Source organism: Streptomyces sp. NPDC047079, from assembly GCF_040643755.1.
Classification (GTDB): domain Bacteria; phylum Actinomycetota; class Actinomycetes; order Streptomycetales; family Streptomycetaceae; genus Streptomyces.
This window is the reverse complement of the sequence record NZ_JBEYUZ010000017.1, coordinates 1-113318: the sequence shown is the minus strand read 5'-3', so window position 1 is coordinate 113318 and position 113318 is coordinate 1. Positions and strand designations below refer to the sequence as shown.

Here is a 113318-nt window from a genome sequence, read left to right as displayed (position 1 = left end):
TTCGTCTTCTTCTTCCTGGCCGTCACCGTCGTGGGCTTCCTGGCGGCGCGCTGGCGCAGGGCCGAGAACGAGCACAGCCTCGACGAATGGGGCCTCGGCGGACGGTCGTTCGGCACCTGGATCACCTGGTTCCTGCTCGGCGGGGATCTGTACACGGCGTACACCTTCGTGGCCGTACCGGCGGCGATCTACGCGGCCGGCGCGGCGGGCTTCTTCGCGGTGCCGTACACGATCCTCGTCTATCCGCTGATCTTCACCTTCCTGCCCCGGCTGTGGTCGGTGTCGCACCGGCACGGATACGTCACGACCTCCGACTTCGTGCGCGGCCGCTTCGGCTCGAAGGGGCTGTCGCTGGCGGTGGCGGTCACCGGCATCCTGGCGACGATGCCCTACATCGCGCTCCAGCTGGTGGGCATCCAGGCCGTGCTGGACGTGATGGGCGTGGGCGGCGGCGAGAACACCAACTGGTTCGTGAAGGACCTGCCGCTGCTGATCGCCTTCGGAGTGCTGGCCGCGTACACCTACTCCTCGGGCCTCAGGGCCCCCGCACTGATCGCGTTCGTGAAGGACACGCTGATCTACATCGTCATCGCGGTGGCGATCATCTACATCCCGATCAAGCTGGGCGGTTTCGACGACGTCTTCGCCAAGGCGGGCCAGGCGTTCGCGCAGACCAGCCCGGTGACGGGCAAGCCGCGCGGAGCCCTCGCTCCGCCGGAGGCGGGCCAGTGGACGTACGCGACGCTCGCGCTGGGCTCCGCGCTCGCGCTGTTCATGTACCCGCACTCGATCACGGCGACGCTGTCCTCGCGCAGCCGTGAGGTGATCCGCCGCAACACCACGATCCTGCCGCTGTACTCGCTGATGCTGGGCCTGCTGGCGCTGCTCGGCTTCATGGCGATCGCAGCCGGGATCAAGGTGCAGAACGGGCAGCTGGCGATCCCGCAGCTGTTCGAGAACATGTTCCCGGACTGGTTCGCGGGCGTGGCGTTCGCGGCGATCGGCATCGGCGCGCTCGTCCCGGCCGCGATCATGTCCATCGCGGCCGCCAACCTCTTCACCCGCAACATCTACAAGGACTTCATCAAGCCGGACGCCACGGCGAAGGAGGAGACCCGGGTCTCCAAGATCGTGTCGCTGCTGGTGAAGGTGGGCGCCCTGATCTTCGTCCTGACGATGGACAAGACGGTCGCCATCAACTTCCAGCTGCTCGGCGGCATCTGGATCCTTCAGACCTTCCCGGCCCTGGTCGGCGGGCTGTTCACCCGCTGGTTCCACCGCTGGGCGCTGCTCGCGGGCTGGGCGGTCGGCATGATCTACGGCACGCTCGCGGCGTACGGTGTCGCCTCCCCGACGCAGAAGCACTTCGGGGGCTCGGCGAAGGAGATCCCGGGCATCGGCGAGATCGGCTACATCGGTCTGACGGCGTTCGTGCTGAACGTCCTCGTCACGGTGGTCCTGACCTTCGTGCTGAAGGCCGTGAAGGCCCCCGAGGGCGTCGACGAGACCAGTCCGGACGACTACACGGCGGACGCCGGCGACCCGGGGGTGGAGGTGGAACTGCCCCCGGCCACGGCCGGTACGTCCCACTAGGGAGCGATGCGCGACGGGCCGCCGGAGGAAATTCGGCGGCCCGTTGTCGTACCCGTCCGGCACACTCGCCCTCATGGACATCGTCATCCGGCACGCGGCCCCGGACGAGTACGACAGCCTCGGCGAGATCACCGCCGAGGCCTACCTCCGGGACGGCCTCCTCGACTTCGGCGAGAGCGACAAGTACCTCTTCGAACTGAAGGACGTCGGCAAGCGCGCCGCGGCCGCCGACGTGCTGGTCGCCACCCGGGAAGACCGCGTACTCGGCGGCGTCACCTTCGTCCCCTCCGGTGGCCCCATGGCCGATATCGCGGGCCCCGGCGAAGCGGAGATCCGGATGCTTGCGGTCGCGCACGACGCCCGCGGCCGGGGGGTCGGCGAGGCCCTGGTCCGCGCCTGCGTCGACCGCGCGCGGGCCACGGAGGGCTGCGTACGCCTCGTCCTGTCGACCCAGAGCAGCATGCGCCCCGCCCACCGGATCTACGAACGACTCGGTTTCGTCCGCACCCCGGGCCGCGACTGGAACCCCCTCCCGGACATGGACGACCTCACTCTCCTCACCTACGAGTTGACGCTCTGACACTGGAGCGACACAACATCTGGGGGTGTCACCGCTCCCCGGCACAAGATGTATGCTCATGCTCGCTGTCGCCGCAGGGGAATCCGGTGCGAATCCGGAACTGTCCCGCAACGGTGTACTCGCGTGCATGCGCACGCCTGTTCAGTCCGAGGACCTGCCGACAGCGCGCCCGGCCGACCGGTCCGGGCGCCTGACGTCCGGGCCTCGTGGAGTGGGCCGGTGGACGCGACGCCCGCGCGCGCTCGTGAGCTGCCCCTGCCCTCCGCCAGGCTCCGTGCCGAGCGAGGGAGAGCCCCACGTGACCATCGCGCCAGCCGATCCGGCTTCAGCGACACCGGTTTCGGTGCCGTCCGCGGTGACCGACGGGACCGACGGTCCCGGTGCCGCGCTGCTGCGGACGCTGACCGAGCTGACCGCCGACCTCCCCGACGCCGACCCCGGCCGGGTCGCCGCCGCCGCGCTGCGGGGCCGGTCCGCTCGCGGGGACTCCGACATCGCCGCGGAGCTGCGCGAGCTGGCCACGGAGGCGGCCGCCGGCCTCATCTCCGAGGATCCCGCCTACTCCCGGCTGGCCGCCCGGCTGCTGACGATCGGCATCCGTGCGGAGGCCGCCTCCCAAGGCGTGACCTCGTTCACCGAGTCCATCGCCGTCGGGCACCGGGAGGGCCTGATCGCCGACCGGACCGCCGCCTTCGTACGCCTGCACGCCGGCCGTCTCGACGCCCTTGTCGACCCCGGCGCCGACGACCGCTTCGGCTACTTCGGGCTGCGCACGCTGCACAGCCGCTACCTCCTGCGGCACCCGATCACCCGGAAGGTCATCGAGACTCCCCAGCAGTTCCTGCTGCGCGTCGCCGCCGGCCTCGCCGAGGACGACACGAACCGCTCGGTGGACGACGTCGCGGCGCTCTACGGACTCATGAGCCGCCTCGACTACCTCCCCTCCTCCCCCACCCTCTTCAACTCCGGCACCCGGCACCCCCAGATGTCGTCCTGCTATCTCCTCGACTCCCCGAAGGACGAGCTGGACAGCATCTACGACCGCTACCACCAGGTCGCCCGCCTCTCCAAGCACGCCGGCGGCATCGGGCTGTCGTACTCCCGCATCCGCTCCCGCGGCTCGCTGATCCGCGGCACGAACGGGCACTCCAACGGCATCGTCCCCTTCCTGAAGACCCTGGACGCCTCGGTCGCCGCCGTGAACCAGGGCGGCCGGCGCAAGGGCGCGGCCGCCGTCTACCTGGAGACCTGGCACTCCGACATCGAGGAGTTCCTGGAGCTGCGCGACAACACCGGCGAGGACGCCCGCCGTACGCACAACCTCAACCTGGCGCACTGGGTCCCCGACGAGTTCATGCGCCGCGTCAACGCGGACGGGCAGTGGTCGCTGTTCTCCCCCTCGGACGTGCCGGAGCTGGTCGACCTGTGGGGCGAGGAGTTCGACGCCGCCTACCGCAGGGCCGAGGCGGACGGCCTCGCCAGGAGGACGATCCCGGCCCGTGATCTGTACGGCCGCATGATGCGCACCCTCGCGCAGACCGGCAACGGCTGGATGACCTTCAAGGACGCCGCCAACCGCACCGCCAACCAGACGGCCGAGCCGGGCCACGTCATCCACTCCTCCAACCTCTGCACGGAGATCCTGGAGGTCACCGACGACGGGGAGACGGCGGTCTGCAACCTGGGATCCGTCAACCTCGGCGCGTTCGTCGCCGGCCAGGACATCGACTGGGAGCGGCTGGATCAGACGGTCCGCACCGCCGTCACCTTCCTGGACCGCGTCGTCGACATCAACTTCTACCCGACCGAGCAGGCGGGCCGGTCCAACGCCAGGTGGCGCCCGGTGGGCCTCGGCGTGATGGGCCTTCAGGACGTCTTCTTCAAGCTGCGCCTGCCCTTCGACTCACCACAGGCCAGGGCTCTGTCCACGCGGATCGCCGAGCGGATCATGCTCGCCGCCTACGAGGCGTCCACCGACCTCGCCGAGCGCAACGGCCCGCTGCCGGCCTGGGAGAAGACCCGCGCCGCCCGGGGCGTGCTGCACCCCGACCACTACGATGTGGAGCCGGCCTGGCCGGAGCGCTGGGCGGCGCTGCGCGAGCGGATCGCGGCCGTCGGCATGCGCAACTCGCTGCTCCTCGCGATCGCGCCGACCGCCACGATCGCCTCCATCGCGGGCGCGTACGAGTGCATCGAGCCGCAGGTGTCGAACCTGTTCAAGCGCGAGACGCTCTCCGGCGAGTTCCTCCAGGTCAACTCCTACCTGGTGCGGGACCTGAAGGAGCTCGGCGTGTGGGACGCCCGCACCCGTGAGGCGCTGCGCGACGCCAACGGCTCGGTGCAGGACTTCGCGTGGATCCCCGAGGACGTACGGGCGCTGTACCGCACGGCATGGGAGATCCCGCAGCGCGGCCTGATCGACATGGCCGCCGCCCGCACCCCGTTCCTGGACCAGGCCCAGTCCCTGAACCTGTTCATGGAGACGCCGACGATCGGCAAGCTCTCCTCGATGTACGCCTACGCCTGGAAGCAAGGTCTGAAGACGACGTACTACCTGCGCTCCCGTCCGGCGACGAGGATCGCCCGCGCGGCGCGAGCGTCCGTTCCCGTGCAGCAGGTGGCCGGCCCCGAGGCCGTCGCCTGTTCCCTCGAGAACCCCGAGTCCTGCGAGGCCTGCCAGTAATTCCGGCCCGCCACCCGACCAAGACCCCTGGAGGACGGCGCTTCGCGCCGATTGTCATGACTGATCAGAATCTGCTCGACCCCGGCTTCGAGCTGACCCTGCGCCCCATGCGTTACCCGGACTTCTACGAGCGCTACCGGGACGCCATCAAGAACACCTGGACCGTGGAGGAGGTCGACCTCCACTCGGACGTCGCCGACCTCGCCAAGCTCACGCCGGGCGAGCAGCATCTGATCGGCCGGCTGGTCGCGTTCTTCGCGACGGGCGACTCGATCGTGGCGAACAACCTGGTGCTGACCCTCTACAAGCACATCAACTCGCCCGAGGCGCGCCTGTATCTGTCGCGGCAGCTCTTCGAGGAGGCCGTCCACGTCCAGTTCTATCTGACGCTGCTGGACACCTATCTCCCCGATCCGAAGGACCGGGCCGCGGCCTTCGCGGCCGTCGAGAACATCCCCTCCATCCGTGAGAAGGCCGGGTTCTGCTTCAGGTGGATGGACTCGGTCGAGAAGCTCGACCGGCTGGACACGAGGGCTGACCGCCGCCGTTTCCTGCTCAATCTGATCTGCTTCGCCGCGTGCATCGAGGGCCTGTTCTTCTACGGCGCCTTCGCGTACGTCTACTGGTTCCGGAGCCGGGGTCTGCTGCACGGCCTGGCCACCGGCACCAACTGGGTGTTCCGTGACGAGACGATGCACATGTCGTTCGCCTTCGACGTCGTGGACACCGTCCGCAAGGAGGAGCCGGACCTCTTCGACGACGCGCTCCAGCAGCAGGTCACCGACATGCTGAGGGAGGCCGTCCGGGCCGAGCTTCAGTTCGCGCGGGACCTGTGCGGTGAGGGCCTTCCCGGCATGAACACGGAATCGATGCGGCAGTACCTGGAGTGCGTCGCCGACCAGCGTCTGACGCGCCTCGGCTTCGCCCCGGTGTACGGCTCGGAGAACCCCTTCTCCTTCATGGAGCTCCAGGGTGTTCAGGAGCTGACCAACTTCTTCGAGCGGCGTCCTTCGGCGTACCAGGTTGCGGTGGAGGGCAGCGTCGACCTGGACGAGGACTTCTGAGACCGCGCCGCCTTCAACTGGCGGTCGATCCGGCGCTCGTGGAGAAGGCACCCGAGCGCCGGGCCCAGGAGGAGGGCGAGGAGGAGCAGGACGGTCGCGTAATCCGTGAGTGCGTTCATGCGGTAACTGTCGTTCACGGCCCACGGTCCTGACAGTGGCAGGACTGCCCTCCACCCTCGAATTACTGCCACTTCCGGGGCACACTGGCACCATGCTGAGGAACATCGCCGCCGTCCTGCTCGACGGAGTGCATCCCTTCGAACTGGGCGTCGTGTGCGAGGTGTTCGGGATCGACCGCAGCGACGAGGGCCTGCCGGTGTACGACTTCGCGGTCGTCTCGGCCGAGGGCCCCGCGCTCGGCACCCATGTCGGCGGACTCACCGTGTCCACGCCCCATGGGCTGGAGCGGCTGGAAGGGGCCGACCTGATCGCCGTACCGGCCGGTGACACCTATCAGAGCCGGGAGTACCCGCCGGAGCTGCTCCAGGCGCTGCGGCGAGCCGTCGCGCGGGGCACCCGGGTGCTCAGCGTCTGTTCCGGCGTCTTCCTGCTGGGGGCGGCCGGGCTGCTGGACGGGCGGCGGTGCACGGCGCACTGGCGGCACGCCGACGTCCTCGCGCGGCGCTTCCCTCGGGCGGTCGTCGAGCCCGACGTGCTCTACGTCGACGAGGACCCGGTGATCACCTCCGCGGGCACCGCCGCCGGGATCGACGCCTGTCTGCACCTCGTGCGCAAGGAGCAGGGTCCGGAGGTGGCCAACCGTATCGCCCGGCGGATGGTGGTGCCGCCGCACCGCGACGGCGGCCAGGCCCAGTTCGTCGAGCGACCGCTGCCGCGCTCGCAGTGCGACACGGTCGCCGAGGTGCTGGTGTGGATGGAGCGCCACCTCGACCGGGAGGTGACCGTGGAGCAGCTGGCCGCCCGCGCGCACATGTCCCCGCGCACCTTCGCCCGCCGGTTCCAGCAGGAGACCGGCACCACGCCCTACCGCTGGATCCTGCGCCAGCGGGTCCTGCTGGCCCAGGAGTTGCTGGAACGCACCGACGAGACGATGGACACGATCGCCGGCCGCACCGGATTCGGCACGGCGGCGGCGCTGCGCCACCAGTTCGTGCGGGCCCTGGGCACGACTCCTGCCGCCTACCGGCGCACGTTCAGGGGCCCGGAGGCCGCCTGAACGTGCGCCCGGCGGGTCATCGTGGCAGCGCCCTCAGCAGCAGTCGGCGCGGGCGGAGCGTGATGCCGATGCGGAGCCTCGGGTCGGACCCGGGCGCCTCCTCGAAGCGGTAGGCCGACGCCAGCTCCGCCATGATGAGCGTGAGTTCGGCCATGGAGAAGTGGTCCCCCGGGCACTTGCGGTTGCCGACCCCGAACGGGGTCATCGCGTACTTCGGGACGTCCTTGGCGCGCTCCGGGAGCCAGCGGTGGGGGTCGAACCGCTCGGGCTGCTCGTAGGAGCGCGGGTCGTGCTGGATCGCGTAGGGGCTGTACACGACGTCCGCCCCGGCCGGAATGCGGTACCCGCCGAGCTCGGTGTCGGTCACCGCCCGCCGCGTCAGTATCCATACGGCGGGGCGGAGCCGCATTGTCTCGACGATGACATTGGCGGTGTACGTGAGCTTCCGGACGTCCTCGAATGCGGCCAGGCGGCCACCCGTGACGGTTTTCACTTCGTCGCGGATCTTGTCGCCCTGTTCCGGGTGATCCGTGAGCACCTGGAGAAGCGACATGACCATGGAGCCCACTGTTTCGCTCCCGGCCGTGACGATGGCGACGACCTGGTCGTGGATCTCCTGTTCCCCAATGGGCTCACCGTTACGGTCCTTCGCCTCCAGCAAAGCCATCAGCAAATCGTTCGGCTTTTGACCGGAGGCCCGGCGGGCGGCCACGATCTCATCAACCAGGAGATGCAAATCGGCCAATGCCCGGTTGAATGCGCGATTGGCCGGAAGCGGCAGGCGGTACAGCGGTCCGAGCGGTATCACCATGCGCTGGTACATGCCGCTGAAGAGCGTGGCGAGCGCGGCACAGATCCGCTCGGCCCGCTCGTCCATGTACGTGCCGCCCAGCAGACAGCGGGCGGCGACGCGCACGGCGACCCGGAACGACTCCGTCGTGACATCGATGGTCGCGCCGGAGCGCCAGCGTTCCACGAGCGCGCGCGCTTCCTCGGCCATGACCGGCCCGTAGCCGGGGACGGCCTCCTGCCGGAAGGCCGGCTGGATGGCCCGTCGCTGACGCTGGTGGAGCGGCCCGTTGCTGGTGGCGACGCCCTCTTTGCCGAGCAGGTCCTCAAGGGACTCCCACAGTGGGCCGCCTATCTCGAAGTCGGTGCTGAGCGCGAGCGCGCCGGCGAGCGCGGGGGTGGTGACCGCGTACACCGTCTTCGGCCCGAGCCTCAGCCGGACCACGCCGCCGTCCTCCCGCAGCCGGCCCAGAAAGCCGAGCGGATCACGGAAGAGCTTCCAGCCATGGCCGAGGAGGGGGACGCCTCCCGCGGCGAGCGGCGGCACGCCCGGTGGCGCCGCCTCTTCGGATACCTTCGAACCGACCGATTCCAGGGTCATTTCTCACCTGCCGCTTCGTTCTCGACGTACGGGGGTGTCGAGCGGTCATCCCAGCTGTCGACCATGTAGCGGCCGGACTCGTGGTGGAACCAGTACACGGCGCTGAACCAGTTCCGCATGTTTGCGACGATCGCCTTCACGGTGTCGCTCAGTTCCTTTCCCTGCCCGGTGTCGTCCGCAAGGGATTCGGCGAACAGAAGTGCCTTCTTTTCGGCATCGAGGAAATCGGTTATGCATTCCTCGATCCGCCGCCTCATTTCTTTGACGGCTTCTTCGAGAGTCATTCCCTCGTGGTGGATGAGGCTGATACCGAGATTGTGGACCTCATCTCCCGCGATTTCCTTGGGGAGAGAGCACAGATCGTTGTACCAGGCGGCGAACTCCTGGCTCAGCAGTGCCGCCCGCCGGTATGCGGGGTGTTTCCGCACGGCGTTCGGCAGTTCGCATCCCGCGCTGGTCTCGAGCAGGTCGGTCCAGATCCAGTGCGCGAAGGTCAGCCGCCTCAGCTCCAGGTAGGCGTCGACCGTCGGGACCGTCCCGCGGGTGCGGTTGCGGTACTCCCGGTCGTACGCCTCGATCACCGCGTGGAAGTGCCGGGCGAAGCGCGCGTTCCACCCCTCGCCGAGGAACGCGTTCAGGCGCCCCACGCTGTCCGCGAACCCCGCGACCAGGGGATCCGGGTGGTGCAGATGGTGCCCCGGTGACTCCAGGGCCGCATGCAGCTGGAACCTCAACCTCCGCCAGGCGGCCGCCCGGCGGTGGACGATGTCACGGTCGTGACGGTCGTCCCAGACGAAGAACCACGCACTGTAGTCCGCTATCGCCTGCAGGACCTCGTCGGGGGCTCCCAGGTAGTAGCCCGCCATGAGGTCGGTGTAACGCAGTCCGTCGGCGTACTCCTGGACCTTGTCCGCCCGCATCAGCCGCTTTTCGAGCAGCCAGGAACGCGTCTTCTCCTGCAGGCGGGGCCAATACGGGTGCAGTCGACGCGGAAACGCGGTCTCGATGACCGGCAAGGACAGCGCCGGTGGAACCGCGACCGCCGTCGTCGGTGAAGTGCTGTGTGGGAAAGCTGGCACGAACAAACCCCTCTCAGCCGCCGGATGGCGCTGCGCCCCTCCCGCCGTGCCGGGCGCGCGCCGTTGCGTATCCCCGCGCTTTCCATTCAGCACTACAACTGACCGGTCTGGGAACGGATTTGGCCCACACATCACCGACGGTGCCGAGAATATCCCTTGTGTGACTGAATATGGATCAGTTCAGTCGTACACGGGATCGAATGTGCGGCACACAGATGAACGACGCCTGGGCGGGAGCAGTACCCGGCCAGGCGTCGTCGGCGCTGGATCTTAGAGTCTTCGGCCTCGATCTCAGTCTTCGGCCCTGGGTCTCAGTCGTTGGCCACCACGGGGTAGCGGGGCTCGTTCTCGGCCATCTGCCGCAGGGCCTCCTTGCGCTCGCGCTTGGACAGCCGGTCGATGTACAGGTAGCCGTAGAGATGGTCCGTCTCGTGCTGCAAACACCGGGCGAAGTAGCCGGTCCCGCGCACCTTGACCGGGTTGCCCTTCTCGTCCTGCCCGGTCACCTCCGCGTAGTCGGGCCGGGCGAGCGGCGCGTACGCGGTCGGCACGGACAGACAGCCCTCGTTGCTGTCGTCGAGGCGCCGCCGGTCGGCGGGCAGGTCAACGAGCTTGGGGTTGCAGACGACACCGACGTGCCGCACGCCCTCGTCGTCTTGGCAGTCGTAGACGAAGACCTTCAGGTCGACGCCGATCTGGTTGGCGGCCAGGCCCACGCCCTCGGCGGTGCGCTGGCTGGCGAACATGTCCGCGACCAGCTGCTCCAGCTCCGCGCCGAACTCGGTGACGTCCTTGCACTCCTTGTGCAGCACCGGATTCCCGACGACCGTGATCGGCCGCGAGGTGCCGCGCTCGCGCCAGGCCGTCTCCCGCTCCTCGGTGTCCTCGGTGTCGATGACGAAGCCCTCGTCGTCCACGGGGAGCACGCCCGCGTGCTGCTGATCGGTGTCCTGCTGCGCCATGACCGACGTATGCCTTCCTGCAACCATGGGAATTCCTGCGAGTACAGCCTACGGGGCGTGCCCGGGTGCTTCCCGGGGATCCGTGGGCCCAGGGCCTGGTCAGCAGACCTCTTCGAGGTCCCGCCAGTCCCGGGAGTCCGGGCTGTCCGCGACCCAGCCGTCGAGCAGCCCACGCACCAGCGACGCGGGCGCCGCGATGCCGCACTCGCGTTCGGGCACCCACAGCTGCCCGTCCGTACGGTGCCCCAGCGGTCCCGGATGCCCGGGCTCGCTGTGATCGTGCGGATCGAGGTGCTCGCCGTCGCCCTCGTCGGACGGCATCCGGGACTCGGAGCACGCGCGGCACAGCAGCCGTACGGACGAGGACCAGTCCTCGGCGGCGAACCCGGCGTCGGCGGCCAGCTGCTCCAGTGCGTCCCGGTCGTCCTCGGTCGCGGCCTCCAGCAGCACCACCCAGGTGGGCACCGGCGACGGCGCCCACAGCTCGATCTCGTCGAAGACCGGGTAGGCGTGCCCGGCGGCCGTGGTGCGCTCCCCGTTCGGTACGCCGTCGTGCAGCACGACCTCGCCCCAGCGGCGCCCGGAGGAGGGCAGCGGGATGGAGAGCACCTCGATGCGCGCGGGGTCCAGCCGGCCTCCCCACACGACCTCGGCCTCGCCCTCCGGTGACAGCCGCACGGCGGCGCTGCCCAGCTCCATCCCGGTGGGCTCGGCGGAGACGGTGGCACCACCGGGCACCCGCAGGCCGTACGCCTGCCAGGCGCGGCGGGCCAGCGGCCAGTCCTGGAGGGCGGTGGCGGCGATGCCCACGTTCCACCAGTCCGGCGCGCCGGACTCCCGGTCGAGCAGGGCCACGGCGCGCAGACCGGCCGCGCGCGCCTGCTCCCAGTCGTGGCGGAACTTGTGCAGCAGGGCGAGGTTGAACCAGGACTCCGACAGCCACGGCTCCAGGTCCGCGGCGCGTGTCAGCAGCGCACCCGCGTCCTCGTACCGGCCGTCGCCGATCAGCGTGAACGCGCGGTCGGTTGCCTGCCGCCAGGAGGCGGAGGGCCGGTGCCGTCCCTTCCCGAAGATCCTCACGATTCCCGCCTGCCAGTCCCTTGCGATTCCCGCCTGCTGGTTCCTCGACGTCCGCGGGGTCACGCTCGAGTGCCCCCGAACACCCTCTCCTGGCATCCAACCACGTACCGCCGGACGGGCGCTCATTACCCATGGGTTACCCCGCTGTCGGCAAGGTCAGACCGTCTCTCTGCAACACCCTCGCGAGTGACTCCACGACCTCAGGCTCGTAGTCGCGGGCGCAGGCGAGGCGCAGCCGCTCCAGCGCGCTGAGCGCTCCCCCGGGGCCGGCTTCCTCCCGCGCCATCTCCTCGTAGGCGTTCACGGCCCGGACGATCCTGGCGCTGACCGGCTGCTCCCGGTAGGGGTCGGCCTGCCGCTCGACGATGACCGCGACCTCGGCGTCCACCCCGGTCTGCCGTACGACGGCGCCGCCGAGGAGCGCGATGCGCCGCTGTTCCTCGGCGGGCAGCGCGGCGGTGGCTCCCGCGGGCACGGGGTCGACGAGGCTGAGCTGCCCGGTGTCGTGCATGAGCGCCGCGTACTCCAGCACGGTCAGCTCGGGCTCGGTCAGGCCCAGCTCCCGGCCGACGGCCCGGCTGAGCGCGGCGACCCGGCGGGCGTGCCCGGGGGGCGTGTACCCGGCGATCTCGGTGGCGCGTGCCAGGGAGGCGATGGTCTGCCGGTAGGTGGTGCGCACGGCCGCGTACCGCCGGTAGGAGAGCTGGGTGAGCAGCAGGGGCAGCGAGAAGACGGGCAGCGCCCACAGGCCCACCACCGCGACGGCCGGCGACATGACGGCACCGGTCGCGCAGACGGCGGAGCCGATGCCGAGTCTGGCGCGCAGTTCCTCGCGCAGCAGCGGCCCGAACGGCCAGCGGGTACGGGAGTGCGCCAGGGCGGCGGCGAGCACGGCGTCGCAGAGGGTGGTGAGCACCAGGAGGGCGACGACGAGCAGCGTGTACGCGGGCCCGCCCCAGCCGTCGGTTGCGGCCCGACGGTAGACCGGCTGGAAGCAGACGGCGGCGAAGCCCACGGTCAGCAGGCGGCGGGTGAGATGGTCGGCGGCGGAGCCGCGGCCCCGGGCCACATGGGGGACACAGCCCGCCAGGGCCGCCGCGAGGACCACGGTAACGACCTGCGCCACTCCGTGGTGGGTGGGCCGTCCCGCGATCTGCCCGAGCAGGGCGTAGGAGAGCGCCCCGGCCGCGCCGAGGGGTGCGGGCTCCCGCTCGTCGCTGCCGCTCCACCGGGACAGCTCCCCCACGGCGACGAGCACCCCGAAGGCGAGGGCGACAGCGGGTTCGTCGAGGCCGTGCCAGAGGGTCAGGCCGAGACAGCCGGCGGCGAGCAGCACTGCCGTGGTGTGGGCGAGGACGAGGGGGACGGGGAGGCGGCCCGCGGTCATGCGCCGCCCCCGCCGGAGCCGCGCCCGGCCGGCTGGCCGGCCACGGGCAGGGCGGGCGGTGGTACCGCTTTCGGGCGTTCCTCGTCGGCGGTCACCACCGGGTGCCAGCCGTGCCGGTCCAGTGCGCGGATCAGCGCGCGCACCATCGCCGGGTCGAACTGCGCGCCCGCGCACCGCTGAAGCTCCTCCAGGGCGGCAGCGACGGGCCGGGCCCGCCGGTAGGAGCGGGTCGACGTCATCGCGTCGAAGGCGTCGGCGACCGCGACCACCCTCGCGGACTCCGGGATCTGGCGGCCTCTCAGCCCGTAGGGGTAGCCGGTGCCGTCGAGCCGCTCGTGGTGGTGGAGGATCGCGGACCGTGCCTCGTCGAGGAAGCCGATGCCGCGGACCATCTCGTGGCCGTACTCGGGGTGCAGCTCGATGATCCGGCGCTCCTCGGGCGTGAGCGGGCCGTCCTTGCGCAACAGCCGGGTGGGCACGCCGAGTTTGCCCACGTCGTGCAGGATCCCGGCGAACCGCAGTACCTCCACGCGCCGGTCGTCCAGGCCGAGCTCGCGCGCGATCATCATCGAGGCCTGTCCGACCCGTTCGCTGTGGCCCCGGGTGTAGCCGTCCTTGAGGTCGACGGCCTGGACGAGCGCGCGGATCGTCGCCTGGTGGGCGGCCCGCTCCCGGTGGTACTGGGCGAAGACCCAGCAGGAGACGTACATGGGCAGCAGTACGAGCAGGGCGGTCACCGGCCCGTAGAGGCTGCGCCACAGCACGGCCATCATCAGTCCGGCCAGCCCGTGCACGGTGACGGGCGCGAGGGAGCGCAGGAACAGCCCGCACCAGGCGGCGCGCGCCGGTACCCTCCCCCGGGGCCCTGAGGGCATGGAGGGTGCCCCCACGCCCAGCGCCAGGATTCCGCCGTCGAGCACGGCCAGCACCAGGCAGAACGCCACGACCGCGGCCCCGGCGGTCAGGAGGGCGTGGGGGAAGTCGGGGCCGACGACCGCGGCCCGTCCGCCGAGGGACCAGTGGACGCGGGAGGCGGCCCACACGGCGAGTGCGAGCCGCGCGGCCCGCCAGGCGCGACGCAGCCATGACGGCCGCTCGGCGACGCGGGCGAGCAGGGCACCGGGCAGCGGAACGAACGCGGCGGCCGCGGGCGGGAGCAGAAAGGCCCCGGCGAGCAGGACGGGGTAGAAGGTGCCCATTCCCTCCAGGGCCCGGCGGCCGCAGAGGGGCCCGGGGGTTCGCCCCGTCCGGGTGCGGCCGAGGGCCCGGGGCAGCGGCAGTTGCTCGCAGACGACGTAGAGCGCGGCGAGCAGGGCGATCGCCCACCAGGGGACGGGAAGGTCCGGGAGGGGGGCCACGCACACCAGGGCGCCGAGGACGGCGCAGCCGACGTACGCGGCTGCCGACGGCCGGACAGGCCCCATGACGTACCTCCCCCCGAACCCGCGCCGTGTCCCGTACCGGGCGGGCCCGGCCTTGCCCTTTTCAGGCTCGGGAGCCTAGAGGGGAGGGCGGGCCGTAAGTGCGGCTTCGGGGGGAATCCGTGGGGCCCTGCCCCACGGATTAGCACGTTCGGGTGACGGGCCCTCGAGAATTGACCGCCATCCCGAACAGGAGTTCAAGACTCCTGTGTCCGGGCGGTCGTGCTCCCTCGCGGCCGGGAGCTCAGGACTCCTGGGGTGTGGCCGCCACATCGTGCTCGGGCACCGTCTGCCCCGAGCGGATCAGCTCGATGCGGCCCATGACCTTCGCCCGAAGGTCGCTCGGCACGTCGTCGTGGCCGCAGCACCGCTTCACCAGCTTCTTCACGGCCTGCTCCAGACCGTACTTCTCGAGGCACGGCGAGCATTCCTCGAAGTGGTGCTGGATCTTCGTGCGGTCCACGTCCGGCATCTCACTGTCGAGGAACTCGTAGAGATGGTCGAGGACCTCACTGCAGTCCGTCTCGTGCGGCTCTCCGCAGCTCATGAGCCCGAGCCTTTCGCTTCGTCCGACTCTCCGGCGCCGGCCGGGACCAGCCCGCGCTCGCGGGCGTAGTCCTCGAGCATGCCGCGCAGTTGACGGCGGCCCCGGTGCAGCCGGGACATCACCGTACCGATGGGTGTCCCCATGATGTCCGCGATCTCCTTGTAGGCAAAGCCCTCTACGTCCGCGAGATACACGGCGATGCGGAATTCCTCGGGGATCGCCTGGAGCGCCTCCTTCACGTCCGAGTCGGGCAGGTGGTCCAGCGCCTGCGACTCGGCCGAGCGCAGCCCGGTCGACATGTGCGACTCGGCGCGTGCCAGCTGCCAGTCCTCGATCTCCTCGGCCGCACTGCGCTGAGGTTCGCGCTGCTTCTTGCGGTACGAGTTGATGAACGTGTTGGTGAGGATCCGGTACAGCCAGGCCTTCAGGTTGGTGCCCTCGCGGAACTGGTGGAAGGACGCGTACGCCTTGGCGTAGGTCTCCTGCACCAAATCCTCGGCGTCCGCGGGGTTGCGCGTCATGCGCAGCGCGGCGGAGTACATCTGGTCCAGGAATTCCAGCGCGTCCCGCTCGAAGCGCGCACTGCGCGAGGCGGACGACTCCGCGCCCGTCCCCCGGCCCTCGGGCTGCTCCGCCTGGCCGTGTTCGGTCCCTGCGTCGGTACCGGTGACCGGACCCACCTCCTCCAGCGATGTGGCGGGACCGAAAGCGGTCCCACTGAGATCGGAGGATAGACGAACACCCTTGCCTGCCGCCGCTCGAACAGGGGCGGCCTTCGACGCGTGCAGCACCGTCCACTCCAGGTCAGCGCTGCTGCTGCGGCTCGGGCAGATGGTCGAACCCATGCGGCGGACTTCCTCTCGTCGTGCGGTGCAGCACGGCCGGTGCTGTCTGATCCGCACAACAGTGGCCCGTCACGCAACATTCCCGGGCGTCAGCCGAGTGTCCCGAGTGACGTCACCCACATCGCCACGGCGTCCGTGATGATCTCCGTGGCCTGCTCCTGGCCGAGGTCCGCACGCTTGGGGACGGCGAAGCCGTGATCGGCGTACGGCACCTCGACGATGTCGTAGGGCCCTGGAGGGAACTCCTCCGGTCGTCCGAAGGGGTCCTTCCCGCCCTGGACCACGAGAGTGGGCACGCCCGAGCCCAGCAGTTCCTCGGCGCGGGACCTCTCGGGACGGCCCGGCGGGTGGAGCGGGAAGCTGAGGGCGAGGACGGCGGCGGCGCCGAGCCCGACGGCCGTGCGGCAGGCGACCCGGGCCCCGGCGCTGCGCCCGCCGGCGATCAGCGGCAGCCCGGGTTCCGCCAGGGCGGGCCACACCCCGCGCCAGCCCGCGTCCAGCGTCTTCGGCGCGGGCGCCACTTTCTTGCCGGCGACGCGCCAGGGCTGCTCGACGAGCGCGACGCTCACCCCCTGCGCGGGCAGGGCCCGGGCCAGCGCCTGGAGGTCCCGTGCCTCGACGCCGCCCCCGGCGCCGTGACCGAGGGCGAGCACCAGCGCGGCCTCGCGGGCCCGGTGCCAGGTGACACGGGCCATGCCTGCGTCGGTCTCCACGCTCTGCGTCGCATCCGTCACGTCCGCCGCCCTTCGCCCCTGCGCGCGTGTCCGCATCGGTCGTCCGTGCCCCCGGTGGGCACGTCAGAAGAGTGTGCCCTCCTCGGGGGCCTCCAGCTCCTTCAGCAGCTCGGGGCCGTTGTTGCGGACGTTGCTGACCGCGGTGGAGACCGGGTAGGCGCGCATCAGGCCGGCGGGCGGCGCCTGGAGCAGGGAGCGCAGGTCGTCCGGGTCGGTACGTGAGGGGTCGAGCCAGGCGTCCCAGCGGTCCGGCGTGAGCATCAGGGGCATGCGCGGGTGGATGTCGGACAGGGAGCGCGGGCCCTCGGCGGGGGCGACGGCCAGCGGTGTCGTCTCCGCCTCCGTCGTGATCACCGAGCAGGTCACCCACCAGGCGCGCGGATGGTCGTCGGGCAGCGTCCTGTCCCGCCAGAACTCGTAGAGGCCGGCCATCGCGAAGACCGAGCCGTCGGCGGGCAGCACGAAGTACGGCTGCTTGCGCGGCCGCTTCTTCCTGCCCCCCACCTCCAGATCCCGTTCCTGTGTGCCGGTGACCCACTCGTAGTAGCCGTCGGCCGGGACGATGCAGCGCCGGGCGGCGAAGGCACGGCGATACGACGGCTTCTCGTGCACCGTCTCCGCCCGCGCGTTGATCATCCGTGCGCCGCCCTCGGGCGACTTGGCCCAGGACGGGACGAGGCCCCAGGTGAGCCTGCGCAGCTGGCGAACCGGCCGCTGGTCGTCGGCGTCCTTCAGGGGGCGCTCCAGGATCGCGTAGACCTGCTTGGTCGGGGCGACGTTGTAGTCGGGGGCCAGGGTCTCCTCGGGCTCCTCCTGCCGGGCTCCTGACTCCGCTCGCGCGGAGGGCACCCCCTGCTCGACCTCAAAGATTCCTGCGAGATCCTCGGGCCTGCGACTCGCTGCATACCGTCCGCACATACGTGCCACCCTGCCAGATCCGCCGACACCCCAGGAGCCACTCACCCCGATGGACAGCCTCGCCCCGACCTCACTGAGCTCGCTCGCCGGCCTCTGGGACCAGGTCTTCGGAAGTCAGCCCGATCCCGACCTGTGGGTGGTGATCGCCACCCTGGTCGCCGCGCTCGCCGTGGTCGTCCCGCGGGGCGCCTGGCGGATCGCCCGCAACGCCGTCACCATCGCGCACGAGGGCGGCCACGGACTGGTCGCGCTGCTGACCGGCCGTACCCTCACCGGCATCCGGCTGCACTCCGACACCAGCGGCCTCACCGTCAGCCGCGGCAAGCCGTACGGCCTCGGCATGATCCTCACCGCCGCCGCGGGCTACACCGCTCCCCCGCTGCTCGGCCTCGGCGGCGCGGCGCTGCTCGCCGCCGGGCACATCACCCTGCTGCTGTGGCTGGCCACCGCGCTGCTGCTGGCGATGCTGGTGATGATCCGCAACGCCTACGGGGCGCTGACCGTGGTCCTCACCGGTGCCGGCTTCCTGCTGGTGTCCTGGCTGGCCGGTCCACAGGTGCAAGCGGGGTTCGCGTACGCGGTGGTGTGGTTCCTGCTGCTCGGCGGGGTGCGGCCGGCCTTCGAGCTTCAGGCCAAGCGCTCGCGCGAAGGCGCCCGGGACTCGGACGCGGACCAGCTGTCCCGGCTCACCCATGTACCGGCGGGGCTGTGGCTCTTCCTGTTCCACGTGGTGTCGCTGTGCTCGCTGATGGGCGGCGGACAGTGGCTGCTGGGTCTGTGACAGCGGTGACGGCCCGTCCCCCTGTGCACGGCCCTCTCCGCGCCCTATCAGACAATGGTTTCGCTCCGGTTTCGCCGCTTTTGATCAAGATCTACGGGCTGGACCAAGCACTACAGTGGGGCGCATGACCGTTAACCCCGCACACACCGCCCTCTGGCCCGCCCCACACGCGAGCGGAGCCGTCGACGCGACGGTCCACGTGCCCGGGTCCAAGTCGGTCACCAACCGGGCCCTGGTCCTCGCCGCGCTCGCCTCCGAGCCGGGCTGGCTGCGCCGCCCCCTGCGCTCGCGCGACACCCTGCTCATGGCCGGAGCCCTGCGCGCGCTGGGCGTCGGTATCGAGGAAGGGGTCGGTCCCGACGGCTCCGGCGAGACCTGGCGGGTGATCCCGGCCGCGCTGCGAGGCCCGGCCACGGTCCACGTCGGCAACGCCGGCACCGTGATGCGCTTCCTGCCCCCGGTGGCCGCGCTCGCCGACGGCCCCGTCCGCTTCGACGGCGACCCCCGCTCCCACGAGCGCCCCCTGAACGGCGTGATCGACGCCCTGCGCGTCCTGGGCGCCCGTATCGACGACGACGGCCGCGGCGCCCTGCCGCTGACCGTGCAAGGCGGCGGCGCGCTGGACGGCGGCCCGGTGTCCGTCGACGCGTCCTCCTCCTCCCAGTTCGTCAGCGCCCTGCTGCTGTCCGCCCCCCGCTTCAACCAGGGCGTGGAGGTCCGTCACACCGGCTCGACGCTGCCCTCCATGCCGCACATCCGTATGACCGTCGACATGCTGCGCGCGGTCGGCGCACAGGTCGACACCCCGGAGTCGGGCGGTGAACCGAACGTCTGGCGGGTCACGCCGGGTGCCCTGCTCGGCCGGGACCTGACCGTCGAACCGGATCTCTCCAACGCCCAGCCGTTCCTCGCGGCCGCGCTGGTCACCGGCGGCAAGGTCGTCATCCCGGACTGGCCGGCCCGCACGACCCAGCCCGGCGACCGGCTGCGTGAGATCTTCACCGAGATGGGCGGCTCCTGCGAGCTGACCGAGCGGGGCCTGGAGTTCACCGGTTCGGGTGCCCTCCACGGCATCGACGTGGACCTGGGCGAGGTCGGCGAACTGACCCCGGGCATCGCGGCGGTCGCGGCCCTCGCGGACTCCCCGTCCACCCTGCGCGGCGTCGCCCATCTGCGGCTGCACGAGACGGACCGGCTGGCCGCGCTCACCAAGGAGATCAACGAGCTGGGCGGCGACGTCACCGAGACCGCCGACGGCCTGCACATCCGCCCGCGCCCCCTGCACGGCGGGGTCTTCCACACCTACGACGACCACCGCATGGCCACGGCGGGCGCGGTCATCGGCCTCGCGGTCGACGGCGTACAGATCGAGAACGTGGCGACGACGGCCAAGACGCTGCCGGACTTCCCCGAGCTGTGGACCGGGATGCTCGGGGACTGACGGGCGGACTTGAGATCATGCGCCGCTACGGCAAGCACACCGACGAGGACGACATCCGCAGCCGCCCCAACCGCAAGGGCAACCGGCCGCGTACGAACATCCGGCCGAAGCACGAGGACGCGGCGGAGGGCATGGTCCTCACCGTCGACCGCGGCCGGCTGACCTGCCTCGTCGACGGCCGTCCGGTCGTGGCGATGAAGGCCCGCGAACTGGGCCGCAAAGCAGCGGTGGTCGGCGACCGCGTCGCCCTCGTCGGGGATCTGTCCGGCACCAAGGACAGCCTCGCCCGCATCGTCCGCATCGAGGAACGCACCTCGGTTCTGCGCCGTACCGCCGACGACGACGATCCGTACGAGCGCGTGGTCGTCGCCAACGCCGACCAGCTGGCCATCGTCACCGCCCTGGCCGACCCGGAGCCCCGCCCGCGCCTGATCGACCGCTGTCTGGTCGCCGCGTACGACGGCGGCCTGGAGCCCCTGCTGGTGATGACGAAGTCGGACCTCGCCCCGCCCGACAAGCTCCTGGAGCTGTACGGGGACCTGGACATCCCCTATGTCGTCACCAGCCGCGAGGAACTGGAGGACGGCGACGCGGTGGACCGGGTGCGAGAACATCTGGACGGCAGGGCCACGGCGTTCGTCGGGCACTCGGGTGTGGGCAAGACGACGCTGGTCAACGCATTGGTGCCCAAGGACCGGCGCCGCACGACGGGGCATGTGAACGCGGTGACCGGCCGCGGACGGCACACCACCACGTCGGCGCTCGCGCTGCCGTTGCAGCACACGGACGGCTGGGTGATCGACACCCCGGGCGTGCGCTCCTTCGGTCTCGCGCACATCGACCCTTCCCGCGTGATCCACGCCTTCCCGGACCTGGAGCCCGGCACCGCGGGCTGTCCGCGGGCGTGCAGTCACGACGAACCGGACTGCGCGCTGGACGCCTGGGTGGCCGAGGGGCACGCGGACCCGGCGCGGCTGTACTCCCTGCGCCGGCTGCTGTCCACGCGCGAGCGGCGGGAAGGGGACTGACCTTCCCGTGTGTGTCCTCCCCCTGTTCGCTCGTCCCGTGTTCACCCTTTGGGTGTTTGCGTCCACGGCGCACAGGTAATTGCTTACTCGCACCGGCCTCATCCGACCAGACGGGGCAGTCGACGTGAGGACGCGGGAGGACGAGACAACATGGCGTGGCTGCTGGTCATCGTGGCCGGGCTTCTCGAGACCGGATTCGCCGTCTGTCTCAAGCTCTCGCACGGTTTCACCAGGCTCTGGCCCACGATCGCCTTCTGCTGCTTCGCCCTCGGCAGTTTCGGTCTCCTCACGTTGTCCCTGAGGAAACTGGACGTGGGCCCGGCCTACGCGGTGTGGACCGGGATCGGCGCGGCGGGTACGGCGATCTACGGCATGGTGTTCCTGGGCGACCTGGTCTCCACCCTGAAGATCGTCTCGATCTCGCTGGTGATCGTGGGTGTGATCGGCCTTCAGCTTTCGGGCTCCGCGCACTGAGGTGAGCCCCCGGGGCAGACCCGTCCGCCCGCGCCCTCAGGGGTCACATCCGCCGGCGCACCTGCGCGCCCTCACCGAACCGGCCGGGGCAGCGCTCGCAGCACCAGCTCCGCAACCGAGCCCTCCCCCGGCGGAGCCGCGACACAGGACAGGGACAGTCGTACGACCAGCTCGCAGGCGCGGGCCAGCTCCACCGCCTCCGCCTTGGTCGTCCCCGGTCCGGCCACCGCCGTGACGGCGCGGTCGCGCACCAGGGAGACGAAGTCCGCGGGGGACGGCAGCGGCCCGTCGGCCCGGCGCTGAGCGGGCACCGCGGAGGTGGACGGCACTGCCGACAGGCCCGGCGCGGGCAGCCGCTCGCTCCAGCAGCCGGTGAGCATGGCGCGGACCAGCGGGTTGCCGCGGGCCGCGGACGTCATCCACTCGGCGGTCGCGGCCAGCCGCTCCCGGGCCTCCGTGCGGGCGGCGAGTGCCCGGTCGACGCCGGCGAGGTAGCTGTCCGCCTCCCGGCGTACCAGGGCCCGGGCGAGGCCCTCCTTGCTGCCGAACTCGTTGTACAGGGTCTGGCGGGAGACCCCGGCCACGGCGGCCACGTCCACCATGCGCACGGCGGACCACGGTCGACGCGCAAGCGCCGTGTAGGCGGCGTCCAGTAGGGATTCCCGCGCTGCAGGCATCGTCGCCTCCTCGGGCCGGCGGCTCTGGAGCACAGGTTTGACGCGCGTACCAGCACTGTCAAGGGTTCGCGGCCGCGCCCGGGGGCGCCCCCGGGCCGGTGCACGCCGTGATAGGACCAGTGCACGGGGTCACCGCGGCGCGCGCGGCCGAGGCGGCGGAACTTCGAGGAGTCCGCGAAGACCCCCGGGTCGTGTGGCCGTTCCCCGGAAGGGGCGGATAGCGTTCCCTCATGCCCGACTATCTCGATGACCTGCGTCTCGCACATGTGCTCGCGGACGCCGCGGACGCCGCGACCATGGACCGGTTCAAGGCCCTCGACCTCAAGGTCGAGACCAAACCGGACATGACGCCGGTGAGCGAGGCCGACAAGGCCGCCGAGGAGCTGATCCGGGGCCAGCTGCAGCGCGCCCGGCCGCGGGACGCGGTCCTCGGCGAGGAGTACGGCATCGAGGGCACGGGACCGCGCCGCTGGGTCGTCGACCCGATCGACGGCACCAAGAACTACGTGCGCGGAGTGCCCGTCTGGGCCACCCTGATCTCCCTGATGGAGGCGGGCGGCGAGGGTGGGTACCAGCCGGTCGTCGGCGTCGTCTCCGCGCCCGCGCTGGGCCGCCGCTGGTGGGCCGCGAAGGGGCACGGCGCGTTCACCGGCCGCAGCCTGTCCTCCGCGTCCCGGCTGCGCGTCTCGCGCGTCTCGAAGCTGTCCGACGCGTCCTTCGCGTACTCCTCCCTGTCCGGCTGGGAGGAGCAGGGACGGCTGAGCGGCTTTTTGGACCTGACCCGCGCGGTGTGGCGCACCCGCGGCTACGGGGACTTCTGGCCGTACATGATGGTCGCCGAGGGCTCGGTGGACATCTGCGCCGAGCCGGAACTGTCCCTGTGGGACATGGCGGCGAACGCGGTCATCGTCACCGAGGCCGGCGGTTCCTTCACGGGTCTCGACGGCCGCCCGGGCCCGCACAGCGGCAATGCCGCCGCGTCGAACGGGCTGCTCCACGACACCCTGCTCGACTACCTGAACGTCCGGTACTGACGAGCGGTCCCAGGGACCACCGGTGCCGCTGTGCACCGCGAGCGCCCCTGAACTCACGACACGCGCCCCTTGTTGACCCGCGCTTTGCCTGCGACCCTGGGAACCCCCACTTGTGAATTTGTGAAGCGCGGAACAGGCGCCTCCGGCGGGCGGCATCCATCGGGTCCGGAGCCCTGAGCCAGTGCATTCCAGGCACCCCAGGAGGTGGCTCCGCCCATGCTCGTCCGTGACGCCATGAGCACGATGGTCCTGACCATCGGCCCCGCACACACCCTCCGCCAGGCAGCAACCCTGATGTCCGTACGCCGCGTGGGCGCGGCCGTGGTCCTCGATCCGGACGCCGGCGGTCTCGGTATCCTCACCGAGCGTGACGTCCTGAACTCCGTCGGCCTCGGCCAGGACCCCGACACCGAGCGGGCCGGCGCCCACACCACCACTGATGTGGTGTTCGCCGCACCCACCTGGACGCTGGAAGAGGCCGCGAGCGCCATGGCCCACGGCGGCTTCCGGCATCTGATCGTGCTCGACCGCGACGAGCCGGTCGGGGTCGTCTCGGTCCGCGACATCATCCGCTGCTGGGCACCGGCCCCCCGGCGCGTCCCCGCAGCGACCCCCTAGTGCCGGACCGGGACCACGGCCGACCGTGGCCCCAGAGACCTGACACCTCTGCGCTTCCGGCGGCGGCAGCCCGTGCGCCCGTCGCCGCGGACACGCGAACGGGCCGGAACCCCCTCAGGGAGCCCGGCCCGTCCCCTAACCGCAAGCGGTCCAACCCGGGTCAGCCGCGCAGGGCCTGGACCGCGGCCTCCAGGCGCTTGCCGAAGTCTCCGTCGGCCTGACGGAAGTTGTTGATCGCGCGCTCGGCGATGTCGTCGCGTGAGACCTTCGAGATGGAGCCCGCGAGGTTGGCGATCAGGCGCTCCTTCTCACCCTCGGACATCAGGCGGTAGAGGTTGCCCGCCTGCACGAAGTCGTTGTCCTCGGCGTGGACCGGAGCCTCGTGGTTGCCGGTGGCGGCCGAGAAGCCGTTGAACGACTGCCACAGCGGACGGTCCGTCTGGAACGGGCCGCCGAAGCTGTTCGGCTCGTAGTTCTTCTCGCCCTTGTGGCGGCCGTCGTACAGCTGGCCGTCGCGGGAGTGGGTGCGCGCCTCGGTGGCGTGCGGGCGGTTCACCGGCAGGTGGTCGGCGTTGATGCCGACGCGGTAGCGGTGGGCGTCGCCGTACGCGAAGAGGCGGCCCTGGAGCATCTTGTCCGGGGAGGGGCCGATGCCCGGCACGAAGTGGGCGGGGCTGAAGATCGACTGCTCGACCTCGGCGAAGATGTTCTCCGGGTTGCGGTTGAGCTCCAGCTTGCCGATCTCGATCGGCGGGTAGTCCGCGTGCGGCCACACCTTGGTGAGGTCGAACGGGTTGAAGCGGTACGTCGCCGCGTCCGCCACCGGCATGATCTGGATCTGCACGGTCCAGCTCGGGAACTCGCCGCGCTCGATGGCCTCACGCAGGTCGCGCTGGTGGGAGTCGGGGTCCTCACCGGCGAGCTCGTTGGCCTCCTCGGTGGTGAGGGTCTTGATCCCCTGGTCGGTCTTGAAGTGGTACTTGACCCAGAAGGCCTCGCCGGCCTCGTTGTTCCACTGGTAGGTGTGCGAGCCGTAGCCGTTCATGTGGCGGTACGACGCCGGGATGCCGCGGTCGCCGTGAAGCCAGGTCACCTGGTGGGTGGACTCGGGCGACAGGCCCCAGAAGTCCCAGACGTTGTCCGGCTCCTGCGAACCGGTGTAGGGGTCGCGCTTCTGGGTGTGGATGAAGTCGGGGAACTTGATGGCGTCCTTGATGAAGAACACCGGGGTGTTGTTGCCGACGAGGTCGTAGTTGCCCTCTTCGGTGTAGAACTTCAGCGCGAAACCGCGGGGGTCGCGGACGGCGTCCGGGGCACCCAGGTTGCCGGCCACGGTCGAGAAACGCAGGAAGACCTCGGTCTGCTTGCCGACCTCCGACAGGAACTTGGCGCGCGTGTACCGGGTGACATCGGCGGTGACCGTGAAGGTGCCGTAGGCACCCGCGCCGCGGGCGTGCACCACGCGCTCCGGGATGCGCTCCCGGTTGAAGTGGGCCAGCTTCTCCAGAAGGAGCTGGTCCTGCACGAGAACCGGGCCGCCGACGCCCGCAGTCTCGCTGTTCTGGTTGTCGGCTACCGGAGCCCCGGCCTCCGTCGTGAGCGGTCCCTGCGTCACTGCGCCCTCCTGCGTCATTACTGACCAACCCTGTCGCTTGGCCAAAGGCGAGCTCGATCCTACAATGGACAATGTCTAAGTCAAGCAAAGCTCCAAAGTCACACCCATTCGGGAACTGTTCCCCTTGCTGTTAGGCTGGTCTGTATGAGTGACCTGTTGGAACGGCTGCGCGGACGCGGATGGCGGATGACCGCGCAGCGGCGCGTGGTGGCCGAGGTCCTCGACGGTGAGCACGTCCACTTGACGGCCGACGAGGTCCATGCGCGGGCTGTCGCCAAGCTGCCGGAGATCTCCCGGGCGACCGTCTACAACACGCTGGGTGAGCTGGTGTCCCTCGGCGAGGTGCTCGAGGTCGCCACGGACAAGCGCGCCAAGCGGTACGACCCGAACGCCCACCGGCCCCACCACCACCTGGTCTGCGCCCGCTGCGGCGCGATCCGTGACGTCCATCCGACGGGCGACCCGATGAGTGACCTCCCGGCCTCGGAGCGTTTCGGCTTCACGGTCTCGGACGTCGAGGTGACGTATCGCGGACTGTGCCCGGACTGCGCCGCGGCCTGACCCAGGCTCGCCCAGGAGCCCCGGCACCTCAAAGGTGCCGGGGCTTTCGGCTGTGCGGGGAGCGTCCATGACGAGTGATCTTTCCCCATGTGGGTGGGATTGCGCAGGACCCGCCCGCATACTCTTCACCCGGGGGCAAGAACTCTTCTCTGGCAGACAAGAACCGACCGCTTTCTCCGCGGGCGCCACCTCTGGGGAGGGCGGTCACCGGCCGGGAACGCGCCAGGGCCGGAACCCTTCCGGGTTCCGGCCCTGGTCTTCAGTAGCGGGGACAGGATTTGAACCTGCGACCTCTGGGTTATGAGCCCAGCGAGCTACCGAGCTGCTCCACCCCGCGTCGGTGAACGCAACATTACGTCAACAGTGCGGACAGAGGCAAATCGCTTCCGCGGGGCGCCCGCCACCGCCCGTCGGAAGGCCCCACCACCTGCCGGAAGGCCCCGGCCGGGGGCAGGTGCCCCCTTGGGCCCCGCGGCGGCGGGGCGTCAGGCCGACAGCTCCTGCCGCAGCGCGTCCCGCAGCCGTGCGGCCCGCTCGGACACCTCGGCGGGCCCGAGCGACACGGCCCGGTCGGCCCACCGCTGGCCCTCGGCCAGCTCCCCCCGCCGTGCGTACACGAGGGCCAGCCGCAACGCGGCCCGGCCGTGCCCCGCGTCCGCCGCCCGCGTCCACCACAGCGCGGCCTCCGGCTCGCTCCCCTCCCGGGCGAGCAGCAACCCGAGGTTGAAGGCCCCGTTCCGCGACCCGCCCTCCGCCGCCTCCCGGTACCACCGGGCCGCCTCCACGACATCGCCCCGCGCGGCGGCCAGCATCCCGACACGTACCTGCGCCCGCCGGTGCCCCTGCGAGGCGGCCCGCTCGTACCACTCCTCGCATTCGCTCTTCTCGTGCGACGGCTCGCCGAGCTCGTGTGCGGGCGCGGGCGGCCGGCGTGCGTCCAGCAGGGTGGCCAGGCGGTAGGCGGCCTCGGCGCTGCCGCCCCCGGCGGCGCACCGCAGGTGCCGCTCGGCCGTCTGCTCGTCCCCCTCGCGCAGTCGCGCGATCCCGACCTGGAGCGCCGCCTCGGTGTGCCCGGCGGCAGCCGCCCGCTCGTACCAGGTCAGGGCCGTGTCGTCGTCGCCGCGTCCGGCGTGGAGGATCCCGAGGTTGAAGGCGGCGTCGACGCTTCCCGCCTCCGCGGCCTTGGAGAACCACGGTTCGGCGCCCGTCGTGTCCCCTCCCTGCAACAGCAGGATGGCGAGCGCGTTCGCCGCCTCGCGGTGCCCGGTGTACGCCGCCCGCCGGTACCACTGCTCGGCCTGTGCCGTGCGCCCCTGCTCCGCGCAGAGCAGCGCCAGGTTGTAGGCGCCGTTGACGTCGCCGGCGTCCATCGCGGCCCGGTACCAGCGCTCGGCGGTCTGCGTCTCCCCGCGCTCGGCGTGCAGCGCGCCCAGCGCGTTCGCGGCGTTGCCGTCGCCCTCCTGGGCGGCCCGCAGCCACCACACCGCCGCACTCTCGGTGTCCCCCGCGTCCCGCAGCAGGAAGCCGAGCGCGCACGCGGCCCGCGCCTCGCCGTCCTTGGCGCTCGTCAGATACCAGCGCCCGGCCTCCTTGAGGTCGCCCCGCCTCTCCAGGATCGCCCCGAGGTGCAGCGCGGCCCGGCGGTGCCCGCGGGCGGCGGCCTGCCGGTACCACTGCTCGGCCTCCTCCAGGACCCTGGAGTCGACAGCGTTGTCACCGCCGGTCTCCCGGGCCTCGAGGGCCTCGAGGGCCTTGCGGTCCAGGGCGCGGGCCAGCCGATAGGCGGCCTCACGGTGGCCGCGTTCGGCGGCGGCCCGCATCCACCGCTCGGCACCCTCGTCACCGCGGTGCTCCAGCAGATCCGCGAGCGCGTAGGCGCCGAGCGTGTGCCCCTGTTCGGCGGACTGGCGCAGCCAGTACTCCGCGGCGGGCTCGTCGCCGCGCTCGCGGTGGTGCCGTCCGAGCGCGTGCGCAGCCGCGGCCGACCCGGCGACGGCGGCGACCCGCCACCAGCCCGCGGCCTCGTCGGCGTATCCCCGCTGGTGCAGAAGGACGCCCAGGTTGTTGGCTGCGGCACGGTCACCTGCGGCGGTCGCGGCGCGCAGCTGGGGCTCGGCTCCGTCCAGATCACCGCGACGCAGCAGCATGGCCCCGAGGACGCTCATCGCCTCGACGTCGCCGGCCTCGGCGGCGAGCCGGTGGCGCGCCTCCTCGATGGCTTCGCCGGCCTCGCCGCCCTCGCCGTTTTCGCCCGCCTCATACCGCTCGGCGGGCGACACAATTCGCCGTGATTCGAACAGAGCTGCCTTGTCCCCCATAACGTCCATCGTCGCACCACCCGCAACCCGGGTACACCTGGTATACCGCAGCCAGTGAGGTCACTTCAGCGTTTTGTCGACATGCCCACAGAGAGACAAGTCAAACACAAAGTGGCCAACTACCCGCGCAACCGGCAGTACTTCACGTGAGTCACCAGGTCACACCGTGCGTCTCGTCGTGTCGTCCGCACACGCCGAGGGCCCGGATCCTGATCAGGATCCGGGCCCTCGACTTCAGTAGCGGGGACAGGATTTGAACCTGCGACCTCTGGGTTATGAGCCCAGCGAGCTACCGAGCTGCTCCACCCCGCGCCGTTGTCTGGCAACCGTATCACGGCGCGGGAGGGCTTCGGTTCAGCCGCCGCCCGAACCGCTCGGCGAACCGCTGGGCGAACCGCTGGGCGAACCGCCGGGCGAGGCGCTCGGTCCCGCGGACGGGTTCGCACCGCTCTTTCCGCCGCCGCTGCCGGCGCCGGGGTTACCGGCCTTGGACTGCACCTCCTGGGCCCGCTTCAGCGCGTCCTGAAGGTCCTTCTGCGCCCGTCCGTACGCCTCCCAGTCGCTCTTCCTGAGGGCCTCCTGACCGGCGTCGAAGGCCTTCTGGGCGTCCTGGAGGGCCTGTTGGACCGTCGGGTTGCGGGACGGTGGCGGGTTGTTGGTGGTCCCGGTGTCCGGCGGGGTGGTCGAAGCCTCCGCCCCGAAGACCTTGTTGAGCGCCTGGCCGAGGGTGTCCTCGAACGCCGTGTTGCCGCCGTAGGTCACCAGTACCTTGCGCAGCAGCGGGTACTTGAGGCCGCCGCCGCGCACATAGACGGGCTCGACGTACAGCAGGCCGCCGTCGATGGGGACGGTGAGCAGGTTGCCGTACTCGATGTCCGAGTCACCGCCCTTGAGGAGCCTGATCGACTCGGCGATGTCCTGTTCGGAGTTGAACTGGCTCTGGACCTGCTTGGGCCCGTCGACCGTTCTGCTCGTCGGCAGCTTCAGGACTCTGATCTTGCCGTAGTCGGGGCTGCCCGCTTCGGCGTTGACCGTCATGAAGGCGCTGAGATTGTCACGGCCGTTCGGTGTGAACGTCGTCGTCAGGGAGAACGCCTGCGCGGACTGGTCGGGCATCTTCATGCTCAGGTAGTACGGCGGCACCGCGTTGCCCGACTTGTTGGTGGGGTCGTCCGGCACCTGCCACACCTCGCTGCCGCTGAGGAACGTCTGCGCGTCCTTCACGTGGTAGCGGGTGAGCAGCTCGCGCTGGACCTTGAACAGGTCCTGCGGGTACCGCAGATGGGACATCAGCGACGGCGAGATGTCGCTGCGCGGCTCCACGGTGCCTGGGAACGCCTTCATCCAGGTCTTCAGGACCGGGTCCTTGGTGTCCCACTGGTAGAGCTTGACCTCGCCGGTGTAGGCGTCGACGGTCGCCTTCACCGAGTTGCGGATGTAGTTGACCTGGTTCTGCTGGGCCATCACCGCGCGCTGGGTGTTGCCCGCGGTGAGCGAGTCGGCCGTCGTGTCGCCGAGGGTCGTACGGGAGGCGTACGGGTAGCCGTTGGTCGTGGTGTAGGCGTCGACGATCCACTGGATCCGGTGGTCGACGACCGCCGGGTAGGCGTCGCCGTCGATGGTCAGCCAGGGCGCGACCGCCTCCACGCGCTGCTTGGGCGTGCGGTTGTACAGGATCCGCGAGCCGTCGCCGATGGCGCCGGAGTAGAGGATCTGCGGCTCCCCGAACGCCACCGCGTAGGCGGCACGGTTGACCGGGTCGGAGAGGCTGACGCCGCTCCTGCCCCGGTAGGAGGTGGTCTTCTCGCCGCTGTCGTCGGAGTAGTCGATCTCCTTCTGGGGGCCGCCGACGATCGAGTACGCGGTGGTCTTCTCGCCGTAATAGATCCGCTGTTCGTAGGTGCCGAGGTCACCGGAGGACGGCAGGTCGGACTCGGTGAAGACGGGCTGGCCGTTGGCGTCGGCGGTGGTGCCCTTGGCGGCGACCACGCCGTAGCCGTGGGTGTAGCGGAAGTGGTCGTTGATCCAGTTCTGCTTCGGGATGCCCGCCAGGTTCAGCTCGCGCAGACCGATGACCGTGTCCTGGTCCTTGCCGTCCTTGGTGGTGTAGCGGTCGACGTCCAGGTTGGTCGGGAAGGCGTAGTAGTTCTTCATCTGCTGCAACTGCTGGAACGTCGGTGAGACGACGTTCGGGTCCAGCAGGCGGATGCTCGCCGTGGCGTCGGCGTCCTCGCGCAGCTTGTTCTTGTCCTTGGTGCTGCTCGTGCCGGCGTACTCGCTGACCTGGGCGTCGTCGATGCCGTAGGCCTCGCGGGTCGCCTTGAGGTTCTTCGTGACGTACGGCGCTTCCTTGGCCTGCTCGTTGGGCTGCACCTGGAACTTCTGCACGATCGCCGGGTACAGCCCGCCGATGAGGATCGCCGACAGGACCATCAGACCGAAGCCGATGACGGGCAGCTGCCAGGTGCGCCGCCACAGGGTGGCGAAGAACAGCAGCGCGCAGATGACCGCGATGCAGAACAGGATCGTCTTGGCGGGCAGGTAGGCGTTGGCGTCGACGTACCTCAGGCCGGTCCAGTCGCCGGTCGCCTTGAAGTCGCTGGACTTGACCGCGAGTCCGTACCGGTCGAGCCAGTAGGCGACCGCCTTCAGGGCGACGAACACGCCGAGCAGCACCGACAGGTGCCCGGTCGCGGCGGCGGTGGCGCGCGCTCCCGGGGAGGTGAGCCTGAGGCCGCCGTAGAGGTAGTGCGTGAGCGCGGCGGCGATGAGCGACAGCACCGTGGCGGCGAAGCCGAAGGCGAGCAGGAAGCGGTACCAGGGCAGGTCGAAGGCGTAGAAGGCGACGTCCAGGTGGAACTGGGGGTCCTTCTGGTGGAAGGGCACTCCGTTGACCCACATCAGCCAGGTCTGCCACTGGCCGGCCGCGGAGGCGCCCGCGATCAGGCCCACCAGGGCGGTGATCGCGAGGAGCAGCCAGCGCTTGTAGGGCGCGATGCCCATCCGGTAGCGGTCGAGGCTCTGCTGTTCCATGGACATGGCGCTCAGCGGCGGGCGCAGCCGGTGGGCGAGCCAGATGTTGAGGCCGACAGCGGCCGCCATCAGCAGGCCGAAGACGAAGAACAGCCCGATCTTGGTCCACAGCGTGGTGGTGAAGACGGACGAGTACTTCACCGACCGGTACCAGAGCCAGTCCGTCCAGAAGCCGGCGAACATGACGAACGCCATACCGAGGACGGCGAGGACCCCCAGTGTCATGAGCAGGGTCCGGGCACGCCGGGACGGGCGGCCCACTCTGATCCGTGGCCCCGTCGGGCCTCCGCCGCGGTCCGGCATCTGGAAAGCCAAGGTGCGCACCTCGAAGTTCGCTGTTGATCCGTGTTGATCCGTCAGGCCCCCGTGAACGCGGACCATGGATGAGGCCCCACGAACGCGGAGCCCCACCTATGCAACTTACTGGCGCTTTACTCGGTTCCCGCTTCCGGGTCGGAACGAGGCAGGATTGTGACCATGTCCAACACTCCCATGGCAGCGAGTCCCCTCACCCGGGCCGTGCTCGAGATCGACGAGTACGTCTCCGGCCTCGGGTGGGACCAGCCCGCTCGCCTCTTCGCCCTCGTCGACACCGCGCGGCTGCGGGCCCAGGAACCCTCGCTCGCGGCCCAGCTCGGCCTGGAGGACGAGCCCGAGGCCGCGGGCCTCACCCCGATCGAGCAGGAGGAGATCCCTGCCGGCAGGCCGCTGGACGAGTTCCTCGCCACGATCGCCTGGCCCGGCGCGGTCGTCGGCTGTGCGCTCACGGTGGAGCGGCTGATGCTGCCGCCGTCCGCGGAGACCGCGGTCCCGCAGGGGCTGAGCGAGAAGAAGCTGGCCCAGTGGGTCGCCGAGCACCCGGACCGCCAGGAGGTGCGGATGACGGTGGCGGTGCTGCGGGACGGCGCGCGCGAGTCGGCGCTGCGCCTGCGCGAGAAGGACTCGCCGACGGAGGTGCTGACGGGCCCGGACCTGGTGCCGGGGCTCGCGGAGGCGCTGTCGGCGACGTTCGAGGACTGAGGCGCGCACGGCTCCCGCCGGCGTGGCCTGCGGCGATGGGGCTGTCCGCGCGCGATGGGACTGTCCACATGTGAGGGGCTGTCCACGTGTGAGGGGGCGCCCCCCGGATTCGGGGGGCGCCCCCATCGCCGTATGCGCCCTACGGCGTTCTGCGCACTCGGTGGCTGTCTAGCCCTTGGTGGTGCACTTCGGCAGATCGGCGGTCTTGCCGGCCCGGATGTCCTGGAGGGCGTTCAGGGCGTCGTCGAGGGTGTTGACCCGGACCAGGGTGAGGCCCTCGGGGGCGTCCTTGGCCGCGGCCGCGCAGTTGTCCTTGGGGGTGAGGAAGTACTGGGCGCCCTTGCTGCGCGCGCCGACGGTCTTCATCTCGACCCCGCCGATCGGACCGACGTGCCCGTCGTCGTCGATGGTGCCGGTGCCGGCCACGAATTTCCCGCCGGTGAGGTCGCCCGGGGTGAGCTTGTCGACGATGCCCAGGGCGAACATGAGTCCCGCGCTCGGGCCGCCGACGTCGGCGAGCTTGATGTCGATCGAGAACGGGAACGTGTGGTCGGTCCCGGCGGAGATCCCGACGATGGCCCGCTGCCGGCCGCTGTCGTGGGACTTCTCCGTGTTGATCGTCACGTCCTGGGTCCGGGTGGCCGTCTTCTGTGCCTTCTCGGCGGCGGTCTGCTCCTTGGCGGGCACGATCGTGAAGACGACGTCCTGTCCCGGCTTGTGCCGGGTGACCAGCTTCGCCACGTCGCCGGGCGCCTTCACGGCCGTCCCGTCGACGGCCTTGATCACGTCACCGGCGTGCAGCTTGCCCTCGGCGGGCGAGCCCTTGAGGACGGTGGCGACGATCACCCAGGAGCGCACGGGAATGCGGAGCTCCTTCAGGGCGGCGACCTTGGCGCTCTCCTGGGACTGCGTGAACTCCTCGGCGTTCTCCTGGGTGGACTGCTGTTCGGTCTTGCCGTCCGGGTAGAGCGTGTCGTGCGGGACGACCTTGTTGTCGTGCGCGAGCCAGCCGTACACGGCCTCGACCAGGTTCATGTTGTAGTCGGCGCTGGTGACCCGGACGGTTGTCATGTTCAGATGGCCGGTCGTCGGATAGGTCTTGCGCCCGGAGATCTGCAGCACCGGCTCGCCGCCGTGCTCGGCGAGGGTGTTCACCGTCGGACCCGGGGACATCTCCGAGTACGGCACTTTGATGAACACTCCCGCGCACAGGAGCGCGATCAGCATCAGGGTGGAGGCGAGCATCGTCGCGGTGCGGCGTGGCATGGAACGACAGTACGGGAATGCTCTGGCGCTGCACCCTCGGGGCCGTCCGTACGCGTGGGCGGCCCCTCGGGCGGCAGGGCCTCAGGTGCCGGAGTGGGACTTCTCCATGGCCTCGCGGAAACGCGCGTATCCGGCGAGCTCGGAACCGTCGCCCGCGGTCTTGCGGTGACGGCCGGCCCAACTGCCCCACAGTGCGGCACCGATCGCAGCCAACAGCGGAATCAGCAACCAGGCGAGCGCCGCCATGCCGACCTCCCAACCCCATGAGCGACCGCAACTGACTGATCAGCAGATTAATCATCCGCCATGTCAACGCTCACGTCAGGGGTGCGGTTACGCAACCGGAGACCGGGTGAGAGCTTGGTTAACCCTATGAGAGGAATGGGCCTGGGCCGGACCGTGCCGCCGGGGGGGGTCGTCCCGGGGTCAGCAGGCGCCCACCCACTCCTCCGTCCCGTCGGAGAACCTCTGGTGCTTCCAGATGGGCACCTCGTGCTTGAGGTCGTCGATCAACTTGCGGCACGCCTCGAAAGCCTCGCCCCGATGGGGGCAGGCCACGGCGACGACCACGGCGAGGTCGCCGATCCTCAGGTTCCCGACGCGGTGGACGGCGGCGAGGGCCCGGACGGGGTAGTCGGCGGCGACCTTCTCGGCGATCCGCCGCATCTCCGCCTCGGCGCTGGGGTGGCACGAGTACTCCAGCTCGTCGACGTCCGCCCCGCCGTCGTGGTTGCGGACGGTCCCGACGAACAGCGCCGTCCCTCCGGCCGCTTCGTCACCGACGGCCCGGAAGACCTCGTCGACGGACAGCGGGGTGTCGCGGATCGCGAGCAGCTTCACGGGGTCGTCCGCCGCCTGCTCACCGGGGTGGTCGCTGTGGGGTGCCATGCCCCCATCGTGCCGTACGTCCGAGGCAGCGCGAAAGAGAGATCCGCCCAGCACGCGCGTGTGCCCGCTCGGAGGGTCCGCCAAGCGGTACCGGTACGTCATGGCGGGACCGCAGGGTTTCGAACCCCGCGCGTCCCCGGCCGCGCAGTTCCGCTCCCCGACCGTCCGGGCCGCTGGTCCCGGCCGCGCAGTTCCGCTCCCCGACCGTCCGGGCCGCTGGTCCCGGCCGCGCAGTTCCGCTCCCCGACCGTCCCGCCCGCTGGTCCCCGTGCGTCCGGGCCGCTGTCACCCTCCGTCCGGGCGGCCGCCCGCGTGGCGGCCTCCCGCGTCCCTCCGGGCGCCGCGCCTCAGATCCGCCGCCGGGCCTTCCGCGCCCGCCGTACCACCGCGGCCGCGCCGAGCAGAGCCACCGTGGCGCCCGCGGCACCCGCCGCGGTCGCGTCCTTGCGCCCGAGCCGCCGCCCCACCACGGTGTGTCGCCCGGACACCTCGTCCAGCAGCTCCGCGAGGACCTCCTCGTTCGTCCACCGGGGCCGCCATCCGGCGGCGTGCAGCCGGCTGCCGCTCACCACCCACGGGTACATCGTGTACGCGAGGTCTCCGGCGGGCGAGGGCGTGAGTCCGATCCGGTGCAGCCGGGCCGCCGCCCCGAGGGCGACCGCCGAGGGCAGCTCCATGCGCCGGATCCCGCTCAGCTCCTCGACCTCCTCCTGTTCCAGCCATCCGTCGCACCCGACGGCCAGCTCGCCCTCCACCTTCTCCAGGACGGCGTACTCCAGGGCGCTGCACAGGTCCTCGACGTGGCAGAACTGCCAGGCAGGCCGCGATCCCGCCACCACCAGCAGCCGCGGCGACTCGAAGTACCTGGTCAGCGCGGTGTCGGTGCCCCCGACCAGCACGGACGGGCGGACGACGGTGACGTTGAGTCCCGGATGCGCGCGGGGCGCGCGCCGCGCCAGCCGCTCGATCTCCAGCAGGTCCCCGACCCCGGTGGCCTCCGCCGTGGCCCGCAGCTCGGCGTCCTCGGAGAGCGGCAGCTCGTTGTCCGGCAGCGCCCCATACACCATCGCCGACGTGCACAGCACCACCCGGTGCACCCCGGCCGCCGCGGCGGCGGTCAGCACGGTCTGCGTCCCGCGCACGTTGTACGCCGTACGCGCCGCGGGATCCGTCTCCAGATCGAGATCGAGGGCCAGGTGGACCACGACGTCCGCGCCGCGCAGCTTCTCCGCGATCGCCGGGTCCCGCACATCCAGGATGTGCCACTGCGCCGCCGCGCACTCCCCGCACCGCTCGTCGATGGCGACGACCTGCTTGATCCCGTCGGACGCGGCCAGCCGCTCGGTCAGCAGCGCGCCGACGCCGGAAGCGGCGCCGGTGACCGCTACGACGGGCCCGCGGAGGGCGGGGGCCTCGTCGGCGCGCAGGGCCGCCGCGCGGGGGCGGTCGTCGGGCGACGGGCGGGCCGAGGGGTTTCGCGCTGCGCGAACCTGTGGATCTGGGGAACTCACCGGGCGTCTCCAGCGGTTGTCTTCAGTACGGACGCGACGCACGCGAGCCGTACCAGGTGGCATCCATCCTGCCGCAGGCCAGGTGTCGGCGAAGCACCCAGGCCCGATCGTGCCGGGGTGTCTACGCTGGGTGTGTTGTCGGGCAGCCAGCCGCCGGAAAAAGCCGGTGGCCTTACCAGCCGAGGAATCCCGTGAGTGACACCCCATTCGGATTCGGCCTTCCGCCGGAGGAGCCGGAGAACGGCGACGAGGGCAAGAAGAAGGACCAGCAGAGCGGTGGTGGTCAGGGACCGGCCAACCCGTTCGCTTTCGGGCTGTCCGGAGCCGGCGGCGCCGGCGCCGACAATCCGCTGGCCGCGATGTTCGGTTCCCTGAACCCCAACGACCTGGGGGCCGCGTTCCAGCAGCTGGGCCAGATGCTCTCCTACGAGGGCGGCCCGGTGAACTGGGACATGGCCAAGCAGATCGCCCGCCAGACGGTCTCCCAGGGCACCTCGGACGGCACGAAGGACGCGAGCGTGAGCCCCGGCGAGCGCTCCGCGGTCCAGGAGGCCGTCCGCCTGGCCGACCTGTGGCTCGACGATGCGACGTCGCTGCCGTCCGGCTCGGGCTCCGCCGTGGCCTGGAGCCGCGCCGAGTGGGTGGAGGCGACCCTTCCGGTGTGGAAGGAGCTCGTGGACCCGGTCGCCGAGCGCGTCGGCGCGGCCATGGGCGACGTCCTGCCGGAGGAGATGCAGGCCATGGCCGGCCCGCTGATCGGCATGATGCGTTCCATGGGCGGTGCCATGTTCGGCACGCAGATCGGGCAGGCCGTCGGTGTGCTCGCCGGCGAGGTCGTCGGGTCCACCGACATCGGTCTGCCGCTCGGTCCGGCCGGGAAGGCCGCGCTGCTGCCGCTGAACATCGAGGCGCTCGGCAAGGACCTGAGCGTGCCCAAGGAGGAGGTGCGGCTGTATCTCGCCCTGCGGGAGGCCGCCCACCAGCGTCTGTTCGCCCATGTGCCGTGGCTGCGCTCGCATCTTTTCGGCGCGGTCGAGGGCTATGCGCGCGGCATCAAGGTCGACACGGCCAAGCTGGAGGACGTGGTCGGCCAGTTCGACCCTCAGAACCCGGAGGAGCTGCAGCAGGCCCTCCAGCAGGGCATGTTCCAGCCGGAGGACACACCGGAGCAGAAGGCGGCCCTGGCCCGTCTGGAGACGGCGCTGGCGCTCGTCGAGGGCTGGGTGGACGCGGTGGTGCACGCGGCGGCGAAGCCGCGCCTGGGGAGCGCGGACGCGCTGCGTGAGACGCTGCGCCGCCGCCGGGCCTCGGGCGGTCCGGCCGAGCAGACGTTCGCCACGCTGATCGGTCTGGAGCTGCGTCCGCGCCGGCTGCGGGACGCCTCCCGGCTGTGGGCGTCGCTGACGGACGCGCGTGGCGTGGACGGCCGGGACGGCCTGTGGGCGCACCCGGACATGCTGCCCACGGCATCCGACCTGGACGACCCGGACGGCTTCGTGCACCGCGAGCAGCTCGACTTCTCCGAGCTGGACAAGATGCTCGGTGAGGCGGCGGGTGGCTCCACCGGGAAGACCGACCTCGGGAAGAAGGACGACGGCGCCGCCGAGGACGACGGCGCCGAGTGAGCCTCCACGACGACACGGTCCTCGTGCTGAAGGGCTACGAGGACCAGGAAGAGCTGTGCCAGGTCTACCTGGACCACCTGGCGACGCACCCCGACGGCATGTGGAAGTCCTGCCGTGACGGGCACATCACGGCGAGCGCCCTGGTGATCGACCCCGAGCACGGCCGTGTGCTGCTGACCCTGCACAGAAAGGTGCGGATGTGGCTGCAGATGGGCGGCCACTGCGAGCCGTCCGACGGGGCGCTGGCCGTCGCCGCCCTGCGGGAGGCGACAGAGGAGTCGGGCATCACGGGGCTGGCCCTGCTGCCCGGCGGACCGGTGCGCCTGGACCGCCATCACACGCCGTGCGCCTGGCATCTGGACGTCCAGTACGCGGCGCTCGCTCCGGCCGGTGCCGTCGAGGCGATCAGCGACGAGTCGCTGGACCTGCGCTGGTTCGCCTACGACGAGGTGGCGGCCGTGGCGGACGACTCGGTGGTACGCCTGCTGGAGCGGACGCGCGCCAGGCTCTGAGAACATCACGCTCCCAGCCGCATCGGTAAGGGGCAACACCGCGCTGGCGGTCGCCCCTTACCAATGCCGGGCCGGGCCCTCAGCTCCAGACGTTGCCCTGGTTCTGTCCGCGCGCCCCGTGCTGGCCCATGCCGTACTGCGCGCGCAGCCCCTGCCCGATCGCCGCGTTCTGCGGCGGCAGCAGCTCGCTGGGCTGGACCAGCACGAAGCCGCTGCCCATGAAGCTGAGCTCCCAGCCCTCACCGGTGTTGCCGCGTCGGCGCCACACCCCCGTGGAGTGCGTCTGGGCCTGCATCTGCACGCGCAGTCCGGTGGACCAGGCGACGATCGCGTCGGCGTCGCAGTTGACGTACTTGTCCGGGGTGACCTGCATCAGCAGGGGCGCGCCCGACGTCATCAGCGCGACCTTGCCGCGCCCGGTGATGTTGAGCTGGTACTTGCCGGAGCCGGAGATGCCGTACTGGCTGTCCACGGCGATGACCTCGTGATGCAGCGAGGAGTCCATCGCCAGCACATAGCTGCTGTCGACGGTGAGCCCCTCCTGTTCGACGTCCATGATGTGCACGTACTGGGCGAGGTTGGCGAAGTAGACGCTGCCCTGCCCGTGACAGCGCATCAGGTCCAGGCCCTCGCCCGTATGCGCACGCGCACTGCGCCGGCCGCTGCTCTGGTACTCGGCGTCGAACTCGATGAGCCCCTGGTAGGCGACCATGGTGCCCTTGCGTGCCAGGACGTCGTCGTGCCCCTCCAGCAGGACCCGCAGCAGCTGCGGGTTCTGAAGGCTGTAGCGCTCCTGGGTCTGCTGCTCGTTGTAGCCGAAAAGCGTGCTCTGCATGGTGTGCGACTTCCCCCTCAGCCCCGGATCCGGAGGCGGTCGGTACTGTCCTCGCTGGGCTGGACGACCACGATGCCCTGCCCGGAGAACGCCATCTGGTACGCCTCACCGCTGCCGCGCCCGATCAGCGACTGCGCCTTGAAGCTGCGCTTGCCCTTCACCTTCAGGTTCGGGGACCAGGCGACGAGGGCGTCCGGGTCGACGTACGTCTCGTCCTCACCGCCGCCGCAGTCGACGACGATCGGCTTGCCGCGGGAGGTCAGGGCCACCCAGCCCTGTCCGGCGATCTTCGTGTTCCACAGGCCCTGCCCGGCGAACTTGGCGAGCCCCTTGACGCGTTCGACTCCCCATTGCAGATGCGCGTCGAAGGCGAGCAGGTTGGTGGCGTTGACGGAGATCGCGTCGCCGCCCAGGTTGATGACGACGACGTTCGCGCCGTAGTCGGCGAGGTAGAGCAGACCGTCCCCGGAGCACTTCATCAGGGGCGCGCCCTCGCCGGTGATCCAGTCCCGCGCGATCTGACGCACCGCGGGCGGGTTGGGCTCGTACTGCACGAACCCCTCGTAGGCGACCATCGACCCCACGCGCGCGAAGAGGTCGTTCCCGGTCTGCAGGGCGACCTTCAGCATGTGACTGCCGTGGTTCTCCATGCGGGCGGTGACGGGTGCGGGGGCGAAGCCCGCGAGCGGCTGGTTCATGACAGGCCCCCTCAGACCTCGTACGGCTGGACGACGACGAAATTGCCGGGCGCGGCGCGGAACTGAAGATTGACGCCCTCCCCGGTGTCCCCCGGGTAGGCGTTGCGGCGCATCCGCACCTGGCTGGAGACGATCACCTGGGCGGCCGCCGACCAGGCGACGACGGCGTTGGAGTCCACGAACGTCGTCGGGGTGACGGGCAGCACCACCGGCGCGCCATGCGTCTTCACGACGATCGTGCCGGTCCCCTGGAACTGCATCGTGAACAGCGCGCCACCCGGGATGCCGTGCCCCTCGATCCGCCGGACCTCGTACTGGAGGGACTCGTCGAAGGCGAGGACGTTCTCCGCGGCGACACAGATCGCGTCGCCCTGGAGCTCGATCGGGTGCAGATGGGCGGCGTTCTCGGCGAGGAACACCTGGCCCTGGCCCGTGCACCGCATCAGCTGCATCTCCTGGCCGGTCGCGTTGCCCACGACCCGCCCGACGAAACCGGCGCCCTTGTAGCCGAAGTCGACCTTGCCCTGGTAGAGCACCATGCTGCCCTGCCGCGCCAGCACGGGCTGGCCGCCGATGCCGAGGTCGACGCGGACCAGCTTCTTGTTCTGCTGCGTCCACCGCTGACCGGTGGGCGTCTCTTTGAACGCCTGGAGCGCGGCGGCCGCACCGGTGGCGCCCTGCGGGGCACCCTGGGGAGCGCCGTACGGGGCTGGGGCGCCCGCCTGGCCGGGAACCTGGCCGTAGGTCGGCTGCTGACCGTAACCGGGGGGCGGGGGCGGGGTCGGCTGACCGTAACCGGGAGGCACCGAGGCGGACGGCTGCCCGCCGTAGCCCGGCGGCGGGCCCGGCTGCCCAGGCGGCTGGGCGTACGGTGCGGGGCCCGGCGGCGGCACGGCTGCGCCGGGCGGGGACGTCAGGGGTGCGACGATGGTGGGCGCGGCGTGCACGGACGGCGCGGGGGCGGGCGGAGCGGGCGCCGGGGGTGGCGCGAAGCCCTGCGGCGCGGGCTGCGGCTGCTGCGGCGCCGGGGCGGCAACGGGCGCGGACGGGGCGGCGAACGCGGGCGGCGCCGAAGGCTGGGCGGGCGGCGCGAACCCGGGCACCGCATCGGCCGACGGCTGCTGCGACTGCTCCGGCGCGGATGCCTCCTCCTCGGCGACCTCCCCACCGAAGTTCTTCAGCAGCGCCTCCAGGCCACCGTCGAAGCCCTGGCCGACCGCGGCGAACCGCCAGACGTCCTTCAGATAGAAGTCGCCCAGCATGACCGCACGTTCGGTGCTGAACTCCGCGCCGCTGAAGGGATATCGGGCCACTTCCTCGCCACCCGCCACGATCCGCAGATATCCGGGGCCGATCTGCGACATCTGCCCGGCACCGTCGATCGTCGCCGTGAAGGACAGCTTCCGGATATGCGGCGGGATCCTGTCGAGCGTGATCCGGAAGGACTCCGTGTCGCCCGCCTGCGCCCCCAGGAGCTGAACGGCCTCCTCCGGCGACTTCGGCTGGTTGAAGAAGACGAAGTACCGGTCGTCCGAAAGTCGTTCGTCGGCGTCCAGCCCGAAGCAGCTGATGTCGAAGGTCAGTCCGGGCCCGCCGATCTGCACGCCTACATACAGATCCGTGCCCGCGGTGAGGTCACTGATCCTGGCCTTGTGGCCGCGCTGGAATTCCCTGGCCATGCGTAACGACCGTCCCCCATCCCGAATAAGAGTGCGTCGCGCCAGGCTAACGGCAAACACCCACAGCGGGCTCAGCCGGTACAGACCCGGTACACAACCGCTTCCCGGACGGCACCCCTGCCCGCGCGGGCGGCACCCGGCGGCACCGCTCAAAGGACCGAACCCGGCCCCCGGCTACTCGGCCCCCGCCACCGGCTGGTGCGGCAGCCGGCCCGCCGCCACAACCCCCTCCAGGAACCCCCGGGCACGCTCCGTGCGCGGATACGCCTCCAACAGTCTCCAAAAATCCGGCCCGTGCCCCGGCACCAGCAGATGCGCCAGCTCGTGCAACAGCACATAGTCCACGACGTACTCCGGCATGCCCTGCAACCGGTGCGACAGACGAATACTGCCCTCGGACGGGGTGCACGAGCCCCAGCGCGTGTTCTGATTGGTCACCCAGCGCACCGAGGCGGGCCGCGCACGCCCCTCGAAATACTGCAACGACAGCCGCTCCGCACGCTCGGCCAGCTCCTCGTCGCCGATCACCCGCTTGCTCTCCTGAGCGGCCAGCTTGTCGAGCATGACGGTCACCCAGCGCTGCTCCTCCGCCTCGGACATCCGGGCGGGGATCAGCACGACGGTGCGATCGCCCTCGCGGTACGCGGAGACCGTCCTGCGGCGACGAGCACTCCTGCGCACCTCGATCGCGCTCGCCCCCGAGCCGCTCGGCGGCTGGCTCGTCGTGCTGCGCTGTGGCTTTCCGGCGCGGTGCAGTGGGTCGGCGGACACGCCCCGACGTTACCCGCTGCACACAGCGGAAGTCCTCCCTCCGGGACGGTTCCGTGCCGATCCACACCCCATGCGCTTGATTCATACGACGAACACCCCCGCCTGTGGACAACTTTCCGCACACCCCCACCCTCCCCAGGCATCCTGACCCCGTCGGCACACCAGACCACCCGCCGGCACACAGCTACCTACCAGGACTACGGGGGCCACTCATGCATCCGATGGTGAAGCCCGCGCTGCGACGCGGCTGGCGCGATCTGAACACCGTGCAATTCGGGATGGCGCCCGCGCACGCCATGGTGCTAGGCCCCATGGACACCGCCACCGGCAGCTTCCTCGCCCTGCTCGACGGCACCCGCGGCCTGCCACTGCTGCGCGAGGAAGCCCGCCGCATGGGCCTGCCCGACGGCCACGTCGACGCACTGATCGACAACCTGTCCGGCTCGGGCCTGCTCGACGACGCCACCGGCGGCGGCCCACAAGCCGAAGCCCTGCGCGCGAAAGCCGCCGTCCTCGACCGCCTACGCCCCGACCTGGCCTCCCTGTCACTCGTCGCCCGCCCACCGGACGAGCCCGCCCGACGCCTCGCCGCCCGCCGCAACCACCGCGTCCAGGTCCGCGGCGCCGGCCGCGTCGGAGCCGTCCTCGCCTCGCTGCTCGCCGGCGCGGGCGTCGGCGAGGTCGACGTCCGCGACACCGGCTGCGTCGAACCCTGGGACGTCGCACCGGGCGGCCTTCCGGCCGACTCGATCGGCGCACGCCGCGAAGAAGCCGCCCGCCGCGCCGTGCGAGCAGCCGCCCCGGACCGGCCACCACGCCGGGAGCGCCCCTCCCGGCGCTCCCCCCACGACGATCCGGGCCCCCGCCTCTCCCTGGTGATCCTGGCCCCACGCGACGGCCTCGACGTCCACGCGCCCGACCCGTTCACCGCCCAGCCACTGATCGCCTCCGGCACGCCCCATCTCTACGCAGGCGTCGTGGAAGGCACCGGAGTCGTCGGCCCGTTCGTCCTGCCGGGCGACACGGCCTGCGCGGGCTGCCTCGACCGGGCACGCGGCGACCGGGACACGACCTGGCCACGGCTGGTCGCCCAGTGGCGCTCCGGACGCCCGCAGCAGATCCAGGCCTGCGACCTCGCCCTGGCCACCGCCGTCGCCGCAGTCGCCGCCGGACACGCGCTCGCCTTCCTCGACGGTGACGCGCCCTCCAGCGCCGGTGCGCGCTGGGAGACATCCGTGCCCCGGCTGCACTGGCACGCACGACCGGTGTGGCCACACCCCGCATGCGAGTGCGGCGCGGCGGAGAAAGGTAACGAGGAACACACCTCAAAGGACGCGGAGCCGCACGAGACAATGGCGGAGCAACGGCCGTCGAGAAACTCGTCCCACAGGACACACGCGGCACGGCTGTCTGGGACTTGGAGGGCGCATGTCTGATCTTCCCCGGAAGGCGGTCACCCGGACCGCCAAGCTCGCCGCGCTCCCGCTCGGCTTCGCCGGGCGGGCCACGTGGGGGCTGGGCAAACGCATCGTCGGGGAATCCGCGGAGATCGTCGGCCGCGAACTCCAGCAGCGCACCGCCGAGCAGCTGTTCAAGGTGCTCGGCGAGCTCAAAGGCGGCGCGATGAAGTTCGGCCAAGCCCTGTCCGTGTTCGAGTCCGCGCTCCCCGAAGAGGTCGCCGGACCCTACCGTGCCGCCTTGACGAAACTTCAGGAGGCGGCCCCACCGATGCCGACGCGCACGGTGCACGCCGTGCTCGAAGAGCGCCTCGGCGAGAACTGGCAGGAGCTGTTCGAGGAATTCGAGGACAAGCCGTCGGCAGCCGCGTCGATCGGCCAGGTCCACCGCGGGGTGTGGCACGACGGCCGCGAGGTCGCGGTCAAGGTGCAGTACCCGGGCGCCGGTGAGGCGCTGCTCTCCGACCTCAACCAGCTCAGCCGATTCGCCCGTCTGCTCGGCCCCCTGGTCCCGGGCATGGACATCAAACCCCTGATCACGGAACTGCGCGACCGGGTCTCCGAAGAACTGGACTACGGCCTGGAGGCACAGGCCCAGCGCGCGCACGCGGAGGAATTCGCGAACGACCCGGACGTGACGGTGCCGGATGTGGTGCACCAGTGCGAGCAGATCCTGGTGACCGAGTGGGTCGACGGCATACCGCTGTCGGAGGTCATCGCCAGCGGCACCCAGGAGCAGCGCGACCGCGCCGGCCAGCTGCTGGCCCGGTTCCTCTTCTCCGGCCCCGCCCGCACGGGCCTCCTGCACGCCGACCCGCATCCGGGCAACTTCCGTCTGCTCCCCTCCCCCGCCGGCTCCACCCGGAAGGACGACTGGCGCCTGGGCGTCCTGGACTTCGGAACGGTCGACCGCCTCCCCGGCGGTCTGCCGGCCCCGATCGGCCCTTCCCTGCGCATGACCCTCGAGGGCGACGCCCAGTCGGTCTACGAACTCCTCTGCGCGGAGGGCTTCGTCAAGGAATCCATCGACCTCGACCCCGACGCCGTCCTCGACTACCTCCTCCCGATCATCGAGCCCGCCCTGGCTGACGAGTTCACCTTCACTCGCGGCTGGATGCGCAGCCAGGCGGCCCGCATCGCCGACCCGCGCTCCCCCGCCTACCAGCTGGGCAAGCGACTGAACCTGCCCCCGGCGTACCTGCTCATACACCGGGTGACACTGAGCACCATCGGCGTGCTGTGCCAGCTGGGCGCAACGGTCCGGCTGCGCGACGAACTCGAGGAGTGGCTCCCGGGCTTCCTACCGGAGGAGGAACCGGCAGCTGAGGCGTGAGCGAGCGGGCTGATCCGCGGGCTCTAGCGGGGGGTGGGGCGGGCCGGGGGGGGAGGGGAGGGGGGAGGCCCCCCGAAGCGGAGGTTTGGGGATCGGAGCCGCCCTTACCACCAAGCCGAGTCCAGCCGCCCCTCGATCGCCCTGATGTTGGCCCGGGCACAGCTGTCGCAGAAGTAGTGGCGAGCGCCGTTCTCCACGGAGCAGCTCCATGTGGGTTGGGGGCCGTCGGCGGGGGTGCCGCAGCGGGCGCACACGAGGTTCTGGGCGTGTGCGGTGCCGGACGGCCGCGTGGAGCCACTGCTGTCACTGTCCCCGAGAAGACTCGTCACTCCGGTGACGATATCCCCGTCGGCGTGAATCGTGGCACATAACGCACCGCGGGGGCCGGTCCGTTCGGACCGGCCCCCGCAAGGTCTTCTTCTTCCCTCCGCCGACGCTGGTCGGCTACTGCATCACGGCGATGGCCAGCGCGCGGCGGGCACGCAGCGAGGCGCGCTCGGCCTTGCGCTGCATCCGGCGGGCCATCGCCAGGCGCACGGCGAGGCGTCCCCGCTCGGCCTCCTGCAGTCGCTCGCGCATATGCGCGCGAGCCAAGGCTTCTGGGATGAGTTGCATCTCTCGGGTCCTGTTCTGGCGCGAGGCGTTCGCGCCGGTGGTCCTGACGTCTGGGATCGCGGAGCCTGCGGGCTCGCTGGTGGACGGCTTCATCGGGGCCTGCTTCTTGGGGTCGTGCGTGAGGGGGCGGTCGATCGTTCCTGCGGTGTTCATGCCGTGACCGGGTTCTTGCGCGGGCGGCCACGGGGCCGCTTCCGGGCGACGACGACACCCTGGACGAAGAGTTCGCCACCCCAGACGCCCCAGGGTTCGCGCCGCTCCTTGGCGCCGGCGAGGCAGGCCTCGATCAGCGGGCAGGTGCGGCAGAGGGACTTGGCGTACTCGACGTCGGCCGGCGACTCGGCGAAGAAGACCTCCGGGTCGTAGGAGCGGCAGGGGACGGGTACGCCGAGGTTCTCGATGGCGTCGTCGAGCGCGGTGAGGGGGGTGAGCGGGGTCAAGGTGGAGTCCTCCGTGGGGCCGGGCGGGGGGATCGTCTCGGAAGGCGGTACGGACGGGGCGTGCGCTTCGAGTTGCACGGGTCGTCTTCCTCGTCTGGTCGTTCCGGCCCTGTTGGGCCGGGTGGCGGCTTGGTACCAGGTTCTTTTCTTGTCCCGAGGCCCCTTCGGTCTGCCGTCCCCGTTTGGGGAAAACAGAAGGGCCGCGGATCCCGGGTGGGGTTCCGCGGCCCTGAAGGCGCCGGCCTGATCGGCGATCAGGCTGGATCACTCCAGGGTTCTGGCCCACGGAAGGCCCACATCAGGTGGTGCTGCGTCGTCTGCTTCCGGAATCCGGCACCGGCTGCTGCAAAGGCATAGGCGTGCGCCCGTGCCACTACTGCTTCCAGTGCCTTGGTCGGTCGCTCATTGCGCTCACGGACGGGAAGACCCGCGAGAGACAGGGAGGACGCCGGGCGGTCGGCACGGATGCCGGACAGACCGGTGCCCAGGTCAAAGGCGCCGGGCATGCACGTGGAGACGACCGAGAGATCGGTCATTTTGACGGTGCTGGTGGAGCTGGTCTTGATGCTGATCACTTCAATCGCCTCCTCTCGGCGTCTCGGGGGACTGGGGTGTGCCAGTCCGACGGATACATAAGTACAGCACGGAATCGGGGCCTTCGAGAAGGCCGCCGTGCCCGTGGCTAAGAACCTATGGGGATTGCTGGCGCGTACGCAAACTATTTTTTCGACGAGTTGGTATCAGTCGCCGTCGTCCTGTCGGTCTCCGTCCCGGCCTGCGCAGATGGCCAGAACTTCGGCGCCGTAGCGGTTGAGCTTGCGGACTCCGACGCCGGGGATGCGTGCCAGTTCGCCCTCGTCGTCGGGGGCGGCTTCGGCGATGGCGATCAGGGTCCTGTCGGTGAAGACGCAGAACGCGGGCTGTCCGCTGCGGTGGGCCTGTTCCGCTCGCCATGCGCGCAGCCGTTCGTAGAGGCCCTCGTCCATGTCGGAGGGGCAGTCGTCGCAGCGCATCAGTTTCATCTCGCCGGCGTCGGAGAGGGTGCGCCCGCAGACTCGGCAGCGGGCGGGGGTTCTGCTGGTGCGGCGGGGGGCGACGGCCGTGGCAGGGGTGCCGAAACCGCGTTCGATTCCGCTGGTTCCGACGGTGCCGCCGTATGGGGAGCGGCCTGGGGTGGCGGACGAGCCGGGGCGCAGTCCGTCGAGGAAGCGGCTGGGGCGCCGGGTGGGGCGGCCGCCCGGTGTGCGGGACAGGGACCAGGAGACGTGGAGGTGTTCTCTCGCCCGGGTGACGCCGACGTAGAGCAGGCGCCGCTCCTCTTCGATCTGTTCGTCGGTTCTGGCGTAAGTGATCGGCATCATGCCTTCGGCGACGCCGACGAGGAAGACGGCGTCCCATTCCAGGCCCTTGGCGGAGTGCAGGGAGGCGAGGGTGACGCCCTGGACGGTGGGGGCGTGCTGGGCGTTGGCTCGCTCGTCGAGTTCGGCGACGAGATCGGCGAGGGTGGCGTGGGGTTTCGCCGAGGTGAGGTCCTTGGCGAGGTTCACGAGGGCGGCGAGGGATTCCCATCGCTCTCTGACGGCGCCGGAGCCTGCCGGGGGTGTGGGTGTCCAGCCCTCGCCCGACAGGATGGCGCGTACCTGGGAGGGCAGGTCGACGGCGTCGTCGAGGAGGGTGTCGTTGGTTCCGAAGCGGGCGGCGCCGCGGAGGGCGATGCCGGCTTTGCGGACCTCGGGGCGGTCGAAGAATCGTTCGGCGCCGCGGAGCTGGTAGGGGATGCCTGCGTCCGCGAGGGCTTGTTCGTAGATCTCGGACTGGGAGTTGGTGCGGAACAGGATGGCGATCTCCGCGGCGGGTACGCCGCTGGTGAGGAGGTCGCGGATGCGGCGGGCGGCGCCTTCGGCTTCGGCGGGTTCGTCGGCGTATTCGGTGTAGAGGGGCTGGGGTCCGGGGTCGCGCTGGGAGACGAGTTCGAGGCGGTGGTCGGCTGCGCGGCCGCGGGCTTGGGCGAGGAGGCCGTTGGCGAGGTGGACGATCTGGGGGGTGGAGCGGTAGTCGCGGACGAGTTTGACGACGGTGGCTGCGGGGTGGCGGTTGCGGAAGTCGAGGAGGTGGTCGGGGGTGGCGCCGGTGAAGGAGTAGATGGTCTGGCTGGCGTCGCCGACGACGCAGAGGCTGTCGCGGTCGCCGAGCCAGAGTTCGAGCAGGCGCTGCTGGAGGGGGCTGACGTCCTGGTATTCGTCGACGACGAAGTGCTGGTACTGGGTGCGGATCTCTTCGGCGATGTCGTGCCGGTCCTGGAGGATGCCGACCGTGAGGAGGAGGACGTCTTCGAAGTCGATGACGGCGCGTTCGCGTTTGAGGTCTTCGTAGGTGGCGTAGAGCTGGGCGATCTCTGCGGGGTCGCGGGGGGCTTCGCGGCCGGTTTTGGCGGCCGCGGCGGCGTAGTCGGCGGGGATGGTCTGGGTGACCTTGGACCATTCGATTTCGGCGGTTGCGTCCCGTAGCTCGTTGCGGTCGAGGCGGATGCGGCAGGCTGCGGCGGCGTCGGCGACGAGTTGTATCTTCCGGTCGATGATGCGGGGGAGGCTGCCGCCGACGGCTTTCGGCCAGAAGTACTGGAGCTGGCGGAGGGCGGCGGAGTGGAAGGTGCGGGCTTGGACGCCGGCGGCGCCGAGCTGGCGGAGGCGGCCGCGCATCTCGCCTGCGGCGCGGTTGGTGAAGGTGACGGCGAGCACGCTGGACGGCTGGAGGATGCCGGCGCGGACTCCGTAGGCGATGCGATGGGTGATGGCCCGTGTCTTGCCGGTGCCGGCTCCTGCCAGCACGCACACCGGGCCGTGCAGGGCGGTCGCCACGGCGCGCTGCTCGGGGTCGAGCCCTTCGAGCACCGCGTCGGCCGAGTCCGGAACCTGCGGGAAGAGGGTGGAGTGCGTTGCTGCTGTCACCCCGCCATGCTGCCAGGTCTGCGGAGACGGGTGCGGTGGTTGTCCACAGGGGGGCTTGTGCAGTCGTATGAATGCCGGGGTGAGGGCTGGTGAGGGCCGGGGTGCCCGTGCGGCGGACGGCGGACGGCGGACGGCGGCGGGAACGAGGTGGTGGGAATGGTGGAAGCTTCACGTACGTTGCCTCCTGAGCGAGCAAGCAGAGCACGCATCCCTAGCCGTGAAGGAGCGCGACCGACATGCCGGGCACTGTGACGATGTACAGCACCTCGTGGTGTGGCTACTGCCGTCGGCTGAAGAGCCAGATGGACCGTGAGGGCATCACGTACGACGAGATCAACATCGAGCAGGACCCGCAGTCCGCGGCGTTCGTGGAGAAGGCGAATGGCGGGAACCAGACGGTTCCGACGGTGCTGTTCCCGGATGGTTCGACGTTGACGAACCCGTCGCTGGCGCAGGTCAAGCAGAAGATCGGCGCGTGACGGCCGCGCGGTCACGGGTTTGCGGGAGGCGGTCCCCGGGGTTTTCCTGGGGACCGCCTCCGTGTCACACGCTGCGGGTCGGCAGGGGTTTGCCGTACCAGAGTTCGATCAGGCGGGCCGCGATGGAGATGCCGTAGGGGGGCAGTACTTCTCCGGACTCGAAGGCGGCGCGCAGTTCCTCTCGGGAGAACCAGCGGGCCTCGTGGATCTCGTCGCCGTCGACGTTGATGTCGGTGGTGGTGGCGTGGGCGAGGAAGCCGAGCATCAGGCTGGAGGGGAAGGGCCAGGGCTGGCTGGCGACGTACTCGACCTCGCCGACGGTGATGCCCGCTTCTTCGGAGACTTCGCGGCGCACGGACTGTTCGATGGACTCGCCTGGTTCGACGAAGCCGGCGAGGGTGGAGAAGCGGCCTTCGGGCCAGTGCACCTGGCGGCCGAGGAGGATGCGGTCCTTGTCGTCGATGACGGCCATGATCACCGCTGGGTCGGTGCGCGGGTAGTGCTCGGCGCCGCAGGCCGGGCAGCGGCGGATGTGTCCGGCGGCCGCGATGACGGTGCGTTCGCCGCAGCGTGAGCAGAAGCGGTGCATGCGCTGCCAGTTCTCCAGGGCGACCGCGTGGACCATGAGGCCCGCGTCGCGGGGGGACAGCAGCAGTCCGGCCTCGCGCAGGCCGGCCGGGCGTGCGGACTGGTCCATGCGGCCGGGGAGGGCGTCCTTCTGGAGTGCGAAGTAGCTGACGCCTTCCTCGTCGGTGCCGAGGAAGTAGCGGTGGGCCTCGGTGAGGGGTGCCTCGAAGGAGGGGGTCATGACGAGTTCGGTCCGGCCGTCGGGCGTCTCGTCGATGAGGACCTGGCCGCCCGAGACCACGAAGCAGCGGGTGGTGGGGTGGCTCCACGCCGCGGCGAGCCATGCCTCGTCGAGCCGGTGGTGGGCGGCGCGGTCGATGCCGCTCGGGGCGGTGAGCGAGATGGGCCGGTCGGCGGTGTGGTCGGTCCAGGTGGTCACGGGTTGTTTCCAACTCCCCCGGTGGAACGGTCGTTTCGGCGGGCGGTTCAGCGGGACGTTCGGCTGGGGTGGGACCGGGTCCGGCGGATCTTGGGCGTGCGGGGCGGCCCTTCCAGTGTGCCGCGCCCCGCGGCCCGTGCGGCCGGACGTCCGGTCCGCGAGATCGTCAGTCGGCATCGCGCCAGTTCTCCGCGAGGTCGCCCCACAGGTATGCGGCGGTTTCGACGCCCTTGAGGAGCAGATCGAGTTCGACCTTCTCGTTCGGGGCGTGCCAGCCGTCGGAGGGGATGGAGATGCCGAGGAACAGGACGGGTGCGCCGAGGACGTCCTGGAGGTCGGCGGCCGGTCCGGAGCCGCCTTCGCGGGTGAAGCGGACCGGCTGCTGGAAGGCGCGGCCCATGGCGCGTACGACGGATTGCAGGGCGGGGTGGTCGAGGGGGGTCAGGCAGGGCCGGGTGGCCGCGCCGAAGGTGATCTCGTGGCGGATTCCGGCGGGCAGCTGGTCGGCGGCCCAGGTGCGCACGGCCTTCTCGATGTGGTCGGGGTCCTGTCCGGCGACGAGCCGGAAGGAGAGTTTGACCGTGGCCGAGGACGGGATGATCGTCTTGCTGCCGGGGCCTTGGTAGCCGCCGCCGATGCCGTTGACCTCGGCGGTGGGGCGGGCCCAGACGCGTTCCAGGGCGGTGTAGCCGGTCTCACCGTAGGGGGCGGTGGATCTGGCGGTGCGCAGCCACTGTTCCTCGTCGAAGGGGAGTTCGGCGAAGAGGGCGCGTTCGCGGTCGGTGAGATCGGTGATGCCGTCGTAGAAGCCGGGTATCGCCACGTGCGCGTGCTGGTCGTGGAGGGCGGCGACCAGGCGGGCGGCCGCGGTGGCTGGGTTGGGGACGGCGCCGCCGAAGGAGCCGGAGTGGATGTCCTGGTCGGGGCCGTGCAGGACGATCTCGCATTCGGCGAGGCCGCGCATGCCGGTGCACACGGTCGGGGTGTTCGCGGACCACATGCCGGTGTCGGAGACGATCACGGCGTCGGCGGCCAGCCGGTCGGTGTGCTGCTCGACGAGGGTGCGGAAGTTCGGGGAGCCGGACTCCTCCTCGCCCTCGATGAGGAGCTTGAGGTGGACGGCGGGGGCGGTGCGGCCGGTGGCGGCGAGGTGGGCGCGGACGCCGAGTGTGTGGAAGAACACCTGACCCTTGTCGTCGGCAGCTCCGCGCGCGTGCAGGCGCCCCTCGCGGATCACCGGTTCGAAGGGGTCGCTGTCCCAACCGTCCTCGCGGGCGGCAGGCTGTACGTCGTGGTGGCCGTAGACGAGGACGGTGGGTGCCTGGGGGTCGTCGGAGGGCCACTCGGCGAAGACGGCGGGGGCGCCGTCGGTCGGCCAGACCTCGGTGGTGGGGAAGCCGGTGTCGTGGAGCTTGGCGGCGAGCCACTCGGCGCTGCGCCGTACGTCCCCGGCGTGCTCGGGCTGGGCGGACACCGACGGGATGCGCAGCCACTCCGCGAGATCGTCGAGGAAGGCGGCGCGCTGGCTGTCGATGTACGAGCGGACAGCACTGTCCGGGGTCTGGCTCATGCTCACGAGCCTATAGGCCCGCACCGGCATCCTCGTCGGCCGGTTCCCGGCCGGGGGGCTCCCCGAGCAGGAGCCGCTCCAGCGCGGCTCTGCCCGGGAGGCTTTCGGGGCGTACGACCTCGCCGCTGCGGACATAGAGGAACGCGGCCTTGACGCTCTCCACGGGTACGTTCTGCTGTTCGGCCCAGGCGAGCCGGTACAGGGCGAGCTGGAGCGGGTCGCCGGTGCGGGTGCGGCTGGTCTTCCAGTCGACGATCTCGTACGACGTCCCCTCGCCGTCGTCCGCGCGGTAGACGGCGTCGATGCGGCCGCGGACGACGCGTCCGGCGATGGCGAGCTGGAAGGGGGCCTCGACGCGGTAGGGGGTGCGGTGCGCGTAGGGCGTGCCTTCGAAAGCGTCCTTGAGGGCTTCCAGGTCGCGTTCGTCGGCGATCTCGGCGTCGCTGCCGGGCAGCTCCTCGGGCTCGAGCAGGGGCAGGCGCAGTTCCTCGAAGCGTGCCTCGACCCAGGCGTGGAAGCGGGTGCCCCGACGGGCCGCGGGTTGCGGGGGGCGGGGCATGGGACGTGCGAGTTCCTGCGCGAGCCCGTCGGGGTCGGCGGCCAGCCGCAGCACCTGGGAGGCGGTCAGGGACGGCGGCAGGGGTACGTCGGTGACGGCCGTGCGAGCGCGCAGGAGTTCCCCGCTGAGGGCGTTCAGGTCGCGGTCCCAGGAGGCGATGGTGCGGGTCTCTTCCGGGGTGAGCGCGGTGGCGTCCTCGGTGGGGTGCCGACGGGGATGCGGGACGGCCGGGGTGCGGGCTGTCAGGGGCACGCGCGCGTGCGGTGCCGCTCCCTGCGGGGCCGGCGGCCGTTGGCTCGTCCAGGAGTCCTCGCCGGGGGCGTCCTCGCCGTTCCGTCCCGGGTGGTGGAAGTCCTCGTCCTTGGGTCCGAAGGCCCCATGATAGTCCGGTCCGAAGGCCCCATTACCGTCCGGCCCGTAGGGATCCTGGCCGTCCGGCCCGTAGGGATCCTGGCCGTCCGGCCCGTAGGGATCCTGGTCCCCGGGCCCGTACGGGTCGTCTTCGTCGTCCGGTGGGGGTGGCCACTCCGGGTCGTCGTACGAGGAGGGGTCGTGGGCGCCGTCCGGCGACGCGATCCGGTCCAGGTGCGTCAGGACGGTCCGGGCGGCGGCCCTTCGGCGGGCGAGTGCAGGCTCGTCCAGCGGAAGCGGCCAGGCTTGGTCGGCGGCGGCCTCGTGCAGCGCCGGGTTCTCCTCGTCCTCGGCGGGCTCGTCGGCCCAGACCTCGATCTCGCCGTACCCGGCGGCGCAGTGGTCGTAGAGGGCCTGGAGGAAGGCGGAGGGCCCGCGGGGGCGTTTCTGCGCCGGGCCCCACCAGTGGCCGGAGCCGAGCAGAAGGGAGCGGGGGCGGGTGAAGGTGACGTAGCCGAGGCGGAGCTCCTCGGTGTGCTGGTGTTCCTTCATGGCCTCGTGGAAGGCCTTGATGCCGCGGGAGTCCCAGGATTCGATGTCGGGCAGGGTGTCGGCGTCGCCGCGCAGGGCGTGCGGCAGCACCTTGCCCTGGGCGGTCCACTTCTCGCGGCCCTGACTGCTGGGGAAGGTGCCGTTGACCAGGCCGGGGACGGCGACGACGTCCCACTCCAAGCCCTTGGACTTGTGCGCGGTGAGGACCTTGACGGTGTTCTCGCCGCCGGGGAGGGCGTTGTCGAGCCCCTTTTCGTACTGTGCGGCGGTGCGCAGGAAGCCGAGGAAGGCCAGGAGGGTGGCGTCCGGGTCGTTGGCGGCGAAGGACGCGGCGACGTCCAGGAAGTTCGACAGGGTCTCGCGGCGGCGGGCGGCCAGCGCGTGCGGGGAGGCGGACAGCTCGACTTCCAGGCCGGTGACGGCGAGCACGCGGTGCAGGACGTCCATCAGCGGGTCGGCGAGGGAGCGGCGCAGTTCGCGCAGTTCGGTGGCGAGGCGGGCGAACCGTACGCGCGCGTCGGGGGAGAACGGCAGCCCGTCGTCCTCCCGGGCGGCTTCCATGGGCAGTTCGAGGAAGGTGTCGAGGGCGTCCGCGAGCGAGATCACCTCGGACGGGTCGACGCCCTCGACGGCCGCGGCGAGCCGGCGGTCCGGGTCGTCGTCGGCGGCCACGCGCGCGTGGGAGACCAGCAGCCGGGCGCGTCGTCCCAGGAGGGCGAGGTCGCGGGGGCCGATGCGCCAGCGCGGGCCGGTGAGGAGGCGAACCAGGGAGGCGTTGGCGCCGGGGTCCTGGAGGACTTCGCAGACCGCGACGAGGTCGGCGACCTCGGGCAGGTGCAGCAGCCCGGACAGGCCCACGACCTCGACCGGGATGTCGCGGGCGACGAGCGCGCCCTGGATCCGGGCGAAGTCGGTCGCCGTGCGGCACAGGACCGCGATCTCGCCGGGCGCGGTGCCGGTGCGCACGAGGTGGGCGAGGGAGTCGGCGATCCAGTCGATCTCCTCGGCGTGGGTGCGCAGCAGGGCGCAGCGGACCTGTCCGTCGTGTTCGGCGCCCGGGGCGGGCCGAAGGGCTTCGACGCCCGCGTGCATGGCGCGCAACGGCTCGGCGAGGCCGTTGGCGAGGTCGAGGAGGCGGCCGCCGCTGCGGCGGTTCTCGCTGAGTGCCTGGCGGGTGGCGGGGCGGCCGTCGGCGTGTGGGAAGTGCTCGGGGAAGTCGTCGAGGTTGGCGACGGACGCGCCGCGCCAGCCGTAGATCGCCTGGCAGGGGTCGCCGACGGCGGTGACGGGGTGGCCGGTGCCGCCGCCGAAGAGTCCGGCGAGCAGGACGCGCTGGGCGACCGAGGTGTCCTGGTACTCGTCGAGCAGGACCACGCGGAACTCGTCGCGCAGAATGCGCCCCACCTCGGGGAGGCGGGCGAGGGCCGCCGAGAGGGCGATCTGGTCGCCGAAGTCGAGAAGGTCGCGGTCTCGTTTGGCCGCGCGGTACCGGCCGACCAGTTCGGCCAGGTCTCGGCGGGCGGCGGCCGTCTCGGGGATCTTGCGCAGGTCGGCGTTGGTGAGCCGGACGTCCTCCAGGGTGCGCAGCAGTGCGGCGTCGTGGGCGCGCAGGTCCTCGGGCCGTACGAGGTGCTCGGACAGCTCGGAGTCGAGGGTGAGCAGGTCGCTGACGAGGTCCGGGAAGGAACGGGTGAGCGCCGGGTAGGGGCCGGGGGCCTCGCGCAGCACGCGCGCGGCGAGTTGGTAGCGGGTGGCGTCGGCGAGCAGCCGGGAGGCCGGTTCGAGCCCGATGCGCAGGCCGTGGTCGGTGAGGAGGCGGCCCGCGAAGGCGTGGTAGGTGGAGATCACGGGTTCGCCGGGCGGGTTGTCGGGGTCGATCACGTCCGGGTCGGTGACGCCCGCCTTGACCAGTGCCGTGCGGACGCGCTCGGCGAGTTCACCGGCCGCCTTGTTGGTGAACGTCAGGCCGAGGACCTGTTCGGGTGCGACCTGTCCGGTGCCCACCAGCCACACCACGCGGGCGGCCATCACCGTGGTCTTGCCCGATCCGGCTCCGGCCACGATCACCTGCGGGGCGGGCGGCGCGGTGATGCAGGCCGTCTGCTCCGGGGTGAACGGGATGCCGAGGAGCTCCTTGAGCTGCTCGGGGTCACTGATACGGGCGGGCACGTCGAAAGAGGCTAGCGGTGGTCACTGACAACGGGTGCCGGGTCGGCCGGTCGGGGCGGAAGAAGCGCTGGTCGGCGCGTTCGGTGCCGTGTGCCACACCGGTGTGCTCGCTCCTGTGGTCACTTCACGGCGTGGCTCGCCGTGGTTACTCCACGGTGCCTTGCTGTGGTCATTCCACGACGTGGCGGCCCTCCGACCGCGCGCTGCACGAGGCGCGGAACGCGCAGTGCGTGCAGTGCTGCCCGGCGGTCGGGGAGAACCGCTCGTCGAGGACCTTGCCCGCGGCGGTGGCCAGCAGCTCGCCGATCCACTGCCCGTCGAGGGGCTCTTGGGCCTGCACCTTGGGCAGGGTGTCGCCGCCGTCCTTCTTGGCGGCGCCCTGCCTCAGCTGGACGAGTTCGGCACCGCCCGGTTCGGGCCGCAGGCCGTCGAAGGCTTCGTCGACGGCGCCCTCGCGCACGGCGAGCTGGTAGACGGCGAGCTGCGGGTGGCGGGCCACCTCGGCGGCGCTGGGCGCCTGCTTGCCGGTCTTGAAGTCGACGACGTAGGCGCGGCCCTCACCGTCCGTCTCGACGCGGTCCATGGAGCCGCGGATGCGCACCTGGTAGTCGCCGGCCGCGAGGGTGACGTCGAAGTCGTGCTCGCTGGCCACCGGGGTGCGCCCGGCGCGGACACCGCCCGAGTCGACGTGCCACTTCAGGAAGCGTTCGAGCGCCACGCGCGCGTTGTGCTTCTCCTGCGCGGACTTCCACGGCGCGTCGAAGGCGAGCGCGTTCCACACCGAGTCGAGGCGCTCCATGAGGACGTCGAGGTCGGCGGGGGTGCGTCCGGAGGCGACCTCGTCGGCGAGGACGTGCACCACGTTGCCGAAGCCCTGGGCGGCCGTCGCGGGTGCGTCGGCCTTCACCTCGCGTCCGAGGAACCACTGCAAGGCGCAGGTGTTCGCGAGCTGGTCGAGGGCGCTGCCGGAGAGCACCACGGGCTGGTCGCGGTCGCGCAGCGGCACCTTGCTCTCGGTCTGGTCCCACATGCCCCACCAGCGGTAGGGGTGTGCGGAGGGCACGAGGGGCCGGCCGTCGTCGTCGGCGAGCGCGGCGAGCCGGGCCAGCCGGTGTGCGGCGGCCTCCCTGAGGGCGTCGGAAGCCCGCGGGTCCACGGTCGTGGCGCGCAGTTCGGCGACGAGCGCGGCCACGGACAGCGGACGGCGCGGGCGGCCGGTGACGTCCTTGGGTTCGACGCCGAGTTCGGTGAGGAAGCGGGAGGGCTGGTCGCCGTCGTCGGCGGGGGCCTTCACGGCGGTCACGACCAGGCGTTCACGGGCGCGTGTGCAGGCGACGTAGAACAGGCGGCGTTCCTCCGCCAGCAGCGCGCCGGGGGTGAGGGGCTCGGCGAGTCCGTCGCGGCCGATGCGGTCGGCCTCCAGCAGGGAGCCGCGGCGGCGCAGGTCCGGCCATAGGCCTTCCTGGACGCCGGCGACGACGACCAGGCGCCACTCAAGGCCCTTGGAGCGGTGCGCGGTCATCAGGCGTACGGCGTCGGGGCGTACGGCGCGACGGGTCAGCGTGTCGGCGGCGATGTCCTGGGCCTCGATCTCCTCCAGGAAGTTGAGGGCGCCCCGGCCGCCGGTGCGCTCCTCGGCGCGCGCCGCGGTCGCGAACAGGGCGCAGACGGCGTCGAGGTCGCGGTCGGCGTTGCGGCCCCCGGCGCCGCCGCGCCGGGAGGCGCTCTCCAGTCGCTTCGGCCAGGGGGTGCCGTCCCACAGGTCCCACAGGGCTTCCTCGGCCGAGCCGCCGCCCGCCAGCCGTTCACGCGCCTTCCTGAGCAGCGCGCCCAGGCGCTGGGCTCCGCGCGCGTACGCGGGGTCGTGCGCCACCAGGCGCTCCGGTTCGGCCAGGGCCCGCGCGAGCAGCTGGTCGGAGGGCGGCGGTGCGGGGTTGCCGGCGGCCCGCTCCTCCTCGCGCAGGGCGCGGCCCAGGCGGCGCAGGTCGGCGGCGTCCATTCCGGCGAGCGGTGAGGTCAGGAGGGTGAGTGCGGTCTCGGTGTCGAGCCAGGGCTCGAGGTGCGCCGTGTCCTGGGCCGCCTCTTCGGGGGCGGGATGGGTGTGCGCCGCGCCCTCTGCCGTTTCGCCGGGGGCAGGATGGGTGTGCGCCGCGCCCTCTGCGGCCTCATCAGACCCCGGATGGGTGTGCGCCGCGCCCTCTTCCGCCTCATCAGACGCCGGACGCGTGTGCGCCGCGCCCTCTTCCGCCTCGTCGGAGTCCGGATGGGTGTGCGCCGCGCCCTGCGTGGTCTCCTCGGAGTCGCGATCGATGGGGGCGCCGGCCTCCGCCCGGGCGACCGCGCGCAGTGCCGTGAGCAGGGGTGTCACGGCCGGCTCGTGGCGCAGCGGCAGGTCGTCTCCGTCGATGTCGAGGGGCACTCCGGCGGCTGTGAGGGTGCGGCGGATCGTCGGGATGGTGCGGGATCCGGCGCGTACGAGAACGGCCATCTCGCCCCAGGGGATGCCGTCCTCCAGGTGTGCCCGGCGCAGGATGTCGGCGACGTTGTCCAGTTCGGTGCCGGGTGTGGGGTACGTGTGGACCTCGACGCAGCCCCCGTCCCGTACCGGAGCGAGTTCCCGGTGGGCGCGCACCTTCTCCGCCGGGAGGCGGGTGAGCGGCATGCGCTGGGTGAGCAGCCGGGTGGCCGCGAGGAGGGCGGCGCCGGAGCGGCGGGATGTCCGAAGGACGTGCACGGGCGCCGGGGTGCCGTCCGGTCGGGGGAAGGCGTACGGGAAGTCCAGGATGCCGCCCACGTCGGCACCCCGGAAGGCGTAGATCGACTGGTCGGGGTCGCCGAAGGCCACCAGGGTCCTCCCGCCGCCCGCGAGGGCCCGCAGCAGCCGGACCTGCGCCGGGTCGGTGTCCTGGTACTCGTCCACATAGACCGCGTCGTACCGGGCGGCCAGCCGGGCGGCGACCTCGGGGCGGCGGGCCAGCAGTACCGCGCGGTGGACCAGTTCGGCGTAGTCGATCACCCCCTGGAGGTCGAGGACGTCGAGGTACTCGGCGAGGAACGCGGAGGCGGCCTCCCAGTCGGGGCGGCCTATGCGCTGGGCGAAGCGGCGCAGGGCCTCCGGACCGAGGCCCAGTTCACGGCTGCGGGCGAGCACGGCGCGCACCTCGTCGGCGAAGCCGCGGGTGGTGAGGCAGGCGCGTAGTTCGTCGGGCCAGCGCACGTGCGCGAGGCCGAGGCGCTCCAGGTCGGGCTGTCCTGCGAGCAGCTCGCGCACGGCCACGTCCTGCTCGGGGCCGGACAGCAGCCGCAGGGGTTCGACGAAGAGGTCGGTGTCCTGGTGGGCGCGGACCAGGGCGTAGCAGAACGAGTGGAACGTGGTGGCCTGCGGGGCGTGTGCCGCGCCCGTGCGCAGCGCCATGCGGTCGCGCAGGTCGACGGCGGCCTTTCGGCTGAAGGTCAGCACCAGGATGCGTTCCGGGTCGCCGCCGCGGGCGATCCGGGCTGCCACGGATTCCACGAGTGTGGTCGTCTTGCCGGTGCCCGGGCCCGCGAGGACGAGCAGGGGGCCGGCCTGGTGGTCAACCACGGCGCGCTGTGGTGCGTCCAGTCGAGGGGGATCCACCTGGACGGGCGGGGTACGCACCAGTCGGTAAGCGCCACGGCTCCCCTGCCGCACCTGGGGGTGCGGCAGGCGCCTGGTGGAGGAAGAGGAGCTCACGTGGTTCGCCGGTCCTGGTGGTCGTGCTCGGGCTTGTCACTGCGGGCGGTGGGGCGCCGTCGTCGTGGGTGGTGGTCGGGCCGCTGGTGGCGTGGCCGCCGCGCGGGAGCGGCGGTGACTGCGTGATGAGGGTGACGCGCGCCGTCGACGCTACGCCCGGGACGGTCCCGGAAGCAGGGCTTCCCCTTGTTCCCGCCGGTTCCTCCGGTCACTCCGTTCCCAGATGTGCCTCCGGTCACCTTTGCCGCGTCTCTCCCGGAGGACACTCCAGCCCCCGCCGTCCCTCATTGCACGAACGTACGACATGTCACGAACGTGCCGCGTTTCCCCCGTACGGGCCACGGCTTCCCGCGCGGCGTGTCCGATGCCGGAAGCTGTCAGGTGTGACCTTCTGCGCATTCGTCGCCGTCCCATCGCGCCCGTCTCATGTCCACGCGCGGCAGATGACCCTCGGACGCGCGGCCGGCCTCCCTCAAGGGCGTGTCCTCCTCCCGGTAGTGGCCGAGGGCGTCCAGTTCATGGCCCGCAAGGAGTACTCCGTCGGCGCGGACCACCCGCCACCAGGGGACCGCGCCCCCGTAGAGGGCCATCACACGGCCCACCTGGCGCGGACCGCCCTCCGCCAGCCACTCGGCCACGTCCCCGTACGTCATGACACGCCCAGGCGGGATGCGTTCGGCCAGGTCAAGGACCCGTTCCGCGTATTCCGGGAGGGCGTCCACCGGAGGGCTCTGCTCGCTCATCCGCCCCATCCTGCCCCACGCCACCGACAATGTGAGGAGAGAGCGGCCGGACGCAGCCCTCGCCCCGGCGCGCCGCTTCGGGCAGACTGTGCGCCCCCGCATTTGCACCCTGATGCCCCTGTGTGTCGGGTGGGCATGCCACCATCGTGCGGGCGGTGACTGGTGATACGAGACCAAGAAGAGACGATGAAGCAACAGGGTGTGCACCCCGAAGGAGCGGAGGGCACCTCTGAGGGTTCGTCGCGCCCGGACACCGCCGCCTCAGGTCCCGCTGCGGGCGAGGACGCGCAGAAGGCTGCCGGCGAAGACGCACAGAAGAAGGCGCAGGCGCATACGGACGACGGGCCCCGAGGGCAGGACGCCCAGAGCCCGGGAGGCGATGCCCGGCGGCCCGCGGGCGACACGCGGGAGCGGCAAGAAGACGCGCCGCGGCAGGCGGACGGCGAACCGCGGCACACGGACCTCGAACCGGGCTCCCCCGCCGCGGACGCGGCCTGCGCAGACGCCCCCAACGACGAGGTGGAGGGCGACGAACCGCTGCTCCCCGCGCGCGTGCACCGTCCTTCCGATCTGATGCGCCTCCTGGTGGGCGTCCTCGCGATCGCCGTGCTGCTCGCCATCGCCGCGTTCGCGCACGGCACCACCTCCGGGCTCGAACAGGACATCAACAAGGGCACGGGACAGGCGCCCGATCTCCTGATCAAGCTTGCTGGTCTGGCGTCCAGCATCGCGATCCTGCTGGTGCCGGTCGCGTTCGCGATCGAACGGCTGATCAAGCGGGACGGTCTCCGCATCGCCGACGGCGTCCTCGCGGCGGTCCTCGCGCACGGGGTGACCCTCGCCACGGACCTATGGGTCGCCAGGGCGGCACCGCCCTCGATCCAGGACGCGCTGACCCAGCCCTCCCCCGGCGACATCCACGCCCTCACCGACCCGGTGCACGGCTATCTCGCGCCGGTCATCGCCTACATGACGGCCGTGGGGATGTCCCGCAGACCCCGCTGGCGCGCCGTGCTGTGGGTGGTACTGCTCCTCGACGCCTTCTCCATGCTGGTCACCGGCTACACGACACCGTTCTCGATCGTCCTGACGGTGCTGATCGGCTGGAGCGTCGCGGCCGGGACGCTGTACGCGGTCGGCTCGCCGAACGTACGGCCCACCGGGCGGACCCTGATGGCGGGGCTGCGCACCGTCGGCTTCCGCCCCGTGGGCGCGGCGCGTGAGGAGACGCCCGACACGGCGGACAACGGCGACCGCGGTCGGCGCTACTTCGTCACACTGGAGGACGGCCCGCCCCTGGACGTCACGGTCGTCGACCGCGAGCAGCAGGCCCAGGGTTTCTTCTACCGGGTGTGGCGGCGTCTGACGCTGCGCGGGATCACCACCCGCAGCAGCCTCCAGTCGCTGCGCCAGGCCCTGGAGCAGGAGGCGCTCCTCGCATACGCGGCCATCGCGGCCGGCGCCAACGCCCCCAAGCTGATCGCGACCTCCGAGCTGGGCCCCGACGCGGTGATGCTCGTCTACGAGCACACCGGCGGCCGCACTCTGGACCAGCTGGCCGACGAGGAGATCACCGACGGGCTGCTGCACGACACCTGGCACCAGGTGCGGGCATTGCAGTCGCGGCGCATCGCGCACCGCCGGCTCGCCGGTGACGCCATCGTGGTGGATCGTTCCGGCACCGTCATCCTGACCGACCTGCGCAGCGGCGAGATCGCGGCCGGCGATCTGGTGCTGCGGATGGACATCGCGCAGTTGCTGGCCACGCTCGGGCTGCGGGTCGGCGCCGAACGGTCGGTGGCCTCCGCCGTCGCCGTGCTCGGCCCCGACACGGTCGCCGACTGCCTGCCCATGCTCCAGCCGATCGCGCTGACCCGCACTACGCGCGCGACGCTGCGGAAACTGGCCCGGGAGCGGGCCGGGCGGGAGCGGGAAGCGGTCCTGGACGCCTCCCGGCAGGCCAAGCTGGCCCGAGCGCAGGAGGCGGGCGACAGCACCGGGGTCGTCCTCGACAAGCCCGACAAGAAGGCCGTACGCGCCGAGCAGCGGGCCGAGAAACGAGCGATCGACGAGGCACTGGACGAGGCCCGCGAGGAGGATCTCCTCACCCAGATCCGCCATCAGGTGCTGCGGATCAGGCCGCAGGCGCCGGTCGAACCGGTCCGCCTGGAGCGGGTGCGGCCGCGCACACTGATCAGTTTCATGGCCGGCGCCATCGGCGCGTACTTCCTGCTGACGCAGCTCACCCACATCCAGTTCGGCACGCTCTTCGCCAACGCCCAGTGGGGCTGGGTGGCGGCCGCCGTGTTCTTCTCCGCGCTGAGCTATGTCGCTGCGGCGATGGCGCTGCTCGGCTTCGTCCCCGAACGGGTGCCTTTCCTGCGGACCGTGGCGGCCCAGGTCGCCGGGTCGTTCGTGAAGATCGTGGCGCCCGCGGCGGTGGGCGGGGTCGCACTCAACACACGCTTCCTCCAGCGGGCGGGGGTACGGCCGGGGCTGGCGGTGGCGAGCGTGGGCGCCTCGCAGCTGTTCGGGCTCGGCTGCCATGTGCTGATGCTGCTGTCGTTCGGCTATCTCACCGGCACCGAGAAGACGCCGTCGTTGTCGCCGTCCCGCACGGTCATCGCCGGTCTGCTGACGGTCGCGGTGCTCGTCCTGGTGGTGACGTCCGTGCCGTTCCTGCGGAAATTCGTCGTCACGCGCGTCAGGTCGCTGTTCGCCGGTGTCGTGCCCCGCATGCTCGATGTGCTGCAGCGGCCGCAGAAGCTGGTCACCGGCATCGGCGGCATGCTGCTGCTGACCGCGTGCTTCGTGATGTGTCTGGACGCCTCGATCCGGGCGTTCGGGCACGAGGAGCACACCTCGCTGAGCCTGGCCAGTGTGGCGGTCGTGTTCCTGGCGGGCAACGCGCTCGGCTCGGCGGCCCCGACCCCCGGCGGCGTGGGCGCGGTCGAGGCGACCCTCACAGTGGGCCTCATCGCCGTCGGCCTGCCCAAGGAGGTCGCGGCGCCCGCGGTGCTCCTGTACCGGCTGCTGACGCTGTGGCTGCCGGTTCTGCCGGGGTGGCTGTTCTTCAACCATCTGACGCGCAAGGAAGCGCTCTAGGCAGGTGCCTTCCCACGGCCGGCCGTGGGAAGGCGACCCTCACCCGCACGGCCCGCGCCCCGAGCGCTCCGCGCCGCGCGGCCCCACGATGGGAGCATGCCGAACCGTCTCCGCATCCGCACCGCTGCCCTCACCGCGACCGCCGTCGTCCTGCCCTCCTTGATGGCGGGCTGCGCCGGCGGCTTCGTGGACGGGGAGCTGTCGAGTCAGAAGCTGATCTGGAAGGACTGCCCAGCGCCGTCCGAGTCGGAGGGCGGCGGCAGTGCGCCCTCTCCCCTGCCGAACGGCGACAGGTGGCAGTGCGCGACCATGAAGGCGCCCCTGAACTGGAACAACCCCTCCAGCGGCACCATCGGGATCGCGCTGATCCGGGCGAAGTCCAGCGGTCCCCCGAGCAAGCGGATCGGTTCCCTCGTCTTCAACTTCGGCGGTCCCGGCGGTTCCGGGGTCAGCGCGCTGCCCGCTTTCGCACAGGACTACGAGACCCTCCGCACCCGCTACGACCTGGTGAGCTTCGACCCGCGCGGGGTCGGCCGCAGCGCGGGCGTCGAGTGCGAGGACGACCAGCAGCTCGACGCGTACTTCCAGCAGGACATGACGCCCGACACCGCGGCCGAGCGGAAGACCTTCCTGAACAACATCAAGCAGTTCAACAAGGCCTGCCAGCAGCACTCGGGCCGCGTTCTGCCGTATGTGCGCACCACGGACGCCGCCCGCGACATGGACCTGATGCGCAAGGTGCTCGGCGACGCCAAGCTGCACTACTTCGGCATCTCCTACGGCACCGAACTGGGCGCCGTCTACGCGCACTTGTTCCCCGGGAACGTGGGGCGGGCCGTCTTCGACGGGGTCGTCGACCCGACGGGGGACCCGGTGCGGTCCTCGCTCGGACAGGCCAAGGGCTTCCAGCTCGCGCTGGACAACTACGCCCGGGACTGCACCTCGAAGAGCACGGGCTGTCCGGTCGGCAGCACCCCGCGGGACGTCAAGAACCGGATCGCCAAACTGCTGAAGGACCTCGACAAGAAGCCTCTCCCCGGCATCTTCCCCCGTCGCCTGACCGAGACCGCCGCCACCAACGGCATCGCGCAGGCCTTGTACTCCAAGGACTTCTGGGACTACCTCACCGAGGGCCTGGTGCAGGCGTACGCGGGTGACGGCAGATTGCTCATGGCGCTGTCGGACGCGATGAACGGCCGCAACGAGAACGGCCAGTACAGCAATCTGATCCCCGCGAACGTCGCGGTCAACTGCTCGGACGCCAAGCCCCGGTACACCGTCGCCGACGTCCAGGCGAAGCTCCCGCAGTTCCGGGCCGCCGCCCCGCTGTTCGGGGACTATCTCGCCTGGGGCCTGATCGGCTGCACGAACTGGCCGGTGGCCGGAGCCGCCGACCACCCGGACGTGAGCGCCCCCGGGGCCCCGCCGATCCTCGTGGTCGGCAACACCGGCGACCCCGCGACCCCGTACGAGGGGGCGAAGAGGATGGTGAAAGCGCTCGGACCCGGTGTCGGCGTCGAGCTGACGTACAGGGGCCAGGGGCACGGTTCCTACGACAGCAAGAACAAGTGTGTGCAGACCGTCGTCAACAACTACCTGCTGAACGGCAAGGTCCCCGCGGCCGGCACCGTCTGCTCCTGATCCCCGGCGGCTCCCCGCCCCGGGGATCCCCGCCTCCACCAGGTCCCCGCAATTGCGGGCCCGGCCCACGGCCGACACGGCGTACGGAGGAAAAGTGCAGGTCAGGCGGTTTTCCACAGGCGGCCATGGGCTCGGGTCGATCCACCTACCATGGCATGACTGCTCCCCGCCGCTCCGTGCGGAGAGCTCATGAGGGGGGTGCACATGCCACGTTATCTACGGTGGACGGCAGCGGTCGCGGCCGCCGTGCTGATCACCGGCTGCGGCAGCGGCTCGGCCGACTCGGGTACCGACGACGACGGCAAGGGCCGCTCCGGCGCATCCGTGTCGGCACCGCCAAGGGGCGACACACCGGGACTGCCCGCCTCGCTCACCGGCCAGAAGCTCGCCTGGAGCCGGTGCAAGGGCGTCTCGGCGCCGGGCGGCGACTGGCAGTGCGCGACGCTGAGGGCGCCACTGGACTGGTCGCAGCCGGGCGGGGAGACCATCGGCATCGCACTGATCAGGTCCAAGGCGAGCGGAGACAGGCGCATAGGCTCCCTCCTGTTCAACTTCGGGGGCCCCGGCGGCTCCGGCGTCTCGACGCTGCCGGCGTACGCGAGCGTGGTCTCCACACTTCACGAGCGGTATGACCTGGTGAGCTGGGACCCGCGCGGAGTAGGGCGGAGCGAGGGCATCCGCTGCCGCAGCGACCAGGCGATCAAGGCGGCCGAGACCATCGACGCCACACCGGACGACGCCGCCGAGGAGAAGGCGTACCTGGATGACGCCATCGCCTTCGGCAAGGGGTGCGCGAAGGCGGCCGGGAAGCTGCTCCCGCACGTGTCGACGATCGACACCGCGCGCGACATGGACCTGATGCGCCAGGTCCTCGGCGACCGGACGATGCACTACTTCGGCATCTCGTACGGCACCGAAGTGGGCGGCGTGTACGCGCACCTGTTCCCGAAGAACGTGGGGCGCATGGTGCTGGACGCCGTGGTCGACCCGACCGCCGACAGCTTGGGCCAGGCGAAGAACCAGACCCGCGGTTTCCAGCGCGCGCTCGACAACTACCTCACGTCGACGGGCCAGGACCCCGAGCAGGGCACCCGCAAGATCGCGGATCTGCTCAAGCGGATCGACGCCAAGCCCCTGCCGACCTCGTCCGGTCGTGAGCTCACCCAGACCCTGGCCCTCACCGGCATCGTGCTGCCGCTCTACAGCAGGGAAAGCTGGCCCACTCTCACCAGCGCCCTCCAGGCGGCCAAGGGAGGGGACGGCTCCGAACTGCTGCGGCTGGCCGACGGGTACAACAACCGTGACGCCCGCGGGCACTACGGCACGGCATCGCACTCCCAGCGGGTCATATCGTGCCTGGACGAGAAGCAGCGGCCCCAAGTCCGGCAGGTGAAGCAGCTGCTGCCGGAGTTCGAGCAGATCTCGCCCGTGTTCGGCGACTATCTGGGCTGGGACACGGCCGGCTGGTGCCACGACTGGCCGGTGCCCGGACAGGTCGACCACGCGGAAGTCAGTGCGCCGGGAGCCGCGCCGGTGCTGCTGGTGGGCAACACCGGGGATCCGGCGACACCGTACGAAGGCGCCCGCAGAATGGCCGACGCGCTGGGCAAGGGCGTCGGTGTCGAGCTCACCTGGAAGGGCGAGGGCCACGGCGCGTACGGAAGCGGAAGCACCTGCGTGGACTCGGCGGTGAACGCATACCTTCTGAACGGCACGGTCCCCAGGGACGGCAAGGTCTGCTCATGACCGCGACTCAGCAACCAGCGGGTGGTGGACGGGGGGCTACCGGTACAGCGAAGTCCGGCGGTCCCTCGGCCGTGGGAGGTCAGCCGACGCCGACCGACAACGACGGAAGCCCACGGCATCCGAACTGGTCAGAGCCGTGGGCTTCTCCGCTCCCGCTGGGTCAGCGAAAGGGCCGATCAGTACACGGGCTTGTCGGGCTCGATCTGGTTGACCCAGCCGATGACGCCGCCACCGACGTGGACCGCGTCCGCGAAGCCGGCCGACTTCAGGACGGCGAGGACTTCCGCACTGCGGACACCCGTCTTGCAGTGCAGGACGATCTTCTTGTCCTGCGGCAGGTTCTCCAGGGCCGCGCCCAGGAGGAACTCGTTCTTCGGAATCAGCCGGGCGCCCGGGATGGAGACGATCTCGTACTCGTTGGGCTCCCGCACGTCGATGATGTCGATGTTCTCGCCGTCGTCGATCCACTCCTTGAGCTGCTTGGGAGTGATCGTCGAGCCGGCGGCCGCCGCCTGGGCCTCCTCGGAGACGACGCCGCAGAAGGCCTCGTAGTCGATGAGCTCGGTGACGGTGGGGTTCTCGCCGCAGACCGCGCAGTTGGGGTCCTTGCGGACCTTGACCTGGCGGTACTGCATCTCCAGGGCGTCGTAGATCATCAGGCGGCCCACCAGCGGCTCGCCGGTGCCCGTGAGGACCTTGATCGCCTCGGTGACCTGGATGGAGCCGATGGACGCGCACAGCACGCCGAGGACGCCGCCCTCGGCGCAGGAGGGAACCATGCCCGGCGGCGGGGGCTCCGGGTACAGGCAGCGGTAGCAGGGACCGTGCTCGGACCAGAAGACGGAGGCCTGGCCGTCGAAGCGGTAGATCGAGCCCCACACATACGGCTTGTTGAGCAGGACGCACGCGTCGTTGACCAGGTAGCGGGTCGCGAAGTTGTCCGTGCCGTCGACGATCAGGTCGTACTGGCTGAAGATGTCCATCACGTTGTCGGCCTCGAGCCGCTCCTCGTGAAGGATCACGTTCACATAGGGGTTGATGCCCTTGACCGTGTCGCGCGCGGACTCGGCCTTGGAGCGGCCGATGTCGGCCTGGCTGTGGATGATCTGCCGTTGCAGGTTCGACTCGTCGACCTCGTCGAACTCCACGATGCCGAGCGTTCCCACGCCGGCCGCGGCCAGGTACATCAGCGCCGGCGAGCCCAGGCCGCCGGCGCCCACACAAAGCACCTTGGCGTTCTTCAGCCGCTTCTGCCCGTCCATCCCGACGTCGGGGATGATCAGGTGGCGGGAGTACCTGCGGACCTCGTCTACGGTGAGCTCGGCAGCCGGCTCGACCAGGGGTGGCAGCGACACGGGGACTCCGTTGGTCGGTCAATCACTACGGTTGTTCTCCACGTAACACTGCCACGCCCTTCTTCATTCCGAGACACCCGTTCCGAGGCGCGAGACGATGTCGTCCCAGTAGCCGGGCATGGTCTCCCAGGGGTCGGTTCGGCCGCCGCGGACCGTGCGGTCGGTGAGCCAGATGGTGCCGGCGCCCTGCCAGCGGGCGATGCGCAGCGCCTCCTCGAGGTGGCCGCGCGGCACCCCGTGCACGAAGTGGCAGAACCGCTCGGGTGGGTGGTCGGCGGTCCACTCGGCCACCTGCGACCAGCGGTAGTCGTTCCAGGAGCCGGAGAAGGTGACCAGTTGGTCGGCGTGCTCGACATATCCGGGGTGGGGGTGGGCGCCGTGCCCCAGGACGATGTGCGCGTGGTCGAGGAGCGCCCGGAGCGTGGTGATCAGGCGGCGGATCTCGGGGAGCGCGGCGCGTTCGGTCGGGCACCGGTCCAGGAGGAACCCGTCGACGCGGTACCAGTCGAGGTAGCGGTGCGCGTCGGAGATCAGCTCACCGAAGGCTCGCGCGCCCTGGGTGATGTCGAGGTGACCGAGAACACGGACGCCCGCGGTGCGCAGACGTCCCGTGGCCTCCACGCAGTGCGGGTCGGAGCGGCTGCCGGGGCCGTCGCTCACGTTGAGGACGGCCCAGTGCACCGGGGTGCCCGGGCGGGCGAGCGCACCCCATTCCGCGGGTGCGACAAGGGGGTGCGCATATCCGGGGATGCCGAGGCCGACGCCCAGATCGGTGCTGGCGGTTCCCGCCGTGGTGCTGGTCAGATGCGGCATGCCGCCTCCATCCAGATGTCGGCGAGGGACTCCTCGAGGTTGATGCGGGGCCGCCAGCCGAGTCGGTCGCGGGCGGTGCGCACATCGGCTTGCTGCCAGCTGCCGCAGCCGTCGGGGTAGGGGTAGGCGACCGGGCCGGGGTGCTCCTGTTCGGTGCGGGGGTGGCCGATGGACGGCCGCACCGGTCCGGGGAGTCCGTCGAGTTCGTGCAGGGCCCCGCCGTAGCCGGCCACCCGCGCGAGGACGGCGGCCGCGTCCCGCAGGCGCACGGCGCGGCCCGAACCGATGTTGATCACGCCCTGGGCGGCGGAGAGAGACGCTGCGTGGACGGCACGGGCGACATCGCGTACGTCGACGAAGTCGCGCTGCACGCCGAGTCCGCCGAGCTTGAGTTCGCCGTCGCCCGACTGCATGGCGCGGCGCAGGGCCTCCGCGAGGCGGCCCAGCGGGGATCCGGCGGGCGTGCCGGGTCCGGCGGGCGAGAACACGCGGAGCACGACGGCGTCCAGTCCGGAGCCGAGGACGAGTTCGGTGGCGGCGAGCTTGCTGACGCCGTACGGGCCGCCGGGCCGCGGGACGGCGTCCTCGGCCGTGGAGGAGCCGGGCTGGCTGGGCCCGTACTCGGCGCCGCAGCCGATCTGCACCAGGCGGGCCCCGCATCCGCTGCGGCGCAGGGCCTCGCAGATGGTGGCGACGGCGACGGTGTTGTGCCGGGTGAGTTCGCGGGCGCCGCCGCGGATGGCTCCGGCGCAGTTGATGACGACTCCGGGGTGCACGGCGTCCAGGAAGCGGGTGAGTGCGCCGGGGCTGCCGGACGCGAGGTCGAACCGTACGTCGGCGTCGTCGCCGCGGCCGAGGGCGGTGAGCTGCACGGCCGGGTCGGCGAGCAGGCGGTCGGCGACGAAGCGGCCGAGGTATCCGTTGGCTCCGATCAGCAGGACCCTCATCGGGCGGCTCCCGGGGCGGGTTCTCCGGTTCGGGAGGTGATCATCTGGCGTTCTCCTTCAGGGGTGGTGCCGTGGGATGTGAGGGGCCCGCGGTGTCGGCCCCGCGGGAGCAACGTGCGCGGGAACGGGTCCCGGGCAGCGGTGGCGGCTCATGGCGTCGGCGGTGGGGGCGCCATGAGCCGGGCCTCAGGGTGGTGGCGGATGCCATGGGCCGCGCTCAGGGTGATCCGGGAGGCCGGGCGTGGGCCGAGGCCCGGGTCAGGGTGCGGGTCGCGTGGATCAGCAGGGCGAGGGCGGCCGGGGCGCAGACCAGGGCCGGGACGGCGTCCGTGCCGAGGACGTCGGCCAGGGCGCGCACCGGGGCGGCCAGGAATCCGCAGCCGGGGAGCCGGTCGGCGAAGACCGTGGTCAGGGCGGTCGCCTCGAGGGCGGTCGCGATGCCGAGGACGACGGCCGGGGCGCGGCCATGGCCGTAGGCGATGAGCAGCCGGGCGAGCAGCAGTAGCGCGCCCAGGGCGCCGGCTCCGGGGTAGGCGGCGGGCTCTTCGAGGAGCGCCGCGCACAGCGTGAGCAGGGCGGCCAGTGCGCAGACGAAGAGTGCGACGGCGCCGAGGAGGAGTGGGGTGACCGACGAGGTGAACTCGGCCAGGCCCCGGCTGGCGGAGAGCCGGCGGCGGGCGCCTGCGGCGAAGAGGCGGGCGCACCAGGCGGCCGGGGCGCAGGCCAGGGCGAGGGCGAGAACGGGCGCGGTGGCCGGGGGCCAGGGGCCGTCAGGGCCGCCGTCCAGTGCGGCGCGCAGCAGGCCGTCGCCGAACAGGGCGTAGGCGAGGAGCCAGCAGGTCCACGCCCGCGTGGCGGTGGGTGGGTGGTGGGCGGGCCCGCGCAGGGGGCCGCGGCCGAGGGCCGCGCGGAGCCCGAGGGTGACGGCGAGGGCGCCGAGTGCGGCGGCGCCGAGTCGGATCCTGCCGTCGGTGAGCCGGAGCGCGATGACGGCGCCCGCGCACAGGGCGCCCGGGAGCAGAGCCCACGCGGCCCAGACCCGGGGCTCGCGGGGCGCGTCCGCCGGGGCGGGCGGCTGCGGTGGCTGGTCTCCGTCGCGGGGTACGCGCGCGTACATCTCCTCGGCGAGGGAGAACACGTCGCGGTGCCGGAAGCGTGCGGCGGCGCGGTCGGTCAGACCGTGGGCCTCGAGGCCGGCCGCGATCTCCAGGGGGTCGACGGCCCGCTCGCACAGGTCACGGTGCCGGTGCATGAGGGCCTTGACGGGGTCGGCGGCGCCGCGGCGGGCGGGGGGCCTGCCGGCCGGGTCCGCGCCACCGGCGGATACGCCGCCGATCGTCCCGGCCGCCCGGGAAGCGGCCTCCTCCGCGTGCACTCGCAACGGCCCTCCACCCGAGGAAGGCACGCCCTCCGGGACTTCGCGGCGGGCGGGGGGCCTGCCGGCCGGGTCCGCGCCACCGGCGGACGCGCCGCCGATCGTCCCGGCCGCCCGGGAAGCGGCCTCCTCCGCGTGCACTCGCAACGGCCCTGCGCCCGAGGGACGGGGGCCCTCTCCTGGGCGGGCGGGGGGCCTGCCGGCCGGGTCCGCGCCACCGGCGGATACGCCGCCGGTCGTCCCGGCCGCCCGGGAAGCGGCCTCCTCCGCGTGCACTCGCAACGGCCCTGCGCCCGAGGGACGGGGGCCCTCCGGGGTGCCCGGGCGGTCCAGTTCTCCCAAGTCGCTCATCGCGCGCCCTCCGCCGCCGGGACGGGTGCCTCAAGGCCGGTGGCGCGTACGGGGGCCGTCGCCTCGTCCGGTGCCCACGCCCAGCGTGGCCTGCCGCGCGGCAGTCGCGGCTCGGTCCAGCGGCCGGGGAGATGGGCTTCCGCGGGCGCGCCGAAGGGCAGGGGCGCGCCGGTGCGGTCCACGAGCACGCGCCGGACGGGCGAGTGGGAGACGATCTCCAGGTAGAGGTCGTGGAACGCCGTGACGTTCTGCTCCACGGTGAACAGTTCGAGGGCTCGGGCGCGGGCGGCCGCGCCGAGGCGCTCACGGCGCTCGGGGTCGCGCAGGAGCGCAAGGCACGCCTCGGCGAGCGCGCGCGGGTTGCGCGGCGGGACGACGAGGCCGGTGCCGCCGATGACCTCCACCACGGCGCCCACGTCCGTGGACACCGTCGCCCGGCCGCAGAACATGGCCTCCACGAGGCTGACCGGGAACCCTTCGACGACGCTCGACAGAACGACGACCGCGCCCGCGGCGTAGGCCTCCGCCAGCTCGGGCAGGTCCGGCCCGCCGATGTCCTCGAACGACACCGGGTTGTCGCCGATGTCGTGCACGCCGTCGGCCTCGTCGGGGAAGAGCTGTGCGGCCAGCGCCCGGCAGTGTGCGAGGTAGGCGGTGCCCTCGGCGCCCGTCGGCGCTCCGACGATCCGCAGCCGGGTCTTCGGCTCCTGCTTGCGGATCTCGGCGAAGGCGTGGAGCAGGCAGATCAGGTCCTTCGCCGGTTCGACGCGGCCGACCCAGACCAGCGTTCGGGGGTCCGCCCGGTCGGTGGCCTCGCCCACCTCCGCGAAGTGCGAGGCCTCCATGCCGGGGTAGACGGTGCGCAGCTTGCCGCGGTCGGCGCCGCAGCGTTCCTGCCAGCGGCGGGCGTGGGTGTTGCCGGGGGTGATGCACGCGGCCCGGCGGTAGACCTCGCAGGCCAGCAGGCGGTGGAAGGAGGCGAGCAGTGCGCGCACCGCGCGGGGCGTCTCGCGCGAGGTCCCCAGGTAGTGCGCCCGTAGCTGCACGCCGTACTCGGTGACGAGCAGCGGGATCTGGGCGAAGTGCCGGGCGAGCAGCCCGGGCAGTGCCGCGGTGCCGCCCGCGGTGGCGTGGCAGAGGTCGACCGAGCCGAGCCCGTCGTCCTCGTACCAGTCGAGCGACAGGGGGCGCAGGGCGCGTTCGAGATGCGCGGCCGTCCGCAGCAGCTCGGGGACGCGCGTCGTGCGCGCGGCCCGCAGGGCGCGCGGCGCGCGGCAGGCCTTCTCCAGGGCGCGGACGGCGGCCTCGGACCGCAGGGCGCCGGTCAGTCCACGCTCGTCGCGGGCCAGTTCGGCGAGCGCGTACAGGGCACTGCCGAAACGGTCCGCCTCGGGGTCGTCCGACCCGGGGAACTCCTGCGGAGATCCTGGTTCCGGTGCCGTGCAGAGGGCGGCGGCCAGTTCGGCGTATGCCTCGGCGAACCGCCGTCGCGCCCGGCGCCCGTGGGCGGCCCCGTCGTCCTCGGCGGTCCACAGGGGAGCCGTCCGTACCCGGGTGACCTGTGGGGGCAGCGGGAGCCGGCCCTCGGTCTCCTGCCGCTCGGTGCGGCTGAGCGCGTAGATCTCGAACTCGTGCTGCCCGAGTCCGCGCACGAGCCGGTCGCACCAGAGCCTGGCGTCACCGCTCACATACGGATAGCCACCCTCCGTAAGCAGTCCGATGCGCACGAGTGCACCCCCGATCTCCCGTATAGGGAGCCGCCGTTGTGCCGGCGGCTCGCAGCGGGACGAACGTATGCGGACAAGGCGGTGGCGCGACGGACGGTTGTCCATCGCACCACCAAAAGGGGTGAACGGTCGTAACTTTCGCGTGCGGACCGCGTTCACTCGTGTCAAGGGATCCGCGGTCGCCCGCCGTTGTGCGGCGGCCGGCCCGGGACCGGCCGCCGCATGGCGGGCTTAGAGCTGGGAACAAACTGGGCGCCCGGCTCGAGGCGCCCATTTTGTTCGGAGCTCTTACGCCGTCGCGAGCACCGTGCGGGCGGCGCGCCGCTCGGCCGCCACCGCGGGGTCGAGTGCGGGTACGGCCGCCAGCAGCTGCTTCGTGTACGGGTCCCGGGGCGCGTCGTAGACCTCGTCGGCGGGTCCGTACTCGACGATCCGCCCTCGCCGCATCACCGCGACCCGGTCGCTGACCTGCCGCACGACGGCCAGGTCGTGCGCGACGAAGACGAGCGCGAGCCCGAGTTCGCGTTGCAGCTCGCTCAGCAGGGCGATGACCTGGGCCTGGGTGGTGACGTCGAGCGCCGAGACCGGCTCGTCGCAGACGATGACCCGCGGCTCGGCGGCGAGGGCTCGCGCGATGCCCACGCGCTGGCGCTGCCCGCCACTGAACTCGTGCGGGTAGCGGTCGTAGTGCGACTCGTCGAGCCCCACGCGCCGCAGCAGTTCGCGCACACGCTCCCGGATGCGCTGCTCGTCGCTCGCCCTCCCGCGCGCCCGGAGCGGGTCGGCGATCGACTCGCCCACGCTGCGCCGGGGGTTGAGGGAGGAGACGGGGTCCTGGAAGACCATCTGCACGGCCGGGTCCACCCCGGAGCGCACCACTTGCTCGTGGCGGACCTCGCCGGCGGTGGGTTCCAGCAGCCCGACCAGCATGCGGCCCAGTGTGGTCTTCCCGCTGCCGCTCTCGCCGACGATGCCGAGGGTCTCGCCGCGCCGCACCGTGAGCGACACGTCGTCCACGGCGGTGAAACTCCGTCTGCCGCGCCCGAATACGCGCCGCAGCCCCGACGCCTCGACGACGACGTCGTCCGATGCGGCGCCCTCGCGTGCGCGGGGCGCGTCCACCCGCGGCACCGCGCCCAGCAGTTCCCGTGTGTACCGCTCCCGGGGATCCCCCAGGACGGTGGCGACCGGCCCGCGTTCGACGGCCTTGCCGTGGCGCATCACGAGCACGTCGTCGACGCTTTCGGCGGCGACGCCCACGTCGTGGGTGACCAGCAGCAGCCCCATCCCGGTCTCCTGCCGCAGAGTGTGCAGCAGGTCCAGGATCTGGGCCTGGACGGTCACGTCCAGCGCGGTGGTCGGCTCGTCGGCGATCAGCAGCTCCGGCTCGCAGGCCAGTGCCATGGCGATCAGGGCACGCTGGCGCATACCGCCGCTGAACTCGTGCGGACGGGAGCGGGAGCGCCGTGCCGCATCCGGGATTCCGACCCGGTCCAGCACCTCGACGGCACGCGCGCGTGCGGCACGCCGTGAGGCGCGCGTGTGCACCCGGTACACCTCGGCGATCTGGTCCCCGATCGCGTAGTAGGGGTCCAGTGAGGACAGCGGGTCCTGGAAGACCATCGCGGCCTTCCCGCCGCGCAGCCGCCGCAGTTCGTCCTCGGACGCCTGCCGTACGTCGGTGCCGGCCACCTGGACCGAGCCGCCGACCCTGGCGCCCGTGCCGCGGTGCAGGCCCAGCAGGGCCGCCGCGACGGTGGACTTGCCCGAGCCGGACTCGCCCACCAGGCCCAGTGCGGCACCCTTCTCCAGCCGGAAGGAGAGCCCGCCGACGGCGCGGAGGTCGCCGAACCGGACGGTCAGATCGGTCACTTCCACGAGGCTCATACGAGTACCACCCGTCGGTCGGCCACCGCGTACAGCACGTCCGCGACGGCGTTGGCGACGACCACGAAGAAGCCGATGACCAGGACCATGCCGACGACCACCGGCAGGTCCACGACCTTGACCGCCTGGACCAGTTCCTGTCCGATGCCGGGCAGTCCGAAGAGCGTCTCGGTGAGCACGGCACCGCCGACGGCCGAGCCGAAGTTGTTGGCGTTCAGCGCGATGACGGGCGCGAGTGCGCCGCGCAGCGCGTGCCGTCCGATGACCGAGCGCTCGCCGACGCCGTAGGCCCGGAAGGTGCGAATGTGGTCCTCGGCGAGCGTCTCCAGCATCGACGCCCTGGTCAGACGGGCGAAGGTGGCGGCCTCGACCAGGGCGAGGGAGAGCCACGGCAGCAGCAGGTTCCACGCCCACTGCTCGGGATCGTCGGTGAAGGCGACGTACTGCGGGAAGGGCAGCAGGTGCAGCTCGCCGCAGACGACGATCATGAGGACCAGGCCGATGACGAAGACGGGTGTGGCGGTGCCCGCCAGGGTGATGCCGGTCAGCACCCGCTCGGTGGGCCTGCCGCGCCGCCAGGCGGAGAGCATGCCGGTGCCCATGCCCAGGACGAGCCACAGCACCATGGCGCCGAGCACGAGGGACAGGCTCACCGGGAGCTTCGTCAGGATGAGGTCCGTGACCTGCTGGTCGCTCTGGTAGGAGAGCCCGAGGCAGGGCGCCGCGCAGTGCTCCACCGACGTGCCCGTGGAGTAGTCCTGGCCGGCGAGGAGGCCCTGAAGGAAGTGCCCGTAGCGCGCGTACAACGGCTCGTCGAGCCTGAGCTGCTGGGCGACCTGGTGGACCTGTTCCGGTGAGCAGCGCGGGCCGCAGGTGATCTGGGCGACGTCGCCCGGGGTGGCGTAGAAGACGACGTAGATGATCACCGAGATGGCGAACAGGGTGATCACGGTGCCGACGGAGCGGCGCAGTACGAAACCGCCGAGGCCGCTCATGCGTCCGCTCCCTTCGTGGTGCCCGTCCCGGTCTCCGCGCCGCTCGCGCCGTCCTCGCGTGTGCGGCCGGTGCCGACACGCAGGCGGGAGGCCGCGCGCGGGTCGAGGGCCGTGCGGACGCCGTCGCCGAGGACGGTCAGGGCCAGGACGGTCACGAAGAGGGCGCCGGCCGGGAGCAGCAGGTACTGCGGCGCCGCCTGGTACCAGACGTCGGCGGCGGTGAGCATCTGACCCCAGGACGGTGTCGGCGGCTTCACGCCGACACCGAGGAAGGACAGGGCGGCCTCGACGGAGATGTTGATGGGGACCAGCAGAGCCGCGTACGTGATGACGGGCGCCGCGAGTCCGGGCAGCAGCTCACGGAGGGCGATCCGCCAGGTGCCCCAGCCGCTGAGCCGGGCGGCAAGGACGTAGTCGAGCCCCTTCAGGGTGAGTGTCTGGGCGCGCACGATCTTCGCGACGTTGCCCCAGGCGATCAGACCGATGACGAGGGTGACCAGGACGGGCCGCGGGAAGCCGGCGGGCACGATCGCGAGCAGCGCCAGCGACATGATCATCAGTGGCATGCCCACGATGATGTCGGTGGCACGGCTCAGCAGCTGATCGACCCATCGGTTGCCGAGGGCGGAGGCGACACCGACCGCGACCCCGATGAGGACCTGGACGACGGTCGCCGCCAGCGCCACTCCGAGCGAGACCCGCGCCCCGTACACCAGCCGCGCGAACAGGTCGCGTCCGGTCTGCGGCTCGACGCCGAGCCAGTGGTCGGCGCTGATGCCGCCGAGCGAGCCGACGGGGACGCCGCCGCGCGCCGAGTCGACGAGGGCGGGGTGGTACGTGGTCGGGTCCTGGCCCTCGAGCGCGGTGAGCAGCGGCGCGGCGAGCGCGATCAGGACGAGCAGCGCGACGACGGCCGCCGCGACGAGGGCGGCGCGCTGCGCCCGCAGCCGCCGCCGGAACAGACGAGCCCCCGAGGCTCCCGGGACGGGGGTGCCCGTCCCGGGAGCCTGGGTGGCGACAAGTGCCTCGCTCACGGCGCTACTTCACCGCGACCTGCGAGATGTCCAGCACACCGGTCCAGTCGCTGATCACGATGTTCTTGACGTCCTTGCCGTACAGGCGCTTGTAGACGGGGTGGAACAGAGGCACGACGAGGGCCTGCTCGCCGATCTTCTTGTCCAGTGCGCCCCAGCGCTTGGCGGCCGCGTCAAGGTCGGTCAGCTTGTTGATCGAGTCGATCTCGGAATTGACCGACTTGTCGTTCAGCAGGCCCGTGTTGAAGTTCGCGCCGTCCTTGACGATCTGCCGGCCGTCGAAGATCGGGGCGAGGAAGGGGCCGCCGGACGGCCAGTCGGCGCCCCAGTGGGCGAGGAAGAATCCGGGTTCCGTCCTGACGCTGTGGATCTTGCCCTTGTAGTCGTTCTCCTCCAGGCCCTGGAGCTTGACGGTGATGCCGGCCTTCTTGAGGGCGTCCTGGACCGCGGTCGCGATCTCCGGGCTGGTCTCGAAGTCCTTGCTGTTGGAGTGGGTCAGGGTGATGGTGAGCCCGCCCGGGTGACCGGCCTCCTTCAGCAGTTCCCCGGCCTTTTCCGGGGCGCCGTTCCTCCCCGCCGGGAACAGGTCGTAGGGCGTATAGCCGAAGGACTTCTGGTCGGGCAGGAAGGTCGTGGCGGGCTCGGCCAGCGAGGAGCCGCCCGCCGCGTTGACGACCGACGACCGGTCGAGGGCGTACGAGATCGCCTGCCGCACCTTGACGTCGTCGAACGGCTTGACCGTGGGGTTGAACGCGAGGTAGTTCGTGTAGCCGAAGTGGCCGGTGCCGACGCGCGAGGCGAGTGCCTTGTCTCCGGTCACCTTGGCGAGCTCGGCCGGGCCGAGGTTGGTGTCGGTGGTGACCGCGGCGGCGTCCGCGCCCTGGGACGCGGACAGACGCTGGTTGATCACCGAGGAGTCCAGCCCGGAGCGTACGTCGATCCGGTCCGGGTAGGCCTTGCGCTCCTCGTCCGTCGCCGCCGACCAGTACGTGTTGCGCTCCAGGACGAGCGTCTCGCCGTCGTTCTCGTTCTTGACGACCTTGTACGGTCCGGACGAGACCGGGTGCTCCTCGTACTTGGTGCCGGTGTCCTTCGCCTTCGGCACGGGCGTGAACTGCGTCTGCGTCGCCAGGTACGGGAACTCGCCCTCGGGCTTGTTCAGATGGAAGACGAGGGTGCGGCTGTCCGGCGTCTCGATGGCGTCGAGGCCCTTCTTGTCCTTGTAGGGGCCCTGGTAGTGCGCCGCGCCGACCAGCCAGTCCCGCAGGTAGGGCGCGCCGCCGGACAGTTCGGGGGCGAAGGAGCGCTCGATGCCGTACTTGATGTCGGCGGAGGTGATCGGGGTGCCGTCCTCGTACTTGAGGCCCTTCTTCAGGGTGTACGTCCACACGGTCGCGTCCTTGCTCGGGCGGCCGGTGTCGGTGGCGAGGTCCGGTACGACCTTAGCGCCCGCGGCGCCGTTCTCGCGGTTGCGCGTGGTGAGGGTGCGGAGGACCAGGGAGGGCACGTTGCCGCCGCCGGAGGTGTACAGGCGCGCCGGGTCGAAGTCCTGCTGCGGCTGGGAGTTCAGGACGGTCAACGTGCCGCCCTGGTGCGGCGTGGAGTCGCCACCGGCGCCCTTGGCATCGTTGTCCTTCGGCCCGCAGGCGGCGGCGCCCGCTGCCACGACCAGGCCTACGGATGCCGCTGCCAGGCGGCGCGCTATGACGGACGGTTGACGCATCGGAATGACGACCTCTCGGAGGGTGTCTCAGTTTGCGAGACGGATTGACGAGGAGTGAGACAAATGGGGGCGGACGTCGGCCCCGGCGTCAGTCGTCGGACAGCGTGCAGCCATGCGGTCGCCGTGCGATCACGGGGTCGACCGGGGCTCACGGAGATGACGGGAACCCACGGGGATTCCCGAATGTGGTGAGAAGGCGACGCTCACGCCGGAGGCGGGGCGTCAGCGACAGTGAATGTCGGCCACGCAGAGCGGGGTCACGCCGATGAGCGCCAGCTCGAAGGCGGCGCGGACGAAGGCGTGACGGTGCGACATGCGCAGAAATATGTATGAACTTTCCCCGCGTGTCAATCTGACGAGAGCGGGTGCGGTCAACTCCCGGGAAATGGCCAGGGGTTGGGCAGGCAGTGGATCCCGTCGTGGTCGAGGAACTTGGTCTGCTGCTGCATGACCGGGGCCAACTCGCCGTCCTTGCCGCAGGTGACATGGCCGTAGCCGAGGCGGTGGCCGACCTCGTGGTTGATCAGCATCTGGCGGTATGCGTGAATTCTGTCGCCGTATGTCGTCGAGCCCTGTGCCCAGCGGTAGGCGTTGATCATCACGCGCTCGGTGGAGGCCGAGTCGCAGGAGACGTTGTCCTCCGTCGTGTCCAGGCCGGACTTCGCGCACCAGGTGGCGGTGGTGCCCGGGCTGGCGAGCGTGATCACGAAGTCGGGCTTGCCGGAGGAGACGCGCTCGAAGGAGCGGGCGCCGCGATGGGCCCAGCTTCGGTCGTCGTTGAGGGTCTTCTGGACGGCTTCGGCGAAGAGTCCGGCGTCGAGGCCGAGCCCCTTCTCAACGTCCACGCGGTAGGTGTACTTGCGCCCCGTGCCCGGTGCCTTGGCGAAGCCGGGGACCGCGGAGAACCTGCCCGAGGCCTTCAGCGTGGCGCCGAGCGGGTACCTGCGCCCCATGGCCTGCTCGTACGTCAGCGGCGTGGCGCTGGGCCGGGCGGGCGGGGCCGGGGTGCCGTAGCCGCCGACAGCGGGGCCGTGGGTGTCGCGGGCCTGGCTGGTGGCGGACCGCGACCGCGCGGCGCCGCCGTCCTGTCCGTCGGCGACCTGACCGGCGACGACGATGGCGAGCGCGGTGGTGACGGCTGCGGCCGCGATACCGGCCGACGTACGCCCCCTGCCGGATGCCCTACGGGGCTCGGCACCGTCTTCGGCCGTCGCCGGCCCGTCCGCCGGGGACTCCGTGACCCGGCGGCGCGCGTTCTCGGCGAAGGCGTCGAGGTACTCCTGGCGGGGGCCGCTCCGCGTCCGCTGGTGCGGAACCCGGGGCGCGGCACCGTCTTCGGCCGTCGACCGCCCGTCCGCCGGGGACTCCGTGACCCGGCGGCGCGCGTTCTCGGCGAAGGCGTCGAGGTACTCCTGGCGGGGGCCGCTCCGCGTGCGCTGGTGCGGAACCCGGGGCTCGGCACCGTCTTCGGCCGTCGCCGGCCCGTCCGCCGGGGACTCCGTGACCCGGCGGCGCGCGTTCTCGGCGAAGGCGTCGAGGTACTCCTGGCGGGGGCCGCTCCGCGTCCGCTGGTGCGGAACCCGGGGCTCGGCGCGCCCGGCAGGCGCGGGCCGGGTCAACCCCGTGGACCCGACGCCTTCCCCGAACTCGCCCCAGCCGCCGCCGGGTTCACGCTGCTGGGGGTGATCCCCGCGGACGGGGCGGGTGCCGTGCGTGGGAGTACCGTCGGCCGGGAAGCGGGGCACTCCGTGAGCGGGGGTGCCCTCCGCGAAACGCGGGGCGCCCGCCGCCACGGTGCCCTCGGCCGCACGGCGCGTGCCGCGCACGGGCGGACCGGGCGCACGGTAGGCGCCCTGCGCGGGCGGGCCGTCCTCGGGGCGCGCGCCCGATGGGGAATCCGGCCTCGCGGACACCCGGCCGCGCGCCACCGCGTCCCGGGATTCCGTGGCGTCGGCCGCCGACCGGGGCGCGGGCGGTCTCGTGCCGGTCGTCGGTGTCGCGCCGGCCGTCGGTGTCCTGCCGGAGACCGGCGGCGCGGGCGCCGGTATGCCTGGCACCGCGCCCGTGTCCGTGTTCCCCCTGGTGCCCCGCCCCTTGCGGCTGTGCCGTCCCACTCCGCCCCTCAGCTCCTTGCCCCGGCGCCGCCGGACTGGGAACCGCTCCGCGCCCCACCGCGGTCGCGGCCGCCGGCGCCCTCGGGCAACTCCCCGGCGTCCGCGAGGAGTTCACGGAAAGCCGTGGCCACCAGGTCCGGGTACTCCATCATGGCGACGTGTCCCGCCTCGGGCAGGGTCAGCAGCCGGGAGTCGCGGAAGGCGCGCGCCGCGCGCTGGGCCATCCGGAACGCCACGAGCTGGTCCCGGCCGCCGTACACCAGCAGGGTCGGCGCGAGAACCCGCTCCGCCTGACGCCACAGCCCGTGCTGCCCGCCCAGCGTGTACGCGTTCACGATGCCGCGCGCCGAGCGTGCCATCGCGTCCCAGAAGTACGGCAGCCGCAGCCGCCGCTCCATCTCCTCGACGGCATTGCGGAAGCCCTCCGGAGTGACGCGCCCCGGGTCGCCGTAGCACAGCGCCGTGACTCCCCGGACGCGCTGCTCGGCCGTCCAGCCCCGGGTGTACCGGGTGAACAGGGCCGCGACCCCGGGCAGCGCCAGCAACCCCGTCGGGACCGCGCCGCGCTGCACGAAGATCTCCGGGAGCGCGGGCGAGACGAGGGTGAGCGTGCGCACGAGATCGGGCCGTACGGCCGCCACGCGCGTGGTGACGGCTCCGCCCAGCGAATTGCCGAACAGGTGCACGGGCCCACGTCCGGCGGCGTCGAGATAGCGGATGACCGCGCGCGCGTGCCCGGTGACGGAGTAGTCGCCGTCGTCGGGCGGCGGGGAGTCGCCGAACCCCGGCAGATCGATGGCCTCGCCGTCGACGAGCCCGTCCAGCAGGGACATCAGCGCGGACCAGTTCTGGGAGGAGCCGCCGAGCCCATGAACGTACAGCGCGGGCGGCAGACCCTGGTTCCGCGGCGGTCTCGACCGCACCGTCAGCGTGATTCCCGGCAGTCCCACCGACCTGAGCCGTTCGCCCTCCTCGACCCGGACGGGCGCCACCTTGGGGAGTACATTGGCGGCCGAAACGGACGGCAACTCGGTCGAAGACATGCGGCAATGTTACGAGACGATCACGTAGTGGCTCATGTGTTCGCCGTCACATACGACACCGCCCCACACGACGGGACCCGGCACGTCGGCCACGACACCACCTCGGCCGACCGCGAAGCGTCCCCTCCCTCACCCATAGCATCCGAATCGGGTGTCTCCTAGGCTCATAACAGGGCACCCGCATGTGGACCCTGCCTCTTCAGGAACGTTCCAGGAGTTCTGGGAAGGGAGCCCACCATGGCCGTAGACCCCACCGATCCCGAGAAGTTCGAGGTCGACCAGATCGACGTCGAGGAACTCGACGAAGTCGACGAACCCGACGCGCTCGACGTCGAGGCCCCGGAGAACGACGCCGCCGAACAGCGCCAGGAGCTGACCCCGGAGCGGGACGAGCCGCTGACCGGGGAGGAGATCCTGCGCGCCAACGAGGCGGACCTCGTCGAACAGAAGCGCGTCGTCTCCCTCGACGAGGACGACTATCGGTGAGACACCGGTGAGACCCACGATCGGTATCGGTGAGGCCCAAGGACCATCGCGCCGGACAAGCCGGGTACAACGGTCGCATCAAACAGGCCGGGCACTCGGACAGGCCGGACGGATTCGACGAGCACCCCGCGCCGAACGGTCACCCGGGGTGAGAAGACGGCCGCGCGAGGTGAGAGACCGCCCGTCGCCGGCCGCCACCGGGTAGGCGGCCTGTCCGTCGTGCCCCCGTTCGGCACGCTCCGGACGGGTTTCCCCGGCGTCCGGTCCATGAAATTCTGCGCTCGCACCGCGCACAGCACGGTTACCGAAAAGTACGATGGCGGCGCGGCGCACACCGCATGTGGACGATTTTGGGAGGCGGCGTGACAGCCATCGAGCAGACAGAGGCGGCGCGCCCGCGGGGCACTCGCCTGCCGCGCCGTGCCCGACGGAACCAGCTGCTGGGCGCCGCGCAGGAAGTCTTCGTGGCGCAGGGCTACCACGCGGCCGCGATGGACGACATCGCCGAGCGCGCGGGCGTCAGCAAGCCGGTGCTCTACCAGCACTTCCCGGGCAAGCTCGACCTCTATCTGGCCCTGCTGGACCAGCACTGCGACGCCCTGCTCCAGGCCGTGCGCACCGCGCTCGCGTCGACGACGGACAACAAGCAGCGCGTCCGGGCCACCATGGACGCGTACTTCGCGTATGTGGAGGACGACGGCGGGGCGTTCCGGCTGGTCTTCGAGTCGGACCTGACGAACGAGCCCGCCGTGCGCGAGCGCGTCGACAAGGTGACGAACGAGTGCGCGGAGGCGATCTGCGACGTCATCGCCGAGGACACCGGCCTGTCGCGGGCCGAGTCGATGCTGCTGGCCTCCGGGCTCGGTGGTCTCGCGCAGGTCGTGGCGCGCTCCTGGCTGCACAGCGACCGCAGCGTGCCGCGCGACCAGGCGGTCCAGCTGCTGACGTCCCTGGCCTGGCGGGGCATCGCGGGCTTCCCGCTGCACGGCAGCGAGCAGCACCACTGAGCGGGGCCGTGCGGCGCCACCGGGTGAGCCGCACGGCGGTTTGTTCCCGTCGGCTGTTCGCTCGTGGCGTTCCGGGGCAGAGCATGTACGTCCCCTCACCGGGCTAATGTGTGCTGGTACGGCGCGGACGGCCGCGCACATCACTGACCGTCGGAGGGACAAAGCCGTGGAGGTCAAGATCGGCGTGCAGCACGCGCCCCGCGAGATCGTTCTGGAGAGCGGGCAGACTGCCGAGGAGGTGGAGCACGTCGTGGCCGAGGCGCTGTCCGGCAAGTCGGCGCTGTTGAGCCTCGTGGACGAGCACGGCCGCAAGCTCCTGGTCCCGGCCGACCGTCTCGCGTACGTGGAGATCGGCGAACCGGCCCCGCGCAAGGTGGGCTTCGGCACGCTGTAGATCCGAACGGAGCAGCGGAGGGGCCCGGCGGCGCGTGCCGCCGGGCCCCTTTCCCGTCCCTTCGCCGCTGGGTCGGGCAGCCCTCCCGCCCCGGCGGAAAGTGCGCAGATGGAGCACATCCCGCGCACAGACGATGATTGTGTTCCGCGCGCCACGGGTAGGACCGGCTACGACCGATTTGCCCTGGCAGCAGCCGTGTGGGAGGAACCACTCATGCTCTTGGAAGCGCTCGGCTCCGCCGTCCTCGGGCTCGCCCTGGCATGGGCCGCCGCCTACCGGCTGCCGCACCGGCTGCCGGCCCGTGCCCTGGTGCTGTCGACGGGCGTGGCGGGGGCCCTCTTCGGCGCCTTCGTCACCCACAGCGCCCTGGGCGCCGCGGGCATCCTGGTGATCCTCCTGGGCGCCCTGGTGGTCTCCGCGGCCTCACTGTCGCTGCTGCTGCGGCCCGCGGAGCGGTTTCGGCGCAGGTCGGCGACGGCCTGAGGCCGGACGCCGGGGCCGTCGGCGCCCGCGCAGACTCTGACGACACGGGCGGCCCGGGGCACCCGGCCGCGCGTGCCGAGTCCAGGGACGCCCTCGCCGGGCCGCCGAACCGGAAACCGCCGTCAGGCCGCCAGGCCCAGCGCCGCCATCCGCTTCGTGTGCGCCTCGGTGATCCGCGAGAACATCCTGCCGACCTCGGCGAGGTCGAAGCCGTCCGCGACACCGCCGACGAGCATGGTCGACAGGGCGTCCCGCTCCGCGACCACACGCTGGGACTGCGACAGCGCCTCGCCCATGAGCCGGCGTGCCCACAGGGCGAGACGGCCGCCCACGCGCGGGTCGGCGTCGATCGCCGCGCGCACCTTCTCCACGGCGAAGCTGGCGTGCCCGGTGTCGTCGAGCACGGCGAGCACGAGCCCCCGCGTGTCGACGTCGAGCCGGGCCGCGACCTCGCGGTAGAAGTCGCTGGCGATCGAGTCGCCCACGTACGCCTTGACGAGCCCCTCCAGCCAGTCCGAGGGCGCCGTCTGCTTGTGGAAACTGTCGTACGCCGCGACGAACGGCTCCATCGCCTCGGTGGGCCCGGCACCGATCCCGGTCAGCCGGTCCCGGATCTGCTCGAAGTGGTGGAACTCGGCGGACGCCATCTTGGCCAGCTCCGCCTTGTCCGCGAGCGTCGGCGCGAGCTTCGCGTCCTCCGCGAGCCGTTCGAACGCCGCCAGCTCCCCGTACGCCAGGGCGCCGAGCAGGTCGGTGACCGCGGCACGGTACTGCGGGTCGGCGGAGGCCGTCGCCCAGTCCTGGGCTGCGACTCCGGTGGGTTCGGCGGATGCCTCGGGGGCGTTGTCAGGCGTGGTCATGGAGCGCACAATAGCCCGCTCACCGCCCCGCGGAAGTCCCTGGTCAATCAGTGTGACGACGGCTACGTGACCGAATCGGCCATCACATGTGCGTGATTCCGGGGTATGGTGGTAATGCGCCTGCTGGGTACTTCGACGTATCTCGACAGGCCGCATGTATGAGGATGCCCGGTCGGTGGCCCGATCGGCTCCGACCTGACAGCCTTCCTCGTCCGTACGACACCGTGCGTACGGCACCCGGAGGGACCCTCAGCGGTACGAAGCGCTGGAGCGTCGGCGTGGTCCCGTGCCACAGGCCCGTCCCCCAAGCGGCCGACGTCATCCGACACGGTCACGACCCCCGCGCTCGCCTCGCACCGCACACACAGAAGAGGCAGCACCCTGACTACGACTTTTCGAGACCTCGGGATCCTTCCCGAGACGGCCGAGGCCCTGGAAGCCGTCGGCATCATCACTCCCTTCCCCATCCAGGAGATGACGCTCCCCGTAGCACTCTCGGGCACCGACGTCATCGGCCAGGCCAAGACCGGCACCGGCAAGACGCTCGGATTCGGCCTCCCGCTCCTCGAGCGGGTGACCGTCCCCGTGGACGTCGAGGCGGGCCGGGCGAAGCCCGAGGCCCTCACCGACGCCCCCCAGGCGCTCGTCGTCGTCCCCACTCGCGAGCTGTGCACCCAGGTCACCAATGACCTGCTCACCGCGGGCAAGGTGCGCAATGTGCGCGTCACGGCGATCTACGGCGGCCGGGCGTACGAGCCCCAGGTCGAGGCCCTGAAGAAGGGCGTCGACGTGGTCGTCGGCACCCCGGGCCGCCTGCTGGACCTCGCCGGCCAGAAGAAGCTGAACCTGAAGCACGTGAAGTGTCTCGTGCTCGACGAGGCCGACGAGATGCTCGACCTGGGCTTCCTGCCCGACGTCGAGAAGATCATGGACATGCTTCCGGCCAGGCGGCAGACGATGCTGTTCTCGGCCACGATGCCGGGCGCGGTGATCGGTCTGGCCCGCCGCTACATGTCGCAGCCCACGCACATCCGTGCCACCGCACCGGACGACGAGGGCGCGACGGTCGCGAACATCAAGCAGTTCGTCTACCGCGCGCACTCCATGGACAAGCCGGAGATGGTCGCCCGCATGCTCCAGGCCGAGGGCCGCGGACTGGCGATGGTCTTCTGCCGTACGAAGCGGACGGCGGCCGACATCGCCGAGCAGCTCCAGCGGCGCGGCTACGCGTCGGGCGCGGTCCACGGCGACCTGGGCCAGGGCGCGCGCGAGCAGGCGCTGCGGGCCTTCCGCAACGGCAAGGTGGACGTGCTCGTGTGCACCGACGTGGCCGCGCGCGGTATCGACGTCGAGGGTGTCACGCACGTCATCAACTACCAGTCCCCCGAGGACGAGAAGACCTACCTGCACCGCATCGGCCGTACGGGTCGCGCGGGCGCGTCGGGTACGGCGATCACGCTCGTCGACTGGGACGACATCCCGCGCTGGCAGCTGATCAACAAGGCGCTGGAGCTGGACTTCAACGACCCGGTGGAGACCTACTCCACCTCCCAGCACCTCTTTGCCGACCTCGGTATCCCCGAGGGCACGAAGGGTGTGCTGCCGCGCTCGGAGCGCACGCGCGCGGGGCTAGCGGCGGAGGAGCTGGAGGACCTCGGTGAGACCGGCGGCCGGGGGCCGCGGGGCCGCCGTGCCTCGGTCCCGCCCGCGGAAGGCGAGCGGGCGGAGCGTACGCCGCGCCGCCGACGCCGTACGCGGGGCGGCGCGGCGTCCGAGGCGCCGGCCGCGACCGCGGCCCCGACCGCCGCGGGCACGCCGGACGACACGGCCGAGGCCGTGGAGCCGCGCACGCCGCGCCGCCGTCGCCGCACGCGCGGCGGGGTGGCGACCGAGCCGGTCGCCGCGGTGACCGAGACGGTGGAGCCGACGGTGCCGGAGGCGGCTGAGGCTGTGGTGGACACCGCCGAGCCGGTCAAGCCGCGCCGCCGCACCCGCACTCGCACGACCGCGGAAGCCGTGGTCGAGACCGCCGCCGACACCACTCAGGCGGCTCCCGCCGCCGCGGAGGTCGCCGTGGACACCGCGGAGGCGACGGAGAGCAAGCCGCGCCGCCGCACCCGCAAGGCCGCGGAAGCCCAGGACGCCGTGGACGCCGTGGTCGAGACGGCCGCCGCCGACACCACCGAGGCCACCGAGGCCACCGAGGCCACCGAGGCCAAGCCCCGCCGCCGCACCCGCAAGGCCGCCGAGAGCGCTGTGGACACGGCCGAGGGCGAGGCTCCGGCCAAGCCGCGGCGTACCCGCAAGACGGCCGAGGCCGCTGTGGACACCGCGGAGGCGACGGAGAGCAAGCCGCGCCGCCGCACCCGCAAGGCCGCGGAAGCCCAGGACGCCGTGGACGCCGTGGTCGAGACGGCCGCCGCCGACACCACCGAGGCCAAGCCGCGCCGCCGCACCCGCAAGGCCGCGGAAGCCGAAGCCCCGATCCCCGCGCAGGCGGCCGAGGAAGCCGAGGCCAAGCCCCGCCGCCGCACCCGCAAGGCGGCCGCCGTGGAGGCGGAGATCCCGGCGCAGGCGGACGACGCGGAGACCAAGCCGCGCCGCCGTACGCGCAAGGCCGCTCAGCCCGCGGAGGGCTGACCCGGCGAGAACACGATGGCCCGTCCCCACACCGGGGGCGGGCCATCGGTGTTCTCGACGCTCGTACACCGGAACGTCACCCGCCCCCGTCTCCGCCGGGGCCCCAACCGCCCGGTAACCTCGCCCCCATGAGTCGTCCGCCCAGCTTCGTCCCGCCCCCCGGTGTCCGGGCGCAGATGCTCGCCACGGAGCGCGGGGAGTTCGCCGCGCTCGTGGCGGACGCGGTGACCTCGCGGGTGAAGGGGACCGCCCTCCTGCTCCCCGGCTTCACCGGAAGCAAGGAGGACTTCATCGTCGTCCAGCCCCTGCTCGCGGCCGCCGGGTACCGGACGGTCGCAGTCGACGGGCGGGGCCAGTACGAGTCCCCCGGCCCCCGGGACGACGAGGCGCCGTACGCGCAGAGCGAGCTGGCCCGGGACGTGATCGCGCAGGCGCGCGCCATCGGCGCGCCCATGCATCTGCTCGGACACTCCCTCGGCGGTCAGATCGCCAGGGCGGCCGTCCTCCTCGACACCTCCCCGTTCGTGTCGCTGACCCTTATGGCCTCCGGCCCGGCCCAGATCTCGGTCCCCCAGCAGCAGCGGGTGAAACTGCTGCGCGACGCTCTCGCGATCATGAACATGGCCGAGGTGTGGGACGCCATCCAGGCCATGGAACCGCCAGGACACGCCGACGCCGCGGACATCGACGAGGGACTGCTCGCCGACGGGGAGGACCTGCGCCGCCGCTGGCTCGGCAACAGCCCCGCCCAGCTCCGGGCGACGGGCCGGCAGCTGTGCGAGGAGCCCGACCGCGTGGCCGAGCTGGCCGCCGTCGGTCTGCCCGTGCACGTCCTGTCCGGCGACCGCGACGACACCTGGCCGATCCCTCTGCTCGACGACATGGCCGCGCGGCTGGGCGCCCACCGCACGGTCGTACCGCACGCGGAGCACTCCCCCAACACCGACCGCCCCGAACCCACGGCCGAGGCCCTCGCGGCCTTCTGGAACCGTCACTCCTAGGTTCGAAAGCCCCGCCTGCCCCGCGACGCCTGCCCTGGCCGCCCGCTCCCGAGCGCCGGGCAGACGCTCCCGGAAGCCGTCAGTACTGCCCCTGCACGTGCTCCCAGAAGCCGTCCCGCAGCGCGCGCCGCAGGTCCGACTGGCCGCGCAGGGAGTACTGGAGAAGGCCCTCCGCCTCCACCAGCAGATCCTGGTCGACGGAGCCGGGCAGATACGGATGGCCGGGCAGCAGGTCCGCCAGCGCCTCCCGACCCCGGGCCGCCAGCCACTTCGCCGCGATCTGAGCGCCCACGAAGCGGACGTCCTCGCGCGTGGGCCGGGCCGCCGAGGACACCTCGTACCCCGTGGCCGTCCGCCGGGTCACATACGGCTTGAAGAATTCGAGTTCGAGGGTGCGCTGGCTGTCGACCTCCCACAGCAGCGGTTCCGCCTGGTTGCGGCCCTCGGGGGCCTCGATCCCCCACAGGTGCACCCGTGCCCCGTAGCCCTGTGCGGCCTCCACCGCCGACACCAGGTCCTCGTCGCCGCCGATGAGTGCCGCGTCGCTGATGGCCCGGTGCCGGGCCAGCGACTCGAGGTCGGTCCGGATCAGGGAGTCGACGCCCTTCTGCTGGTTGTTGGCGTTGAGGTTGCCGAGCCGCACCTTGACATCCGGGAGTTCGGCGATGGACTGCTGTTCCGCCGTGTGGATTCGGCGGCGGGCCCCGTCGTACCAGTACACGCGCAGCAGGCGGCTGTCCGCGAAGATCGAGCGCGCCCTGTCGATGAATGCCTCGATCAGCCCTTCGGCGTCGAGGTCGAAGGCCCGGCGGTCCTCGGTCCCGGCGACGAGCCGTCCCGCGGCGGCGTACAGATAGCCGGCGTCGACGAAGATCGCATGGGTCGAGGGTGTCTTCGCCACCTCGGCGAGCATGCGCTGAAGCAGCTCGTTCGTGCGGTCGATGCGGGCGCCGAGCGCCGCCAGGTCGTCGTTCATATGCCTCCATTGTCCCGGTGGTCACGCTGCGAACACAACCGGTGCCGACCGGTGCCATATGTAGACGAATCCCTACCGCTGCCGGTGACTGTCCACCGACTTACCGGTCAGTAATTAGCGACTCGAAAAATTTCCTTAGCGTAGGGAATGTTTGTAACAAGCATCCCGTTGACTCTCTATGGACGGGGGCACCGTCGCTCCGCGCTCCGAACAACACCAGTAGTTCTCCGCAGGAGGATGACCAGACGAAGGGAGAAGCCTCATGCGCTTCGAAATCATGCGACTCGACGACGTCGACGGTACGCCCGTGGACACCACCGTCGTGGACGCCGCCTCCGTCAAGCGGATCGTTCAGCAGGCCGCCGCCATCGGGCAGCGACTCTGGATCCGCCCGGCCGACCAGTCCGCCTCATAAGCGGTCGCGCAAGGCCGTCAGAGATTTCGGAGCCCCGTACGGAATGTCCGTACGGGGCTTCGCGTGTTCCGGGGGCCGCCCTGGCGCTCAGCCGGCGTGGACCACCTGGGTGACTCCGTTGATGATCTGCTGCACGGCGATCGCGGAGAGCATCATGCCCGCGAGACGGGTCACCAGGACCACACCGCCGTCCTTGATCACACGGATGATCAGCAGCGAGTAGCGCATGACCAGCCACAGCACGACGTGGATCGCGAGTATCGCCGTCCACACGGACACCTGGGTGCTCACGCTGTCGGCCTTCTGGACCGCCAGGATCACGGAGACGATCGCGCCCGGCCCCGCCAGCAGCGGCATGCCGAGGGGCACGAGGGCGACATTGACGTCCTTGGTCTGCTTCGGCTCGTCCGTCTTGCCGGTGAGCAGGTCGAGGGCGATCAGCAGGAGCAGCAGCCCGCCCGCGATCATCAGCGCGGGCACGGAGACATGGAGATAGTTCAGGATCTGGTGACCCAGGATCCCGAAGACGGCGATGACTCCGCCGGCCACACAGACGGCCTGGAAGGCCATCCGTTTCTGCACCTTGCCGGGGCGTCCGGCGGTGAGTGCGAGGAAGATCGGGGTGATCCCGGGGGGATCCATGATCACGAAGAGGGTGAGGAAGAGGGAACCGAAGACGGCGACGTCGAACATGGGGGCCTTGCGCAGAGGTACGGGAAGAGCGGGGAGAGAGGAAGGAAGGGGTGGAGGGGCAGGGAGCGAACGCGCGGCGGCGGGCGGACCGGGCCGCTGGAGGCGGTCGCGCACCGGGTGGCGCGGCGAGGCGGGGGCACGGCGGCGGATGCCGGGTGCCTGCTGAGGCAGGGGCTACTTACGGAAGGGCTGGACGCTCCGGCGTCCGCCGGTCCCCGGCACCGGGAACGCGCCGGTGGCCCGCCGGGTGATCTCCCCGTACACCTCCGGATCGGTGGTGTAGTCGCCGAGGAGGCACGTCTTGCGGGTGCCGTGGTAGTCCGAGGAGCCCGTGACGAGAAGTCCCAGCTCCTGCGCGAGCCCGCGCAGCCGCGCCCGGGTCGCCGGATCGTGGTCCATATGGTCGACCTCGACGCCGTCGAGACCGGCGGCGGCGAGGTCGGCGATGGCGGACTCCGGCACGGTGCGCCCCCGCTTCGAGGCGGCGGGGTGCGCGAAGACGGTGACCCCGCCCGCGGCCTTGACCAGCCGGATCGCCTCGAAGGGATTCGTTTCGTGCTTCTCGACGTAGGCCCGGCCGCCGTCGGCCAGCCACTCGGGGGTGAACGCGTCCGAGACGCTGTCCACGACACCGAGCTCGACCAGGGCGGAGGCGAGATGCGGGCGCCCGACCGAGCCCTCGCCGGCGATGCGCGCCACCTGCTCCCAGGTGATCGGCACGCCCAGCTCCCGGAGCTTGGCGATCATGGCCTGGGCCCGCGGCACCCGGTCGTCCCGGACCAGTTCGCGCTCGGCGAGCAGGCGGGGCTCCTCGGGATCGAAGAGGTAGGCCAGCATGTGCATGCTGATGCCGTTCCACCGGCAGGAGAGTTCGGCGCCGGTGACGAGGGTCAGGCCCTCGGGCAGCGCCTTTGCCGCCTCCGCATGGCCGCGGGTGGTGTCGTGGTCGGTGAGCGCGACGACGTCCAGTCCCGCGGCGGCGGCGCGCAGCACCAGCTCGGCCGGGGTGTCCGTACCGTCGGACGCGGTGGAGTGGGTGTGCAGATCGATGCGCACGACACGGACTCCAGGCGGTGACGGGGCGGACAGGGACGCTCAAGGATAACGGGAGTTCCGGCCCCCCTGTCACACCCGCAGCCCCAAGGCGCCCCCTACGAGCCGACCACTAGCAGGGAGTCAGTGCAGCCCTGCGCACACGAGGCCCTCCCCGGCGCCCGGCGGAGTCGCCGTACACCCTCCGGCCGGGGGCCCCGCCTCACGGTTCGAGCAGACGCGGCGACAACGCCCCGATCGGCAGGAGGTCCACTTCCGCCCCCGCGTCGCGCAAGTCGGTCAGCACCAGTTCGTCGTACATGAGCATGCCCGTCTGCTCGGGCCAGACGACCGCCCACAGCCACAACCCGCGCGCCTCGCCGGCGAAGACCGCCCGGTCGTCGGGAGTGCCCGAGACATGCCACAGCGGGGTGGGGCGCCCGACGGCGAGCACCTTGGCCTGGGGCGGCTTCTCGACGTTCAGATAGGGGCCGGGATCCGGGCCGTCGATGCCCGCGTAGCGCGCGCCGAGACCCACACCCAGTTCCTCGGCGACGAGGATCAGCTCGCCCACACCGCCGAGGGGCCCGGGACCCGAGCAGGCCACGGCCGTCGCACGGCCGCCACTGCGGTCGTCGCCGGCGTAGGCCACGCCCGTGAACAGCCAGCCCACCGGCAGTGGCCACGGCATCCACACCGGCACCCGGGCACGGTGCACCACGACGCTGAGGGCCTCGACGCTGGGCGGGATCACGGGCTGCAGCGGATGCACGTTCCCGTGCACATCGCACTGCCAGGAATCGGCGAAGAGTCCGGGAGCCCTGACCCGGCCACCACACTTCGGGCAACTGGGTTCGCCCCTCATAGGGCCCCACGGTCCTCCCCGTCCCGCGCCGCGTCAAGGACGATCACCCGTCCGGCGTGTGCCCGCACGTCGGCCGTACCGGGGAACTGGATGGTAGTTGCATTAATTAGCCCACCTAACTTAATATATGTAAACGCCAACCATTTGTCGCGAGGACTGCGAGGACACTCATGAGCAGCAGCACAGGAGGAGCCGGCACAGCGGCGACCGGTGCGGATCCGTTCGACGCGGGAGCCGGCGGCCTCCTACGCCAGCCGAAGGCCGTCTGGGCGACCGCGGGCGCGTCCGTCGTCGCCTTCATGGGCATCGGACTCGTCGACCCGATCCTGCCGTCCATCGCCCAGGGCCTGAAGGCGACGCCGAGCCAGGTCTCCCTGCTCTTCACCTCGTACTTCCTGATCACCGCCGTCGCGATGCTGGTGACCGGCTTCGTCTCCAGCCGCATCGGCGGCCGCAGGACGCTCCTGCTGGGTCTCGCCTTCGTCGTGGTCTTCGCGGGCCTCGCGGGCACCTCGCACTCGGTGGCCCAGCTCGTCGGCTTCCGGGCCGGCTGGGGACTCGGCAACGCGCTGTTCGTCTCCACGGCCCTCGCCGTCATCGTCGGCGCGGCGGCCGGGGGCAGCGCCGCGGCCATCCTGTTGTACGAGTCGGCGCTCGGCCTCGGCATGGCCTGCGGTCCCCTGCTCGGCGCACTGCTCGGCAACATCAGCTGGCGCTACCCGTTCTTCGGCACGGCCACCCTGATGGCGATCGGCTTCCTGTGCATCACGGCGTTCCTGAAGGAGCAGCCCAGGCCCGCGCGGAAGACGTCGCTGCTCGATCCGATCAAGGCGCTCGGCCACGGAGGCCTCGCCTCCGCGGCCGTCTCCGCGTTCTTCTACAACTACACGTTCTTCACCGTGCTGGCCTTCACGCCGTTCGTGCTGAACATGACGCCGTACAAGTCGGGTGCCGCGTTCTTCGCCTGGGGCCTGCTGCTCGCCGTCTTCTCGGTGGTCGTGGCGCCGCGCATGCAGGAGCGCTTCGGCTCGCTGAAGGTGCTCGGCGGCTCCCTGGTACTGCTGGCGGCCGACGTCGCCGTACTCGGCTACGGCGACCACACCACCGCCATCGTCTGCACGATCCTCTCCGGTGCCTTCATCGGCGTGAACAACACGGTCTACACCGAGCTGGCCCTCGGGGTCTCGGACGCCCCGCGCCCGGTGGCGAGCGCCGGCTACAACTTCGTACGGTGGTTCGCCGCCGCGGCCGCGCCCTTCCTCGCGCCGAAGATCGAGGAGTGGAGCGATCTCCACATGCCCTTCGTGGTGGCGGCGGTCACCGCGGTGGTAGGCGCGCTCGTGGTCCTCGTACGGCGGAAGGCGCTCACCGTCTCCCCGTCTCGGCTTCACTCGAGCGGGGGAACCCCCATGGCGGAGGAGTCGGAGGCGCGTCACGCCTCGGACGACGGCGTCACCGTCTTTGCCAACTGACGACTTCCGGCCAGTGGTTGGTGAGCTTGCTCACTCCCCTGTCAGTCCAGGAGGACGGACCTGCGGGACGGATCCCGCAGGTCCGTCCCCTGCGTCAGCCAGCGCTCCCGGAGGGCCTGGGCCCCGTGAACCCGCTTCCAGGCGGCCTCGTTCGGGGTCATCGGCAGCAGCGGCAGGAACCGTACGGGGTCCAGGGGCGGGTCCAGCTCCAGGTCCTCGACCAGGCCGCCCGGCTCGGCGACCAGGACGGAGGTGAACGGGGCGCCCGGCCACAGCGGTTCGCCCACGTCCAGTGAGGCGCCAGGAGCCACCACCACCCCCTCGACCTGCGGGGAAGCGGCCAGGACGGCGAGTGGGCGGAGCGCCTTGTCGGTGTCGGCGAGGCCGCCTCGGACGGAGAGGACCAGCTCGGCCCGGGGCCCCTTGAGGGGATCGGCGAGCATCGCGGCGGGGTCGGTCATCGGCTGGGCCGACATGCCGAGGGTGGCATAGCGGAGGACGTCCCCTTCCCGGAAGCGCAGTACCTCGACGCGGTCCGTGCCGAGGAAGGTGACCGCCGCACGGGCGTCCGGTTCGCCGAGCGCGGTACGCAACCGGGCCTCGACCAGAGCAAGAACATCGACCATGCGGCGAGCATAGAACTCGTCAGTACCGGGCAAAGCCGCGCCTTGACACTTCGGTCGGCTGATACTCTTGGCCGGTGGTTTCGGGCAGCACGCTGAAGCGGTGCGATCGAGTCCCGGACACCGTGAGACTCCCCTACGGGGAGATGGATCGTCCCTCACCAGGGACCGGCCGGAGGAGGTGGGGCTGGCATGGATCGAAGTCGACCGTGCAGTACCACCCGCTCTTCCGACCGCTGATGTAGCTGCTCTGGCTGGCTGCCGCCTCTCACCTGCGCGCCGTGTTTCGTGCGGATCCCCGGGGGACCCGCTTCGAATCCCTCCGTGCACCGCGGAAGAGCACTTCGTTTCGTTTCACCTGATCTGTCTGATCTGAACCCGTAACGAAGCCCGCCACCGCGACGGTGCGGTGCTCCCCGCTTTGCGGACGTGCCAAACCTCTTCTGCCGAAAAGGCAGGAGACGACTCGTCAGGACGTCCCCATTCCGGGCAGTTCCACCCGTCGTCGGCGCCTTCGTTGCCCGTGCGAAGGAGCCCGCCATGTCGATGATCCGTGACCTGCGCGCCGTGGTCCGCCCGTCCCGCCCCTCGCTGCGCAAGGACACCAGCGCGTACGACGCCACGCGCGATCCCGCGACGCCGTCCGCCGTCGTCGACTGCGCCGTCTACCGCGACGGGGTCCGTGTGCGGACCCAGCAGCCGCTGACCCCGCACGAGGCGATGCGGCAGGTGCGACGCGACGGGGGCTTCGTGTGGATCGGCCTGCACGAGCCGACCGATGCGGAGTTCGCCGGTATCGCGAGCGACTTCGGGCTGCACCCGCTGGCCGTCGAGGACGCGGTGCAGGCGCACCAGCGCCCCAAGCTGGAGCGCTACGACGACTCCCTCTTCACCGTCTTCAAGACCATCCACTACGTCGAGCACGACCGGCTGACCGCCAACAGCGAGGTCGTCGAGACCGGCGAGGTCATGTGCTTCACCGGTCGGGACTTCCTCATCACCGTCCGGCACGGCGGGCAGGGCTCGCTGCGGGCGCTGCGGCGCAGGCTCCAGGACGAGCCCGAGCTGCTGGGCAAGGGCCCGTCGGCCGTGCTGCACGCGATCGCCGACCACGTCGTCGACGGGTACATCGCGGTGGCGGACGCGGTCCAGGACGACATCGACGACGTCGAGACGGAGGTGTTCTCGCCCGGCCGGAAGGGAACCCCCCGGGGCACCGACGCGAGCCGGATCTACCAGCTCAAGCGTGAGGTGCTGGAGTTCAAGCGGGCCGTGGCGCCGCTGCTGCGGCCGATGCAGCTGCTGAGCGAGCGGCCGATGCGGCTGATCGACCCCGACATCCAGAAGTACTTCCGTGACGTCGCCGACCACCTCGCCCGGGTGCAGGAGCAGGTCCTCGGCTTCGACGAGCTGCTGAACTCGATCCTCCAGGCCAATCTGGCGCAGGCGTCCGTCGCGCAGAACGAGGACATGCGCAAGATCACCGCGTGGGCGGCGATCATCGCCGTGCCGACGATGGTGTGCGGTGTGTACGGCATGAACTTCAAGCACATGCCCGAGCTGCACTGGAGGTACGGCTACCCCCTGATCATGGGGGTCACGGTGGCCATCTGCCTCGGCATCCACCGCACACTGAAGCGGAACGGGTGGCTCTGACACCCTCTGGTCTAGCGCTACGACCGGAAAGGTTCGGCGCGATGCTCCGCCTTGCGATGTTCCCCCAGCTACCGCTGGGAGGTGCGCCCTGCACCGGACGCCGCGAGCTTTCCGGCAAACCTTTCCGGCCACGGCACTAGGCTGGGCTCATGACAAGCGAGCTGCTCGAGAGGGCCCTCGTCGAGGAGGCCACCAAGAAGTCCGGGCTGATCTGGGTCCGGGCCGCGTCGGCGGACGACGCGGGCTCCCCGGCCGTGCCTGCGCGTGCGCTGTGGCACGTGTGGCACGAGGGCGCGGCATACGTGGTGGGCGACGGTCCCGGTGAGCAGCCGCTGCCCGGCCTGGCCGACGGAGGCGACGCGGTCGTCACGGTGCGCAGCAAGGACAAGGGCGGCCGGATCGTCTCCTGGCCCGCGCGGGTGGCGGAACTGACGCCGGGGACGCCGGAGTGGGAGGGAGCGGTCGCCGAGCTGAAGGGCAAGCGGCTGAACGCCCTTGACGGCGAGGCGATGCCCGAGCGCTGGCGCCGCGAGTGCCGGGTGCTGCGGCTGGAGCCGCGGGGCGGGACGGTCCCGCTGCCGTCCGACTCCCAGGCCGCTCCCCCGCCGCCGAGCCCGGCCGTGACCCGCCGCCCGATCCCTGCGGCCCTGCCGCGGCTCCTGCGGCGCAAGCGCCGCTGAGGCGGCGGGCCCCCACGACTGCCGGCGGCCAGGCGAGCCCCCGGTCAGGAAGACGGCAGCTGCTTTCCGTAGTCCACGGTCTCCTGCTTGGACGGCTCCTTGAGCGCGAAGTCCTTCCCCCAGTCCGACAGGCGGAGCGTCCCCGCGTTGCCGGCGCGCACCAGACGCAGCGGGTAGGGGACGCCCTCCAGGGAGACGTCCAGGGTGCCGCCGGAGCCCTTGTCGCCGGTGATGCGGACCGTGCGGACGCCGTCCTGCTCCTGACGGCCGCCCGTCGCGAGGGCGCCGTGCAATGTGAGCAGCCCGTCGAGCAGCAGGTCCTTGTCGGTGAACCCACTGAAGCGCTGGTAGGCCGGATCACCGGACGGCACCTTGACGTACTTCCCCTCGAGCTTGCTCGCGGCAGCGGCCGAGCCCGCGCCGCCCCGCTCGCCGTCCTCGTGCTTCCAGAACGCGGCGTCGGCCTTGAGGAACAGGTGCTCGCCCACCCGCAGCAGCCGGAACGTACCGTTCTTCGAGGTGACCGATCCGCTGCCCCCGTCGTCCTTCAGCCGCATGTCCAGGGTGTAGGTGGCGCCGTTGCTGACGACGGTCCCCGACAGCCGCACCGCCGACGCCGACTTCGCTGCCGTCCGCGTCCGGCTCTGGATCTTGTCGGCCGGCAGCTTCCCCACCCCGTTGGTTCCCGCGTCCGGGTCGCCGCTACTGCACCCCAGGAGCCCCGTTCCCGTCACGACCAGCGCGCACATCGCGCTCACCAGTGTGGCCGCGCGGGTACGGCCCTGGGGGATTGCAGTCACGGGTGGGGCTACCTCTCATGCGGGTGTCCTCATCGGCGTACCGCAGATTACCGGTGCGCGCGACGCCTTCCGGAGTCAGTCCGTCCGCACCTTTCGCCAGGGCGTACGACAACGGGACGGGCTAGCCTGAAGCCCACCCGAACGGATAAAACGGCCACGAACAGGAGGCGGCGGGCATGGCGGCTGGCGCCCCTCGCATCTTCGTCTCGCACCTGGCCGGTGTCGCCGTCTTCGACCCCAACGGCGACCAGGTGGGGCGCGTGCGCGACCTCGTCGTCATGCTGCGTGTGGGCCGGCGCCCCCCGCGGCTGCTCGGGCTGGTCGTCGAACTGACCACCCGCCGCCGTATCTTCCTGTCCATGACCCGGGTCACAGGCATCGAGTCCGGCCAGGTCATCACCACCGGTGTGCTGAACGTGCGCCGCTTCGAACAGCGGCCCACCGAGCGGCTCGTCTTCGGGGAGCTGCTCGACCGCCGCGTCAAGCTGGTCGAGACCGGCGAGGAGGTCACGGTCCTCGACCTCTCCGTGCATCAGTTGCCGGCCCGCCGCGAGTGGGAGGTCGACAAGGTCTTCGTACGCAAGGGGAAGGGCGGGGCGTTCCGGCGCAGCAAGGGCGAGACGCTGACCGTCGAGTGGTCCGCCGTCACCGGGTTCTCCCTGGAGGAACAGGGGCAGGGCGCCGAGAGTCTGCTGGCCACCTTCGAACAGCTGCGTCCCGCCGACCTCGCCAACGTGCTGCACCATCTGTCCGCCAAGCGCCGCGCCGAGGTGGCCGCCGCCCTGGACGACGACCGGCTCGCCGACGTCCTCGAACAGCTACCCGAGGATGACCAGATCGAGATCCTCGGCAAGCTCCAGGAGGAGCGCGCCGCGGACGTCCTGGAGGCGATGGACCCGGACGACGCCGCCGACCTGCTCGCCGAGCTGCCGGAGGACGAGCAGGAGCGGCTGCTGAGCCTGATGCAGCCCGCCGACGCGGCCGACATGCGCCGCCTGATGGCGTACGAGGAGAAGACCGCGGGCGGTCTGATGACCACCGAGCCGATCGTGCTGCGGCCCGACGCGACCATCGCCGATGCGCTCGCCCAGGTCCGCAACGCGGATCTGTCCCCCGCCCTCGCCGCCCAGGTGTACGTCTGCCGCCCGCCGGACGAGACGCCCACCGGCAAGTACCTGGGGACCGTGCACTTCCAGCGGCTGCTGCGCGATCCGCCGTACACCCTCGTCAGCGCCCTCGTCGACGACGACCTGCAACCTCTGGCGCCCGACGCCCCCCTCCCGGTCGTGGCCGGGTTCTTCGCGACCTACGACATGGTGGCCGCGCCCGTGGTCGACGAGTCCGGCTCGCTGCTCGGCGTGGTGACCGTGGACGACGTACTGGACCACATGCTGCCGGAGGACTGGCGCGAGACGGAGTTCGACCTGAGCGACGAGGGGGCCGCCCATGGCACCTGACCGCGAGAAGATGCCCTCCGGCGCGACCGCCGCCACCCGCTCCCAGGCCCATCGCCTCCGGCTCGACCAGCCGCAGCCCCGGCGCACCCGGGTCCTGCCGGAGTGGGACCCGGAGGCCTTCGGACGCCTGTCCGAGCGGATCGCCCGCTTCCTCGGGACGGGGCGTTTCATCGTCTGGATGACGTTCGTCATCTTCATCTGGCTGGTGTGGAACGTCACCGCCCCGCACCACCTGCGCTTCGACCCGTACCCGTTCATCTTCCTGACCCTGATGCTGTCCCTTCAGGCCTCCTACGCGGCCCCGCTGATCCTGCTGGCGCAGAACCGTCAGGCCGACCGCGACCGGGTGAACCTCGAACAGGACCGCAAGCAGAACGAGCGGTCCATCGCGGACACCGAGTATCTGACCCGGGAGATGGCCGCGTTGCGCAGCGGGCTCGGCGAGGTCGCCACCCGCGACTGGATCCGCTCCGAGCTCCAGGACCTGATGAGGGAGCTCGAGGAGTACCGGCGTCCCGACGGGCACGGCGTATTCCCGGCGGAACACGCGCGCGGACGTGATGTAGACGACCGGTGACGGGGCTTTCCGTGGGCCCCGGCGCGCGCCGTACCATCGTGCTTATGGCTACGGAAGATGCGGTGCGCGAGGCACTGGCGACGGTGAACGACCCCGAGATCCAGCGACCCATCACCGAGCTGGGGATGGTCAAATCGGTGGAGATCGGTGCGGACGGAGCGGTCGCGGTCACCGTGTACCTGACGGTCTCCGGCTGCCCCATGCGCGACACGATCACCCAGCGCGTCACGGACGCGGTCTCCCGCGTGGAGGGTGTCACCCGGGTCGACGTCACGCTCGACGTGATGAGCGACGAGCAGCGCCGCGAACTGGCCACCGCCCTGCGCGGGGGCCAGGCCGAGCGCGAGGTCCCGTTCGCCAAGCCCGGCAGTCTGACCCGGGTGTACGCGGTCGCCTCCGGCAAGGGCGGCGTCGGCAAGTCCTCCGTGACGGTGAACCTGGCGGCGGCGATGGCGGCCGACGGGCTGAAGGTGGGCGTCGTGGACGCCGACATCTACGGCCACAGCGTGCCGCGCATGCTGGGCGCGGACGGCCGCCCCACCCAGGTCGAGAACATGATCATGCCGCCCCAGGCGAACGGCGTGAAGGTCATCTCGATCGGCATGTTCACCCCGGGCAACGCGCCGGTCGTCTGGCGCGGCCCGATGCTGCACCGCGCCCTCCAGCAGTTCCTCGCGGACGTGTTCTGGGGCGACCTCGACGTGCTGCTGCTCGACCTGCCGCCCGGCACGGGCGACATCGCGATCTCGGTGGCCCAGCTGATCCCGAACGCCGAGATCCTGGTGGTGACCACCCCCCAGCAGGCGGCCGCCGAGGTGGCGGAGCGGGCGGGCTCCATCGCCGTACAGACCCACCAGAAGATCGTGGGCGTGGTCGAGAACATGTCCGGGCTGCCCTGCCCGCACTGCGGCGAGATGGTGGACGTCTTCGGCACGGGCGGCGGCCAAAGGGTCGCCGACGGCCTCACCCGCACGACCGGTACGACGGTTCCGGTGCTCGGCTCCATCCCCATCGACGTCCGCCTGCGCGAGGGCGGCGACGAGGGCAGGCCGGTGGTGCTGACGGACCCGGACTCTGCTGCGGGCTCGGCCCTGCGCTCCATCGCGGGCAAGCTCGGGGGCCGGCAGCGGGGCCTGTCGGGTCTGTCGCTGGGGATCACCCCGAAGAACAAGTTCTAGGACGCCACAGGGCTCGCGGCGCCGGGTGTTCCTGGACGCCCGGTCTCCGGGACGCCTACGAGGGCTCGGGCCGCCGTCGTCGCGACGGCGGCCCGGGCCCTCGTACGCCTGTCAGGCGACGTAGGCCTGAATGTCCTTGATCATCGCGAAGCCCAGTCCGTAGGCGCTCATGCCCCGGCCGTAGGCCCCCACGTGCACCCCCGCCTGCGTGGACCCGGCGAGGACCCAGCCGAACTCGGACTCGCGGTAGTGGAACGGCGTCGGCACGCCGTCCACGGGCAGGGACAGGGTGGACCAGGCCGGGCCGGCCAGGTCGTCCGCGAGGACCCACGCCGTCTCGGTCTGCTGGTCGAGCCAGTCGTCCCGCAGGCTGTGGTCCAACTGGCCGGGCCAGGTGAACGACAGCAGGCCCACACCGGCCAGCCAGGCCGCGGAGGAGACCGAGGTGGCCTCCAGCACCCCGGTGCCGTCCGCGCTGCGCCGTACGGGGTTGGCGGCGACCGTCACCACGACCGCGAACCGCTCCTTGTCCTCGGTGGCCTCGTGGCGCACGGAGGGCTCGTCGCCGTGCCCGACCGACCCGTGCTCCACGGCCCCGTCGGCGGCGGTGCACACCTGCATCAGCCAGCGCGGGCCCGTGAACGCCTCATCGAGGCCGTACCAGGGGAAGGACGCCTGCTGGTAACCGTCGACCGTGCCCCGGGCGAAGGGGAGCCGCGCTCCGCCCTCCGCGGCGGGCGACTGCGCGCCCACCCGACTCGTCGTCTCCATCTGCCCGGACGCCTCCTCGCTCTCGTCGGACCCGAGCGGCCCGCCCCCCACGGGCGTCCTCGCTCCCAAACGGTCCGCGCAACAACTGGGCAGCATAGCCACAGCGGTCCGAACCGCAGGGAAACGCCCGGCGCGTACGTCCCCTTGGCCGTCGCAATACCGCCGCCCGCGCGCCATTGGGTGTATGGCCTGCGTCACGTGGCCGCGGCCGTGCCATGCCGACGGCCGCGTCCGTGGACGGCTCAGGTGGCGTCCGCGTCGAAGGGCGGGTGCTCCTCGGGGCCCGGCTTCTCGGGCTTCTTCGTCATGTCGACGGTGCCGCCGGCCGAGGAGGACGGGGACGACGGCGAGGACGGGGACTCGGACTCGCGGCTGTGCACCGCGTCCGTGACCTCGGCCATCTCCTTCTTCAGGTCGAAGCCGTTGCGGATCTCCTTCAGCCCCAGCTCGTCGTTGTCCAGCTGCTTGCGGATGAACGTCTTGGGGTTGAGGTCCTCGAACTCGAAGTCCTTGAACTCGGGGCCCAGCTCGTTGCGGATGTCCTGCTTGGCGCTCTCCGAGAACTCCCGGATCTTCCGGATGGTGCGCGTGACGTCCTGGATCATCTTCGGGAGCTTGTCCGGACCGAAGACGAGCACGGCGAGGACAACGAGCGTCACGAGCTCGAGCGGTCCTATGTCATTGAACACCTGAAGCTCCTTGCGAGGTCCTCGGTCCGCGGCCCTCGGTGGTCGGGCGGGTCTTCCGTGGTCCGGGCCGGATCCACGGTACCCGGCCCTCCCGCCGTATCGGTACCGTCCCGGCCTGGCCGTCCGCGTGTACACGCCGGGTTTTCCGGGATGTTTGCCTTGTGGGGCGTCTTTCGTCGGTATGCCTGTCAGGTTGGCGTCAGCGGTCCGCGGTGCCGAGGACGAGCGTGATCGTCCGGGGCCCGCCGTCGCCGCACCACGGTCAGTTCCAGACGGTCGCCGGGGCGGTGCGCGCGGGTCTTGACGATCAGTTCCTCCCAGGAGTGGCCGCGGGCACCCTCGACCTGGGTGATCACATCGCCGGGCCTGATTCCGGCCTTGTCGCCGGGTCCGCCCCGGGTGACGGCGGGGCTGCCATCGGTGCCCTTGCGGCGACCCGGGCGCCGTCACCCGTGAAGTCCATGTCGAGCGTCACACCGATCACCGGGTGGGTGGCCCTGCCGGTGTTGATCAGCTCGTAGTCACCGCTGGAGCCGCCGACCGGGGCACTGGCGGCCTCGGGCGCCTCCTTCTCGGCGCCGCCCGCAGGGTCCGGCCTCCCCTCGCTCATGCTCTTCCCACACCCGGCCCCGGCACGACGGCGCCGCGGTCGCCGCTGGATCGTCGATTCCGCGCCGGAACGCTTCCGCGGGCGCGGTCCACCACGGACTCAACCAGGTTCGCGGGTCGACCCGCGAACGCCCGGTTCAGTGGGCGATCTGCGGGGAGGGTGACGGGCTGGGGGAGGCGGGCGGCGCCGGCGCCATGAGCAGCCCGGGAGCCATGATCCCCGGGGCGGCCGACCAGGACGTCAGCGTGAGCGGTGCGGTCTGGGCGAGCGGGCGTATCAGAGGGGACATCGCTGCGGCCCCGGCCACCACGGGAGCCGTCAGAGCAGACATCTCCGAGGCGTCCCGCGCATCCGGAGTGCGTCCCGTGGGCAGCAGCGGGGCCGACGCCTTTGTGGTGGCGACGGGCGCCTGGCTCGGCGACCGCTGCCCGAGCAGCGGACCTGCGCCCCGCCGTCGCTGGGTAACGGGTGCCGTGGCCCCGCCCGTGCCGGGCGAACGCATCGGGATCACATTGCTTCCGGTGCCCGATCCACGGGCCTCCGCGCCCATGTCGGTCGTGACACCCGTCGACACCCCGCCGAGGGCGATCGCGGCCAGCGACACGGCGCCGGCGGCGGCGAACGCGAACCGCCGCCCGCGTGAGGCCGAGCGCTCGGTGTCCTGACGGCCGACGTGATGGATACGGAACCCCTGGTCCCCGGAAAGCGCCTGGCCCTCGGACGGGGACAGCGCCGTGGCGTGCGGCCCCGCCGGAACGTATCCGAAGGGCTCACCCCTCACTCCGAAGACGCCCGGCCCCGGGGGCAGTCCGGCGGCCGACGGCAGTCTTCTGCCGAAACCACCCCCGCCGAGCGGCGTACCGCCGCCGTCGACGTCACCTCCCGAGGGCAGGCCCTGAAGGCGGGCCAGGAAGCTTTCGGAGGGCGGCGGGGGGGCCGCCTCCGCGAAGACGTTCTTCAGCCGCCGCTGGGCGTCGGCCTCGGCCTTGCACTTCGCGCACGTGGCCAGATGGGCCAGCACACGCTCGCGCGTCTCATGACCGAGCTCTCCGTCCACGAGTGCGGAGAGACGGTCTCCCAGGTGCTGCTCTGCCGGTGTGGGGCGACGGGATCCACTCACGCGGTCGCGCCCCCTCCCCCCAGCGCGGGCACGCGGGGCATGAAGGTCCGCCGCTCGGCCCGGGCCTCGGGCGAACGGTGTGCCAGGGCCTTGCGCAGCTGCGAACGGCCGCGGTGGATACGGGACCGGACCGTGCCGAGCTTGACGCCCAGGGTCGCGGCGATCTCCTCGTACGACAGTCCCTCGATGTCGCAGAGAACGACGGCGGCGCGGAACTCGGGCGCGAGGGTGTCCAGGGCCTGCTGGACGTCCGCGTCGAAGTGCGCGTCGTTGAAGATCTGCTGCGGGCTGGGCTCCCGGCTGGCCAGCCGCTCGGCCGCGTCCTCGCCGAGCGCGTCGAAGCGGATGCGCTGCTTACGGCGGACCATGTCCAGGAAGAGGTTCGTGGTGATGCGGTGCAGCCAGCCCTCGAAGGTCCCCGGCGTGTAGGTCGACAGGGAGCGGAAGACCCGGACGAAGACTTCCTGGGTCAGGTCCTCGGCGTCGTGCTGGTTTCCGGTCAGGCGGTACGCCAGACGGTAGACCCGGCCGCTGTGCGTGCTGACGATCTCCTCCCAGGTGGGCGGCGTCCACGCCTGCGAGTCCGCGTCGGTGGCGAAAGTCGCGGTCTGCGCGGTGTCGCCAGCGTGGTGCGTGTCAGCGATGTCGGTCACGGATTTCGGCTCACCCGACGACCTGAGAAGGCGCCGCAGCACTCCTCTCCGATCCACAGGCGCAGCCGCACCTCCCCTGTCGGCTCTGGTGGTGTCCAGTGGAGCCCCTACCCTAGCCACCTCGCCCGTTAGCTCCGGATAAGCGGTTTTAAGAGAAATTGATGTGCGCTGATGCGGCTGCGTCAGCACTTGCTCGGCGCCCAGGTCCACCGGAATTCCCCCGTCCTTGCCCGGCTGCTCTTCCCACCCTTCCAAACGCCCGGTCCCATCTGCGGGTTCCCGCGGCCAACGGATACAGTCACGCCCAGGCAATCACGGGGACAGGAGAGGGTCATCACCGGCAACCGGCACACGAGCTGGGCGTTCGCCGACGCCTATCTCGCCGAGGACGACGCGCTGCGCTGGGCCCGTGACCGGGCCCGCGACGCAGGGCTGCGCTCGGTGTCGCCCGGCACGGGCGCGGCCCTGCGGTTGCTCGCCGCCTCCGTGGACGCCAAGGCGGTCGCGGAGATCGGCACCGGATGCGGCGTCTCCGGTATCCATCTGCTGCACGGCATGCGGCCGGACGGCGTGCTGACCACGGTGGACCCGGAGCCGGAGCACCAGCAGTTCGCCCGTCAGGCGTTCCGGGCCTGTGGCTTCGCCCCCAACCGTGCCCGGTTCATCCCGGGCCGCGCCCTGGACGTACTGCCCCGGCTCGCGGACGCCGGCTACGACCTCGTCTTCTGCGACGGTGACCGGCTGGAGGTGCTCGACTACCTCGCTGAATCGTTGCGCCTGCTGCGGCCCGGCGGCCTCGTCGTCTTCGAGGGTGCCTTCGCCCACGGCCGCACGGTGGACTCGGGCCCGCAGCCCACCGAGGTCCTGCGGCTTCGGGAGCTGCTGCGCACCGTCCGCGAGAGCCCGGACCTGGTGCCCTCGCTGCTCCCGGTGGGTGACGGACTGCTGTGCGCGGTCAAGCGCTGACCGAGCGGGGGTGCCGGGCCACGCGGGCAGCGGGACGCGCCGAGCGCGCGCCGGGACAAAAAGCAGTCCCCGGCGCCGCGTACGATGCCGGGGACCCGAAATCGGGGTCGCTTTCGCGTCAGCCGACGACCTTCTTAAGGGCGTCGCCGAGCGCGTCGGCCTCGTCAGGGGTCAACTCGACGACGAGCCGACCGCCGCCTTCGAGCGGAACGCGCATGACGATGCCCCGCCCCTCCTTGGTCACCTCGAGCGGGCCGTCGCCCGTCCGCGGCTTCATGGCCGCCATGCTCGTTCCCCTTCCTGAAACCAGCTCATCGTCAGCCGACGGCCCCTTGAAGGGCACGTGACCCCTTACGGGACACGCGACACCGGCATCGAACACATTGCTTCCCAGCCATTATCCCGCATCTCAGGACCCGATGACCAACATCAGTCGGCATCGCTTGCGCAACACGCCCGACCAAAACCACTCAATTCGGCGATGGGGCTGTGATACTGCACCGCCGCAGGAAGATCCGCCGACCGGATACGGACGGACATTGTTTGACGCAGGTCACACGTCCGGTCCGGTACGTGGCGGTTGATCTCCGCCATGCTGTCCTTCGCACGCAGGGCGTACCGACCGGTACGACATCAGCCGCGACACCGGAGGGGACCACCATGGCCGACACCGTGCTCTACGAGGTGAACGACGGACTCGCGACGATCACGCTGAACCGTCCCGAGGCGATGAACGCGATGAACACCGAGGCCAAGGTCGCCCTGCGGGACGCGGCCCGGGAGGCGGCGGCCGACGGGGCCGTGCGCGCGATCCTGCTCACCGCGGCCGGGGAGCGGGCGTTCTGTGTGGGCCAGGACCTCAAGGAGCACATCGGGTTGCTCCAGTCGCAGGACGCCGGCTCGGACGCCGGGGTGATGAGCACCGTACGGGAGCACTACAACCCCATCGTGCGAGCGCTCACGGGCGCGGCGAAGCCGGTGGTCGCGGCCGTGAACGGGGTCGCGGCCGGCGCCGGCTTCGGTTTCGCGCTCGCCGCCGACTTCCGCGTCGTCGCGGACACGGCGGCCTTCAACACCTCCTTCGCGGGCGTCGCGCTCACCGCGGACTCGGGGATCTCCTGGACGCTGCCCCGGGTCGTCGGCGCCTCCCGCGCCGCGGACCTGCTGCTCTTCCCGCGCAGCATCAGCGCCCAGCAGGCGTTCGAGTGGGGCATCGCGAACCGGCTGGTCCCGCAGGCGGAGCTGCGCGCCGAGGCCGAGAAGACCGCCCGTTCGCTGGCCGAGGGGCCGACGCTGGCGTACGCCGCTCTGAAGGAGTCCCTCGCCTACGGCCTCTCCCACTCCCTGGACGAGTCCCTGGAGAAGGAGGACGAGCTGCAGACGCGCGCGGGGGCGTCGCAGGACCACAGGATCGCGGTGCAGGCCTTCGTGAACAAGGAGAAGCCCGCCTATCTGGGCCGCTGAGCACACCTGCGCGCGACTGCGGGTGCCCGCGCCGCGCGGTGGCCAACCGCGTGCCCACGGGGTGCACGCGTGGTCACCGCGCCGCGCGGTCAGCCGCGCCGCGCGGCGCAGTCGGCCAGATGGTCGTCGACCAGCCCGCAGGCCTGCATCAGCGCGTACGCCGTCGTGGGACCGACGAAGCGGATGCCGCGCTTCTTCAGCGCCTTGGACAGGGCCGTCGACTCGGCGGTGACCGGCGGAACGTCGGCGAGGGTCCTGGGGGCGGGGCGGGAGGCCCTGTCGGGGGCGTACGACCAGATGAGTTCGTCCAGCTCTCCGGGGCCCCACTCGGCGAGGACGCGCGCGTTGGCGAGCGTCGCCTCGATCTTGGCGCGGTTGCGGATGATGCCCGGGTCGGCGAGCAGGCGCTCCTGGTCGGCGGCCGTGAAGGCGGCGACCTTGACGATCCTGAAGTCCGCGAAGGCGGTCCGGAACCCCTCGCGGCGGCGCAGGATCGTGATCCACGACAGGCCCGACTGGAAGGCTTCGAGGCTCAGCCGTTCGTACAGCGCGTCGTCGCCGTGGACCGGGCGGCCCCACTCCTCGTCGTGGTAGGCCACGTACTCCTCGGCGGACAGGGCCCATGGGCAGCGCAGCACCCCGTCGGGCCCCGCCACGGCCGCGCCGCTCACTGGGGCTCCCCCTCTGCGGGCCGGATGTGGGTGTGGCCGGACGCGCGGGCCCCGGCGAGCGCGGCCTCCAGGTCGGCGATGCGGGCGTCCCGCTCGGCGATCTCGGCGCCGAGCCGGCCGAGCGCGTCGTCCACGTCCGCCATGCGGTAGCCGCGGACGGCGAGCGGGAAACGCAGGGCGTCCACGTCCGCGCGGCCCACCGGGCGGTCCGGCGGCAGCGGGTCGTCGAGCCGCTCGGGCGCCGCCTCCGGCAGAGGGCCGCTCTCGCCGCCGCCCACCACGGCGAGTGTCACCGCGGCGACCACGACGGCGAGCGCGACGACCAAGAACAAGAACATGAGCATCACTGAGGTCCCCACGCTCGGTGCCGGCGCGTGCGCGCCGGCACGGAAGTGCAGCTGTCGAATGTGTCCGGCTCCGATCGTGCCATGCGACGCTGACAATTAAGGTCGCAGGCGGCCAGGGAACGGGACCTACGGGAAGAGGTCACAGAGGATGCTCAGGCTGGGCAGACGGGAATTCGGCGCGCACGAGCCGGTGATCATGGCGATCGTGAACCGGACCCCGGACTCCTTCTACGACCAAGGTGCCACGTTCCACGACGAACCGGCCCTCGCGCGCGTGGAGCAGGCGGTGGCGGAGGGTGCCGCGATCATCGACATCGGCGGGGTCAAGGCCGGGCCGGGGGAAGAGGTCACGGCCGAGGAGGAGGTCCGGCGCACGGTCGGTTTCGTCGCCGAGGTGCGGCGCCGCTTTCCCGATGTGGTGATCAGCGTGGACACCTGGCGGCACGAGGTCGGCGAGGCGGTGTGCGAGGCGGGCGCGGATCTGCTGAACGACGCCTGGGGCGGGGTCGATCCCCGGCTGGCGGAGGTGGCGGCGCGGTACCGGGTGGGTCTGGTGTGCACGCACGCGGGGGGCCTGCAGCCGCGGACCCGCCCGCACCGGGTGACGTACGACGACGTCATGGCGGACATCCTGAAGGTGACGCTGGGGCTCGCCGAGCGGGCGGTCGCCCTGGGGGTGCCCCGCGAGTCGGTGCTGATCGATCCGGGGCACGACTTCGGGAAGAACACGCGGCACAGCCTCGAGGCGACCCGCCGGCTGGACGAGATGGTCGCCACGGGCTGGCCGGTGCTGGTGTCGCTGTCCAACAAGGACTTCGTGGGCGAGACGCTCGACAAGCCGGTGAAGGAGCGGGTCCTCGGAACCCTGGCGACCACGGCGGTGTCGGCCTGGCTGGGTACGCAGGTGTACCGGGTGCACGAGGTGGCGGAGACACGGCAGGTGCTGGACATGGTGGCGTCGATCGCCGGGCACCGCCCGCCGGCGGTGGCGCGACGGGGCCTGGCCTAGACCGTTGCCTCCGGGTGCGGCGCCGGGCCGGCACCCGCCACGGGCGTCTCGCGTCGCCGGCCCGGGATGGGCGCCCTACTAGCGTCCCGCCTCCTTGGAGACCAGCGCCACGGCCTCGTCGACGTCGTCCGTGAGGTGGAACAGCAGCAGGTCCTTCTCGGCGGCCTTGCCCTGGGCCACCAGGGTGTCCTTCAGCCAGTCGACCAGGCCGCCCCAGTACGACGTGCCGTACAGGACGATCGGGAAGCGGGTCACCTTCTGGGTCTGGACCAGGGTGAGGGCCTCGAAGAACTCGTCCAGCGTGCCCAGGCCGCCCGGCAGGACCACGAAGCCCTGCGCGTACTTGACGAACATCATCTTCCGGACGAAGAAGTACCGGAAGTTCAGGCCGATGTCGACGTACGGGTTCAGTCCCTGCTCGAACGGCAGCTCGATGCCGAGACCGACCGAGATCCCCTTCGCCTCGCACGCGCCCTTGTTCGCCGCCTCCATCGCGCCGGGGCCGCCGCCCGTGATCACGGCCCAGCCCGCCTCCACCAGGCCGCGTCCGAGCCGCACGCCGGCCTCGTACTCCGGCGAGTCCACCGGCGTGCGCGCAGAGCCGAACACACTGATGGCGGGAGGGAGTTCGGCCAGCGTGCCGAACCCCTCGATGAACTCCGACTGGATGCGCAGGACGCGCCAGGGGTCCGTGTGCACCCAGTCGGTGGGGGCGCGCTCGTCCAGCAGCCGCTGGTCCGTGGTGCTCTTCGTCACCTGGTCCCGTCTGCGCAGCACGGGACCGAGCCGCTGCTCGTCCGGCGGTGTCTTCTTGCCCTGGGGGTTGCCAGTGGGCATCTGCGCTCCCTCCGCGTCGGGGGCCTCCCCCGCTCGTCGGGGGCACCCCGGCTCGGGCGAAGCCGGGAGCCGGAGTGAGGCCGGGAACGAGGAAGGTCGTACCACCCCAGCGTAGATCCGCGAGGGTTACGGACGGGGGACGTGTGCATGTCCGCCACGGACCACCGCGGCGAGCCCGAGGGCCGCCACCGGTCAGGACGTCAGCCAGGACCGCAGGCGCTCCTCCCCGGCGAGGATCTTCGCCGTCTCCACGCGTTCGTCCCGCTTGTGCGCCAAGTGCGGGTTGCCGGGGCCGTAGTTGACGGCCGGGACGCCGAGCGCGCTGAACCGGGAGACGTCCGTCCACCCGAACTTGGGCTGGGGGGTGCCGCCGACCGCCTCGATGAACGCCGCCGCTGCCGGGTGGGAGAGGCCGGGGAGCGCGCCGCCGCTGTGGTCGGTCACGACGAACTCCGCCACTCCGCAGTCCGCGAACACCTCGCGGACGTGCGCGATCGCCTCCTCCTCGCTCCGGTCCGGCGCATAGCGGAAGTTGACCGTGACCACGCACTCGTCCGGGATCACGTTGCCGGCCACTCCGCCCGAGATGCCCACCGCGTTCAGGCCCTCCCGGTACTCCAGGCCGTCGATCACCGGGTTGCGCGGCTCGTACGCGGCCAGCCGGGCCAGGATCGGGGCCGCCGCGTGGATCGCGTTGGAGCCCATCCAGCCGCGCGCCGAGTGCGCGCGCTCGCCCTGGGTCTTCAGCTGGACCCGCAGCGTGCCCTGGCAGCCGCCCTCGACCTGGGCGTCCGAGGGCTCCAGCAGGACCGCGAAGTCGCCTTCCAGCCACTCCGGATGGGCCTCGGCCACATGCTTCAGTCCGTTCAGGTGTGCCTCGACCTCTTCGTTGTCGTAGAAGACGAACGTGATGTCGCGGTTGGGCTCGGGGACGGTCGCCGCGATGCGGAGCTGGACCGCGACGCCCGACTTCATGTCGCAGGTGCCGCAGCCCCACAGCACACCGTTCTCGTCCAGGCGGGAGGGCACGTTGTCGGCGATGGGGACCGTGTCGATATGGCCCGCCAGGACGACCCGCTCCGGACGGCCCAGGTCGGTCCGGGCCACCACGTTGTTGCCGTACCGGTCGACCCTCAGATGCGGCAGGGAGCGCAGTGCCGTCTCGATGGCGTCCGCGAGGGGCTTCTCGGTTCCGCTCTCGGAGGGGAAGTCGACAAGCCGCGCGGTGAGCTGTGCGGCGTCCAGCGTGAGGTCAAGCGGGGTATCGGCCATGCCATCGACCCTAGCGCGCCGCATGGCGCGCGCCCGCCCTGACGAGTTGTCCACAGCCTCGGGCAACCCCCTTGAACGCCTCCAGTACCTTGTACGCGTGTCAGAGCCGTACCCCCAACCCAAGCGCCGTGGCCGCCTTCTCCGTTTCGGGGCGGCCCTTGTGGTCCTGCTCTCCGTAGCGGGCTATCTCGCCGTTCAGCACCTCACGGGCTCTGCGGCGCCGAGATGCCGGGTGGTCTCCGGCAAGGGCGACGGCGCGTCGTACCAGTTCACACCCGAGCAGGCGGTCAACGCGGCGACGATCTCCGCCGTCGGCACCACGCGCGGCCTGCCCGAGCGCGCGGTGACCATCGCGCTCGCGACCGCACTCCAGGAGTCGGGCCTGCGCAACATCGAGCACGGCGACCGGGATTCGCTCGGCCTGTTCCAGCAGCGTCCCTCGCAGGGCTGGGGCACCGAGAAGCAGATCATGGACCCGACCTATGCCGCGACCATGTTCTACGACCACCTGGCCAAGGTGCCGGACTACACCGGGCTGCCGCTGACCGTCGCCGCACAGCGCGTGCAGCGCAGCGGCTATCCGGAGGCGTACGCGAAGCACGAGTCGGACGCCGCGCTGCTCGCCGCCGCGCTGACCGGGCGGTCGGCGGCCACGCTGACCTGCCAGGGGCGTCCGGCCCCGGCCGGAGCCGGCGGTCCGGACGCGGTACGGGCCGCGCTCGTACGGGACTTCGGGCGCGATGTGCTGCAAACGGCCGGCGCGGAGGTGGGCGCCCGCACCTCGTCGCCGTCCCCCACGGCCCCGGCCACGGCGAGACCGAGCGCCGGCACGGTCACGATCCCGGTGCCCCGGAAGTCCACCGCCACGGGAACCGCCCGCGAGCGTGGCTGGGAGCTGGCGCACTGGGCCGTGGCCAACTCGTCGGCGCTGCGCATTTCGCGCGTCTCCTTCGCGGGCCGGGTGTGGGCACGCGGCGGGTTCGCCGACGAGTGGCGCCCGACCGGTGCCCCCGGCGCACAGGCCTCGGCCGAGCAGGTCCGGATCGTCACCGGGGAGTAGCCCGGCCGTCAGTACGAGTCCTCACCCCTCCGGGTCATACGCGGCGCGCCTCGTCGACGGGGCGCGCCGCTGTGCGCGCCGCCAGGGCCGACTGTGCCGAATCCTTGGGAACACAGGGGTGTAAGGATTCGGCAGCCTTTCGGGCCGATTGCCGTTTGCCCGATTTCCTCCCCAACCGATAATGCGACACATTGCCAACTCTTTACGTCGGCGCACCGCAACCTTCGGGGGCTTCGAGCGGTAGTCACTGCGTCCGAGCCCGGAACGATCAACTTCCGGGCACGGTCGGACACTTCACCGTTCCCCTCCGTCTAAGGAGCATCATGTCCCTCCCCCTGACCCGCCGGATCGCCCGTGCCGCGCTGCTCATCGCAGCGGGAGCGGCGCCCGTGGTCGGTGCGGCCGGCTCCGCCGGCGCGGCGACGGCCGACCTGCCGGCCACCCCCGACCTCGGTGGGCTGACCGCCCTGGACCACACGCAGGTCGGTCCCACCGTCGACGGTGCGGCCCAGAAGGCCGACGGTGCGGCCCAGAAGGTGACCGGGCTCGCGGGTGACGCCGGCGGCCAGGTGGTCAAGACCGGCGGCCAGGCGGTCAAGAAGGCGGTCCCGACGGCGGCCAGGACCGTGGGGACGGCCGGCAAGAAGGCCACGCCGCTCGCGCAGAAGGTCGCCGGGGACGCGACCGGGCAGGCCGGCGGACTGCTCGGCGAGACCGCCCGGAGCGGGCTGCCGGGGCAGCAGCTCCCGGTGCAGCAGCTTCCGGTGCAGCAGCTTCCGGTGCAGGGCCTGCCGCTGCACGGCTGAGCGTCGGCCGCGTCACGGCGGAGGGGTCCGGGGAGCTGCTCCCCGGGCCGGAAGCGGAGGGAGACCGGTGCGCACCGCGGGGTCCGCGACGGTGTAACAAGACGGTGTGA

General features: G+C 71.5%; 99 protein-coding genes, 2 tRNA genes, 1 pseudogene and 1 riboswitch (1 of these 103 running past the window's edge). Of the genes and pseudogenes, 39 read left to right on the top strand and 63 right to left on the bottom strand.

Annotated features, from left to right (window positions below; translation table 11 throughout):
* From mctP to ABZ823_RS22055, 5 genes are all read left to right on the top strand, one after another.
* A protein-coding gene (gene mctP / locus ABZ823_RS22075; protein ID WP_361662889.1) for a monocarboxylate uptake permease MctP crosses the window boundary here: on the top strand, positions 1-1593 show its 3' portion. The gene continues 36 nt to the left of window position 1, outside the view; the window shows 1593 of its 1629 coding nt (coding positions 37-1629); its start codon lies off the left edge, out of view; the stop codon is at positions 1591-1593.
* Between the two features lie 73 nt (positions 1594-1666).
* Entirely contained in the window at positions 1667-2173 is a 507-nt protein-coding gene (locus tag ABZ823_RS22070; protein WP_361662886.1) for a GNAT family N-acetyltransferase, read from the top strand.
* 77 nt (positions 2174-2250) lie between these two features.
* Positions 2251-2328, top strand: a riboswitch (cobalamin riboswitch).
* A 143-nt stretch (positions 2329-2471) separates the two neighbouring features.
* The gene (locus ABZ823_RS22065; RefSeq protein ID WP_361662883.1) at positions 2472-4856 is read left to right on the top strand and encodes a ribonucleoside-diphosphate reductase subunit alpha; all 2385 of its coding nucleotides are present in this window, start codon (positions 2472-2474) and stop codon (positions 4854-4856) included.
* Between the two features lie 56 nt (positions 4857-4912).
* Positions 4913-5920, top strand: coding sequence for a ribonucleotide-diphosphate reductase subunit beta (locus ABZ823_RS22060; RefSeq protein ID WP_361662881.1), 1008 nt, complete (start codon positions 4913-4915; stop codon positions 5918-5920).
* A 211-nt stretch (positions 5921-6131) separates the two neighbouring features.
* A complete protein-coding gene (locus tag ABZ823_RS22055; RefSeq protein ID WP_361662879.1) occupies positions 6132-7097 on the top strand; it encodes a helix-turn-helix domain-containing protein in 966 nt (321 codons plus the stop codon).
* Positions 7098-7113: 16 nt separating this feature from the next.
* On the opposite strand, the gene ABZ823_RS22050 is transcribed toward ABZ823_RS22055, so the two are convergent.
* From ABZ823_RS22050 to ABZ823_RS22005, 10 genes are all read right to left on the bottom strand, one after another.
* The gene (locus ABZ823_RS22050; protein ID WP_361662875.1) at positions 7114-8487 is read right to left on the bottom strand and encodes a cytochrome P450; all 1374 of its coding nucleotides are present in this window, start codon (positions 8485-8487) and stop codon (positions 7114-7116) included.
* A complete protein-coding gene (gene cyc1 / locus ABZ823_RS22045) occupies positions 8484-9566 on the bottom strand; it encodes an epi-isozizaene synthase (protein WP_361662872.1) in 1083 nt (360 codons plus the stop codon). The genes ABZ823_RS22050 and cyc1 overlap by 4 nt, the downstream gene beginning before the upstream one ends.
* Positions 9567-9877: 311 nt before the next feature.
* Entirely contained in the window at positions 9878-10528 is a 651-nt protein-coding gene (gene def, locus ABZ823_RS22040; protein ID WP_361663003.1) for a peptide deformylase, read from the bottom strand.
* Between the two features lie 99 nt (positions 10529-10627).
* Positions 10628-11608 carry a hypothetical protein gene (locus ABZ823_RS22035; RefSeq protein ID WP_361662869.1) on the bottom strand — a complete coding sequence of 327 codons (981 nt, stop codon included), beginning with the start codon at positions 11606-11608 and terminating at the stop codon, positions 10628-10630.
* A gap of 136 nt (positions 11609-11744) precedes the next feature.
* Entirely contained in the window at positions 11745-12995 is a 1251-nt protein-coding gene (locus tag ABZ823_RS22030; RefSeq protein ID WP_361662866.1) for an HD domain-containing protein, read from the bottom strand.
* Positions 12992-14419, bottom strand: a complete 1428-nt coding sequence (locus ABZ823_RS22025; protein WP_361662863.1) for an HD-GYP domain-containing protein — start codon at positions 14417-14419, stop codon at positions 12992-12994. The genes ABZ823_RS22030 and ABZ823_RS22025 overlap by 4 nt, the downstream gene beginning before the upstream one ends.
* Positions 14420-14660: 241 nt before the next feature.
* Positions 14661-14963, bottom strand: a complete 303-nt coding sequence (gene rsrA / locus ABZ823_RS22020; RefSeq protein ID WP_361662860.1) for a mycothiol system anti-sigma-R factor — start codon at positions 14961-14963, stop codon at positions 14661-14663.
* Positions 14960-15643: an RNA polymerase sigma factor SigR gene (sigR, locus tag ABZ823_RS22015; RefSeq protein ID WP_361663000.1), complete on the bottom strand. Its 684-nt coding sequence runs from the start codon at positions 15641-15643 to the stop codon at positions 14960-14962. The genes rsrA and sigR overlap by 4 nt, the downstream gene beginning before the upstream one ends.
* A 254-nt stretch (positions 15644-15897) precedes the next feature.
* The gene (locus ABZ823_RS22010; protein WP_361662997.1) at positions 15898-16503 is read right to left on the bottom strand and encodes an alpha/beta family hydrolase; all 606 of its coding nucleotides are present in this window, start codon (positions 16501-16503) and stop codon (positions 15898-15900) included.
* Positions 16504-16605: 102 nt separating this feature from the next.
* Complete coding sequence (locus ABZ823_RS22005) at positions 16606-17460, bottom strand: SOS response-associated peptidase (protein ID WP_361662857.1); 855 nt, start codon at positions 17458-17460, stop codon at positions 16606-16608.
* Between the two features lie 49 nt (positions 17461-17509).
* Between ABZ823_RS22005 and ABZ823_RS22000 the strand changes: the two genes are divergently transcribed.
* The 4 genes from ABZ823_RS22000 (at position 17510) to ABZ823_RS21985 (ending at position 21184) form a co-directional block, all read left to right on the top strand.
* Positions 17510-18241, top strand: a complete 732-nt coding sequence (locus tag ABZ823_RS22000) for a M50 family metallopeptidase (RefSeq protein WP_361662854.1) — start codon at positions 17510-17512, stop codon at positions 18239-18241.
* Between the two features lie 124 nt (positions 18242-18365).
* Positions 18366-19682: a 3-phosphoshikimate 1-carboxyvinyltransferase gene (aroA, locus tag ABZ823_RS21995; RefSeq protein WP_361662851.1), complete on the top strand. Its 1317-nt coding sequence runs from the start codon at positions 18366-18368 to the stop codon at positions 19680-19682.
* Positions 19683-19699: 17 nt separating this feature from the next.
* The gene (gene rsgA / locus ABZ823_RS21990; RefSeq protein WP_361662848.1) at positions 19700-20710 is read left to right on the top strand and encodes a ribosome small subunit-dependent GTPase A; all 1011 of its coding nucleotides are present in this window, start codon (positions 19700-19702) and stop codon (positions 20708-20710) included.
* 150 nt (positions 20711-20860) lie between these two features.
* Positions 20861-21184 carry a multidrug efflux SMR transporter gene (locus ABZ823_RS21985; protein WP_361662846.1) on the top strand — a complete coding sequence of 108 codons (324 nt, stop codon included), beginning with the start codon at positions 20861-20863 and terminating at the stop codon, positions 21182-21184.
* 71 nt (positions 21185-21255) lie between these two features.
* On the opposite strand, the gene ABZ823_RS21980 is transcribed toward ABZ823_RS21985, so the two are convergent.
* Positions 21256-21861, bottom strand: coding sequence for a TetR/AcrR family transcriptional regulator (locus tag ABZ823_RS21980; protein WP_361662844.1), 606 nt, complete (start codon positions 21859-21861; stop codon positions 21256-21258).
* A 230-nt stretch (positions 21862-22091) separates the two neighbouring features.
* Here ABZ823_RS21980 and hisN point away from each other — a divergent pair, with 230 nt between their 5' ends.
* Together hisN and ABZ823_RS21970 are read left to right on the top strand one after the other, a co-directional pair.
* Entirely contained in the window at positions 22092-22895 is an 804-nt protein-coding gene (gene hisN / locus ABZ823_RS21975; RefSeq protein WP_361662841.1) for a histidinol-phosphatase, read from the top strand.
* 216 nt (positions 22896-23111) lie between these two features.
* Positions 23112-23513 (top strand): CBS domain-containing protein, encoded by a 402-nt coding sequence (locus ABZ823_RS21970; protein ID WP_361662838.1) that lies wholly within the window; start codon positions 23112-23114, stop codon positions 23511-23513.
* Positions 23514-23673: 160 nt separating this feature from the next.
* Here ABZ823_RS21970 and ABZ823_RS21965 read toward each other — a convergent pair whose 3' ends face one another.
* Positions 23674-25128, bottom strand: a complete 1455-nt coding sequence (locus tag ABZ823_RS21965; protein WP_361662835.1) for a catalase — start codon at positions 25126-25128, stop codon at positions 23674-23676.
* Between the two features lie 144 nt (positions 25129-25272).
* On the opposite strand from ABZ823_RS21965, the gene ABZ823_RS21960 reads away from it, so the two are divergent.
* Positions 25273-25689 (top strand): Fur family transcriptional regulator, encoded by a 417-nt coding sequence (locus ABZ823_RS21960; RefSeq protein ID WP_361662833.1) that lies wholly within the window; start codon positions 25273-25275, stop codon positions 25687-25689.
* Positions 25690-25952: 263 nt separating this feature from the next.
* On the opposite strand, the gene ABZ823_RS21955 is transcribed toward ABZ823_RS21960, so the two are convergent.
* The 4 genes from ABZ823_RS21955 to ABZ823_RS21940 all read right to left on the bottom strand — a co-directional run bounded on the left by ABZ823_RS21955 (position 25953) and on the right by ABZ823_RS21940 (position 31343).
* Positions 25953-26026, bottom strand: a tRNA-Met gene (locus ABZ823_RS21955).
* A gap of 148 nt (positions 26027-26174) precedes the next feature.
* Complete coding sequence (locus ABZ823_RS21950) at positions 26175-28016, bottom strand: tetratricopeptide repeat protein (RefSeq protein ID WP_361662830.1); 1842 nt, start codon at positions 28014-28016, stop codon at positions 26175-26177.
* 229 nt (positions 28017-28245) lie between these two features.
* Positions 28246-28319: transfer RNA gene (locus ABZ823_RS21945), tRNA-Met, on the bottom strand.
* Between the two features lie 42 nt (positions 28320-28361).
* Positions 28362-31343 carry a UPF0182 family protein gene (locus tag ABZ823_RS21940; RefSeq protein ID WP_361662994.1) on the bottom strand — a complete coding sequence of 994 codons (2982 nt, stop codon included), beginning with the start codon at positions 31341-31343 and terminating at the stop codon, positions 28362-28364.
* 174 nt (positions 31344-31517) lie between these two features.
* On the opposite strand from ABZ823_RS21940, the gene ABZ823_RS21935 reads away from it, so the two are divergent.
* On the top strand, positions 31518-32060 hold the full coding sequence (locus ABZ823_RS21935; RefSeq protein WP_361662827.1) for a PPA1309 family protein: 543 nt from the start codon (positions 31518-31520) through the stop codon (positions 32058-32060).
* Positions 32061-32228: 168 nt separating this feature from the next.
* Here ABZ823_RS21935 and ABZ823_RS21930 read toward each other — a convergent pair whose 3' ends face one another.
* The 4 genes from ABZ823_RS21930 to ABZ823_RS21915 all read right to left on the bottom strand — a co-directional run bounded on the left by ABZ823_RS21930 (position 32229) and on the right by ABZ823_RS21915 (position 35725).
* The gene (locus tag ABZ823_RS21930; protein WP_361662824.1) at positions 32229-33326 is read right to left on the bottom strand and encodes a PDZ domain-containing protein; all 1098 of its coding nucleotides are present in this window, start codon (positions 33324-33326) and stop codon (positions 32229-32231) included.
* An 81-nt stretch (positions 33327-33407) separates the two neighbouring features.
* Complete coding sequence (locus ABZ823_RS21925) at positions 33408-33572, bottom strand: hypothetical protein (RefSeq protein ID WP_361662821.1); 165 nt, start codon at positions 33570-33572, stop codon at positions 33408-33410.
* 180 nt (positions 33573-33752) lie between these two features.
* The gene (locus ABZ823_RS21920; RefSeq protein ID WP_361662818.1) at positions 33753-34214 is read right to left on the bottom strand and encodes a molybdenum cofactor biosynthesis protein MoaE; all 462 of its coding nucleotides are present in this window, start codon (positions 34212-34214) and stop codon (positions 33753-33755) included.
* Positions 34215-34561: 347 nt separating this feature from the next.
* Entirely contained in the window at positions 34562-35725 is a 1164-nt protein-coding gene (locus ABZ823_RS21915; RefSeq protein WP_361662815.1) for an SDR family oxidoreductase, read from the bottom strand.
* 191 nt (positions 35726-35916) lie between these two features.
* Here ABZ823_RS21915 and ABZ823_RS21910 point away from each other — a divergent pair, with 191 nt between their 5' ends.
* On the top strand, positions 35917-37350 hold the full coding sequence (locus tag ABZ823_RS21910) for a zinc-dependent metalloprotease (protein ID WP_361662812.1): 1434 nt from the start codon (positions 35917-35919) through the stop codon (positions 37348-37350).
* Positions 37347-37862, top strand: coding sequence for an NUDIX hydrolase (locus ABZ823_RS21905; RefSeq protein WP_361662809.1), 516 nt, complete (start codon positions 37347-37349; stop codon positions 37860-37862). Before ABZ823_RS21910 ends, ABZ823_RS21905 begins: the two co-directional genes overlap by 4 nt.
* Before the next feature lie 79 nt (positions 37863-37941).
* Here the strand turns inward: ABZ823_RS21905 and ABZ823_RS21900 are convergent, their stop codons facing one another.
* The 4 genes from ABZ823_RS21900 to ABZ823_RS21885 all read right to left on the bottom strand — a co-directional run bounded on the left by ABZ823_RS21900 (position 37942) and on the right by ABZ823_RS21885 (position 41845).
* On the bottom strand, positions 37942-38697 hold the full coding sequence (locus ABZ823_RS21900; protein WP_361662806.1) for an AIM24 family protein: 756 nt from the start codon (positions 38695-38697) through the stop codon (positions 37942-37944).
* Between the two features lie 17 nt (positions 38698-38714).
* Entirely contained in the window at positions 38715-39395 is a 681-nt protein-coding gene (locus tag ABZ823_RS21895; protein WP_361662802.1) for an AIM24 family protein, read from the bottom strand.
* Positions 39396-39406: 11 nt separating this feature from the next.
* Entirely contained in the window at positions 39407-41074 is a 1668-nt protein-coding gene (locus tag ABZ823_RS21890) for a TerD family protein (RefSeq protein ID WP_361662800.1), read from the bottom strand.
* A 174-nt stretch (positions 41075-41248) separates the two neighbouring features.
* The gene (locus tag ABZ823_RS21885) at positions 41249-41845 is read right to left on the bottom strand and encodes a M48 family metallopeptidase (protein WP_361662797.1); all 597 of its coding nucleotides are present in this window, start codon (positions 41843-41845) and stop codon (positions 41249-41251) included.
* 212 nt (positions 41846-42057) lie between these two features.
* Between ABZ823_RS21885 and ABZ823_RS21880 the strand changes: the two genes are divergently transcribed.
* Together ABZ823_RS21880 and ABZ823_RS21875 are read left to right on the top strand one after the other, a co-directional pair.
* On the top strand, positions 42058-43281 hold the full coding sequence (locus ABZ823_RS21880; RefSeq protein ID WP_361662794.1) for a TOMM precursor leader peptide-binding protein: 1224 nt from the start codon (positions 42058-42060) through the stop codon (positions 43279-43281).
* A complete protein-coding gene (locus ABZ823_RS21875) occupies positions 43274-44635 on the top strand; it encodes an AarF/ABC1/UbiB kinase family protein (RefSeq protein ID WP_361662791.1) in 1362 nt (453 codons plus the stop codon). The genes ABZ823_RS21880 and ABZ823_RS21875 overlap by 8 nt, the downstream gene beginning before the upstream one ends.
* A 104-nt stretch (positions 44636-44739) precedes the next feature.
* Here ABZ823_RS21875 and ABZ823_RS21870 read toward each other — a convergent pair whose 3' ends face one another.
* From ABZ823_RS21870 to ABZ823_RS21850, 5 genes are all read right to left on the bottom strand, one after another.
* Positions 44740-44964, bottom strand: coding sequence for a hypothetical protein (locus ABZ823_RS21870; RefSeq protein ID WP_361662789.1), 225 nt, complete (start codon positions 44962-44964; stop codon positions 44740-44742).
* 115 nt (positions 44965-45079) lie between these two features.
* On the bottom strand, positions 45080-45403 hold the full coding sequence (locus ABZ823_RS21865) for a hypothetical protein (protein WP_361662786.1): 324 nt from the start codon (positions 45401-45403) through the stop codon (positions 45080-45082).
* Positions 45400-45768, bottom strand: coding sequence for a WhiB family transcriptional regulator (locus tag ABZ823_RS21860; RefSeq protein ID WP_361662783.1), 369 nt, complete (start codon positions 45766-45768; stop codon positions 45400-45402). The genes ABZ823_RS21865 and ABZ823_RS21860 overlap by 4 nt, the downstream gene beginning before the upstream one ends.
* Positions 45769-45944: 176 nt before the next feature.
* Complete coding sequence (locus ABZ823_RS21855; RefSeq protein ID WP_361662780.1) at positions 45945-46265, bottom strand: hypothetical protein; 321 nt, start codon at positions 46263-46265, stop codon at positions 45945-45947.
* A gap of 165 nt (positions 46266-46430) precedes the next feature.
* A complete protein-coding gene (locus ABZ823_RS21850) occupies positions 46431-48638 on the bottom strand; it encodes an ATP-dependent DNA helicase UvrD2 (protein ID WP_361662777.1) in 2208 nt (735 codons plus the stop codon).
* 236 nt (positions 48639-48874) lie between these two features.
* Between ABZ823_RS21850 and ABZ823_RS21845 the strand changes: the two genes are divergently transcribed.
* The gene (locus ABZ823_RS21845) at positions 48875-49117 is read left to right on the top strand and encodes a mycoredoxin (protein ID WP_361662774.1); all 243 of its coding nucleotides are present in this window, start codon (positions 48875-48877) and stop codon (positions 49115-49117) included.
* 64 nt (positions 49118-49181) lie between these two features.
* Here ABZ823_RS21845 and nudC read toward each other — a convergent pair whose 3' ends face one another.
* From nudC to ABZ823_RS21820, 5 genes are all read right to left on the bottom strand, one after another.
* Positions 49182-50123, bottom strand: coding sequence for an NAD(+) diphosphatase (nudC, locus tag ABZ823_RS21840; RefSeq protein WP_361662771.1), 942 nt, complete (start codon positions 50121-50123; stop codon positions 49182-49184).
* A gap of 166 nt (positions 50124-50289) precedes the next feature.
* On the bottom strand, positions 50290-51693 hold the full coding sequence (locus tag ABZ823_RS21835) for a dipeptidase (protein WP_361662768.1): 1404 nt from the start codon (positions 51691-51693) through the stop codon (positions 50290-50292).
* Positions 51694-51703: 10 nt separating this feature from the next.
* Positions 51704-55324: an ATP-dependent DNA helicase gene (locus ABZ823_RS21830; protein ID WP_361662765.1), complete on the bottom strand. Its 3621-nt coding sequence runs from the start codon at positions 55322-55324 to the stop codon at positions 51704-51706.
* Between the two features lie 169 nt (positions 55325-55493).
* A complete protein-coding gene (locus ABZ823_RS21825) occupies positions 55494-59039 on the bottom strand; it encodes an ATP-dependent DNA helicase (protein ID WP_361662762.1) in 3546 nt (1181 codons plus the stop codon).
* A 377-nt stretch (positions 59040-59416) separates the two neighbouring features.
* The gene (locus ABZ823_RS21820; protein ID WP_361662759.1) at positions 59417-59782 is read right to left on the bottom strand and encodes an MGMT family protein; all 366 of its coding nucleotides are present in this window, start codon (positions 59780-59782) and stop codon (positions 59417-59419) included.
* A gap of 186 nt (positions 59783-59968) precedes the next feature.
* On the opposite strand from ABZ823_RS21820, the gene ABZ823_RS21815 reads away from it, so the two are divergent.
* The 3 genes from ABZ823_RS21815 (at position 59969) to ABZ823_RS21805 (ending at position 66274) form a co-directional block, all read left to right on the top strand.
* Positions 59969-62887, top strand: a complete 2919-nt coding sequence (locus tag ABZ823_RS21815; protein ID WP_361662756.1) for a lysylphosphatidylglycerol synthase domain-containing protein — start codon at positions 59969-59971, stop codon at positions 62885-62887.
* Between the two features lie 96 nt (positions 62888-62983).
* Positions 62984-64528 carry an alpha/beta hydrolase gene (locus ABZ823_RS21810; RefSeq protein ID WP_361662753.1) on the top strand — a complete coding sequence of 515 codons (1545 nt, stop codon included), beginning with the start codon at positions 62984-62986 and terminating at the stop codon, positions 64526-64528.
* 204 nt (positions 64529-64732) lie between these two features.
* Positions 64733-66274 (top strand): alpha/beta hydrolase, encoded by a 1542-nt coding sequence (locus ABZ823_RS21805; RefSeq protein WP_361662750.1) that lies wholly within the window; start codon positions 64733-64735, stop codon positions 66272-66274.
* A gap of 176 nt (positions 66275-66450) precedes the next feature.
* Here the strand turns inward: ABZ823_RS21805 and moeZ are convergent, their stop codons facing one another.
* The 12 genes from moeZ to ABZ823_RS21745 form a co-directional block, all read right to left on the bottom strand.
* On the bottom strand, positions 66451-67629 hold the full coding sequence (gene moeZ, locus ABZ823_RS21800) for an adenylyltransferase/sulfurtransferase MoeZ (RefSeq protein WP_361662747.1): 1179 nt from the start codon (positions 67627-67629) through the stop codon (positions 66451-66453).
* A gap of 63 nt (positions 67630-67692) precedes the next feature.
* Positions 67693-68442: a spherulation-specific family 4 protein gene (locus ABZ823_RS21795; protein WP_361662744.1), complete on the bottom strand. Its 750-nt coding sequence runs from the start codon at positions 68440-68442 to the stop codon at positions 67693-67695.
* Positions 68430-69389, bottom strand: coding sequence for an NAD-dependent epimerase/dehydratase family protein (locus tag ABZ823_RS21790; protein ID WP_361662741.1), 960 nt, complete (start codon positions 69387-69389; stop codon positions 68430-68432). The genes ABZ823_RS21795 and ABZ823_RS21790 overlap by 13 nt, the downstream gene beginning before the upstream one ends.
* Before the next feature lie 217 nt (positions 69390-69606).
* On the bottom strand, positions 69607-70770 hold the full coding sequence (locus ABZ823_RS21785; protein WP_361662738.1) for a hypothetical protein: 1164 nt from the start codon (positions 70768-70770) through the stop codon (positions 69607-69609).
* A 341-nt stretch (positions 70771-71111) separates the two neighbouring features.
* Complete coding sequence (locus tag ABZ823_RS21780) at positions 71112-72842, bottom strand: DUF3492 domain-containing protein (RefSeq protein WP_361662735.1); 1731 nt, start codon at positions 72840-72842, stop codon at positions 71112-71114.
* A gap of 288 nt (positions 72843-73130) precedes the next feature.
* Positions 73131-74729, bottom strand: coding sequence for an ABC transporter ATP-binding protein (locus tag ABZ823_RS21775; protein WP_361662732.1), 1599 nt, complete (start codon positions 74727-74729; stop codon positions 73131-73133).
* Positions 74726-75724 (bottom strand): ABC transporter permease, encoded by a 999-nt coding sequence (locus ABZ823_RS21770; RefSeq protein ID WP_361662729.1) that lies wholly within the window; start codon positions 75722-75724, stop codon positions 74726-74728. The genes ABZ823_RS21775 and ABZ823_RS21770 overlap by 4 nt, the downstream gene beginning before the upstream one ends.
* A complete protein-coding gene (locus ABZ823_RS21765) occupies positions 75721-76758 on the bottom strand; it encodes an ABC transporter permease (RefSeq protein WP_361662726.1) in 1038 nt (345 codons plus the stop codon). The genes ABZ823_RS21770 and ABZ823_RS21765 overlap by 4 nt, the downstream gene beginning before the upstream one ends.
* Positions 76759-76762: 4 nt before the next feature.
* Positions 76763-78481, bottom strand: a complete 1719-nt coding sequence (locus ABZ823_RS21760; protein WP_361662723.1) for an ABC transporter substrate-binding protein — start codon at positions 78479-78481, stop codon at positions 76763-76765.
* 222 nt (positions 78482-78703) lie between these two features.
* The gene (locus ABZ823_RS21755; RefSeq protein ID WP_361662720.1) at positions 78704-78796 is read right to left on the bottom strand and encodes an Ms4533A family Cys-rich leader peptide; all 93 of its coding nucleotides are present in this window, start codon (positions 78794-78796) and stop codon (positions 78704-78706) included.
* 56 nt (positions 78797-78852) lie between these two features.
* A complete protein-coding gene (locus ABZ823_RS21750) occupies positions 78853-80595 on the bottom strand; it encodes a DUF3152 domain-containing protein (RefSeq protein WP_361662717.1) in 1743 nt (580 codons plus the stop codon).
* Positions 80596-80603: 8 nt separating this feature from the next.
* Positions 80604-81638 carry an alpha/beta hydrolase gene (locus ABZ823_RS21745; protein ID WP_361662714.1) on the bottom strand — a complete coding sequence of 345 codons (1035 nt, stop codon included), beginning with the start codon at positions 81636-81638 and terminating at the stop codon, positions 80604-80606.
* Positions 81639-81875: 237 nt separating this feature from the next.
* Here ABZ823_RS21745 and ABZ823_RS21740 point away from each other — a divergent pair, with 237 nt between their 5' ends.
* The 4 genes from ABZ823_RS21740 to ABZ823_RS21725 all read left to right on the top strand — a co-directional run bounded on the left by ABZ823_RS21740 (position 81876) and on the right by ABZ823_RS21725 (position 84008).
* Positions 81876-82124 (top strand): hypothetical protein, encoded by a 249-nt coding sequence (locus ABZ823_RS21740; protein ID WP_361662711.1) that lies wholly within the window; start codon positions 81876-81878, stop codon positions 82122-82124.
* Positions 82125-82486: 362 nt separating this feature from the next.
* The gene (locus ABZ823_RS21735; RefSeq protein ID WP_361662708.1) at positions 82487-83131 is read left to right on the top strand and encodes a TetR/AcrR family transcriptional regulator; all 645 of its coding nucleotides are present in this window, start codon (positions 82487-82489) and stop codon (positions 83129-83131) included.
* A 166-nt stretch (positions 83132-83297) separates the two neighbouring features.
* Positions 83298-83525 carry a DUF3107 domain-containing protein gene (locus tag ABZ823_RS21730; RefSeq protein ID WP_234514282.1) on the top strand — a complete coding sequence of 76 codons (228 nt, stop codon included), beginning with the start codon at positions 83298-83300 and terminating at the stop codon, positions 83523-83525.
* Between the two features lie 213 nt (positions 83526-83738).
* On the top strand, positions 83739-84008 hold the full coding sequence (locus ABZ823_RS21725; RefSeq protein WP_361662705.1) for a hypothetical protein: 270 nt from the start codon (positions 83739-83741) through the stop codon (positions 84006-84008).
* Between the two features lie 122 nt (positions 84009-84130).
* On the opposite strand, the gene ABZ823_RS21720 is transcribed toward ABZ823_RS21725, so the two are convergent.
* Entirely contained in the window at positions 84131-84868 is a 738-nt protein-coding gene (locus ABZ823_RS21720) for a ferritin-like fold-containing protein (protein WP_361662702.1), read from the bottom strand.
* Positions 84869-85342: 474 nt separating this feature from the next.
* On the opposite strand from ABZ823_RS21720, the gene ABZ823_RS21715 reads away from it, so the two are divergent.
* Together ABZ823_RS21715 and ABZ823_RS21710 are read left to right on the top strand one after the other, a co-directional pair.
* Positions 85343-87508, top strand: coding sequence for a DEAD/DEAH box helicase (locus ABZ823_RS21715; protein ID WP_361662699.1), 2166 nt, complete (start codon positions 85343-85345; stop codon positions 87506-87508).
* A gap of 128 nt (positions 87509-87636) precedes the next feature.
* Positions 87637-88509, top strand: coding sequence for an alpha/beta hydrolase (locus tag ABZ823_RS21710; protein ID WP_361662696.1), 873 nt, complete (start codon positions 87637-87639; stop codon positions 88507-88509).
* Positions 88510-88588: 79 nt separating this feature from the next.
* Here the strand turns inward: ABZ823_RS21710 and ABZ823_RS21705 are convergent, their stop codons facing one another.
* Positions 88589-89485 carry an NYN domain-containing protein gene (locus ABZ823_RS21705; RefSeq protein ID WP_361662693.1) on the bottom strand — a complete coding sequence of 299 codons (897 nt, stop codon included), beginning with the start codon at positions 89483-89485 and terminating at the stop codon, positions 88589-88591.
* A gap of 262 nt (positions 89486-89747) precedes the next feature.
* On the opposite strand from ABZ823_RS21705, the gene ABZ823_RS21700 reads away from it, so the two are divergent.
* Entirely contained in the window at positions 89748-89900 is a 153-nt protein-coding gene (locus ABZ823_RS21700) for a hypothetical protein (RefSeq protein ID WP_361662689.1), read from the top strand.
* Between the two features lie 87 nt (positions 89901-89987).
* Here ABZ823_RS21700 and ABZ823_RS21695 read toward each other — a convergent pair whose 3' ends face one another.
* From ABZ823_RS21695 to ABZ823_RS21685, 3 genes are all read right to left on the bottom strand, one after another.
* On the bottom strand, positions 89988-90593 hold the full coding sequence (locus ABZ823_RS21695; RefSeq protein ID WP_361662686.1) for a MarC family protein: 606 nt from the start codon (positions 90591-90593) through the stop codon (positions 89988-89990).
* 174 nt (positions 90594-90767) lie between these two features.
* Positions 90768-91649: a PHP domain-containing protein gene (locus ABZ823_RS21690; RefSeq protein WP_361662683.1), complete on the bottom strand. Its 882-nt coding sequence runs from the start codon at positions 91647-91649 to the stop codon at positions 90768-90770.
* 199 nt (positions 91650-91848) lie between these two features.
* A complete protein-coding gene (locus ABZ823_RS21685; protein ID WP_361662680.1) occupies positions 91849-92490 on the bottom strand; it encodes a DUF6758 family protein in 642 nt (213 codons plus the stop codon).
* A gap of 170 nt (positions 92491-92660) precedes the next feature.
* Here ABZ823_RS21685 and ABZ823_RS21680 point away from each other — a divergent pair, with 170 nt between their 5' ends.
* Positions 92661-93962 carry an MFS transporter gene (locus ABZ823_RS21680; RefSeq protein ID WP_361662677.1) on the top strand — a complete coding sequence of 434 codons (1302 nt, stop codon included), beginning with the start codon at positions 92661-92663 and terminating at the stop codon, positions 93960-93962.
* Between the two features lie 41 nt (positions 93963-94003).
* Here ABZ823_RS21680 and ABZ823_RS21675 read toward each other — a convergent pair whose 3' ends face one another.
* Entirely contained in the window at positions 94004-94588 is a 585-nt protein-coding gene (locus tag ABZ823_RS21675; RefSeq protein WP_361662674.1) for a suppressor of fused domain protein, read from the bottom strand.
* A gap of 537 nt (positions 94589-95125) precedes the next feature.
* Here ABZ823_RS21675 and ABZ823_RS21670 point away from each other — a divergent pair.
* Both ABZ823_RS21670 and ABZ823_RS21665 read left to right on the top strand, forming a co-directional pair.
* A complete protein-coding gene (locus ABZ823_RS21670; protein ID WP_361662671.1) occupies positions 95126-96241 on the top strand; it encodes a magnesium and cobalt transport protein CorA in 1116 nt (371 codons plus the stop codon).
* A gap of 149 nt (positions 96242-96390) precedes the next feature.
* Entirely contained in the window at positions 96391-96921 is a 531-nt protein-coding gene (locus ABZ823_RS21665) for a hypothetical protein (protein WP_361662668.1), read from the top strand.
* A gap of 44 nt (positions 96922-96965) precedes the next feature.
* On the opposite strand, the gene ABZ823_RS21660 is transcribed toward ABZ823_RS21665, so the two are convergent.
* Positions 96966-97721: a hypothetical protein gene (locus ABZ823_RS21660; protein WP_361662665.1), complete on the bottom strand. Its 756-nt coding sequence runs from the start codon at positions 97719-97721 to the stop codon at positions 96966-96968.
* Between the two features lie 176 nt (positions 97722-97897).
* On the opposite strand from ABZ823_RS21660, the gene ABZ823_RS21655 reads away from it, so the two are divergent.
* Genes ABZ823_RS21655 through ABZ823_RS21645 form a run of 3 tightly spaced genes read left to right on the top strand, consistent with a single transcriptional unit; the run spans position 97898 to position 100933 of the window.
* A complete protein-coding gene (locus tag ABZ823_RS21655) occupies positions 97898-99178 on the top strand; it encodes a CBS domain-containing protein (protein ID WP_361662662.1) in 1281 nt (426 codons plus the stop codon).
* Positions 99168-99755, top strand: coding sequence for a DUF1003 domain-containing protein (locus ABZ823_RS21650; protein WP_361662659.1), 588 nt, complete (start codon positions 99168-99170; stop codon positions 99753-99755). The genes ABZ823_RS21655 and ABZ823_RS21650 overlap by 11 nt, the downstream gene beginning before the upstream one ends.
* Positions 99756-99799: 44 nt before the next feature.
* A complete protein-coding gene (locus ABZ823_RS21645; protein WP_361662656.1) occupies positions 99800-100933 on the top strand; it encodes an Mrp/NBP35 family ATP-binding protein in 1134 nt (377 codons plus the stop codon).
* Between the two features lie 111 nt (positions 100934-101044).
* On the opposite strand, the gene ABZ823_RS21640 is transcribed toward ABZ823_RS21645, so the two are convergent.
* From ABZ823_RS21640 to sigE, 5 genes and pseudogenes are all read right to left on the bottom strand, one after another.
* A complete protein-coding gene (locus tag ABZ823_RS21640; protein WP_361662653.1) occupies positions 101045-101704 on the bottom strand; it encodes a hypothetical protein in 660 nt (219 codons plus the stop codon).
* 242 nt (positions 101705-101946) lie between these two features.
* Positions 101947-102393 (bottom strand): sec-independent translocase, encoded by a 447-nt coding sequence (locus tag ABZ823_RS21635; protein ID WP_361662650.1) that lies wholly within the window; start codon positions 102391-102393, stop codon positions 101947-101949.
* A gap of 199 nt (positions 102394-102592) precedes the next feature.
* Positions 102593-102910 (bottom strand): annotated as a pseudogene (locus tag ABZ823_RS21630) (PDZ domain-containing protein); the annotation flags it as partial.
* A gap of 229 nt (positions 102911-103139) precedes the next feature.
* Positions 103140-104123: a zf-HC2 domain-containing protein gene (locus ABZ823_RS21625; RefSeq protein ID WP_361662647.1), complete on the bottom strand. Its 984-nt coding sequence runs from the start codon at positions 104121-104123 to the stop codon at positions 103140-103142.
* The gene (gene sigE, locus ABZ823_RS21620) at positions 104120-104818 is read right to left on the bottom strand and encodes an RNA polymerase sigma factor SigE (RefSeq protein ID WP_361662991.1); all 699 of its coding nucleotides are present in this window, start codon (positions 104816-104818) and stop codon (positions 104120-104122) included. Before sigE ends, ABZ823_RS21625 begins: the two co-directional genes overlap by 4 nt.
* Before the next feature lie 129 nt (positions 104819-104947).
* Here sigE and ABZ823_RS21615 point away from each other — a divergent pair, with 129 nt between their 5' ends.
* A complete protein-coding gene (locus tag ABZ823_RS21615) occupies positions 104948-105742 on the top strand; it encodes an O-methyltransferase (RefSeq protein ID WP_361662644.1) in 795 nt (264 codons plus the stop codon).
* Between the two features lie 118 nt (positions 105743-105860).
* Here the strand turns inward: ABZ823_RS21615 and ABZ823_RS21610 are convergent, their stop codons facing one another.
* On the bottom strand, positions 105861-106028 hold the full coding sequence (locus ABZ823_RS21610; protein WP_003966491.1) for a DUF3117 domain-containing protein: 168 nt from the start codon (positions 106026-106028) through the stop codon (positions 105861-105863).
* A 374-nt stretch (positions 106029-106402) separates the two neighbouring features.
* Between ABZ823_RS21610 and ABZ823_RS21605 the strand changes: the two genes are divergently transcribed.
* The gene (locus ABZ823_RS21605) at positions 106403-107206 is read left to right on the top strand and encodes an enoyl-CoA hydratase-related protein (protein ID WP_361662641.1); all 804 of its coding nucleotides are present in this window, start codon (positions 106403-106405) and stop codon (positions 107204-107206) included.
* 89 nt (positions 107207-107295) lie between these two features.
* Here the strand turns inward: ABZ823_RS21605 and ABZ823_RS21600 are convergent, their stop codons facing one another.
* Positions 107296-107877 (bottom strand): DNA-3-methyladenine glycosylase I, encoded by a 582-nt coding sequence (locus tag ABZ823_RS21600; RefSeq protein ID WP_361662638.1) that lies wholly within the window; start codon positions 107875-107877, stop codon positions 107296-107298.
* Complete coding sequence (locus ABZ823_RS21595; protein WP_361662635.1) at positions 107874-108221, bottom strand: DivIVA domain-containing protein; 348 nt, start codon at positions 108219-108221, stop codon at positions 107874-107876. The genes ABZ823_RS21600 and ABZ823_RS21595 overlap by 4 nt, the downstream gene beginning before the upstream one ends.
* 151 nt (positions 108222-108372) lie before the next feature.
* Here ABZ823_RS21595 and folP point away from each other — a divergent pair, with 151 nt between their 5' ends.
* Positions 108373-109233 (top strand): dihydropteroate synthase, encoded by an 861-nt coding sequence (gene folP, locus ABZ823_RS21590; RefSeq protein WP_361662632.1) that lies wholly within the window; start codon positions 108373-108375, stop codon positions 109231-109233.
* Between the two features lie 78 nt (positions 109234-109311).
* On the opposite strand, the gene ABZ823_RS21585 is transcribed toward folP, so the two are convergent.
* Together ABZ823_RS21585 and dapE are read right to left on the bottom strand one after the other, a co-directional pair.
* The gene (locus ABZ823_RS21585; protein ID WP_361662628.1) at positions 109312-110070 is read right to left on the bottom strand and encodes a TIGR00730 family Rossman fold protein; all 759 of its coding nucleotides are present in this window, start codon (positions 110068-110070) and stop codon (positions 109312-109314) included.
* Between the two features lie 192 nt (positions 110071-110262).
* Positions 110263-111342, bottom strand: coding sequence for a succinyl-diaminopimelate desuccinylase (dapE, locus tag ABZ823_RS21580; protein WP_361662626.1), 1080 nt, complete (start codon positions 111340-111342; stop codon positions 110263-110265).
* 97 nt (positions 111343-111439) lie between these two features.
* On the opposite strand from dapE, the gene ABZ823_RS21575 reads away from it, so the two are divergent.
* Entirely contained in the window at positions 111440-112402 is a 963-nt protein-coding gene (locus ABZ823_RS21575; protein ID WP_361662623.1) for a heavy metal transporter, read from the top strand.
* A gap of 323 nt (positions 112403-112725) precedes the next feature.
* A complete protein-coding gene (locus ABZ823_RS21570; protein ID WP_361662620.1) occupies positions 112726-113208 on the top strand; it encodes an ATP-binding protein in 483 nt (160 codons plus the stop codon).
* Positions 113209-113318: the final 110 nt, after the last annotated feature.

What these genes read in the sequence shown, in the direction of transcription:
- ABZ823_RS22070 (WP_361662886.1), top strand. Translation starts at nt 1,667, where the DNA reads ATGGACATCGTCATCCGGCACGCGGCCCCGGACGAGTACGACAGCCTC.
- ABZ823_RS22060 (WP_361662881.1), top strand. Translation starts at nt 4,913, where the DNA reads ATGACTGATCAGAATCTGCTCGACCCCGGCTTCGAGCTGACCCTGCGC.
- ABZ823_RS22055 (WP_361662879.1), top strand. Translation starts at nt 6,132, where the DNA reads ATGCTGAGGAACATCGCCGCCGTCCTGCTCGACGGAGTGCATCCCTTC.
- ABZ823_RS22050 (WP_361662875.1), bottom strand. Translation starts at nt 8,487, where the DNA reads ATGACCCTGGAATCGGTCGGTTCGAAGGTATCCGAAGAGGCGGCGCCA.
- def (WP_361663003.1), bottom strand. Translation starts at nt 10,528, where the DNA reads ATGGCGCAGCAGGACACCGATCAGCAGCACGCGGGCGTGCTCCCCGTG.
- ABZ823_RS22030 (WP_361662866.1), bottom strand. Translation starts at nt 12,995, where the DNA reads ATGACCGCGGGCCGCCTCCCCGTCCCCCTCGTCCTCGCCCACACCACG.
- ABZ823_RS22025 (WP_361662863.1), bottom strand. Translation starts at nt 14,419, where the DNA reads ATGGGGCCTGTCCGGCCGTCGGCAGCCGCGTACGTCGGCTGCGCCGTC.
- rsrA (WP_361662860.1), bottom strand. Translation starts at nt 14,963, where the DNA reads ATGAGCTGCGGAGAGCCGCACGAGACGGACTGCAGTGAGGTCCTCGAC.
- ABZ823_RS22010 (WP_361662997.1), bottom strand. Translation starts at nt 16,503, where the DNA reads ATGGCCCGTGTCACCTGGCACCGGGCCCGCGAGGCCGCGCTGGTGCTC.
- ABZ823_RS22005 (WP_361662857.1), bottom strand. Translation starts at nt 17,460, where the DNA reads ATGTGCGGACGGTATGCAGCGAGTCGCAGGCCCGAGGATCTCGCAGGA.
- ABZ823_RS22000 (WP_361662854.1), top strand. Translation starts at nt 17,510, where the DNA reads ATGGACAGCCTCGCCCCGACCTCACTGAGCTCGCTCGCCGGCCTCTGG.
- aroA (WP_361662851.1), top strand. Translation starts at nt 18,366, where the DNA reads ATGACCGTTAACCCCGCACACACCGCCCTCTGGCCCGCCCCACACGCG.
- rsgA (WP_361662848.1), top strand. Translation starts at nt 19,700, where the DNA reads ATGCGCCGCTACGGCAAGCACACCGACGAGGACGACATCCGCAGCCGC.
- ABZ823_RS21985 (WP_361662846.1), top strand. Translation starts at nt 20,861, where the DNA reads ATGGCGTGGCTGCTGGTCATCGTGGCCGGGCTTCTCGAGACCGGATTC.
- ABZ823_RS21980 (WP_361662844.1), bottom strand. Translation starts at nt 21,861, where the DNA reads ATGCCTGCAGCGCGGGAATCCCTACTGGACGCCGCCTACACGGCGCTT.
- hisN (WP_361662841.1), top strand. Translation starts at nt 22,092, where the DNA reads ATGCCCGACTATCTCGATGACCTGCGTCTCGCACATGTGCTCGCGGAC.
- ABZ823_RS21970 (WP_361662838.1), top strand. Translation starts at nt 23,112, where the DNA reads ATGCTCGTCCGTGACGCCATGAGCACGATGGTCCTGACCATCGGCCCC.
- ABZ823_RS21960 (WP_361662833.1), top strand. Translation starts at nt 25,273, where the DNA reads ATGAGTGACCTGTTGGAACGGCTGCGCGGACGCGGATGGCGGATGACC.
- ABZ823_RS21950 (WP_361662830.1), bottom strand. Translation starts at nt 28,016, where the DNA reads ATGGACGTTATGGGGGACAAGGCAGCTCTGTTCGAATCACGGCGAATT.
- ABZ823_RS21940 (WP_361662994.1), bottom strand. Translation starts at nt 31,343, where the DNA reads ATGCCGGACCGCGGCGGAGGCCCGACGGGGCCACGGATCAGAGTGGGC.
- ABZ823_RS21935 (WP_361662827.1), top strand. Translation starts at nt 31,518, where the DNA reads ATGTCCAACACTCCCATGGCAGCGAGTCCCCTCACCCGGGCCGTGCTC.
- ABZ823_RS21930 (WP_361662824.1), bottom strand. Translation starts at nt 33,326, where the DNA reads ATGCCACGCCGCACCGCGACGATGCTCGCCTCCACCCTGATGCTGATC.
- ABZ823_RS21925 (WP_361662821.1), bottom strand. Translation starts at nt 33,572, where the DNA reads ATGGCGGCGCTCGCCTGGTTGCTGATTCCGCTGTTGGCTGCGATCGGT.
- ABZ823_RS21920 (WP_361662818.1), bottom strand. Translation starts at nt 34,214, where the DNA reads ATGGCACCCCACAGCGACCACCCCGGTGAGCAGGCGGCGGACGACCCC.
- ABZ823_RS21900 (WP_361662806.1), bottom strand. Translation starts at nt 38,697, where the DNA reads ATGCAGAGCACGCTTTTCGGCTACAACGAGCAGCAGACCCAGGAGCGC.
- ABZ823_RS21895 (WP_361662802.1), bottom strand. Translation starts at nt 39,395, where the DNA reads ATGAACCAGCCGCTCGCGGGCTTCGCCCCCGCACCCGTCACCGCCCGC.
- ABZ823_RS21890 (WP_361662800.1), bottom strand. Translation starts at nt 41,074, where the DNA reads ATGGCCAGGGAATTCCAGCGCGGCCACAAGGCCAGGATCAGTGACCTC.
- ABZ823_RS21880 (WP_361662794.1), top strand. Translation starts at nt 42,058, where the DNA reads ATGCATCCGATGGTGAAGCCCGCGCTGCGACGCGGCTGGCGCGATCTG.
- ABZ823_RS21875 (WP_361662791.1), top strand. Translation starts at nt 43,274, where the DNA reads ATGTCTGATCTTCCCCGGAAGGCGGTCACCCGGACCGCCAAGCTCGCC.
- ABZ823_RS21865 (WP_361662786.1), bottom strand. Translation starts at nt 45,403, where the DNA reads ATGAACACCGCAGGAACGATCGACCGCCCCCTCACGCACGACCCCAAG.
- ABZ823_RS21845 (WP_361662774.1), top strand. Translation starts at nt 48,875, where the DNA reads ATGCCGGGCACTGTGACGATGTACAGCACCTCGTGGTGTGGCTACTGC.
- ABZ823_RS21835 (WP_361662768.1), bottom strand. Translation starts at nt 51,693, where the DNA reads ATGAGCCAGACCCCGGACAGTGCTGTCCGCTCGTACATCGACAGCCAG.
- ABZ823_RS21820 (WP_361662759.1), bottom strand. Translation starts at nt 59,782, where the DNA reads ATGAGCGAGCAGAGCCCTCCGGTGGACGCCCTCCCGGAATACGCGGAA.
- ABZ823_RS21815 (WP_361662756.1), top strand. Translation starts at nt 59,969, where the DNA reads ATGAAGCAACAGGGTGTGCACCCCGAAGGAGCGGAGGGCACCTCTGAG.
- ABZ823_RS21810 (WP_361662753.1), top strand. Translation starts at nt 62,984, where the DNA reads ATGCCGAACCGTCTCCGCATCCGCACCGCTGCCCTCACCGCGACCGCC.
- ABZ823_RS21805 (WP_361662750.1), top strand. Translation starts at nt 64,733, where the DNA reads ATGCCACGTTATCTACGGTGGACGGCAGCGGTCGCGGCCGCCGTGCTG.
- ABZ823_RS21795 (WP_361662744.1), bottom strand. Translation starts at nt 68,442, where the DNA reads ATGCCGCATCTGACCAGCACCACGGCGGGAACCGCCAGCACCGATCTG.
- ABZ823_RS21790 (WP_361662741.1), bottom strand. Translation starts at nt 69,389, where the DNA reads ATGAGGGTCCTGCTGATCGGAGCCAACGGATACCTCGGCCGCTTCGTC.
- ABZ823_RS21775 (WP_361662732.1), bottom strand. Translation starts at nt 74,729, where the DNA reads ATGAGCCTCGTGGAAGTGACCGATCTGACCGTCCGGTTCGGCGACCTC.
- ABZ823_RS21770 (WP_361662729.1), bottom strand. Translation starts at nt 75,724, where the DNA reads ATGAGCGGCCTCGGCGGTTTCGTACTGCGCCGCTCCGTCGGCACCGTG.
- ABZ823_RS21760 (WP_361662723.1), bottom strand. Translation starts at nt 78,481, where the DNA reads ATGCGTCAACCGTCCGTCATAGCGCGCCGCCTGGCAGCGGCATCCGTA.
- ABZ823_RS21755 (WP_361662720.1), bottom strand. Translation starts at nt 78,796, where the DNA reads ATGTCGCACCGTCACGCCTTCGTCCGCGCCGCCTTCGAGCTGGCGCTC.
- ABZ823_RS21745 (WP_361662714.1), bottom strand. Translation starts at nt 81,638, where the DNA reads ATGTCTTCGACCGAGTTGCCGTCCGTTTCGGCCGCCAATGTACTCCCC.
- ABZ823_RS21740 (WP_361662711.1), top strand. Translation starts at nt 81,876, where the DNA reads ATGGCCGTAGACCCCACCGATCCCGAGAAGTTCGAGGTCGACCAGATC.
- ABZ823_RS21725 (WP_361662705.1), top strand. Translation starts at nt 83,739, where the DNA reads ATGCTCTTGGAAGCGCTCGGCTCCGCCGTCCTCGGGCTCGCCCTGGCA.
- ABZ823_RS21720 (WP_361662702.1), bottom strand. Translation starts at nt 84,868, where the DNA reads ATGACCACGCCTGACAACGCCCCCGAGGCATCCGCCGAACCCACCGGA.
- ABZ823_RS21715 (WP_361662699.1), top strand. Translation starts at nt 85,343, where the DNA reads ATGACGCTCCCCGTAGCACTCTCGGGCACCGACGTCATCGGCCAGGCC.
- ABZ823_RS21710 (WP_361662696.1), top strand. Translation starts at nt 87,637, where the DNA reads ATGAGTCGTCCGCCCAGCTTCGTCCCGCCCCCCGGTGTCCGGGCGCAG.
- ABZ823_RS21705 (WP_361662693.1), bottom strand. Translation starts at nt 89,485, where the DNA reads ATGAACGACGACCTGGCGGCGCTCGGCGCCCGCATCGACCGCACGAAC.
- ABZ823_RS21700 (WP_361662689.1), top strand. Translation starts at nt 89,748, where the DNA reads ATGCGCTTCGAAATCATGCGACTCGACGACGTCGACGGTACGCCCGTG.
- ABZ823_RS21695 (WP_361662686.1), bottom strand. Translation starts at nt 90,593, where the DNA reads ATGTTCGACGTCGCCGTCTTCGGTTCCCTCTTCCTCACCCTCTTCGTG.
- ABZ823_RS21685 (WP_361662680.1), bottom strand. Translation starts at nt 92,490, where the DNA reads ATGAGGGGCGAACCCAGTTGCCCGAAGTGTGGTGGCCGGGTCAGGGCT.
- ABZ823_RS21680 (WP_361662677.1), top strand. Translation starts at nt 92,661, where the DNA reads ATGAGCAGCAGCACAGGAGGAGCCGGCACAGCGGCGACCGGTGCGGAT.
- ABZ823_RS21675 (WP_361662674.1), bottom strand. Translation starts at nt 94,588, where the DNA reads ATGGTCGATGTTCTTGCTCTGGTCGAGGCCCGGTTGCGTACCGCGCTC.
- ABZ823_RS21670 (WP_361662671.1), top strand. Translation starts at nt 95,126, where the DNA reads ATGTCGATGATCCGTGACCTGCGCGCCGTGGTCCGCCCGTCCCGCCCC.
- ABZ823_RS21665 (WP_361662668.1), top strand. Translation starts at nt 96,391, where the DNA reads ATGACAAGCGAGCTGCTCGAGAGGGCCCTCGTCGAGGAGGCCACCAAG.
- ABZ823_RS21655 (WP_361662662.1), top strand. Translation starts at nt 97,898, where the DNA reads ATGGCGGCTGGCGCCCCTCGCATCTTCGTCTCGCACCTGGCCGGTGTC.
- ABZ823_RS21650 (WP_361662659.1), top strand. Translation starts at nt 99,168, where the DNA reads ATGGCACCTGACCGCGAGAAGATGCCCTCCGGCGCGACCGCCGCCACC.
- ABZ823_RS21645 (WP_361662656.1), top strand. Translation starts at nt 99,800, where the DNA reads ATGGCTACGGAAGATGCGGTGCGCGAGGCACTGGCGACGGTGAACGAC.
- ABZ823_RS21640 (WP_361662653.1), bottom strand. Translation starts at nt 101,704, where the DNA reads ATGGAGACGACGAGTCGGGTGGGCGCGCAGTCGCCCGCCGCGGAGGGC.
- ABZ823_RS21615 (WP_361662644.1), top strand. Translation starts at nt 104,948, where the DNA reads ATGCGGCTGCGTCAGCACTTGCTCGGCGCCCAGGTCCACCGGAATTCC.
- ABZ823_RS21610 (WP_003966491.1), bottom strand. Translation starts at nt 106,028, where the DNA reads ATGGCGGCCATGAAGCCGCGGACGGGCGACGGCCCGCTCGAGGTGACC.
- ABZ823_RS21605 (WP_361662641.1), top strand. Translation starts at nt 106,403, where the DNA reads ATGGCCGACACCGTGCTCTACGAGGTGAACGACGGACTCGCGACGATC.
- ABZ823_RS21595 (WP_361662635.1), bottom strand. Translation starts at nt 108,221, where the DNA reads ATGCTCATGTTCTTGTTCTTGGTCGTCGCGCTCGCCGTCGTGGTCGCC.
- folP (WP_361662632.1), top strand. Translation starts at nt 108,373, where the DNA reads ATGCTCAGGCTGGGCAGACGGGAATTCGGCGCGCACGAGCCGGTGATC.
- ABZ823_RS21585 (WP_361662628.1), bottom strand. Translation starts at nt 110,070, where the DNA reads ATGCCCACTGGCAACCCCCAGGGCAAGAAGACACCGCCGGACGAGCAG.
- dapE (WP_361662626.1), bottom strand. Translation starts at nt 111,342, where the DNA reads ATGGCCGATACCCCGCTTGACCTCACGCTGGACGCCGCACAGCTCACC.
- ABZ823_RS21570 (WP_361662620.1), top strand. Translation starts at nt 112,726, where the DNA reads ATGTCCCTCCCCCTGACCCGCCGGATCGCCCGTGCCGCGCTGCTCATC.